Origin of the sequence: Neisseria polysaccharea (assembly GCF_963392925.1) — a bacterium.
In the GTDB taxonomy this organism is placed as follows: domain Bacteria; phylum Pseudomonadota; class Gammaproteobacteria; order Burkholderiales; family Neisseriaceae; genus Neisseria; species Neisseria polysaccharea.
The window spans coordinates 56,021-147,081 of sequence record NZ_CAUJNZ010000004.1 but is presented as its reverse complement, the minus strand read 5'-3'; the positions used below and the strand labels follow the sequence as shown (position 1 = coordinate 147,081).

Below are 91,061 nucleotides of genomic sequence, written 5' to 3'. Positions count from 1 at the left end.
TCTGCTTCAAAGAAACCGACAGGACAATGTTCAAAACATTATCTTGTCTGTCTTTCAAACAGTGTGAGGCTCAAGGCACTCACACTTATCGGTAATCTGTTTTGTTAAAGAGCATTGCGAATTATAAAGTATTTCTTCCGCCTGTCAAGATATCTCTCGATATCCCCAACATTCTGTGCTATACTTTTCAGTTCGTCCGCCGCTTCAGCAGCAGCGAAGAACCGAACTATACGCCCGAAGGGGAAAACGGTCAATGCTTTCAGCGGGATTTTTTTGGGGAAATTCGTCATGTCGCTGTCAGATAAGGTTTTTTATTTCCACCAAACGCTGCACCACCCCCAACAATCCCCCTCCTCTGACTGGTGCGCCTTTGTGAATATGCCGTCTGAAACTTGGGGCTTCAGACGGCATTTTGTTTGCCACTATCAGTCGGCAAACTGTTTTTTCATCCTCTCTCGGCGTTCTTGGGCCTCAACAGATAAAGTGGCTGTCGGGCGTGCCAGCAGCCGCTTCAGACCGATAGGTTCTCCCGTATCGGCACAGAATCCATAATCCCCTTCATCAATATTGCGGATGGTCGCCTGTATTTTACTGAGAAGTTTTCGTTCCCGATCGCGGGTACGGAGTTCCAATGCGTACTCTTCTTCCTGTGTGGCACGGTCGGCAGGATCGGGGGCTGATTCGTGTTCTTGGAGATGCCCTGTCGTAGCGGAAGCATTTTCGATGAGTTCGTCTTGCATTTTTACCAGCAATTCGCGGAAAAAAGCCAAATGGTCGTCATTCATATAATCGTCTTCCGGCCCGCTCCAATTCAAAATATCTTGTTCTGTCAGCTTTGCCATAATGTATGTCCTCTCTGTTCACCGCAAAAAACAAAGCACCACAAAGTAGCTTTATTCCTTTGATTTTTATAAGGCTTATTGCCTAAGGCGTTTTTGAAAACGCGCATCATAACACGTTTTGGATTGGTTTTTTTATTTTCTTTACATTATTGATATTGCCGTTCCATTTCCTGCGAACGGCGCACACAGGCACAAACGCCTTCATTTATGGCTTCGGCGACACGATGCCGTCTGAAGGCTTCCACAGCTTCGTGGGTTGTCCCGCCTTTTGACGTTACATTTTTTTGAAGCTTCTCGAAATCTTCACCCGTCTGCTCGGCAAGGGCAACTGCTCCTTTAAATGTTGCCAGGCTGAGCGCGCGTGCTTCTGCCATATCAAACCCTTGTCGGATGGTGGCATTCTGCAATGCATCCAGCAGATAAAACACATAAGCCGGCCCGCTGCCGCTGATGCCGGTGATGCTGTGCATTTGCGCTTCATCTTCCAACCAAACGGTCAAACCGACAGATTTCATGATTCGATCGGCAATCTTGCAGTCTGTTTCCGATACTTCCGCTTCGGCATACATACCGGATACACCCAGTCCTATTTTCCCGGGCGTATTCGGCATAACTCGGACAATGCGGCGGCTTCCCCCGAGGTAACGGCTGAGCGTACCGACTGACAATCCGGCTGCGACAGAAAGCACCAATGCGCCGTTGGTGCGGATATTTTTGCACGCGGCTTCCATATCCTGCGGTTTGACAGCAAGGATTAAAACATCGTCGGAATGAAGCTCCGGCAAGGTTTCAGAAGTTTCGACACCCAACTCTTTTTCCAAACGTTCACGCTTTTCCGCACCCCGGTTGGCTATATGGATGCGGTATTCCCCTTGTTTGACCAATCCGCCCGCAACGGCAGCCGCCATATTTCCGCCGCCGAGAAAATAAACATTCATTATTTCTACCCTATTCAAAATTACCTGACTAAATTCATTCCCCATTTTTTACCATCGGACGCGCTCGGACAGGCCGTTGCGCCGCAACCCCTGCTTTTTCAAACAATCAAAACCTTCCTGTTTGAACGTCTCAATCAAAGGTTTGCCGTCACGCGTACGCCAATCCAACCCGCAGGCTTCAAACTTCCCTATTTTCCTATAAAAGTAAGATTTTTGCGCGGATTCATATTCGTTTGCCCTGACGGAACGATTGCCGTCTGAAAGCGGGATCTCGTAGTCCTCTAAAGACGGCGGACTCTCGCCGCCAATATCCCAAAAATCGATGGCGGCAGGCTTTCTCGGCTTACACCAGCCGGTGAGGGACGAACACTCATACCACCCCGCCAGCCGGCAGCCTGCAACCGTAAATGCAAGCAACGCAGCCGTTACCGTATATTTTATTACCCGAATTTCCATCAGCCCCTTTTCCCGAAAATCGCGCTGCCGATACGGACGTGTGTTGCACCGCACGCAATGGCGGCAGGCATATCGTCCGACATCCCCATAGACAGCACGTCCGCCTTAACTCCTGCCGCATTGAGGTCGGCAAGCAGTTTCCGCATCGTTTGAAATTGCGCCTTCAACTCCGTTTCACTGCTATTGGCTTTGGCAACACACATCAAGCCGCGTACGACGATATTCGGCAACTTCGCCACTTCGACCGCAAGCGCGACCGCTTCTTCGGGCGCGACACCGTGTTTCGCCGCCTCGCCCGCAATGTTCACCTCGATACACACCTGCAAGGGCGGCATTGAGAAAGGACGCTGCCCGCTCAGCCGGACGGCGGTCTTCAGACGGCATACGGTATGCACCCAATGCGCGCGTTCGGCGACGAATTTGGTTTTGTTGGACTGCACATCGCCGATGACGTGCCACACAATGTCGGTCAAATCCGCCAACTCTTCCGTTTTACCGTACCACTCCTGAATATAGTTCTCGCCGAAATCACGCTGCCCGGCGGCGTAAACTTCGCGGATGCCGTCTGAAGGGAAGGTTTTGCTGACGGCAATCAGGCTGACGGAATGCGGCTTCCTGCCCGCCCGCAGCACCAACGTCCCGATACGCCCACACACCTCCCGATAACGCTCCTGCAAAACCGTCATAAATTATCCCCCGGTAAAAATGCTTAAATGGTTGAATCCCAAGAATCAGGGCAGTAAAATTCAGAAGTAGGAAACACCTCCGAACAACTAAAACATTATACTGGACAATATCCCATTATGCAGATTACCGACTTACTCGCCTTCGGCGTTAAAAACAAAGCATCCGACCTTCACCTGAGTTCGGGCATATCCCCTATGATTCGGGTTCACGGCGATATGCGGCGCATCAACCTTCCCGAAATGAGCGCGGAAGAGGTCGGCAATATGGTAACTTCGGTGATGAACGACCATCAGCGGAAAATCTACCAGCAAAACTTGGAAGTCGACTTCTCGTTCGAACTGCCCAACGTCGCCCGATTCCGCGTCAACGCCTTCAACACCGGCCGCGGCCCCGCCGCCGTATTCCGCACCATTCCCAGCACCGTCTTATCGCTGGAAGAATTGAAAGCCCCGCGTATTTTCCAAAAAATCGCAGAATCGCCGCGCGGCATGGTATTGGTTACCGGCCCCACCGGTTCGGGCAAATCCACCACGCTTGCCGCGATGATCAACTACATTAACGAAACCCAGCCGGCACACATCCTGACCATCGAAGACCCGATCGAATTCGTCCACCAAAGCAAAAAATCCCTGATTAACCAACGCGAGCTGCACCAGCACACTCTCAGTTTCGCCAACGCACTGAGTTCCGCATTGCGCGAAGACCCCGACGTTATCCTTGTCGGCGAGATGCGCGACCCCGAAACCATCGGCTTGGCACTGACCGCCGCCGAAACCGGACACTTGGTTTTCGGCACGCTGCATACGACCGGCGCGGCAAAAACCGTCGACCGTATCGTGGACGTATTCCCGGCGGGGGAAAAGGAAATGGTGCGCTCTATGCTGTCTGAATCGCTGACCGCCGTCATCTCCCAAAATCTGCTGAAAACGCGCGACGGCAGCGGCCGTGTCGCCTCGCACGAAATCCTGATTTCCAATCCCGCCGTCCGCAACCTCATCCGCGAAAACAAAATCGCGCAGATTAACTCCGTCCTGCAAACCGGGCAGGCGAGCGGTATGCAGACGATGGACCAATCGCTGCAATCGCTGGTGCGCCAAGGGCTGATCGCACCGGAAGTCGCACGCAAACGCGCGCAAAACAGCGAAAGTATGAGTTTCTGACACACAACCGCCTTCCGGCCATACCGGCGGGAAAACAAGGTGCAAACACGCAGGGCGGGACGCGGTATCCAGCCCGGCATACCCTTCCGAACAGGAAGCGTCCGCCTTCCTATTGAAACCTGCCGCCGCAAACTGCAAGGCTTAAACTGAAAAGAAGTTAACGATGAGTACCAATAACCTGCACGACATCTTGGACGAAATGGTTCAAGTGTATTCTCAAAAAAAACAAAGCCGATCTGAAACCCCGGCCGAAATCGGCGCACACCTCCACCCGCTGCTCGACCGCTTGTGCGAAACCGCAGAAGCGCAAAGCGCGTCCGACATCCTTATCAGCAAAGGATTCCCGCCCTCGTTGAAAATCAACGGCGCATTAACCCCGCAGCCGCAAAAGGCTCTGACGGGCGAGGAAACTGCCGCCATCACCGCATCGACTATGAACGCCGAACAATCGGAAATATTCCAGCGCGACGGCGAAATCAACTACTCCGTCCAATCGCGCAGCGGCACGCGCTACCGCGCCAACGCCTACCACAGCCAAGGCCACGCAGGTTTGGTTTTGCGGCGCATCAACCACATCATCCCGCAAATGCAGGAATTGGGTCTGCCCGAAAAACTCAAAGACCTCGCCGTCGCACCGCGCGGGCTGCTGATTATCGTTGGACCTACCGGTTCGGGCAAATCCACCACGATGGCGACTATGCTCGAACACCGCAACAAAACCCTGCCCGGCCATATCGTTACCATCGAAGACCCGATAGAGTTTATCTACAAACCGCGCCGCTGCATCTTTACCCAGCGCGAAATCGGCGTCGACACCATAAACTGGCAGACGGCGGTACAAAACGCCATGCGCCAGTCCCCCGACGTGGTCTGCATCGGCGAAGTCCGCAGCAGGGAAAATATGGAATACGCGATGCAGCTCGCCCAAACCGGCCACCTGTGCATTTTTACGCTCCACGCCAACACCGCGCCGCAGTCGCTCGAACGCATACTCAACTTCTACCCCAAAGAACAGCACAAGCAAATACTGATCGACATCGCCCTCAACCTGTCCGGTATCGTCTGCCAACGCCTCGCCCTCAAAAAAGACAAAACGGGCAGGACGGCGGTTGTCGATTTGCTCATCAACACACCCGCCATCCAAGACTTCATCCTGAAGGGCGACCTGATGAACATCAATAAAATCATGGAAACCGCCAAAACCGACGGCATGCAGACGATGGACCAAAACCTTTTCGAACTGTACCGTCACGGCATCATCAGTTACGAAGAAGCCCTGCGCCAGTCCGTTTCCGCCAACAACCTGCGGTTGCACATCCAACTGTACGAAGAAGGCAAAATGCCCGAACTCCTTTACGACAGGGTCAACGGTCTCAACCTCGTTTCCTGATTCGCAAAACCCAATGCCGTCTGAAAACCGCATCCCCGTTTTCAGACGGCATGATTTTATCCGCCCCATTCATGTGCTACACTTTATTCACTTCATAACAATAAACCGGTAAAACCATGAAAACCCCACCCCTCAAGCCTCTGCTCATTACCTCGCTTCCCGTTTTCGCCAGCGTCTTTACCGCCGCCTCCATCGTCTGGCAGCTAGGCGAACCCAAGCTTGCCATGCCCTTCGTACTCGGCATCATCGCCGGCGGCCTGGTCGATTTGGACAACCGCCTGACCGGACGGCTGAAAAACATCATTGCCTCCGTCGCCCTATTCACCCTCTCCTCGCTCACGGCGCAAAGCACCCTCGGCACAGGGCTGCCCTTCATCCTCGCCATGACCCTGATGACCTTCGGCTTCACCATTTTAGGCGCAGTCGGACTCAAATACCGCACCTTCGCCTTCGGCGCACTCGCCGTCGCCACCTACACCACGCTTACCTACACCCCCGAAACCTACTGGCTGACCAACCCCTTTATGATTCTGTGCGGCACCGTACTGTACAGCACCGCCATCCTCCTGTTCCAAATCGTCCTGCCCCACCGCCCTGTCCAAGAAAGCGTCGCCAACGCCTACGACGCACTCGGCGGCTACCTCGAAGCCAAAGCCGACTTCTTCGACCCCGACGAAGCCGAATGGATAGGCAACCGCCACATCGACCTCGCCATGAGCAACACAGGCGTCATCACCGCCTTCAACCAATGCCGTTCCGCCCTGTTTTACCGCCTTCGCGGCAAACACCGCCACCCGCGCACCGCCAAAATGCTGCGCTACTACTTCGCCGCCCAAGACATACACGAACGCATCAGCTCCGCCCACGTCGACTACCAAGAGATGTCCGAAAAATTCAAAAACACCGACATCATCTTCCGCATCCACCGCCTGCTCGAAATGCAGGGACAAGCCTGCCGCAACACCGCCCAAGCCCTGCGCGCAAGCAAAGACTACGTTTACAGCAAACGCCTCGGCCGCGCCATCGAAGGCTGCCGCCAATCGCTGCGCCTCCTTTCAGACGGCAACGACAGCCCCGACATCCGCCACCTGCGCCGTCTTCTCGACAACCTCGGAAGCGTCGACCAGCAGTTCCGCCAACTCCAACACAGCGACTCCCCCGCCGAAAACGACCGCATGGGCGACACCCGCATCGCCGCCCTCGAAACCGGCAGCTTCAAAAACACCTGGCAGGCAATCCGTCCGCAGCTGAACCTCGAATCGGGCGTATTCCGCCATGCCGTCCGCCTGTCCCTTGTCGTTGCCGCCGCCTGCACCATCGTCGAAGCCCTCAACCTCAACCTCGGCTACTGGATACTACTGACCGCCCTTTTCGTCTGCCAACCCAACTACACCGCCACCAAAAGCCGCGTGTACCAACGTATCGCCGGCACCGTACTCGGCGTAATCGTCGGCTCGCTCGTCCCCTACTTCACCCCGTCTGTCGAAACCAAGCTTTGGATCGTCATCGTCAGTACCACCCTCTTTTTCATGACCCGCACCTACAAATACAGTTTCTCCACCTTCTTCATCACCATTCAGGCGCTGACCAGCCTCTCCCTCGCAGGGTTGGACGTATACGCCGCCATGCCCGTGCGCATCATCGACACCATTATCGGCGCATCCCTTGCCTGGGCGGCGGTCAGCTACCTGTGGCCAGACTGGAAATACCTCACGCTCGAACGCACCGCCGCCCTTGCCGTATGCAGCAACGGCGCCTATCTCGAAAAAATTGCCGAACGCCTCAAAAGCGGCGAAACAGCCGACGACGTCGAATACCGCGCCACCCGCCGCCGCGCCCACGAACACACCGCCGCCCTCAGCAGCACCCTTTCCGACATGAGCAGCGAACCCGCAAAATTCGCCGACAGCCTGCAACCCGGCTTTACCCTGCTCAAAACCGGCTACGCCCTGACCGGCTACATCTCCGCCCTCGGCGCATACCGCAGCGAAATGCACGAAGAATGCAGCCCCGACTTTACCTCACAGTTCCACCTCGCCGCCGAACACACCGCCCACATCTTCCAACACCTGCCCGAAACCGAACCCGACGACTTTCAGACGGCATTGGATACACTGCGTGGCGAACTCGACACCCTCCGCACCCACAGCAGCGGAACACAAAGCCACATCCTCCTCCAACAGCTCCAACTCATCGCCCGACAGCTCGAACCCTACTACCGCGCCTACCGACAAATTCCGCACAGGCAGCCCCAAAATGCAGCCTGAAAAAGTTTCGGCATTTTGTAAGAGAGGACAGATTGTCAGACAGGTTGCAAGATAGTGGATAAGGCTTTGCGCAGGGTAAATGCGTAGGTGGGAGGCAGCTGTAGGGTGGGCTTCAGCCCACCATTTCCACCAACCCCAACACCCAACCGATTCCCACCATCTTCATCAACTCAAAAACACAAACGGAAGAAAGGGATTCCTGCCTGCCGATTACGACTGTTTCAACGATTTGCCCACAATGTCATGTGTTTTCGATGATGTTGTGAAGTGATGAAGTTGGTCGAGACGGTGGGATTGATGGAAATGGTGAGATTGGTGGGCTGAAGCCTACCCTACAGCCTGCGCGCGGCAGGCGGCGGCATGGGAAAAACAGGCAGGAATAAAAAACGCGCCCAAAAATAAAAAATGCCGTCTGAAATTGTTTCAGACGGCATCTTAATTTCTGACAAGGTATTACCCCTACCGTATCCAATCACCAATCTTATTATGGCGTGGGTCGGCATGCCGACGCGGTTTTGTCTGAAAATTCGGGCAGGTGCGGAATAACGGCAAACCTGTGCGTATGCCGTAAAAAATGCCGTCTGAAGCTTGTTCGGACGGCATTTTCATAGGAATGCATCAGGCGGTTTTATTTTTGAGGGGGAGTTTGATATGGGGTTTGGCGGGTTTCGGGGGTTCTTTCAAGCCCAGCTCGATTTGCTGGGCTTCATTCAAGAGGTTGCTCCAGTCGCCTTTTTTGTACCACTCGCGCCCGTCCAACTCAATGGGGTGTTGGATGCGCTCGCAGCCGTTGCCGCACTGTAAATCGTCTTCACGGCAATATTTGTCGCACCCCCAGCAGATGCGCTCCGGATTTTTTGGGAATATGGGGAATTTTTTTGCCATGATATGTGCCTCGTTTTTTTATTGGATGAAATTATAGGGGATGCGGCAACGGCAGTTTCGGGTTTATACGGTTTTTACGCGCGGGTGTTAAGGTTTGTGAAATACCGTATGAGGCGGTTTCGGTATTTTATACGGTAAATGTGTCAGGCGCGTAGGGGCGTTCGCATTTTTTGGGAGTTGGTATGAATTGATAGGATCAATGGAATCGGTGGTCTGAAGCCCACCGATTCCGCCAATCCCCACTATCTCCCGAAAACACCAATCCGCCGTTTTCAGACGGCATTTCGGCTCAATCCAGCAGTGCGTCCACAAACGCGCGCGCGTCAAACGGGCGCAAATCGTCTATGCCTTCGCCCACGCCGATGTAGCGGACGGGAACTGGGCGGTCGGAGGCAAGGGCGGCGAGGATGCCGCCTTTTGCCGTGCCGTCGAGTTTGGTAACGATAAGCCCCGTCAGCCCCAGCGCATCGTCAAAGGCTTTGACTTGGTTGACGGCGTTTTGCCCGATGTTGGCATCAAGCACGACGATGATTTCGTGCGGCGCGTCGGGCATGGCTTTTTGCAGCACACGCTTCACTTTTTTGATTTCTTCCATCAAGTGAAGCTGCGTGGGCAGGCGGCCGGCGGTGTCGGCAAGCACAATGTCGATGCCGCGCGCTTTGGCGGCTTGGACGGCATCAAAACAAACGGCTGCGGAATCGCCTGTGGTTTGCGAAATCACGGTTACGTTGTTGCACTCGCCCCAAGCTTGAAGCTGCTCGCGCGCGGCGGCGCGGAAGGTGTCGCCTGCCGCCAGCAATACGGATTTGCCCTGCGCTTGGAAATATTTGGCAAGTTTGCCGATAGACGTGGTTTTGCCCGCGCCGTTGATACCGGCAAGCATGATGACAAACGGCTCTTTGGTTTCGGGCAAGACCAGCGGTTTTTCCAAGGGCTTAATCAGGTCGTACAAGGCTTCTTTCAACGCGCCGCGCAATTCGTTGCCGTCTTTCAGCCCTTTGAGGCTGACGCGGTCGCGCACGTCTTTCATCAGGTATTCGGTGGCTTCCATGCCCATGTCGCTGGTAATCAACACGGTCTCCAGCTCTTCGTACAAATCTTCGTCGATTTGTCCGCCGCCGAACACGCCGGCCAGCGATTTCGCCATTTTGTCGCGCGATTTGGTCAAACCTTGTTTCAAACGCGCGGCCCAACTGAGCTTGTGTTCTTCAGTTGTCGCAACGGCTTCCGCAACGGCTTCTTGAACTTGCTCGACAGCCTCGCTGACGGTTTCAACAGCCGATTCTTTTGCCGCTTCAAGGTGTTCTTCTACTTTTTCAACTGTTTCAGACGGCATTTCAGCAACGGCTTCTTGAACCTGCTCAACCGCACCGCTGACGGTTTCAACAACAGCTTCTTTTGCCGCTTCGACTTGTTCCGCTGCTTTTTCCGCAACCTCAGCCGCTTCAGACGGCATCTCGGCAACGGCTTTCTTTACTTGTTCAACCGCACCGCCGACGGTTTCGGCAACAGCTTCTTTCGCCGCTTCGACTTGTTCCGCTGCTTTTTCAGCCGCTTCCTCTGCTTCAGACGGCATCTCGGCAACAGTTTCCTTTACCTGTTCAACCGCACTACTGACGGTTTCAACAGCCGATTCGACCTGCCCTTTGACGCTTTCCGTTAAAGATTCAGCATCTTCTTTAATATTTTCAACTATTTGAGCAACTTCAGATTCTACTTTTGCTGCGGTTTCCTGAATTTGAGCCTCCTCTGGAGCCGGAGTTTCCTGTTTTTTCTTGCGACGGAAGAAGCTGAACATTGAATTTTCCTTTTAATTTTAGAAACTTGAAATAGGGAGTATTGTAGCGTATTTTACGCGGCAAGGTTGTCTGAAAATCCGGGCTGTAAGGTTTCGGCATCTCAAACGTCTAATCATACAAACCGTCCACACAGGAAACATCAAAATGAAACCCCGTACTTTCTTTTCCCTTTGCGCCAAGTTCGGCTGCCTGTTTGCGCTGGGTGCTTGTTCGCCCAAAATCGCCGATGCCGAAGCCGCGACCGTGCCGCACACTTTATCCACTTTGAAAACCGCAGACAACCGCCCCGCCGATGTTTATTTGAAAAAAGACAAACCGACGCTGATTAAATTTTGGGCGAGCTGGTGTCCTTTGTGTCTGTCCGAACTGGGACAGACCGAAAAATGGGCGCAAAATGCAAAATTCAGTTCCGCCAACCTGATTACCGTCGCTTCGCCCGGTTTTCTGCACGAGAAAAAAGACGGCGACTTCCAAAAATGGTATGCCGGTTTGAACTATCCCAAGCTGCCCGTCGTTACCGACAACGGCGGCACGATTGCCCAAAGCCTGAACATCAGCGTTTACCCCTCGTGGGCGTTAATCGGTAAAGACGGCGACGTACAGCGCATCGTCAAAGGCAGCATCAATGAAGCGCAGGCATTGGCGTTAATCCGCGACCCGAATGCCGATTTGGGCAGTTTGAAACATTCGTTCTACAAACCCGACACACAGAAAAAGGATTCAAAAATCATGAACACGCGCACCATCTACCTCGCCGGCGGCTGCTTCTGGGGCTTGGAAGCCTATTTCCAACGCATCGACGGCGTGGTTGACGCAGTATCCGGCTACGCCAACGGCAACACGAAAAATCCGAGCTACGAAGACGTGTCCTACCGCCATACGGGACACGCCGAAACCGTCAAAGTGACTTACGATGCCGACAAACTCAGCCTCGACGACATCCTGCAATATTATTTCCGCGTCGTCGATCCGACCAGCCTCAACAAACAAGGCAACGACACCGGCACGCAATACCGCAGCGGCGTGTACTACACCGATCCTACCGAAAAAACCGTCATCGCCGCCGCGCTCAAACGCGAGCAGCAAAAATACAAACTTCCCCTCGTCGTCGAAAACGAGCCGCTGAAAAACTTTTACGATGCCGAGGAATACCATCAGGACTACCTGATTAAAAACCCCAACGGCTACTGCCACATCGATATCCGCAAAGCCGACGAACCGCTGCCGGGCAAAACCAAAACCGCCCCGCAAGGCAAAGGCTTCGACGCGGCGACGTATAAAAAACCGAGCGATGCCGAACTCAAACGCACCCTGACCGAAGAGCAGTATCAAGTGACCCAACACAGCGCGACCGAATACGCCTTCAGCCACGAATACGACCACCTGTTCAAACCCGGCATTTATGTGGACGTTGTCAGCGGCGAACCTTTGTTCAGCTCCGCCGACAAATACGATTCTGGCTGCGGCTGGCCGAGCTTCACGCGCCCGATTGATGCAAAATCCGTTACCGAACACGACGATTTCAGCTACAACATGCGCCGCACCGAAGTGCGCAGCCACGCCGCCGACTCGCACTTGGGACACGTCTTCCCCGACGGCCCGCGCGACAAAGGCGGACTGCGCTACTGCATCAACGGCGCGAGCTTGAAATTCATCCCGCTGGAACAAATGGACGCGGCAGGCTACGGCGCGTTGAAAGGCAAAGTGAAATAAGCCTCGTCGCCGCCTAACCCGACAAAATGCCGTCTGAAACCTGCAATGTTTCAGACGGCATTTTTTATGCGATGGGAATTTGTTCAGACGGCATCGCCGCCGTTTTCAACCAGCCCCGCCAACCTTTCCAACGCAAAGGCGACCGCCTGCGCGCGGACGGATTCGCGGTTGCCGTCAAAACGGCGCATTGCTTCGCAACTTCCGCCCGGAAAGGCAAACCCGAACCAAACCGTGCCGACAGGTTTGCTTTCGCTGCCGCCGCCCGGTCCGGCAATACCGGAAATACCGACGGCGTAATCCGCCTGCGCCACGGCTTTCGCGCCGCGCGCCATCTCATAGACGGTTTGGCGGCTGACCGCGCCGTGTTCGAGCAGGGTTTCGGGCAACACGCCCAAGCGGTCTTCTTTGGCTTTGTTGCTGTATGTTACAAAACTTTGTTCAAACCATTGCGAACTGCCTGCCACACTGGTAAATGCGGCGGCAAGCAGCCCGCCCGTGCAGGATTCGGCACAGCTTACGGTTTCGCGCTTCATGGTCAGGTTTCGGGCGATGGTGTGCAACGCGTCCATTTCCCCCCTCCTTTCAGACGGCGTTTAAGAATTGATGATGTGTATGTCGCGTTGCGGGAACGGGATGTTGATATTGACTTTGCGGAGGTTTTCGACCACTTGTTCGTTCAAGTCGCATTGCAGCGTCCAGCGGTCTGCTTCGTTTGCCCAAGCCCATAATGTGATTTCGATGGCATTGTCGCCCAAGGCGGTGATGTAGGCGGCGGCCTGCCGCTCTTCGTTTTGAACGCACAAGGGGTGTTCGGTGGCGGCTTTCAACACCGCCTCTTTCGCCACTTTCAAATCGCAGTCGTAATCGACGCCGACAACCACTTGGGCGCGGCAAAGCGGCAGGGTGGAACGGTTGACGATGCTATTGCCCATCACCACGCTGTTGGGCAGCACGACTTCTTCGTTGTCGGTCGTCCGCAAAGAAGTCTGCACCATCTTGATTTCCCGGACATGTCCTTCAAAACCGCCGACGCGGATAAAGTCGCCGACTTTGAACGGGCGGAACAGGATAATCAGCGCGCCGGCGGCAAAATTGGACAGCTGGTCTTTCAGGGACAACGCCACCGCCAAACCCGCGCCGCCGATTAAGGCGGTTACGGATGTTGTGGAAACGCCCAATCTGCCCAATGCGGCAATAATCACCAAAATCAATAAGCCGATATTGGCGACATTGCCAAGGAAGCTGATCAGCGTGGCATCGACCTTGGCGCGCGTCATCGCCGCCCTCATCACGGCGACAATGCGTTTCGCCGCCCATTTCCCGATCAGGAAAATAAGCAGCGCGGCGGCGAGGTTCAGCCCGAACGCCCACGCCTTTTCAGCCAGATGCTCCCAACCGGAAGCACTTATCAGGTGTAAAAAATCAAATTGTTTGAAGTCCATTGTTTTTCCTCTCGATCGAACATCCGCCCCGTGCGGCGTAATCGGCACAGGTGTAAAAATGCCGTCTGAAGCCCTGCGGGGCGGTATGTTTGTTTTATTTCAAAACCGTCCTGATCCAACGGGAAACCCATCCGCGCTGGTTCGCATCAATATCGCGCTGCGCGGGGGCGGTGGTGTGCGTCGGGGCTTGGGCGAAGCGGAACACGTCGGGCAGGCGCGTGTTTTTGACGGCGGGGTAAACCCACATTTCGGACGGAACCGCCTGCTGCACTTCCCGACTTTGCAGCCATTGCACCAGTTTTGCCGCCAGCTTCGGCTGTTTCGCGCCCTTCAAGACCGCCGCGCCTTCGACCTGGCGGAATACGCCGCCTTTCAAAAACAGGTTGCCCGTCGGCGGCTCGCTGTATTTGCCTTTAGAAAAATACACTTCCGCCGCCGGGCTGGCGGCATAGCCGACCACCAGCGGATACGCGCCGCCGTTGTGCGAAAAGTCGGTGTAATACGCCTCGCTCCAGCCTTTGGCGACCTTCACGCCGTTCTGCCGCATCTGTGCCCACCATTTGAACGCGCCTTCTTCGCCCATCCCGCTGATGTTCGCCATCAGGAAGCCCAGCCCGGGGGAAGACGTGGCGGGAGACGGCACGACCAATAGGTTTTTATATTCGGGGCGGGTCAAATCCTGCAGGGTTTGCGGCAGGGGCAGCTTTTTGCCCTCAAACCATTTTTTGTCGTAATTAATGGCCACATAGCCGTAATCGACCGCCAAAGCCGAAGGCAGCCCGACCGCGACGGGGGCGGACCCGGGTTGCGCCGCCGCCAAAATACCCATTTCCCGCGTCTTGCCGATATTGGCGTTGTCCAAGCCGTACACCGCGTCGGCGATCGGGTTGGCGCGGCTCAAAATCAGCTTGTTGAGCATTTCGTTCGCGCCGCCCACCTGAATAATCGACACCTTCACATCGTTTGCCCGCTCGAAACGCGCAATCAGCCCTTTGGGCAGGCTGAACGACTTATGCACCGCCAGCCTGACTTCCGTCTGCGCCTGCAGGTATGCCGAAACCGCCAGCAGCGGCAGCAGCCAAATCTTCCGTTTCATTCCGAGTCCTCCTTTATTCGCTGTAAAATAACATCATAACAAATTTTCACGGTTTGAAACGCAAGAAAATCCGACCTTGCAACTATTTAACATCAACAACACGCCGCACAATGCCGGCGCGGTATGCAGAAACTTTGTCAGAACGCCGCCAAAATCATTACAATACCCGCACAAACCCCGAAAATACGAAAGAATGCTATGCGTAAAACCTTCCTTATCATGATGACTGCCGCCGCCCTTTTGTCGGGCTGCGCGTGGGAAACTTATCAAGACGGCAGCGGCAAAACCACCGTCCGTCAAAAATATCCCGCCGGCACGCCCGTTTATTACCAAGACGGCAGCTACTCGAAAAATATGAACTACAACCAATACCGCCCCGAACGCCATGCCGTACTGCCCGACCAAACCGGCAACAACGCCGACGAAGAGTCCCGCCAACACTGGCAAAAACCAAAGTTTCAAAACCGATAAACCTACCCTATGCCGTCTGAAGCCGCTTCAGACGGCATAGCACAGGAAACCGTCATGCCGCAAAACACTTTAAACATCGTCATCCTCGCCGCCGGCAAAGGCACGCGCATGTATTCCAAAATGCCCAAAGTGCTGCACTGCATCGGCGGCAAGCCCATGGTCGAGCGCGTTATCGACACCGCCGCCGCGCTGAATCCGCAAAACATCTGCGTCGTCATCGGACACGGCAAAGAGCAAGTTTTAGACACCGTCAAACGCGACGTCGTCTGGGTCGAACAAACCGAACAGCTCGGCACCGGCCACGCCGTCAAAACCGCCCTACCCCACCTTTCCGCCGAAGGCCGCACGCTGGTGTTGTACGGCGACGTTCCCCTGATTGACGTTGAAACCCTCAAAACCCTGCTCGAAGCCGCAGGCAACGAAGTCGGGCTGTTGACCGACGTGCCCGCCGACCCGACAGGCTTGGGCCGCATCATCCGCGACAGCAACGGCAGTGTAACCGCCATTGTCGAAGAAAAAGACGCCGACACCGCCCAAAAAGCCATCCGCGAAATCAACACAGGCATCCTCGTCCTGCCCAACGCCAAACTCGAAGCTTGGTTGAACAGCCTTTCCAGCAACAACGCCCAAGGCGAATATTATTTAACCGACCTCATCGCCAAAGCCGTTGCAGACGGCATCAAAGTCCATCCCGTCCAAGTGCGCGCTTCCCATCTCGCTGCAGGCGTGAACAACAAACTCCAGCTCGCCGAACTCGAACGCATCTTCCAAACCGAACAGGCGCAAGAATTGCTCAAAGCAGGCGTAACCCTGCGCGATCCGGCACGTTTCGATTTACGCGGCCGTCTGAAACACGGACAAGATGTCGTAATTGATGTGAACTGTATTTTTGAGGGCGAAGTCGAAATCGGCGACAACGTCGAAATCGGCGCAAACTGCGTCATCAAAAACGCCAAAATCGGCGCAAACAGCAAAATCGCCCCCTTCTCCCACCTCGAAGGCTGCGAAGTCGGCGAAAACAACCGAATCGGCCCGTACGCCCGTTTGCGTCCGCAAGCCCACCTTGCAGACGACGTACACGTCGGCAACTTCGTCGAAATCAAAAACGCCGCCATCGGCAAAGGCACCAAAGCCAACCACCTCACCTACATCGGCGACGCCGAAGTCGGCAGCAAAACCAACTTCGGCGCGGGTACGATTATTGCCAACTACGACGGCGTACACAAACACAAAACCGTCATCGGCGACGAAGTGCGCATCGGTTCAAACTGCGTACTGGTTGCCCCTGTCACACTGGGCAACAAAGTAACTACAGGCGCAGGCAGCGCGATTACCCGCAATGTCGAAGACAACAAACTCGCCCTCGCCCGCGCCCGCCAAAACGTCATCGAAGGCTGGGTGAGGCCGGAAAAAGACAAGCGATAAAGCTATGCCGTCTGAAGCCGGTTTCAGGTTTCAGACGGCATCCCAAAAACAAACAGATTCTATTCATTAAGCTAATTATGCTTATTCCTCAATCACAGTCTCCACCACCGAATGAATACTTTTAGGCAATTGCAAAAAAGCATTCCAAGCAATTAAAGCAGTTTTAAAAGTATGCAGCGAACAGCTTAATACTGGATAACCATCTTCTTCATCAAATTCATTGTGGTAAAAAATGACCTTATCATGATGAAATTCTAGGCAAAATTGTTGACCACCGCCATCATCATAAATTTCATTTGGATTATTTTCTATTAATTCTATAATCTTGAAATGCTCATCAATCGTGGATCGATAGTAAATATCGCTCATTAAGGTAGACGTAATGTAATCATATATTCCTACATAATAATCAACCCTATTATCATAGTCATCCAGAATGATACACATTCTAAATGTATCTCCTGATGGAAATTTATCACAAAAGCACTTAATTCTTTTCATCATTAATCTCCTAATTTTTCATAAATATTACTATTCATAAATGGGATATGCTGTTCTATTAGGTTCGGTAAATCCTTCTATTTTAATACCCGATTTACTTGTACCCTGCCATTTATTATCCTTAAGCATTATTCTACTTTCCCAAGCCGAAGTAACTTCTCCGATAAGGACGGCAAACTATGTCATTACCCCCTTGCCCGCAATGCGCCTCCGAATACACCTACGAAGACGGCGGACAATACATCTGCCCCGAATGCGCCCACGAATGGAATGAAACCGAATCCGCCGCCGACCTTGCGGCTCAAGTGCTCGATGCCAACGGCGCGGCGCTGCAAAACGGCGACACCGTCATCCTCATCAAAGACCTCAAGGTAAAAGGCAGCTCGATGGTGATCAAACAAGGTACGAAAGTCAAAGGCATCCGCCTGCAGGAAGGCGATCACAACATCGGCTGTAAAATCGACGGCAGCGTGATGAATTTATAGTGGATTAAATTTAAACCAGTACGGCGTTGCCTCGCCTTGCCGTACTATTTGTACTGTCTGCGGCTTCGTCGCCTTGTCCTGATTTAAATTTAATCCACTATAAAATCCGAATTCGTCAAAAAAGCCTGACCGCCCAAACAGTAAAATGCCGTCTGAACCCCTTATCGGATTCAGACGGCATTTGTCCGTCAGGCAGGTTTATACGCCCAGCAGCCCTTGCCCCAAGAAGCCGCCTTTTTCCACGCCGGGCAAGACGAAGAAATAGCCGCCGCCGAAGGGGCTGATGTATTCTTCCAGCGGTTCGCCGTTGAGGAGGTTTTGCACGAAGATGAATCCGTCGGCAAGGTTTGCCTGATAGCAGACGAACACCAGCCCGACATCAAGCTGTCCGCTTGAGGCGAGTCCGCGCGAATAGCTGTAGGCGCGGCGGAAGAGGCGGTGTTTTTTGAGAAATTCGGGATCGCGCGGATTCGCCAGGCGTATATGGCTGTCTTTGGGCGTGGTATTCCCCTCGGGGTCTTTGGCAAAATCCGGTTGGTCGGCTTCTTTTTTGCCGTCCATCGGCGCGCCGCTGTATTTGCGCCGCCCGAAAATGTCGGTTTGCTCTTGAAGCGGCGTCCTGTCCCAAAACTCGACAAAGTGGCGGATAAGGCGGACTGCCTGATAGCTGCCGTTTTTCGCCCACTCCGGTTCGTCGAGGCTGTTGGCGGCTACACCCGTCCACAAAACCTCATCGGCGGTTTTGGGGTCGGAAACTTTGGGGTTGCCCGTGCCGTCTCGGAAGCCCAACAGGTTGCGCGCCGCCATCGCTCCGGGTTCGGATTTGGGCTGCCACCCGTCGATACTCCAGCGGATAACGGCGGTTTGGGCGGTGTGTTTGATGATGTCGCGCAGGGCGGCTTGGCAGGTTTCGGGGGTGAAGGCGCAGATTTGCAGGCTCAAATCGCCGTCGCACCAGCTTTTTTGCAGCTTATCGTTGGAGAAGTCGCGCATTTCCTGCAAATGAACCGGTTTTTTGTCTTTGAGTCCGAATCGGCCGTCAAACAAGCTGCTGCCCACCCCCACGGTAACGGTCAACCCGTCGGGGTTGAAGGCTTTGCCCAAAATGCCGCTACCGGCTGGCGGAAGTTTGTCGTCGCCGTCTTGGTATTCGCCGCCCTGGGTGAGAAACTCGATGCGGGCGGTCAGTGTGCGGAACAGGTTTTCCAGCTGCTTGGCACTTTGCGCGGTAACGTCGAAGGCGCACATAATGGAAAACGCCTGCTGTGGCGTAACGATGCCTGCCTGATGTTCGCCGTAGCAGGGATAAGCTTGGGGCGAGTGTTGACTTTCGGCGGTGCGTTCGGCGGTTTCACCCTGTTTTTTGCCGCCGAGATAACCTCCGATTGCGCCGACTGCTCCGGCTGCGATCGCAGTTTTAAAGAGAGTGCGCCTGGTCGGTTGTGTCGGGTTGTTCGTACTCATGTTTTATCCTTTGTTTAAACTCTGTATCCGATACAGCGGAACGCGGGGAACGGAAACCTCCGCCTTTTTCAATACCTTTCCGGTTTTGCAGATAAAATTTCAGACGGCATCTGTCGCCAAATGCCGTCTGAACGCTTAAGGCTTATTTCAAACCGAGTATGCCACGAAGTTGGGCAAGGTCTTCGGCAAGCGCGTTAATAGGGGCCTGTAACGCTTTGCGGTCGGCTTCGCTCAGCTTATCGTAGGTTTCGAAACCGTCTTTGGTCCGGTATTTCGCCAGAATTTCGTTGACCTGTTTGAAGTTGGTATCGGTTTTTTCCAACAAGGCTTTGTTTTTGGCCTCAATCAGCGGACGGAACAAATCGACGATTTTTTTCGAACCGTCCACATTGGCTTGGAAGTCGCTCAAATCGGTGTGGCTGTACCGGTCTTCTTCGCCGCTGATTTTACTGCCCGCTACTTCTTCAATCAGTTCAGATGCACCGCCGACCACCTTGCCCGGAGGAAACGCCAATGCGTCGATTTCTTTTTGCAGGGCTTCGACATCAGCCATCAGTTTCGCTGCAATTTCCTTCACGCCGGATACGTCTTTTTCTACCCAAAGGGCGTGTTCGATACGGTGGAAGCCGGTAAACCCGGCATCTTTCGCACCGTCTTTGAAGTCGTCTTCACGCGCATCGATGACGGGGTCGAGTTCGCTGAAAAGCTCGGCAATCGGTTCGATGCGTTCGTAGTGGACGCGGGTGGCGGCAAACAGGGATTTCGCCTTTTCAATGTCGCCTGCTTTGACGGCTTCGGTAAAGGTTTTGGTTTTCGCCACCAGCTCTTTAACCTCGCCTTGAACGTAGGCTTTATAGTCGGCGAGCGGTTGGGACAGTTTTTCCAAATCCGCTTCATTGGCGGTGTCTTTAAAGCCGCTGTCGGTTACCACCAGCTTGCCGCGCGGATTGGTCAAAAGGCCGCAAGTCATTTCGTATTCGCCCGGCAACAGGGTTACGGTCATTTTGTCGGAAAGTCCGGGGGCGATGTTTTCGCGCTCGTCCACCACCATCACGCCTTTCAGGATTTCCCATTCGAGCTTGCGGCCGCTGTCGTTTTTAATGTTGAACACAACCTGTCCGCTCGGTACGGTCAGATTCATCGGTTCACAGGCATTGTCGTTGACGGCGATACTAACCGAACCGCCTTCGTTAGCGGATTGGGTCTCACCGGACGCTGCCGACGCAGCTTTCTCCGCTTCCGGCGGCTGGCAAGCAGTCAAACCTAAGGCAAGCATCACAGACAATGCGGTCAAATTGAGTTTTCTCATTTCAGCTCCTCTTTACGGGTTAAAGTTTCAGACGGCCTACTGCCGCGTAAAAACCAAGTCATGACGGGAATAAGGTACAGCAGCCAAACCAAGGCCTCGCCCTGCGTCGGATGGTCGGTATAGCCGAAAAATCCTCCGAGCAGCACGCCCAACGGACTGTCTTCGTGCAAATATTTTGATGAGTCGAACACAATGTCCTGAAGCGCGTTCCAAATACCTGCTTCATGCAGCGCGCGCAGCGAGCCGGCAAGCAGACCGGCGGCAACGATAATCAGAAACGCCCCCGTCCAACGGAAAAACTTCGCCAGATTCAGGCGCATCCCACCCTGATAAATCAACGCGCCAATCACGGCGGCAGCCAAAACCCCCGCTACCGCACCAGCCGGCATCTGCCACGTCGGGCTCTGTTTGAATACAGCAAGTAGGAAAAAAACGCTCTCCAGACCTTCGCGCGCCACGGCAAGAAACGCCATACCGACCAAGGCCCATCCTTGACCGCTGCCACGGTTCAAGGCCGCCTGCACGGAGTCCTGAAGCTGCTGCTTCATCGAACGCGCCGCCTTTTTCATCCATAAAATCATATAAGTCAGCATCGCGACGGCAACCAAACCGATAATACCGACGACGAACTCCTGCTGCTTCTGGGGAATCTCGCCCGTTGCCGAATGGATGCCGTATCCCAGCCCCAGACACATCAAAGAAGCAAGGACAACCCCGAACCAGACCTTAGGCATCAGTTTGGAATGTCCGGACTGTTTCAAAAAACCCGCAACGATACCGACAATCAGTGCAGCTTCGATACCCTCGCGCAACATAATTAAAAAAGCAACCAGCATAAGTATCAGTTTATAAGTAAATGGACGGTATATTATCAGGACATTTATATGACTTGTAAATAAGAATACAAACTATTTTGCCATATTTTTTTCAAACTACCCCACCGCCGGAAAACTTCAGGGCTGTGTTAAAATCTCCTTTTTCAAACCTTTAAAAAATCAGTTGCTTGAAAATCCGACTCAAGTATCTCAACGTCATTGCCCATTATGAAAAAACACCTGTTTCAAACGGCACTATTCAGCATGGTTGCCGCCATTCTTGCCGCCTGTCAAAGCAAAAGCATCCAACCCCTCCCGATTCCCGATACATCCGTTATTCAAGGCCCCGACCGCCCTGCGGGTACCCCTTTTCCTGTCGGCACTACGGTTTCAGGCGGAGGGGCGGTTTACACGGCGGTTCCTCACGACAGCCTGCCGCACTGGAGCGCGCAAAACTTTACCCAGAGCCTACAGTCTTTCCGGCTTGGCTGCTCAAATTTGAAAAACCGCCAAGGCTGGCAGGATGTGTGCGCCCAAGCCTTTCAAACCCCCGTCCATTCCTTTCAGGCAAAACAGTTTTTTGAACGCTATTTCACGCCGTGGCAGGTTGCAGGCAACGGAAGCCTTGCCGGTACGGTTACCGGCTATTACGAACCGGTGCTGAAGGGCGACGACAGGCGGACGGAACAGGCCCGCTTCCCGATTTACGGCATTCCCGACGATTTTATCTCCGTCCCACTGCCTGCCGGTTTGCGGGGCGGGAAAGCCCTTGTCCGCATCAGGCGGACGGGAAAAAACAGCGGCACAATCGACAATACCGGCGGCACGCATACCGCCGACCTCTCCCAATTCCCTATCACCGCGCGCACAACAGCAATCAAAGGCAGGTTTGAAGGAAGCCGCTTCCTCCCTTACCACACGCGCAACCAAATCAACGGCGGCGCGCTTGACGGCAAAGCCCCCATCCTCGGCTATGCCGAAGACCCCGTCGAACTTTTTTTCATGCACATACAAGGCTCAGGCCGTCTGAAAACTCCGTCTGGCAAATACATCCGCATCGGCTATGCCGACAAAAACGAGCATCCCTATGTTTCCATCGGAAAATACATGGCGGATAAGGGTTACCTCAAACTCGGGCAAACCTCCATGCAGGGCATTAAATCTTATATGCAGCAAAACCCGCAACGCCTCGCCGAAGTTTTGGGGCAAAACCCCAGCTATGTCTTTTTCCGCGAGCTTGCCGGAAGCAGCAATGACGGCCCCGTCGGCGCACTGGGCACGCCGTTGATGGGGGAATATGCCGGCGCAGTAGACCGGCACTATATTACCTTGGGCGCGCCCTTATTTGTCGCCACCGCCCATCCGGTTACCCGCAAAGCCCTCAACCGCCTGATTATGGCGCAGGATACCGGCAGCGCGATTAAAGGCGCGGTACGCGTGGATTATTTCTGGGGTTACGGAGACGAAGCGGGGGAAACGGCAGGTAAAATGAAAGAACTAGGTTACGTCTGGCAGCTTCTGCCCAACGGTATGAAGCCTGAATACCGGCCGTAAACCGGCAAACAATGCCGTCTGAAGCCCATACCGACCAATCGGGCGCATTAAGGCGAAGTTTTGCGATACCTCCGGCACAAGCCGGCTGGACAAAATGCTTTTTTTATTTGACGGAATGGATTTCCGCCCGAACGGAAATACCCCCCTTGCAAACGATCGGAATCGGACGGGTATTCAAACGCGTCCGAACAAAAAAAGCGGACATTCCTGCCCGCCCGTACCGGTACGGAAACCACACATCCGATTCGGACGGCGGCATCCTCCCTGTTGTCCTACGCTAAAACAACAATGTCGGTTTGCCGTTGCATTTGATTTCTTTTTCCAATTCGTCAAACTCGGCTTCAAACCGCCGTTTCAACTGCTCGATCGCCGCCTGATGCTGCTGATCCGTTTGGTTTGACGGCAACGCCTTTTGCGCGTCGAGGTATGCCTGTACTGTTTGTCCGCACTTTTTCTGGTGGGCGATGATTTTGTCCTTCATCGCCGCATCGGTTTTGACATACTGCCTGCGTTCGACATACAGCTCTTTCCCGTCGTCGGAAAGTTTGATCGGGATTTCCCCTATCCCCGTGTTTATCGAAAGCTCGCCGTCTTTTTCAGACAAAAGCATAGATTCTTCCTTACCTGTAACCACGTTGATTTTATTAAGGAAGTAATTGCCTTTTTCTTTTTTGACGACAATCATACCCTCTTTTTTGTCCGATTTTTCGCGCCAATAACCCTCGTAACTACCGGCATCCTTGCCGCAGCCCGCCAACACCGCCGCCACGCCGACGGCCAAAAGCATTTGTTTCATTTCCATACTCCTTTAACATTAAGACCAAGCGAGTATATTGTTTTTTTTTTTCAGCTTGTCAATATTGATTTGCAAAAACTATAGTGGATTAACAAAAATCAGAACAAGGCGACGAAGCCGCAGACAGTACAGATAGTACGGAACCGATTCACTTGGTGCTTCAGCACCTTAGAGAATCGTTCTCTTTGAGCTAAGGCGAGGCAACGCCGTACTGGTTTTTGTTAATCCACTATATAAACCGGCGGCAGGCAATGCCGTCTGAACGCCCATCCCGGTCAGGCGGGGAAATCCCTCCTTTTTTGAGCAAGCCCAAGCCTTCAGACGGCATTTTGCTGTTTTCCGACACTAGGCGGTTTATAATCCGAAGCGGAAGGTGCGGCACGGGAGCCGTCCGCATCTGTTTTTTTTCAACCGGATACTAAGGAACAGTTATGTGCGGTATCGTCGGCGCCATCCGCGCCCATCACAACGTCGTCGATTTTCTGACCGACGGCCTCAAACGCCTCGAATACCGGGGTTATGATTCATCAGGTATTGCCGTCAACACCGACGGCAAAATCAAACGCGTGCGCCGCGTCGGACGCGTGCAGCTTATGGAGGACGCGGCACGCGAAAAAGGCATCAGCGGCAGCATCGGCATCGGGCATACGCGCTGGGCGACACACGGCGGCGTTACCGAGCCGAACGCCCACCCGCACATCAGCGGCGGTATGATTGCGGTCGTCCACAACGGCATCATCGAAAACTTTGAAAGCGAACGCAAACGCTTGGAAGGTTTGGGATACCGTTTTGAATCTCAAACAGATACCGAGGTCATCGCACACGGCATCAATCACGAATACGCGCAAAACGGCGGCAGGCTGTTTGAAGCGGTACAGGAAGCGGTCAAACGTTTCCACGGCGCATACGCCATCGCGGTTATTGCCCAAGACAAGCCTGATGAATTAGTTGTGGCGCGTATGGGCTGCCCGCTTTTGGTCGCTTTGGGCGACGATGAAACCTTTATCGCTTCGGACGTATCCGCCGTCATCGCCTTTACGCGCCGCGTGGCGTACCTCGAAGACGGCGACATCGCGCTGCTGGCTTCAGACGGCATCAAAAGGCTGACCGATAAAAACGGCCTGCCTGCCGAACGCAAAGTCAAGGTATCCGAACTCTCGCTCGCCTCTTTGGAGCTAGGCCCGTACAGCCACTTTATGCAAAAAGAAATCCACGAGCAGCCGCGCGCGATTGCGGACACGGCGGAAGTTTTCCTCGACGGCGGTTTCATCCCCGAAAACTTCGGCAAAAACGCCAAAAGCGTGTTTGAAAGCATCCGCAGCGTCAAAATCCTTGCCTGCGGCACTTCCTATTACGCCGCGCTGACCGCCAAATATTGGTTGGAATCCATCGCCAAAATCCCGGCCGATGTCGAAATTGCCAGCGAATACCGATACCGCAGCGTGATTGCCGATCCCGACCAACTGGTCATTACCATTTCCCAATCCGGCGAAACGCTGGACACGATGGAGGCTTTGAAATACGCCAAATCCTTGGGACACCGCCACAGCCTCTCCATCTGTAACGTGATAGAATCCGCCCTGCCGCGCGAAAGCAGCCTCGTGCTTTATACCCGTGCCGGTGCGGAAATCGGCGTCGCCTCGACCAAAGCATTTACCACGCAACTGGTCGCGCTGTTCGGTTTGGCGGTAACGCTGGCGAAGGTACGCAGTTTGGTTTCTGAAAAAGACGAGGCGCGTTACACCGAAGAACTCCGCCAGCTTCCCGGCAGCGTGCAGCACGCTTTGAACCTCGAACCTCAAATTGCCGCTTGGGCGCAACAGTTTGCCAAGAAAACCAGCGCGCTGTTTTTGGGGCGCGGCATCCATTACCCGATTGCCCTCGAAGGCGCGTTGAAGCTGAAGGAAATCACCTACATCCACGCCGAAGCCTATCCTGCCGGCGAACTGAAACACGGGCCGCTTGCCTTGGTGGACGAAAACATGCCCGTCGTCGTCATCGCGCCCAACGACAGCCTGTTGGACAAAGTCAAAGCCAATATGCAGGAAGTCGGCGCACGCGGCGGCGAACTTTTCGTCTTTGCCGACCTCGACAGCAATTTTAATGCCACCGAAGGCGTGCACGTTATCCGCGCGCCGCGCCATGTCGGAGAATTATCCCCCGTCGTGCATACTATCCCCGTGCAGCTCCTTTCCTACCATGTCGCCCTCGCGCGCGGCACGGATGTGGACAAGCCGCGCAACCTGGCGAAATCCGTTACGGTCGAATAAGTCCGGATAGTTTGCGAACATGCCGTCTGAAGCCTGATTTTTCAGGCTTCAGACGGCATTTACGGTATAATTCCCCTTTACTATCTATCCCCAAAAGCATAAACCATGACACGCAAAATCCTCGTTACCTCCGCCCTGCCCTATGCCAACGGCAGCATCCACCTCGGACACATGGTCGAACACATCCAAACCGACGTTTGGGTGCGCTTCCAAAAACTGCGCGGCCACGAATGCTACTACTGCTGCGCCGACGACACTCACGGCACGCCCGTAATGCTTGCCGCGCAAAAACAAGGCATCGCGCCCGAAGACATGATTGCCAAAGTGCGCGAAGAACACCTCGCCGACTTTACCGGTTTCAGCATCGGCTACGACAATTATTACAGCACCCATTCCCCTGAAAACAAACAGTTTTCCCAAGACATTTACCGCGCGCTGAAAGCCAACGGCAAAATCGAAAGCCGCGTCATCGAGCAGCTTTTCGACCCCGAAAAACAAATGTTCCTGCCCGACCGCTTCGTCAAAGGCGAATGCCCCAAATGCCACGCCCAAGACCAATACGGCGACAACTGCGAAGTCTGCGGCACGACCTATTCCCCGACCGAGCTGATCAACCCGTATTCCGCCGTTTCCGGTGCCAAACCCGAATTGCGCGAATCCGAACACTTCTTCTTTAAGCTGGGCGAGTGTGCCGATTATTTAAAAGAATGGACTTCCGGTAACAATCCACACGACGGCAAACCCCATCTGCAACCAGAAGCCCTCAACAAAATGAAAGAATGGCTGGGCGAAGGCGAAGAAACCACCCTGTCCGACTGGGACATTTCCCGCGATGCGCCGTATTTCGGTTTCGAAATCCCCGACGCGCCGGGCAAATACTTCTACGTCTGGCTGGACGCGCCCGTCGGCTACATGGCGTCGTTTAAAAACCTGTGCGACCGCATCGGCATCGATTTTGACGAATACTTCAAAGCCAATAGCCAAACCGAGATGTACCACTTCATCGGCAAAGACATCCTCTATTTCCACGCCCTGTTCTGGCCCGCCATGCTGCATTTCTCCGGCCACCGCGCCCCGACCGGCGTGTACGCACACGGCTTTTTGACCGTGGACGGACAAAAAATGTCCAAATCGCGTGGCACCTTCATCACCGCCAAATCCTATCTGGAACAAGGCCTAAACCCCGAGTGGATGCGCTACTACATCGCTGCCAAGCTCAACAGCAAAATCGAAGACATCGATTTGAACCTGCAAGACTTTATTTCGCGCGTAAACAGCGACCTTGTCGGCAAATACGTCAACATCGCCGCCCGCGCCTCAGGTTTCATTGCCAAACGCTTTGAAGGTCGTCTGAAAGACGTTGCCGACAGCGCATTGCTGGCAAAACTGACCGCACAAAGCGAAGCCATTGCCGAGCAATACGAAAACCGCGAATACGCCCGCGCCCTGCGCGACATCATGGCCTTGGCAGACATTGTCAACGAATACGTTGATGCCAACAAACCTTGGGAACTCGCCAAACAAGAAGGCCAAGACGCACGCCTGCACGAAGTATGCAGCGAGTTCATCAACGCCTTCACCATGCTGACCGCCTACCTCGCCCCCGTATTGCCGAAAGTGGCCGAAAACGCCGCCAAATTCCTGAATTTGGAAGCCATCACTTGGGTAAATACACGCAAAACCTTGGGCGAACACGCCATCAACAAATACGAACATTTAATGCAACGAGTGGAGCAAAAACAAGTGGATGATTTGATCGAAGCCAACAAACAAAGCATCGCCGCCGCAGCTGCGCCTGCCGCCGAAGAGAGCAAATACGAAAAAGTCGCCGAACAGGCCAGCTTCGACGACTTCATGAAAATCGACATGCGCGTCGCCAAAGTATTGAACTGCGAAGCCGTCGAAGGCAGCACCAAACTTTTGAAATTCGACCTCGATTTCGGTTTTGAAAAACGCATCATCTTCTCCGGCATCGCCGCGTCTTACCCAAATCCTGCCGAATTGAACGGCCGTATGGTCATCGCCGTCGCCAACTTCGCCCCGCGCAAAATGGCAAAATTCGGCGTATCCGAAGGCATGATTTTGAGTGCCGCCACGGCAGACGGGAAACTGAAGCTCTTAGATGTGGATACAGGCGCGCAACCGGGCGACAAAGTCGGTTAAGTAGAAATATCAAAAAAATGCCGTCTGAACCCTTTGGGCGTTCAGACGGCATTTTTTTCGCAATCCCAATAAAATCAAACCACCCGATTTTGCGCCTCGCCTTTCACAAAGGCGTTAATGTTCGCCAACAATATATCGAACAGCCTGTCCAGCGCTTCACGACTTGCCCACGCGGTATGCGGCGTAACAATCAGATTAGGAAGGCGGGCCTTCAACAGGGGATTACCACCCCTCGGCGGTTCCTCCGTCAAAACATCGACACCTGCCCCGCCAATCTGCCCGTATTTGAGTGCGGCAACCAGCGCGTTTTCATCCACCAGCCCGCCGCGCCCGCAATTGATCAAAACCGCGCCGGGCTTCATCTGCTGTAATTCGTTTTCGCCTATCATATTTTCAGTTTGGGCGTTTAGCGGACAGTGCAGCGACAACACATCAGCAGCCCGTACCGCATCTTCAAAGGAAACATAGCCTTCACGCACAGCGGGCGCGTGTTTGTGTTCGGCAAACACCACTCTCATACCGAACGCCTGTGCGTATCCGGCCAGCGTCCGTCCGATATTGCCGCGTCCGAAAACCGCCAGCGTTTTACCGTTCAAATCCCGAATAGGCGCGCCGTAATGGTAGAAAAACGGCGACTTTTCCCATAATCCTGCCGCGACATCACGCTGATAGGCAGGCAAATTCCGCATCAACGCAATCATCAGCATAAAGGCGTGTTCCGCAACCGATTCGTTTCCGTAGGCGCGGACATTGCATACCGCAACGCCCGCCGCCTTCGCCGCCTCAATATCGACATTGTTCACACCGGTCGCACTGACGGCAATCAATTCAAGTTGCGGAGCGTGTGCAATGATATCCGCTGAAATCATCACTTTATTGGTGATGATAATATGCGCGTCGCGCACCCGTCCTGCCGTTTCCGCAGCATCTGTCGTACCGTAAACCGCAAGCTCGTGTGGGAAATCGAAGTGAAAAGTCCGACCGGGTAAAGTATCCGCATCCAATACGACTACTTTCTTCTGATTCATAATTTTTATCCCTATTTAGAAAATGATTTATTTACACTAACAGCAAATAGCAAATTTAAACCGCACAGCCTTATGATAATCTTTATCATCCCTCCGTCAATGTCCAATCCGAGAGATGATGATGCTTAAAACCCTGACTTTTGCCGCACTGCATTTCAGCACCGCCTTCAGTATAACCTACAGCGAGCTGCCGACGGCTTCGGCGCTGCTGCCATCCTGCACCTGCGTGCTGCGGCTGCGGGCACAATCAGAGCCGAACCGAAACCGAGCAGCAGGCTGAAAGCCAGCGTGCCCAAATGCAAACGACAGCCTGAATGGGGTTTCGGGCTGCCTTTAATCTGCATTATGGAATCATGATTAGCCATACGGTTTTTCTGTTTTTTGCTTTTCTTCTTTAAACCATTGTTCAAAAATATTACCCGGTGTTAAATCATCTCTATGCGAGAAAATTTTTTCATATGAATAATTAGCGGATGCTTTCTGATTTACATTGTCATATATGAGTTTCAACTGAGTTGGAATTTCCTGATGATTCTCGGCAAAGACAGAGCATAGTTCCGAATAATCTTCCATTCCAAGATTAAGAAACTGCCATTGAATCTCTTTTGTATTAAAAGACTCCTTTCTCATAATTTTATTATCCACTTTAAAAAAAGCATCAAAAGACAATACGTTTCTTTCCCTTGCACCATATATATAGACAGCGGTAACCCCCTCTCCTGAAAATTCAAGTGCCAAGCTAAGCATACGTTTTTGTATTTCTGATATCTTATCTTCAAATTTCATTTTTACTTTCCTGTGTTGTAAATCTTTTCAACTTTTTTAATGCCATCAATTTCATATTGAATAACAAAATGATCTGGCCTTAAACTATTTCCCTTGTATTGTATATCGACATTTACCGTTACGCGTTTCTTTTCCATTAATGCATTTGCCCATTCATTTTCTAGAATTTTATAATTGCTTAAATTAACTCCGCTAAGCTGGGATACCAGATTATCCAACTTTGGAGACCCGCCAAATCTATCTCCCGCCAAATGACCAGCATGATCACCACTGAGTTTTCCCGGAGTATTAGGGTTATGATGAAGCCTGTCGGAAAACCCTGACTTTTGCCGCACTGCATTTCAGCACCGCCTTCAGTGTAACCTATGTACTGACGGGCAGTATAGGCGTATCGGGGGCGGTCGCGCTGGTCGAGCCCCTAATCAACACCGTCGTTTTCTATTTCCATGAAAAAGCATGGAACCTTTACGAAAAAAATAAAACAGTCCAACAAATACAGCCGTTTCAGCTGCACCGGTGCAGCTGACGTTTGAGCGGCATTTGACTTCGCCGGACGGTATGTTACCCTTGCCGTTTTGACCAACAAGCAACGAAAGGACAGATATGGGCAGCCTGATTATTAAAGATTTGCAGGAAGGCTTCGGCAAAGAGGCGGTAAAGGGTAAAGAAATCACCGTCCACTACACCGGCTGGCTGGAAAACGGAACCAAATTTGACTCCAGCCTCGACCGTCGCCAACCGCTGACCATCACGCTCGGCGTCGGACAAGTTATCAAAGGTTGGGACGAAGGCTTCGGCGGCATGAAGGAAGGCGGCAAACGCAAGCTGACCATCCCTTCGGAAATGGGTTACGGCGCACACGGTGCCGGCGGTGTGATTCCCCCGCACGCCACTTTGATATTTGAAGTCGAGCTGTTGAAAGTGTACGAATAAAGCTGCCTGACCCATGCCGTCTGAAACACAAACAAAGCGTTTCAGACGGCATTTTGTTTTAAATAAAACATCCGTATTGGCAAATACTATGGAAAAACATAGCCTGTTTTTCCGGTTTTATCGTATCATTCCACAACTTACCCCATTGATAAGGAAGCGGTTTATGCTGCAAAGAACTTTGGCGAAATCCATCAGCGTTACCGGAGTCGGCCTGCATTCCGGCGAACGGGTCGCACTGACCCTGCATCCCGCACCTGAAAACAGCGGGATTTCATTCCGCCGCACGGATTTGGAAGGGGAAATGGGCGGGCAAATCAAACTGACCCCTTATTTGATCAACGATACCCGCCTTTCATCCACCATCGTTACCGACAAAGGCGTGCGCGTCGGCACAATCGAACACATTATGTCCGCGCTGTCCGCCTACGGTATCGACAATGCGCTGATTGAGCTGAACGCGCCCGAAATCCCGATTATGGACGGCTCCAGCCTGCCGTTTATTTACCTTTTGCAAGATGCGGGCGTAGTCGATCAAAAGGCGCAAAAGCGTTTTTTGAAAATCCTCAAGCCTGTCGAAATCAAAGAAGCGGGCAAATGGGTACGATTTACGCCGTACGACGGCTTTAAGGTAACGCTGACCATCGAATTCGACCATCCGGTTTTCAACCGCAGCTCTCCCACTTTTGAAATCGATTTTGCAGGTAAATCCTACATCGATGAAATCGCACGCGCGCGCACCTTCGGCTTTATGCACGAAGTGGAAATGATGCGCGCCCACAATCTGGGATTGGGCGGCAATCTGAACAACGCCATCGTGATTGACGACACGGATGTTCTGAATCCTGAAGGCTTGCGCTATCCCGATGAGTTTGTGCGCCATAAAATCCTTGATGCCATCGGAGATTTGTATATCGTCGGACACCCGATTGTCGGCGCGTTTGAAGGCTACAAATCGGGACACGCCATCAACAACGCACTCTTGCGCGCGGTTTTAGCAGACGAAACGGCTTACGAATGGGTGGAATTTTCCGACAGCGATGATTTGCCCGACGCATTTCACGAGCTGAACATCAGAAATTGTGGATAACGCTCCATTTTCCAAACAAATGCCGTCTGAATCGATAAAATACCCGCTTCAGACGGCATTTTTATATATGTACCCCCCATCCGAAACTTTACTTATACACAATTAACTAAAAGCTATATGATTGAAATATTATGAGATTTACCCACAAACCTCATTTTCTCCACCACTTATACACAAATCCGGATGCACACTCTGCCAATATGCAGAAAAAAAGACATTCGTGCCGTCAACTTACTATTCCCACAAGTTCCAAACACATTTCCCTCTCAAATCTCCACAGTATTCCCGTTCTTAAAGGCGCCGGCAGCCATTCGGTAAAGAAAAGTAGGATGCCATCTGCACAACAAGCAAACTATCCACAAAACCAATCCTTCACGAAAAACAATCCACAGGCATGCACAAAAGGGAATCCGCCTTACCGACACCCTTTTAAAACGGAAATCCCAATGATTTTTAAAATAAAAAAAAAGTTACCCACAGAAAATTTTTCATATCAATATAATCATCGTTTTATTATTTAAATTTTATATTTTATTTATAACCCTTCAGGGGAACGCCACAGTAAAGCGTAAAGGCATCTTTTCAAAAAATTAAAAAGTTAAGGATTGTTAAACAAGTGTAAATCAGGTAGAGTTACAGTCGATAAATTAAATCTATAACGGAGCTTCCTGCAATGAAAGGCGATATTGGCGTAATCGGTTTGGCGGTTATGGGTCAAAACCTGATTTTGAATATGAACGATTGCGGATTTAAGGTTGTCGCCTACAACCGGACAACCAGTAAAGTGGACGAATTTTTAAACGGCGCGGCTAAGGGAACGGATATTGTCGGCGCGAATTCCCTGCAAGACTTGGTCGATAAGCTGGCAAAACCGAGAAAAATCATGATGATGGTTCGCGCAGGTTCGGTGGTTGACGACTTTATTGAACAACTGCTTCCGTTGTTGGAAGAAGGCGACATCCTTATCGACGGCGGCAATGCCAATTATCCCGACACGACACGGCGGACACATTACCTTGCTGGAAAAGGGATTTTGTTTGTCGGCGCGGGCGTATCCGGCGGCGAAGAAGGCGCGCGGCGCGGGCCGTCCATTATGCCGGGCGGGGATAAGCGCGCTTGGGAAGCGGTCAAACCGATTTTTCAGGCGATTGCCGCCAAAACGCCGCAGGGCGAACCGTGTTGCGACTGGGTCGGCAAGGACGGCGCGGGACATTTTGTCAAAATGGTGCATAACGGTATCGAATACGGCGATATGCAGTTGATTTGCGAAGCGTACCAGTTTATGAAAGACGGTTTGGGACTGTCCTACGACGAAATGCACCGCGTGTTTGCCGAGTGGAACAAAACCGAGCTGGATTCTTATCTGATTGAAATTACGGCGGCAATTTTGGCGTACAAAGACGAGGGCGGCGAACCGCTGGTCGAAAAAATCCTCGATACGGCGGGGCAGAAAGGCACGGGCAAATGGACGGGCATCAACGCCTTGGATTTGGGCATCCCGCTGACGCTGATTTCCGAGGCGGTGTTCGCCCGCTGCGTTTCGTCGTTCAAAGAACAGCGCGTCCGGATGGGCGGACTGTTTGCGCGGCAGGCGTTGCCGGTCGGCGGCGACAAAAAACAATGGGTCGGCGATTTGCGCCAAGCCCTGCTCGCCTCCAAAATTATTTCGTATGCCCAAGGCTTTATGCTGATTCGGGAAGCGGGCGAAAGCTACGGCTGGGATTTGGACTACGGCAACACTGCGCTGCTGTGGCGTGAAGGCTGTATTATCCGCAGCGCGTTTTTGGGCAATATCCGCGATGCCTATGAAAACAATCCCGATTTGGTGTTCTTGGGTGTGGATCAGTATTTCAAAAATATTTTGGAAAACTGCCTGCCGGCATGGCGCAAGGTGGTTGCCAAGGCGGTCGAATGCGGCATCCCTATGCCCTGCATGGCTTCGGCGATTACGTTCTTGGACGGCTACACGACCGAACGTCTGCCTGCCAACCTCTTGCAGGCACAGCGCGACTACTTCGGCGCGCACACTTACGAGCGCACCGACAAACCGCGCGGCGAGTTTTTCCATACCAACTGGACGGGCAAGGGCGGAGATACCGCTTCGACAACCTACGATATTTGATTCCGTTGCCGAAATGCCGTCTGAACCGTTCAGACGGCATTTGTTTTGCAGGAAATAGAAAGATGTTCCAATGGCTTTATGATGTATTGTGGCTGCTTGCGCCGATATGGATACGGCGTTATTTGGACAAACGCTCCGGAAGTGCCCCGGCATATCGGGCGCATCGGGACGAGCGTTTCGGCAAGCCGTATCCGAATCCCATTACCGGCGCGGTTTGGATACACGCCGTTTCGGTCGGAGAAACGCGTGCCGCCCAGTCCTTGATACGCGAGTTGCGGCGGCGTTTTCCCGATGCGCCGCTGCTGATGACGCAGATGACCCCGACGGGGCGGGAAACCGCGCAAGTTCTGTTTCCCGATGCGCAATGCCGCTATCTTCCGTATGACAAAAAAACGTGGGTACGGCAGTTTTTGCGCGAACACCGCCCGATGTTCGGCATTTTGATGGAAACCGAAATCTGGCCCAACCTGATGAGGGAATGCCGGCGCGCGGGTGTGCCGCTGTTTTTGGCGAATGCGCGGCTGTCGGAAAAATCGTTGAACGGTTATCTGAAAGTCCGCCGCCTGATCCGTCCTGCCGCCGCTTCGCTGACGGGTTGTCTGGCGCAGACGGAGGCGGATGCGGCGCGGTTGGCGAAATTGGGCGCGGCATCCGTGCAGGTGTGCGGCAATACCAAATACGACCTGATGCCGTCTGAACAGATGAAAACGCTGGCGGGGCAGTTTGAAAAACGCATCGGAGGCCGACCGGTTGCCGTGTGCGGCAGCACGCGCGTTTATCGGGGCGAAGACGAGGCGGAGAAACTGCTGGCGGCGTGGCAACAATATCGCGGCGATGCCCTGCTGGTCGTCGTGCCGCGCCATCCCGAGCATTTTCAGACGGCATTTGAAACGGCAAAACGCTTCGGGTTTAAGGTTCAGCGGCGCAGCGACGGTTTGCCGGTCGAACCCGATACGCAGGTGTGGATAGGCGACAGTATGGGCGAGCTGTATGCGTATTACCTGTGCGCTGATGTCGCTTTTGTCGGCGGCAGTCTGGTCGATTCGGGCTGTCAGAACATCATCGAACCGCTTTCCTGCGGCGTTCCGACGATATTCGGCTTTTCGACCTACAATTTTTCCGAAGCCTGCCGGCACGCCTTGGCATCGGGTGCGGCGGTTCAAGTCGAATCGGCGGATGCGTGGCGTGAAGCCGTTGAAAAAACCTTATCGTCCGAGGGGGGCGGAATGCAGATGCAGGCGCGCGTGGACGGCTTTATCGCACAACATCGCGGAGCGAGCGTGAGAATCGCCGAGGCGGTGCGGGAAGCGGTATGCGGACATCGGGGGCGATAGTGATACAATCCGTATCCGAGTTTTCCGGTTGGAGCATCGTATGAGTATTTATGCCGTCGCGCACATCATCCACCTGTATTGCGCCATCGCCTTTGTCGGCGGCGTGTTTTTTGAAGTGCTGGTTTTGTCCGTCCTGCATACGGGACGGGTGTCGCGCGAGGCGCGGCGCGAAGTGGAAAAGGCAATGTCTTACCGCGCCGTCAGGGTGATGCCGTTTGTGGTCGGACTGCTGTTCGCCAGCGGCATCGTGATGGCGGCAAACCGCTACCTTCCTATATTGGGCGAACCGTTTGCCACTTCCTTCGGTACGATGCTGACGCTGAAAATCCTGTTGGCGTTCAGCGTGTTGGCGCACTTCGCCATCGCCGTCGTCAAAATGGTGCGTTCCACACTGACGGTCGGTTGGTCGAAATACATACACGCCGTCGTCTTTACCCATATGCTGCTGATTGTGTTTTTGGCAAAAGCGATGTTTTATATCAGTTGGTAGCACAACTACATTTCAAATCAGGAGATTGAACCATGACAGAATATCCCGGCATCGGGTCGCCGTTGTTTTACGGCGTTTTTTTTGCGGCAGTGCTGGTCATGATTGCCTTGGATATGTTTTCGCTGAAGAAAAACGGTAGCCATAAAGTCGGCGTCAAAGAAGCCTTGGCATGGAGCGGCTTGTGGGTTGCCGTATCCTGCCTGTTCGCGGGCTGGCTGTATTTCGAACTCGCCGGCAATCCCGGCTACGGCGCGGCAGTCGCAAAAGAAAAAGTATTGGAATTCTTTACCGGCTACATTTTGGAAAAATCGTTGGCAGTCGATAATATTTTCGTGTTCCTGATGATATTCGGCTACTTCAAAGTCGCACCGCAGTTTCAGCACCGCGTGCTGCTGTACGGCGTATTGGGCGCATTGGTATTGCGCACCGTCATGATTTTCGTCGGCGCGGCACTGGTTCGGCAGTTCGAGTGGATTCTGTATCTGTTCGGCGCGTTCCTGCTCTATACCGGCATACACATGATGAAGCCCGAAGGCGATGAGGAAGGGGATTTGGCAAACAGCAGGCTGCTGAATGCCGTCAAGAAAGTCGTTCCGGTCGGCACGGAATTTCACGGCGAGAAATTTTTTACCGTCGAAAACGGCAAAAAAATCGCCACGCCGCTGTTTTTGGTGCTGGTCATGATTGAATTGAGCGATGTCGTGTTTGCCGTGGACAGTATTCCCGCCGTCTTTGCCGTTACCACCGATCCGTTTATCGTGCTGACCTCCAATATTTTCGCTATTTTGGGTTTGAGGGCGATGTATTTCCTGCTGGCGGATGTGGCGGAACGCTTTATCTTCCTGAAATACGGCTTGGCATTCGTGTTGAGTTTTATCGGTGTGAAAATGCTGGTAATGCATTGGGTGCATATCCCGATTTCCGTTTCGCTGTCGGTCGTCTTCGGCGCGTTGGGTGCATCGATACTGACCTCGTTAATTTATACGAAAAAACAGCTTGATAAATAAAATGCCGTCTGAACGCCGACAAAATGGTTGACAGCATCAGGCTTGATGTATAGAATTTTGAACTTGTCGGGTCGTTAGCTCAGTCGGTAGAGCAGCGGACTTTTAATCCGTTGGTCGAGCGTTCGAATCGCTCACGACCCACCAGATAAAATAAAAAAGCCGAGCTTTAAAGCTCGGCTTTTTTATTTGTTTCTTTAATGTAATGCTAAAAATAGCCGGTATTTCACCAAATTCTTTTCAGTACAACGTATCGGCGGTAAAAATCCTTTATAATTCTGCCATTCGGAAAATATACCTTATTCAGGGAGATACCTCCCGAGATTATCATGGAAGAATAAACGTGGATAAACTGAAAATCTCCGCAAACGGGCCGCTCAACGGCGAAATTACAGTTTCCGGTGCAAAAAATGCAGCTTTACCGCTGATGTGTGCTGGCTTGCTGACATCAGGTACGCTCCGCCTGAAAAACGTCCCCATGCTGGCTGATGTCAAAACCACGCAAAAACTGCTTCAAGGGATGGGCGCACGTGTTCTGACCGACAATATCAGCGAATTTGAAATCAACGGAGGTACGGTAAACAATACCTGCGCCCCTTACGAATTGGTCAGAACCATGCGCGCCTCAATTTTGGTACTCGGCCCTACGCTGGCGCGTTTCGGCGAGGCGCAAGTCAGCCTGCCGGGCGGCTGCGCCATCGGTTCGCGCCCCGTCGATCAGCATTTGAAAGGCTTGGAAGCGATGGGGGCGGAAATCGTCATCGAACACGGTTACGTCAAAGCCAAAGGCAAACTCAAAGGTACGCGCGTGGCGATGGATGTCGTTACCGTCGGCGGCACGGAAAACCTGCTGATGGCGGCGACGCTGGCGGAAGGTACGACGGTTTTGGAAAACTGCGCCATTGAGCCTGAAGTGGTCGATTTGGCGGAATGCCTGGTCAAAATGGGCGCGAAAATCAGCGGCATCGGTACGTCCACGATGGTTGTGGAAGGCTCGGACGAGCTGCACGGCTGCGAACACAGCGTCGTCCCCGACCGGATTGAAGCAGGGACGTTCCTGTGCGCGGTGGCGATAACCGGCGGCAGGGTGGTTTTGCGGAATGCCGCGCCGAAAACGATGGAAGTGGTGTTGGACAAACTGGTTGAGGCAGGTGCGGTGATTGAGGCGGGCGACGATTGGATCGCCATCGATATGCGGCAGCGTCCGAAGGCGGTGGACATCCGTACGGTCGTCCACCCCGGCTTCCCCACGGATATGCAGGCGCAGTTTATGGCATTGAATGCCGTGGCGGAGGGAAGCTGCCGCGTGGTGGAAACGATTTTTGAAAACCGCTTTATGCACGTCCCCGAGTTGAACCGGATGGGGGCGAACATTACAACCGAGGGCAATACGGCATTTGTGCAGGGTGTGGAACAGCTTTCCGGCGCGGTCGTCAAGGCGACGGATTTGCGCGCGTCCGCAAGCCTCGTTATCGCCGGTTTGGCGGCACGCGGCGAAACCGTGGTCGAACAGATTTACCACTTGGATCGCGGTTATGAAAATATTGAAAAAAAACTCGGCAGCGTCGGCGCGAACATCGAGCGCGTATCCGGCTGATCGGGTTGCGATGCCGTCTGAAGGCTTCAGACGGCATCAATTGTTTCTGTATCGCAAACACTGATTGAAAAGGACTGATTATGGCATTTTTAAAACTGACCGAACAAAACGTGCAGGGCAAAACCGTCCTCATCCGCGCCGATATGAACGTGCCGTTCAAAGACGGCAAAATCAGCGACGACACCCGTATCCGCGCCTCGCTCGCGTCCGTCAAATACTGCCTGGACAACGGCGCGTCCGTTATCGTGATGACCCACTTGGGCCGCCCGACCGAAGGCGAGTTCCACCCCGAAGACGATGTCGCCCCCGTTGCCGCGCACTTGGGCAGCCTGTTGGGCAAAGACGTGAAAGTATTGAACGAGTGGCGCGAAAACAAACCCGCCCTGAACGCGGGCGATGTCGTCATGCTGCAAAACGTGCGTATCAACAAAGGCGAGAAGAAAAACGATTTGGAACTGGGTAAAGCCTACGCTTCTTTGTGCGACGTGTTCGTCAACGACGCGTTCGGCACCGCCCACCGCGCCCAAGCCTCGACCGAAGCCGTTGCCCAAGCCGCGCCCGTTGCCTGCGCCGGCGTATTGATGGCGGGCGAGCTCGACGCTTTGGGCAAAGCCCTGAAAGAGCCTGCGCGCCCGATGGTGGCGATTGTTGCCGGCAGCAAAGTGTCCACCAAACTGACCATCCTTGAATCGCTGGCAGATAAAGTTGACCAACTCATCGTCGGCGGCGGCATCGCCAACACCTTCCTGTTGGCGGAAGGCAAAGCCATCGGCAAATCTTTGGCGGAACATGATTTGGTGGAAGAATCCAAAAAAATCATGGCGAAAATGGCGGCTAAAGGCGGCTCTGTTCCGCTGCCGACCGATGTTGTCGTTGCTAAAGCCTTTGCCGCCGATGCTGAAGCGGTGGTAAAAGACATTGTCGACGTTGCCAAAGACGAGATGATTTTGGACATCGGCCCGAAATCCGCCGCCGCGCTTGCCGATTTGCTCAAAGCTGCCGGTACGGTGGTATGGAACGGTCCGGTCGGCGTGTTCGAGTTTGACCAATTCGCAGGCGGCACGAAAGCCCTTGCCGAAGCCATTGCCCAAAGCAAAGCGTTCTCGATTGCTGGCGGCGGCGACACGCTGGCGGCGATTGCCAAATTCGGCGTTACCGACCAAATCGGCTACATCTCCACCGGCGGCGGCGCGTTCTTGGAGTTCTTGGAAGGCAAAGAGCTGCCAGCCGTAGCCGCTTTGGAAAAACGCGGCGCGTAAGCGGTTTGATATACAAAATGCCGTCTGAAACGTTGTGCTGTTTCAGACGGCATTTTTGTGTGGCGGTTATTGTGCTTTGGCATTCCATTCTGCCGGTGTGGCGGCAACCGAAATGGAAAGTGCGTGCAGTTCGTTGCTTTCCAGTTGGGCTTTGAGCCCGTCTTTAATCAGGCGGTGGCGCGCGAGGCGTGCTTTGCCTTCAAATTCTGATGAAACGATAACGGCGAAAAAATGGTGTCCGTCGCCTTCTACTTCGATATGTTCGCATTTTGCCACGCCTTCAATCATGGCTTTTACTTGTTCCGGGGTCAGCATGGTGGGTTCCTTATTGGAAAAATGCGCCATTATACTGGCAAATTGAAATGCCGTCTGAAAACGGCTTCAGACGGCATTTTATCGGGATTATTTTCTGGCTTTAAAACCGAGCAGGTGTTGGGTGGTGGCAAGCCATGCCCCTAATATCCCCAGTGCGACGACGAAGCCGAACACCAGCACGATTTCTCCCAGGTAGAAGAAACGCCAGCCGATATTAAGCCCGTAGGGTTTGAAGATGGCATCGACCAAGGGGCGCACGGCGGAGAGCAGCCAGCCGCAAAGCCCCAGGCTGACGGCGGCAGAAAGAATGCTCTGCCACATGGCTTGATAAAGGAATGGGCGGCGGATAAACGATGCGGGCGCGCCGAGCAGCTTGGTAATTTCGATTTCTTCTTTGCGGCTGAGGATTTGTAGGCGGATGGTGTTGTGTGCGACAAGGACGAACGCCATCCCCAGCGTCAGTGAAAGAAACCATAAAATTTTACGGATGAATTCGTTGATTTGGTACAGAGTCTGTACCCATTCCGTATCCATGTTGGCGGATTCGACCATAGGCAGTTTGGTAATGTCTCGGTAGATTGCCTGCATTTGATCGGGAGTGGTTGCCGGGTCGGGGGTAACGATAAAGACATCCGGCAGGGGGTTGCCGTCAAGCATGGAAATCAGATTTTGGTCGAGATTGGACTGTAATTCTTCCAAGCCGTCTTCTTTGCTGATGAAGCGGATGTTGTCGAGCCGTTTGTCGCGCGTCAGCAGGCTGCGGACGGTATCGCTGTCGCTTTGTGCGGCGGCGGTTTCCATATAGACGGTGATTTGCGGCGACTCGTTGAGTTTGCCTAAAACGCTTTGTCCGCTTTGGATGCCCAAATACATAAACAGCGGCAGCGTCATGGCGACGGCGAGCATCAGGAGGGTCAGTATCGTGCCGACAGGTTGGCGCATGAGTTGTTTGAGTGCGGTGCGTGCGGATTCGACGTGCAGCGAGACGTAGTGAATGATGCTCATGCGAGACGTCCTTTCGAGAGGCGCAGGATGCGGTGTCCGTAGTCCGCCATGAGGGTTTCGTCATGGGCGGCAACGATGACGGTAGTTCCTGCTTCGTGGAAGGTTTTGAACAATTCCATGATGTCGAGCGCGTAGGCGCGGTCGAGGTTGGCGGAGGGTTCGTCGGCAATCAGCAGGCTAGGCTGATGAACGACGGCTCGGGCAATGCACAGGCGTTGTTGTTCACCGCCCGAGAGGGTTACGGGATCGTCCAATTCTCGCCCTTTCAAGCCGACTTTTTCAATAGCGATGCGGGCGCGTTCTTCGGCTTTGCGCGGCTGATAACCGATAATCCGCAGTGGGAGGATGACGTTTTGCAGGACGTTGCGGTCGTAGAGGATTTTGTGGTCTTGGAACACGATGCCGATATGTTGGCGCATAAAGCCGATTTGGTTGTCGGTCAGTGTGCCGAGGTCTTGGTTGTTGAAGTGGACTTTGCCCCTGCTTGGTTTGGTAATGCCCGAAATCAGCTTGAGGACGGTGGATTTGCCCGAACCGGAGTGTCCCGCGATAAATATCATTTCGCCTTTGTTGATTTGGAAGCTGACGTTTTTCAGGGCTTCAAAACCGCCGGGATAGGTTTTGGAAACTTGTTCGAAACGGATCATAGGAGGTCCTGTAAGGAATGGGCGGCATATCGTTTCGGGCGGTTGCGTCCGCAGGGATATGCCGTCTGAACAATAGGTAAGACAGTGCCGATTATAAAGATTCCGCCTGTTTTTAGATAGTGGATAAGTTTGGCGGATATGAAGGTCGGGCGGGAAAAATGCCGTCTGAAGCGGATTCAGACGGCATCCGGCGTTTAACGGCATTTTGAATGGGCGAGTTTGACGGCGTCGGTCAGGCTTTTTTCGTTTGCCTCCCCTGTAATGGTCTGCCTGTATCCGCATTTCGGTGCTTCGACGACGGTAAAGGGCAGTACGCCGACAGTGTTTCCGTAGGTTTTCATAAAGTTTCGGCTGTTCGCCCCGGTGTAACGCCAAATCGGGTAGGAAACAGGAGTTTGTTTGAGGAAGTTGCCGATATTGTCGGATGTGTCGAGCGCGATGCCGACCATATCGACGCTGCCTTTTTTCTGCGCTTTGTACCATTTGGACATGGCAGGCATCTCTTTTCGGCACGGACCGCACCAGGTTGCCCAAAGGTTGACGATGCGTACGGGGGCTTTGAGTGATTGCAGGCTTTGCGGGGTGTTGTCTTTCCATCCGGCCAGTTCGTCTGCCGAGGCGGTATGTGCGGCAAATGTGGCGGCAAGGGTGATTGCGGCAAGATTCAAGTATTTCATCGTTTTGTCCTTTGTATGTCGATTCGGGTATTGTAAACCGTTTGGTACGGTTGTAGGCGGGATATTGAGTAAAACCCTGTGTAAGCCGATAATAAGGGGATTGTCGAGAAGTAAGGAAATGTCATGTCTGAAATCAAAATTTTCCACAATCCGCGTTGCAGCAAATCGCGTGCCGCCTTGTCCTTATTGGAAGAACGCGGCATTGCTGCCGAAGTGGTCAAATATTTGGATACGCCGCCCGACTTGTCCGAATTGAAGGATATTTTCAACAAATTGGGCTTGGCATCGGCGCGCGGGATGATGCGCGTGAAAGATGATTTGTATAAGGAATTGGGTTTGGACAACCCTAATTTGGACAATGACGCGCTGCTGCGTGCCATCGCCGATCATCCCGCCCTGTTGGAGCGTCCGATTGTTTTGGCGAACGGTAAGGCGGCTGTCGGCAGACCGTTGGAAAATATCGAAGCGGTATTGTGAACAAACGGCTGTTTTGCAGCCGCAACGGCTTGCGCTATTACCTGTTGGGCGGTTTCTGTTTGAGTGTTTTTCCGCTTTTGCTGGTGTTTGCCTCATCCGTTTGGGCGGTTTATCGGACGGGCGGGCAGGTTTTGCCGCCGTATGTCCGGGCGGATGCCGCGCTGGTGTTGGGTGCCGCCGCGTGGGACAAACGCCCTTCCCCGGTTTTTCGGGAGCGCATCAACCATGCCATCGCGCTTTACCAAAGCCGCAGGGTAGGCAAAATCGTGTTTACGGGAGGCCGGACCAAAAAAGGCTATATGACCGAAGCCGAGGTCGGGCGGCGGTACGCGCTCAAACAGGGAGTTCCAGCGCGCAACATCCTGTTTGAAAACACTTCGCGCAACACTTATGAGAACCTGAACAACATCCGTCCGGTTTTGCGTGCCAACGGTATTGCCAGCGTGGTGATTGTCAGCGATCCCTATCATTTGGCGCGGGCGGCGGAAATGGCGGAGGATTTGGGTGTCCGCGTTTATATGTCTGCCACGCCGACCACGCGGTTTGATGCGGGAAATAAGAAAAAAATCTTTATGCTGCAAGAGGGGTATGCGTTATCTCTCTACCGTTTAGAAAAATGGGGCAGCCGCTTTTTAGGATGGCTGTCTGATTGAAGCGGTAGAAAATGCCGTCTGAAACTTATCCGCAGGCAGGGTTCGGACGGCATTTTTGATGCCCAAGCACGGTAAAACCAGTAAAATAAACGCTTTCAAAGATTTCGGAGCCATTATGACCGTCAAAACCCGTTTCGCCCCCAGCCCTACCGGCTACCTGCACATCGGCGGCGTACGCACCGCCTTGTTTTCTTGGGCGTTTGCCCGCCATCATAAAGGCGAATTCTTATTGCGTATCGAAGACACCGACTTGGCGCGTTCCACCGCCGAATCCGTCAACATCATCCTCGACGGCATGAAATGGGTCGGACTGGATTACGACAACGCCGACAACGTGGTGTACCAAACCCGCCGTTTCTACCGCTATAAAGAAGTCATTGCCGAACTCTTGGCAAAAGGCGATGCCTACTACTGCTATTGCAGCAAAGAAGAATTGGAAGCGATGCGCGAGAAAGCCGAAAAAGAAGGCACGGCGACTTACGACCGCCGCTGGCGGCCGGAAGCGGGCAAAACCCTGCCCGAAATTCCCGGCGGCGTGCAACCCGTCGTCCGCTTCAAAACGCCTTTGGACGGTGTAACCCGGTGGGCGGACTTGGTCAAAGGCGAAATCTCCATCCCCAACGATGCGCTCGACGACCTGATTATCGCCCGAGCCGACGGCACGCCGACCTACAACTTCTGCGTCGTGGTGGACGACTACGACATGGGCGTTACCCACGTTATCCGTGGTGACGACCATGTGAACAACACCCCGAAACAAATCAACATATTAAAAGCCATCGGCGCTACCCTGCCTGAATACGGGCACCTGCCGATGATTCTCAACGAACAAGGCAAAAAAATCTCCAAACGCAGCGGCGATACCGTTGCCATTACCGATTTCGGCGCGATGGGCATCCTGCCCGAAGCGATGCTCAACTATTTGGCGCGTTTGGGCTGGGCGCACGGCGACGATGAGTTCTTCACGATGAAACAATTTATCGAATGGTTTGATTTGAAAGACGTTTCCCCGTCCCCAAGCCGTATGGATTTGAAAAAACTCTATTGGATCAACGGCGAACACATCAAAATCACACCCAACGACAAGCTCGCCGAACTCGTCAAGCCGCGCCTCGCGCTGCGCGGACTTCACGAAACAGGCAAACCTGCTTTGGAAGACGTGTTGGCATTGGTCAAAGACCGCGCCCAAGATCTGAACACGCTTGCTGACGAGTGCCTCTACTTCTACGTCAAACAAACGCCGGCTGAAGCGGACGTGCAGAAACATTGGGACGGCAAAGCCGCCGCCCGTATGCTGCGCTTTGCCGAATGCCTCGAAAGTTTGGAAGACTGGAATGCCGAAACCATCCACGACCTCTTCAAACCTTTCTGCGACGAAGAAGGCATCAAAATGGGCAAACTCGGTATGCCCCTGCGCCTCGCCGTCTGCGGTACGGCGAAAACCCCGAGCGTCGATGCCGTGTTGGCATTAATCGGCAAAGAGGAAGTGTTGAAACGCATCCGCGCTTAAGTTATCCACAGGCGTAGGCGATGCCGTCTGATGTCGGAATACGGCTTCAGACGGCATTCAAACGGAAGTTGAAAATGAAAAAAATATTGTATTTTCTGATGGTTGTTTTTTCTACAAGCGTATGGGCAGGGGATGCTGAAGACAATTTGCTCAGTATCCAATCCGGTTACCGCGCCTTATTGCAAAAACAAAACAAGCTTGACGGAAAAATTATCGGGATGCAGTCGGATTTGGAAGATGCGCGCAGACGGTTGCAGGCGGCTCAGGCAGACATCGCCCGTTTGGAAGCGGAAATTCCTGCAGCAATGGCGCAAAAAGCCCGGCAGGCTGAAGAGCTGAGGCAAATCGGAGTGCGTTTGGACCATGCTTGGAATGCGGTTTACGGCGCAGGGGGAACGAAAGCGTCGGGGAATTGACCGATGAATTCCCTCTTTATGGACAATACTGTTTTCATTACACGGCTGAAAGCCGTGCATATCGGCAGGTTGGTTCAGGCGTTGTTTGAGGAGTGGCACGGATTTGAACCGTGGTCTTCTGTGGATAAGATTCATGCCTATTACGGCAGGTGTTTGAAGGATGACGAACTGCCGCTGGCATTTGCGGCTGTGGATGATTCCGGAATCCTGTTGGGTTCGGCTACGGTCAAGCGGCATGATATGGAAAGTTTTCCACAGTATGAATATTGGTTGGGTGATGTCTTTGTTTTACCTGAATATCGCGGAAAAGGCATTGGCAGGAGGCTGGTCGCCCACTGCATAGGCGCAGCGCGTTCGCTGGGGATAAAGTTCTTGTATCTTTATACGCCTGATGTGCAAATATTTTATGAATCATTCGGCTGGGCGGTTGTCGGGCGACATTTCCATAACGGTGAATGGGTTACGGTTATGCGTTTGGATATGGATAAGGTTTAAGCCGAATGGATAAATGCCGTCTGAGCTGTTCGGACGGCATTTTTTATGTTTGGAAATTTCCTGTCAGATAATGTTTATCCACAGATTTTTCCATATGGTTTGATGCTGTTCCGACAACGGAAATTAAGATACGGATTTGCACAAATCTTTCAGACGGTACAGTTCTGACAATGCTTCGCGCGGGGTCAGGCTGTCGGGATCGAGTTTCTCCAGGGCTGCTGCCAATATACCTTCAAAATGTTTTTCCTCTGCTTTGTCCACAAAGCTGTCCACATTCGGTTCATCTCCTTTTTCAGACGGCATGGTACTGAAAATATCCAGTTGGGGTCGGTTTGAGGCGGCTTGGTTTTCCAGTCTGTTCAAATGCTTTTGGGCGGATTTCAATGCGCGTACAGGCAAACCGGCGAGTTTGGCGACGGCGATGCCGTAGCTTTTGCCGGCGGGACCGGGTTGGATTTGGTGCAGGAACACGATGTCCTGTCCCTGTTCGAGCGCGGAAAGGTGCATATTGACGGCGGCGGTGTGGGCTTCGGGCAGGTAGGTCAGCTCGAAATAGTGGGTAGCAAACAGGCTGAAGGATTTGTTTTTTTGCAGCAGGTGTTCGGCAACGGCGTGCGCGAGGGCTAGACCGTCGAAAGTGGAAGTACCACGTCCGACTTCGTCCATTAAAACAAGGCTTTGTTCGGTGGCGTGATGCAGGATGTAGGCGGTTTCGCTCATTTCGACCATGAAGGTGGAGCGGTTGGAGGCGAGGTCGTCCGATGCGCCGATGCGGGTGAAGATTTGATCGATGGGCCCGATTGTGGCGGCATCGGCAGGCACAAAACAGCCGGTGTGTGCCAATAAAACAATCAGCGCGACTTGGCGCATGTAGGTGGATTTGCCGCCCATATTGGGGCCGGTGAGCAGCATGAGGCGGTGTTTGTGGTCAAGGTCGGTGTGGTTGGCGGTAAAGTGGCGTACCTGCTGTTCGACAACGGGATGGCGGCCGTTTTCGATGTGGATAACCGGATAGTCGGCAAACTTGGGGCGGACGAAGTTCCGCTCTTTTTCCAAGGCTGAAAATGTGGACAACACGTCCAGCGCGGCGGCGGCTTTGGCGGCTTTTTGAAGCTGCGGCAATGCCGTCTGAAGGTTTTTCAATACGCCGTCAAAGAGTTGTTTTTCTAAGGCGAGGGCTTGCTCTTGAGCAGTCAGCACTTTGTCTTCAAAGGCTTTCAGTTCCGGCGTGATGAAGCGTTCGGCGTTTTTGAGAGTTTGCCGGCGTTGGTAGTCGGCAGGTGCTTGTTCGGCTTGGGTTTTGGATAATTCAATGTAAAAGCCGTGAACGCGGTTGAACTCGACTTTGAGTGTGGACAAACCGGTACGTTCGCGTTCCTTGGCTTCCAAATCCAGCAAAAATTCGTCGCCATGGTTTTGAATGCGGCGCAATTCGTCCAGTTCGGGATGAAAACCGTGGTTGATGACATTGCCGTCTTTCAGCCAGACGGCAGGTTCGGGCATCACGGCGGCTTTGAGGGTTTCGGCAACTGGCAGGGTTTCGGGGAAAACGGCTTTGAGGGTTTCCAACAGGCTGCTGCCGTTTGCGGACAAGTCGATTTCTGACAAGGCAAACAGGCTGTCGCGCAGGGCGGCGAGATCGCGTGGGCGGGCGTTGCCGACGGCGATGCGGGCAGCAATGCGTTCAATGTCCGCAATGTTTTTCAGACGGCATTGGAGGGGTTCGTATTGGCTTTCCAGCGCGGCAACGGCTTCTTGGCGCGCTCGGATGTGGGCGCGGTTGCGTAAAGGGTGGTGCAGCCAGAGAGCCAAGAGGCGGCTGCCCATGTGGGTGGCGCAAAGGTCGAGCGTGGACATCAGGGTCGGCGATTTTTTGCCGGAGAGGGTTTGCGTGATTTCGAGATTGCGGCGCGTGGCGGCGTCCATGCCGATATATTGGCTGTCGGTTTCGAGCGACAGGCCGTCCAAGTGTTGCGGCATCAGGTTTTGCGTCAGGCGGATATAGTTCAACAGCGCACCTGCCGCGCCAATCGCAACGGCGTGTTCTTTGCCGTCCAACCCGAAGCCGCGCAAATCTTGGCAGCCGAAATATTCCGTCAGCAGTTTTTCCCCCGCGTCGGCGGCAAACTGCCACGCGTTCAGGCGCGTAACACCCGATGCCGTCTGAAGTTGCAGCGCGTTTTTACTGTCCGGCAACAGAATTTCCGCCGCCTGCAGGCGCGCCAGTTCGTCGTCCAATTTATCCACAGTTGTCAGCTTGGTTTTGAATTCGCCGCTTTGCAGCGATGCCCACGCCAAACCGATGTATTTTTTGTCGGGGGACACGGCAACGATGCGGTTGGTTTCCTTGTCTTCCAGCAATGCGGAATCGGTTAGCGTGCCGGGCGTTACGATGCGCACGACTTTGCGCTCCACCGGCCCTTTGCCTGCGCCGACTTCGCCGACCTGTTCGCAAATCGCCACGCTTTTGCCCAACTTGACCAGGCGCGCCAGATATTGTTCGGCGGCGTGAAACGGCACGCCTGCCATTTTGACCGGCTCGCCATCCACCTGTCCGCGCGTGGTCAGGGTAATATCCAAAAGTTTTGCCGCTTCTACCGCATCGTCGAAAAACATCTCGTAAAAATCACCCATGCGGTAAAACACCAGTTTGTCGGTATGTTGCGCTTTGATGCCGAGGTATTGCTGCATCATTGGGGAAACGGCGGATTTGGACATGGGGCTGCCTTATCATTAGGAAAACGGTATTGTAGCAAAAGGTTTTGTCTTCGACGGAATGAGACTGACCGTAAGCCTGTCAATAAGGTTGTGGAGACAAGTAGGAAAACAGCAAAGTTATCCACAGGGATATTATTAAGTCAAAAAACATCCACGTTTATCTGTCCTATACGGCAAGCCTTAAACTCAAACTTATTTGACGAAAAGGTAATGAAAATATTGGATATTTGCTACTTATACACAAGCAGATCCGCAATCATCAAAATCATCATTAAAATTTTAAATTCAAATATTGATGGTAAACGTTTTGGAAATCTGTGCAAACAGTAAAATTCATCTATATCAAATAAGCATCAAGTAGTTAGATGTAATAGTGGAATGTAACTTTATTTCAGAATACAATACAGGTATTGAAATTTCGTTTCACAGCTTGGAGTATATACATGAGCATTAAAGTAGCGATTAACGGTTTCGGCCGCATCGGCCGCCTCGCATTGCGTCAAATTGAAAAAGCCCACGGCATCGAAGTTGTCGCCGTTAACGACCTGACCCCTGCCGAAATGCTGCTGCACCTTTTCAAATACGACAGCACACAAGGCCGTTTCCAAGGTACTGCCGAATTAAAAGACGATGCCATCGTAGTAAATGGTAAAGAAATCAAAGTTTTCGCCAATCCGAATCCCGAAGAATTGCCTTGGGGCGAGTTGGGTGTGGATGTCGTCCTCGAATGTACCGGCTTCTTTACCAATAAAACCAAAGCCGAAGCCCACATCCGTGCCGGCGCGCGCAAAGTCGTGATTTCCGCACCTGGCGGCAATGATGTGAAAACCGTCGTATATGGCGTAAACCAAGACATTTTGGACGGCAGCGAAACCGTCATTTCCGCCGCTTCCTGCACCACCAACTGCCTTGCCCCGATGGCGGCAGTCCTGCAAAAAGAGTTCGGCGTAGTCGAAGGTCTGATGACCACCATCCACGCCTACACCGGCGACCAAAACACCCTTGACGCGCCGCACCGCAAAGGCGATTTGCGCCGCGCCCGCGCCGCCGCGCTCAATATCGTGCCCAACAGCACCGGTGCCGCCAAAGCCATCGGTCTGGTTATCCCCGAATTGAACGGCAAACTCGACGGCTCCGCCCAACGCGTCCCTGTTGCCACCGGCTCACTGACCGAATTGGTTTCCGTCCTCGAACGACCTGTAACCAAAGAAGAAATCAACGCCGCGATGAAAGCCGCCGCCAGCGAATCTTACGGCTACAACGAAGATCAAATTGTTTCTTCCGACGTTGTCGGCATCGAATACGGCTCGCTCTTTGACGCAACCCAAACCCGCGTGATGACCGTAGGCGGCAAACAACTGGTGAAAACCGTTGCCTGGTACGACAACGAAATGTCCTACACCTGCCAACTCGTCCGCACTTTGGAATACTTCGCAGGCAAAATCTAAAGGATTTCGGATTGGGTAAACCAGTCTGTAGATAAGTTAAGAGAAAAGAATTAAAAATATGCGCCCCTGATGGAGCGCAATATATAAGGTCGTCTGAAAACCTAAATCTAGGTTTTCAGACGACCTTTTCTCCTATTGACTAAGTAATCATTGCAATATTTTGTTACTTATAGTCCGTTGCTTTATATGTAACAAAAAGGATAATTGCTTTGAATTCGGAGGTTGAAATGGTACTAGAAAAAATTGGAGCAAGAATTCGAGAATTGCGTAAGGCTCAGAATCTAAGCCAAGAAAAATTTGCTTTGAAGGCTGAAATTGATAGGACTTATCTTGCAGGAATTGAACAAGGAAAAAGAAATCTATCTATGAAAAATATGGAAAAAATCATTAATGCTCTAGGAACTACATTCCATCAATTTTTTGAAGATATATAAATTTGCAGATTATAAGTAACAATTAATATAAAATGGAGAAACTAATGTCTAGTTTTGGTCAGGCAGAAAGAGATGTTCAATCTTATTTTGAAATTGGTCAGGTAGTTCGTTTTAACGGTCAATCATGGTGTGTACAGACTGTAGGTAAACCTACTTGCGGGAACGGTGAACCTAAAACAGATATTTATATTTTATTAAAAAGTGAATCATCTGAAGAAATAAGAGAAATTAAAATTTCATACAAGAAAAGTAATGCTGATTTTGTAGAAAATAAAATTAAAGCAGACCGAGCTGAAATAATTTTTGGAAATAATTGGGCAGAAATTATTCAAAGTTCAACAACAAATATTCGTAGGAAATTTTTAGATAAAAATCTAATTTTTAAAAAAAGCAAGGGTAGGACAGACAATGGATCTATTACGCTTGGTTGGAAGTTTGAACTTGTTAATAAATTAAACGGAGAATTATCAGATAAAGTAGATTTAACTACTGAACAATTATTAGATATTTACGTAGGTAATAATCTAGATGAAGAAAAGAAAAATGCGAGTGTAAATGGGGTAATTATTCCAAACTCTGGTGTTGCGAATTATATTCTGATAGGAGACGAATTTTCGTCTACTGAAGAAATACTGGATAAAATTGTTTCATTAGATGAATATGTTAGGAATAATCCTAATATTTATTTTGCCTGTAAAGCACTTAATTATCGAAGTTTCGAAGATAAATTTGATGGAGATAGACCACTTGCAGTTCAAGTAAAATGGGAAGTTGTTAATGGAAAACTGACTCATGAATTGATTTTTGATAAACCATTTCAATGTAATGGGAATAAAGTTGCGAAACAATTAAAACAATGCCTAATTAACTTAGGTGTTCAAAATACAGATGATTTAAATGATAAAAACACGCAAGATTGTAATATTTTTCAATGAAAGGAACAGATGAAGATAATTAGTTTATTTAGCGGTTGTGGTGGTTTAGATTTAGGTTTTGAAAAAGCAGGATTTGAAGTGCCTGTTGCAAACGAATATGATAAAACTATTTGGTCAACATTTAAGGCTAATCATCCTAAAACACATTTAATTGAAGGCGATATACGTAGTATTAAGGAAGAAGATTTTCCTGATGAAATCGATGGTATTATCGGAGGTCCTCCTTGTCAGTCATGGTCGGAAGCAGGGGCTTTGCGAGGTATTGATGATGAGCGGGGTCAATTGTTTTTCGACTATATCCGTATTTTGAAAAGTAAGCAGCCTAAGTTCTTTTTAGCTGAGAACGTTAGCGGTATGCTTGCAAACCGCCATAATGAAGCGGTACAAAATTTACTGAAAATGTTTGATGAATGTGGGTACGATGTAAGCCTGACTATGGTAAATGCCAAAGATTATGGTGTGGCTCAAGAACGTAAGAGAGTCTTCTATATTGGTTTTCGTAAAGATTTGAAAATCAAATTCTCATTTCCAACAGGTTCGACAGTTAAAGATGAAGATAAGATAACATTGAAGGATATTATTTGGGATTTACAAGATACAGCCGTTCCTGCGGCTTTTCAAAATAAAGCTAATCCTAATGCTATTAATAACAACGAATATTTTATAGGTAGTTTTTCCCCAATTTTTATGAGCAGGAACCGTGTAAAAGCATGGCATGAACAAGCATTTACAGTTCAGGCTTCGGGGCGGCAATGCCAGCTTCATCCACAAGCTCCAAAAATGGAGAAACATGGACTAAATGACTACCGTTTTGTAGTTGGAAAAGAAGCTCTTTATCGTAGGATGACTGTGCGTGAAGTAGCGAGGGTTCAAGGCTTTCCTGATGATTTTAAATTTATCTATCAAAATATTAATGATGCGTACAAAATGATAGGTAATGCTGTACCTGTTAATTTAGCTTATGAGATTGCGGTAGCAATCAAAAAAGAGTTGATAATTTAAAAAAAAGTCGTCTGAAAATTTTTCAGACGACCTTTTTTAATAGAATTGTGAATAAAATTTCACACAACACTTATCCCAATAACCGTCGCGCGGTTTCCTTTGATTTGAAACCTGATTTCGTAATCCGCAATATTCATCACATAAATCCGTTCGGGAATATTCTGATAGGCGGGGCGCGGATCTTGGGCAATGCTTTGGCTGATAAGGTTTTTGGTGTTTGCAGATAAATTTTCCGCGCCGATGTTTTCCTGCCAAACGACTTCCAACTCTACGGGTTTGCCGCTGACGAAACCGGATGCGGCATCGGGTTTGGATTCGACAAAGGGGATGTAGGGTTTTATGTCGATAATTGGTGTGCCGTCCAACAGGTCTGCGCCGCTGCAATAGAGGCGGACGGGTTTGCCGGTTTCGATGCGTTCGAGTTTTAAGAGTGACAGTCCGAGGTGATTGGGGCGGTGGGGGCTGCGCGTGGCGAATACGCCCATTTTTTGTTTGCCGCCGAGCCGTGGCGGGCGCACCATTTGCGCCCAGCCTTCATCCAATACGCCGTGAAAGATAAAACTTATCCACACATAATCGAAATGTTCCAATCCGCGTACGCTGTCTGCGGTAAATTCGGGATTCAGCTCGATGCAGATTTCTGCGGCAGGAACCAATCCGGGCTGGCGGGCGATGCCGAATTTCTGTTTGTAGGGCGATCGGGTGATGGCGATGGGGGTGATGGTATAAGTCATAAGATTGTGGATAAGTTTTTTGGAAAAACCTTATCTTATCACAGCCGGTTTTACCGCTTTCGGGCAGTAATTTGTTATAATACAGGGCATTTTAATCGTGTTGAAATAAAGTAGCACAGAATCCTCGTGCCCAAGACGCTCTTAAAAAAGGCATTGGAGTGTTGATAAAAAAAAGAAGCATAACGGTTCGCTATAACGAAGAGGGAATCCCGTATATTACACCCAAGTCAGGTTGTTATCTTTCCTTTCAGATCTCACCTATAGGAGGTGAGATTGAAATTTTGGGTAATAAAATCGGATTACAGCTTCTAGCAAGGAGCATCTTAGGTATAGCTAAAATGGAGGAGGTGGATATGACATATCATATCCACCTAGATGAATTGTACTCCTTAAATAAAGAAGGTAAGAGTTTTGTTATTCATAAAATAGAGAATGACGATCTTAAGTGAAGAAGTAATGAGATGATTGTTTCCATTGATGTTGATGCACAAAAAACTTTTACGCCTTTGTGTCCTGATGAGCTGCCTGTAAACGAGGGGCATTTGATTGTCGAAGAGTTGAATGCCCAAGCCGCTTTGGCGGATTTGCGCGTAATGACGAAAGATGCGCATCATGCGGCGGCGAAATGGCTTGTGGATAACTCTGTTGATATGTTGAAGCCGACAGGTTTGCCCGATGCGGATTTGACTTGGGTGGCTCATGCAATGGTCGGTACGCGCGGCTATGAATTGTTGGACGGGCTGCCTTCTGCCAAAGAATACGATTATTGCGTTTGGAAAGGTGTTGATCCTGAATTGCATCCTTACGGCGCGTGTTTTCACGATATTGAGCAAAAACTGAGCACTGGATTGATTGAGTGGCTGCGTTGTCAAAATACGGATATGGTCATTGTCGGTGGCTTGGCTACGGATTATTGTGTTAAAACAACGGTTTTGCAGTTGCTCAAAGGTGGTCGTTGGCAGGTTATCGTCAATGAAGCGGCTTGTCGGGGTATTGCGCCGGATACCATTGAAACGGCATGGCAGGAAATGCGTTCTGCCGGTGCCGTCATCTTAAAAAACGCCGAAGAAATTAAAAAATATATTAATAATCAATAAGTTAAAATTGTTTCACGTGAAACATACTTCTTAGAATATGAAAATTTTGCTTGTCCGCTTGTCCAGTATGGGCGATTTAATTCACACTTTGCCCGCAATCGAGGATTTGGCGCGACAATGCCCTGATGTGGAACTCCATTGGCTGTGTGAAGCTGGATTTGTAGATATTGCGCGCCTGCATCCGTTTGTAAAAAAAATCCATGTAATGAGATGGCGGCAATGGCGCAAACATCTCTTTCGGGCTGAAACTTGGCGAGAAATAGGTCGTCTGAAACAGACTTTGCGGCAGGAAGTATTTGATTTTGTATTGGATAGTCAAGGTCTGATTAAAAGCGCGTGTTTCGCCAAAATGGCAAAATCCCCTATTTATGGTTTGGATAAAAATAGCGCGCGTGAGGGACTGGCTGCGGTTGTGTATGAGAAAACATACGCTGTACCGAAGGGAAAAAATGCCGTTTGGCGCAACCGAGAGCTGTTTGCCCAAGTATTTGGGTATGTGATGCCTGAAACGCAGGTATTTGGTTTGACTGTTCCTGAAGCAGGTCGTCTGAAAAATTTAGAGCAGCCGTATTATGCGGTTTTGCACGCGACCAGTCGGGATAGTAAGTTATGGCCTGTGGAAAACTGGCGGGCGTTGCTGCAAAAACTGAATCAAAAACAACAATGCAATGTTTATTTGCCTTGGGGAAACGAGGCTGAAAAAGCGCGTGCGGAACAGATTGCAGACGGGCTGCCGTTTGCCATAGTGTGCGCTAAAATAAATTTATTACAGGCGGCGTACCTGTTGAAACACGCGGTCGGAATAGTTGGTGTGGATACCGGTTTGCTGCATTTGGCGAACGCCTTGGAAAAACCTGTGGTCGGGATTTATACCGATACCGATCCGATTAAAACAGGCGTTCAAGTTTCAGTTGTTGCAAAAAATTTGGGTAATATTGGGCAGATTCCGACCGCAGATTTGGTTTATCAAACGTTGATGGATTGTGTTGCAGCAGACAAAGGCTAAAGGGTTGTCTGAAACTGATATAGCACCTGATATTTTTCAGTTTGTTAAGCATAAGAATGTATATCTACCAGCCTGAGTAAATGCTTTAAAAATGGTATAATCGGCAAGCATTATCTGAAAGATTTCTGAATGAATTCGTTTTTAAGAAAAAACGGATTTGATTTTATAGGGAAGAAGGTTTGGCTTCGCTGAATAGTGAAAGCAACGTTCTTTTTGGGAGAATTCAATGAAAGCACTGGTCGCGGTAAAGCGCGTAGTAGACTACAACGTCAAAGTTCGTGTAAAAGCCGATGGTTCGGATGTAGATATCGGTAATGTCAAAATGTCGATGAATCCGTTTGACGAAATTGCTGTGGAAGAAGCTGTTCGACTAAAAGAAGCCGGAAAAGTAAGCGAAATCGTAGCGGTTTCTTTGGGTGAGAAAAAATGCGAAGAAACCTTGCGTACCGCTTTGGCTATGGGTGCCGACCGTGCCATTCATATTGAAACTGATGTGAAATTAGAGCCGCTGGCAGTTGCCAAGCTGCTGAAAGCTGTTGCGGACAAAGAAAATCCGCAAATTTTCTTTTTGGGTAAACAAGCGATTGATGACGATGCCAATCAAGTGGCGCAAATGCTGGCAGCTTTGCTGAATGCGGCGCAAGGTACGTTTGCTTCAAAAGTACAAATTGAAGGTGATGAAGTACAGATTGTGCGCGAAATTGATGGCGGCGAAGAAACCATAGCATTGAAATTGCCCGCTGTTATCAGTGCAGATTTGCGTTTGAACGAGCCGCGCTTCGTCAAACTCCCCAATATTATGGCGGCGAAGAAAAAACCTTTGGAAAAACTGGCTCCTGCCGATTTGGTTGCCGACATTTCACCTCGTCTGAAAACGGTGAAATTCGCCGAGCCTAAAGCGCGTCAGGCAGGCGTAAAAGTAGCAAGCGTTGCCGAATTAGTTGAAAAATTGAAAAACGAAGCCAAAGTGATTTGAGGAGACTGAAATGAGCGTATTGATTATTGCCGAACACGACAACAAACAGTTGAATCCTGCCACTTTGCATGCTGTTACCGCTGCCGCAAAACTAGGCAAAGTCGATTTATTGGTTGCCGGAAACGGCGCATCGTCCGTCGTGGAGTTCGCGAAGCAAGTAGCGGGAGTGGAAAAAGTTTTGGTTGCAGATGCTGCCCATTATGCTGAAGGTTTGGCTGAAGAGTTGGCTCCGCTGGTTGTCAAATTGGCGGCGGATTACCGCTATGTTGCAGCAACGGCAACCACATTCGGTAAAAACCTTTTGCCCCGCGTAGCCGCCTTATTAGACGTACCGCAAATTTCTGATTTGACCGAGATTGTAGATAACACGACTTTTGTACGTCCGATTTATGCAGGTAATGCATTTGAAACCGTGCAAGCCAATGCGGAAAAATTGGTGCTGACCTTCCGTGCGACGGCTTTTGACGCAGCGGCGGTGCAAGGTGGTAATGCTGAGGTAATTAATATTGAAACAACCCCTGCCCAAAACCTGAGTCGTTTTGTTAACCGTCAGCTTTCCCATTCCGATCGTCCCGAACTGACTCAGGCAAAAGTGATTGTTTCCGGTGGTCGTGCGTTGGGTAGTGCGGAAAAATTTAATGAAGTGCTGACACCGTTGGCGGATGTTTTAGGTGCGGCAATCGGTGCATCCCGTGCGGCAGTTGATGCCGAATATGCGCCAAACGATGCTCAAGTCGGACAAACCGGTAAAGTGGTTGCGCCGCAACTCTATTTTGCAATCGGTATTTCAGGTGCGATTCAACACGTTGCTGGTATGCAGGACAGTAAGGTGATTGTCGCAATCAACAAAGATGCCGATGCGCCGATTTTCAATGTAGCCGATTACGGATTGGTTGGCGATTTATTTGAAATTGTTCCACAATTAACAGAAGTATTGAAAAAATGATGTTTCACGTGAAACTTTCAGACGACCTTGTATTAATGAGGTCGTCTGAAAACATTTCAGCATGATTACGACTTATAAAACCATTACTTCCCCGACACAGGCTGAGTTTAAAGATAAAGGCAGCCGTTTTATTGCATTTGCCTATCCGATTCGGACATTGGCTGATGTGAAAAAATACCTCGATCCGTTAAAGGAAGAACATCATAAAGCACGACACTGGTGTTATGCCTATCGTTTGGGCGTGGATGGTATGCAATTTCGTGCCAACGATGATGGAGAGCCATCAGGAAGTGCTGGGCGACCAATTTTGGGACAGATTGATTCGGTGGGTATCACCGATGTTTTGGTCGTGGTCGTCCGCTATTTCGGTGGTACTTTATTGGGCGTTCCAGGTCTGATACATGCGTACAAAGAGGCGACGGCTCAGGCGTTGGCGATTGCGGAAGTGATTGAAAAGAATATTGAAGAAACCGTTTGGCTGAGATGTGAATATCCGTTTTTGAATGAAGCGATACGCATCGCTAAACAACATCAGGCGGATATATTCGAGCAGGATTTACAGTTGGATTGCCGATTGACGGTAAGTTTGTCGTTGGCAAATTATGAGGCCTGTGTTTCGGCTTGGAAGAATACTCGGCAGATTGAAGTAAATATGGAAAAGCCTTTTGAATGAAAGGTCGTCTGAAAATCCACATCTTAGGGTTTTCAGACGACCTCTTCGCTGATTAATCTTCTTGCGTATATCTGTCCAAGGCATCGACGCTGGAGCGCAAATGTAGCCAAGCCAATTGATGGAATTCGCCCAGCGCGTTCCATAGCGCATCTTCACTCATAATGCTGTATTCGCCTTCCGTACTCAAATCCAGTTCTGCCCCGTCTTCAATAACCTGATGACACGCCTGATATTCGTGGGTGTAGAAATTATCCATATCGCGAATTAAAGCGACGGCATATTTCCAACAGCGGATGTTTTCTTCCAGTTGCGGTAGTAAATAACACCATTCGCGGTATTTGCTTTGGATTTCATCAATACGTTTTTGCATGGTTGCTCGTCCTTTTTTAATTTTGTGGATAAGTTGAATAGGTTGCAGAGGGGCTGAAGTGGTTTTTATTTGATTTCACCAAAATTTCTTCAAACAGGATAAAAGTTCCTTTGTGTCAAGTTTTCGTTAAAAGTATATATTTATCAAGGATATGGTATGAAGCTGCTGGTTATCGGTAATGGCGGTCGCGAACATGCGCTGGCTTGGAAATTGGCGCAGTCGCCCAAAGTGGAAACAGTATTTGTTGCGCCCGGTAATGCCGGTACGGCGATTGAACCCAAGCTGCAAAACATCGCCTTGACCGCGCATCGGGATTTAATCGAATTTTGCCACAAAGAAAATATTGCTTTTACCGTCGTCGGTCCTGAAGCACCTTTGGCGGCGGGTGTTGTGGATGAATTCCGTGCTGCAGGGCTAAAAATATTCGGTCCGACACAATATGCGGCTCAGTTGGAAAGTTCTAAAGATTTCGCCAAAGCATTTATGGCGAAATACAACATTCCAACCGCGCAATATCAAACCTTTGAAAATGCCGATGCCGCACATGATTACGTCAATCAGAAAGGTGTGCCCATCGTCATCAAAGCCGATGGTTTGGCGGCAGGTAAAGGCGTGATTGTGGCAATGACTTTGGATGAAGCGCATGCTGCGATTGACGATATGTTGTTGGGCAATAAAATGGGCAATGCCGGCGCGCGCGTTGTGATTGAAGATTTCCTGCAAGGCGAAGAAGCGAGCTTTATCGTTATGGTTGATGGCAATCATGTATTGCCTATGGCGACCAGTCAAGACCACAAACGTCTTTTAGACGGAGACAAAGGTCCGAATACGGGCGGTATGGGTGCGTACAGTCCCGCGCCTGTGGTAACGCCTGCTGTGTACGAGCGTGCGATGAACGAGATTATTTTGCCGACCGTAGCGGGGATGAAAGCGGAAGGATATGAGTTCACCGGTTTCCTGTACGCAGGTTTGATGATCGATCAAAGCGGAGCACCCTATACGATTGAGTTTAACTGCCGTTTCGGCGATCCCGAAACCCAGCCGATTATGAGTCGTCTGAACAGCGACTTGGCGGATTTGGTCGAAGCAGCAATAGACGGCAAACTCGATAGTGTAACCGCGGAATGGAGCCCGCAAACTGCCGTGGGCGTGGTACTGGCGGCGCAAAATTACCCCGAAACGCCCAAAAAAGGCGATGTTATTTCCGGTTTGGATGCCGCTAACCAAGTAGGCAAAGTATTCCATGCTGGCACAACGGCAAACGAGAAAGGCGACGTATTGACCAACGGCGGACGCGTATTGTGTGTCGTAGGATTGGGCGACGATGTGGCTCAAGCCAAAGCCAAGGCGTATGGCGCATTGGAAAAAATCAGCTTCGACGGGATGCAATACCGTAAAGACATTGCCGATAAAGCGATTAACCGTTAATTAGAAAGAGGATGATGCCGTCTGAAGCCAAGTATGACTGATACGCTTCAGACGGCATTTTATATTATGTTATTTCCGAGAATTATCGCAGCATCAGCGCAACGTAAGTTAAGCGTTTATTTGAAAAAAGGTGGTTTGGTCGCTTATCCGACCGAATCTTGTTATGGCTTGGGGTGTCTTCCGACATTAGCCAAAGCACTCGGTAAGTTGGCGCATTTGAAAAAAAGGCCGCAACACAAGGGTATGATTGTCATCGGGAATCAATTTGAACAGTTGCAGCCTTTACTTCAAATGCCGTCTGAAAATCTGCAGGCTATGCTTAGAAAAGAATGGCCCGCCCCTAAAACGTTCCTATTATCTGCCAAATCCTGCGTATTACCTGAGTTACGCGGGAAACAGCGCAGCAAGTTGGCGGTCAGGGTTCCCGCCCATGTAGGTGCGCGCCGCTTGTGTCAGGCTTTGCAAACGCCTTTGGTCTCGACTTCGTGCAACCGCGCAGGCAAACGCGCGTGTCGGACGGAGAGGGAAGTCAGAAGGCAATTCGGACGTGATGTGTGGATTGTTGGTGGGAGAATCGGCAGGCAGAAATCGCCGAGTCAGATTATTGACGGGGAAACAGGTAAACGTTTGCGTTAGATATGGTTGCTTGAATGAAAACTTTTTTGCATACACAAAGAAAAAATTTTTCGGATGGTATTTCTCTACATGATTGTTATTGCACAGAGATAAAGGTAGAAGGACGCAACGTCTGCTTTAATTTTGAGGACGGTTTTATCGTTCTGAACAACAATCCAAACAATCAAGTGGGAAAGCATCTGAAAACAGATTTTTCCCGTGTTGTTTTAACCCATGAAAATGAAAACGCCGAAGATGATTATTTGGTCGATATTTTTGAAGACATCGTCTTTTTAGGGAAACGTTTGTTTACGGTCAGAAAATTTCTTGATTTTTCTGAATTGCTTGAGATGGTCAATACACAAGGCTATTTTCTTAAATTTCTGTATCTGTATGAGTGTATCGGTGTCAAAACAAGCGATTATTTTTTAGAGGCTGTGTTGGTTATGGGACGGAGCCGGGAATACAAAAAATGCTTTATCAAAATTATGGGGGCAAGCAGTTTTGTGTATCAATGGAACAATTTACGTTTGGATAGTGAAATTATATAGCAGGTTTATATTTCGGATAGAAGCCGGTTTTAAAAAATAATGTGGATAACTTTTGTGGATAATTTTCATGGAATGGCAAAATGCCGTCTGAAATGCTGATATTTCAGTATTTCAGACGGCATTTTTATAATAAGGCTTATGGATAAGTTTGTGTATAAGTTGAAATCAGAGTTTTTTTCCGCATACGGTTTCATATTGTTTTTCAGTTAATGTCCCGGACAGGATGCTCATCGGGCGGAGGGAAGAGGCTGTGTAGCTTTGTGTGGAAATTTCCGTGTTTTTTGTATCAAACAACTGTAGCGAACTTAAGCGGTATGTTTTGTTGTTGCAATGGATTTCCCACTCGGCAATGGCAGTCTTGTATGCGGGGGTGTTGGCAAAATGTTCTTGTTTTAGATTGGTAACAACTTTTTTATCTTGGAAAATCATCAGATTTCCGTTTTTTCTCACGCTGTCTTTATTGATATATGTATGGATATTGCCGTTTGAGATCGTGCCGATATTTTCCCATCTGGCAGACTTGTCCGGTGTACTGCAGGCGGTTAGTAATATAGGGAGTAAAACGAAAGATAGGAAGATTGGGCGCATTAAGGTTTCCTTAATCATTGAAATCCGCTCATTCAGAAAGGAACGGGTTGGGCGGGAGGGGTAGTGCCGTCTGTGAAATAAAGCAAATAAAGCAAATATGGCAAATTGATGCAGCCTTCGTATTTTGCGTATTTATATATTCTGTATGGGGAATATGCTGCTTTTGAAGTGTGTATTATGGATGAACTGCCGATAACAGTAAATCGGTTTGATTTGTTTCCGTCAGCTTATGCCGTCTGAAGCCCTTTCAGACGGCATTTATTTTGAAGTTCTGGTTGTTTTTGCCAGTGATATTTTGATGGTTTGAAGTTGTCTTTTATATTCACGGCAATACGGACAGAACAGCAGGTGTGTGTATATGGAAATCTTCTCGCCCGGGGTGGTTTCCCGATCCTGATGTTTGGAAAGAAGCAGGGCAATATCGCGGCATTTTTTCATAACGGTTACTTTGGGTTTTCTTGGTTGAACCATTTGATTTGCAGGCATTGGCGCAATGATTCTCGGGCGCGGTGCATAATGGTGTGGTAGTTGGCCGTGCTGATACCGCACATTTGTTGTATTTCGTCGGATGAAAAACCGAGTATTTCCTTCAGGGTAAATACCCGTGCGGTGTTTTCAGGCAGGTTGTATAGGCAGCTTTGCAGAATTTTTTGAAATTCGTTGTTGTTTAATGATTTTTCCGGAGTGTTCCAATGTTGCGGCTGCCCTTCCGGCGTCCAATGCCCGTTTTGGGAAAAATGGCTTTCAAATGCTTCATCCAGCAGCTCGTCATCCAGTGCGGTAAAGACTTTCCTTTGTCTCCCGATTTGACGTAATGCGTCAATAATTTTGTTTTTCAATATGGCAAAAAGCCAGCTGTTGACAAGCGCCCTGCCTTGAAAACTGTCGCCTGCGCTGTATGCGGACAGCAATGTTTCCTGTACTAAATCTTCAGCCAAATCAGGATGGTCGGGCAATTGAAGCCGCGCAAAATGCAGAAGTAGTTTGCGCGACTCCATTAATTCGGCATCGGTCAGGTCGGGTAGCGGCATAGTATCGGGAACAAGGTAATTTTATGCGGATAGATGGTTTTGGCCAGAGGAATTGTCTTCCATATTTTCAGATATGGCGGACAAGGAGGGGATGATAATTCTTTGTTCAATCCAGCCTGACCATTTCCCAAGCAAAATATTTTTCCAATTATCGTCCTCAGGCATAAATTCGACAAGGGGTTGGGCGAGGGTGTCAAACGAAAGCGCGGAGGAACCCATTATCTCCAGCAGCATCATATCGAAGCCGTCCAATGTTTGGTACATCACATCATCTTCGGCGTTTCGCCATATTAACAAGGCTGTTTCCGCTTCCTGCAAATCATCGGTAACATCATATCGATATTGCCGGATAAAGGCCGCAGGGGAGGGCGTGTATTTGCTGTGATTTGAATAATGAATGTCGGGAATATCCGGAATTTGTGCAACTTCTGCCAGCAATTGGGTATATTCAAAATCCATCAGTGCCAAAATGCTGTCTAAAAGCGGCAGGCTTTGGCAATATTGTAGGAACTCGCCGGGGATTTCTTGAAAATAGGGCGTTTGGGCGCGCGCGTCGCGGACGAAACCTTCTTTCAGACGGCCCCATTCTTCGCGGTCAAAGTATTGCAGCGTTTCGGTATAGCAGCGGTCGATAAAGCTGTGGATATTGTTGCGTATCAGGCGGATATAGACGTTCAGGCGGTCTTGCGGCAGACCGTCTGCGGCTTCGCCCCCGCGTATGGCTTGGGCAAAGCGGTGCTGGTATTGGGCGGAGGTTTCAGGCTGCACGGCGGTATTCCTTTCCGGCACGCGTTTGATAATCGGCGATTTTGGCGACTTCGGCTTCGAGTTCGGCAAAAGGTGGGAAATTGAAATCGCGTTCCAACAGGGTGGGAGGAATCGTCGGCAGCTTGGCATAGGCAAGTTCGAGCAAGTCCCAAACAGTCGGCAAAACTGCCGCCCCGTGGGTATCAATCAACAATTCGGGATTTTCGGCATCGTGTCCGGCGATGTGGATGTAGCACACGCGACCTGCGTCAATGTTTTCCAAAAAAGCCTCCGGCGACAACAGACCGTGATTGACGGCGTTGACGTAGATATTGTTCACGTCCAGATGAATACCGCAATCGGCCTCACGTGCGACCGCGTTGAGGAACTCGACCTCGTTCATCTCGGCAAGCGGAGAATGCAGGTAGTAGGACGTGTTTTCCACGGCGATGCGGCAGCCCAAACGGTCTTGCACTTCGCGGATACGCCGCGCCGTATGATGCACCATTTCTTCAGTGAAAGGCAGCGGTAACAAATCGTAAAGATGACCGCCGTCGTGGCAGTAGCTCAAATGGTCGGAGAAAAACGTGCAATCGTAACGGCGCATCATTTCTCTGATGCCGTCTATCAAATCAGTATCCAGCGGGGCTTGCCCGCCCAGCGACATAGACAATCCGTGCAACGCCAGCGGCAGCCGCTCCGCCACGCGGTCAAACTGTTTGCGCGCCCTGCCGCCCATTTTCAGCCAGTTTTCCGGTGCGGCTTCGATAAAGCATATCGGGCTGTTTTCGGAAAGCGAGAGAAAGTCTTCCGCCAAGTCGCGGCGGTAGCCTAAGCCTGCGTGTTGAATCATATTTTTACCCGGTTCGGATGGCACAAAAGAATAATGTGCTGGTTTAAAAAAATCTTTGTTTGCCGTTAAAAAAGCCGCATTTTACTGAAAAACGCGGCTTGGTTTGAAGGGGCGGTATTATTTAGAACCGCATTTGCCTTCGCCGCATTTGCCTTCGGCAGATTTGGCTTTGGCTTTGGATGCCTTAGCGTGTTTGTGGGCTTTTTTTACGGTCGCACCGCATTTGCCCTCGCCGCATTTGCCTTCTCCTGCTTTAGAAGCAGCCGCGCCGCACGAACCTTCGGCAGATTTGGATGCGCCGCAAGAGCCTTGGGCGGATTTTTGAACGCCTGTTGCGTTGCTTGCCGGTTTGTCGGCGGCAACGGCACCGGCGGCCAAAGACAGGGATAAAGCACCGGCGAGTGCGGCAGCAATGTTTTTGTTCATTTCTATTTCCTTTTCAGAATATCAAGTTAACGAGATAAGGTTGGAATGTTTAAAGTCAGATTCCACGACTGAATCAATCTTGTTTCAGACGGCATCGGGGGCAAAACCGTTTTTTCAGCAGCGTATCCAGCGACCATCCGCCCGCACCCTGCAAAAGCAACGGGATTAATACCACGATATAAATTAAAGCCATTTTATAACCGTTGTCGCAGACATTGTAACCCGAACCGGCGTGAACCGCAGCCCAAGCGACGGCGGTAACGACCATCAGCCCCAATGCCGACAGGCGCGTTGCCAAACCCAAAAGCAACAGTACGGGCAGCAAAAGCTCCGCATACATAGCGAGATTCCAGTTTAACGCATCCGGCAGCAAGTTGAACGGGAATGGGAATTGATCGTTGATTTCGGAAAACCAATTCTCCCCGTTCCATTTTTGCAAACCCGATTCCAAAAATTCATATGCGGCAAACAGACGCAAAACCAGCATAGCGGATGCCGTCTGCCAAGTTGTTCCGATTTTCATAAGTGTTCCTGTTTTTGGTTCTGTTGATACCCCGTTAGACGGATTTTGTCGGAAAAACTGACACCCGGCAGCCAATAATTTAACAAGTTAATGAATATAAAAAGAAAGTATTTTGACGGAAAGAAAGGGAAAAAGGCGGGATATTTGGATAACGGCGGTGTTGTGAGATAATTCCCGCCTTGGACGGTATGCTTTCAAATGCTAATCCCGACAACAACAAAACGGGACTACTCGATGATAATTTATCAAATAAATCACATTAAAAATAATCAATATGGATAAGGGCGTAAAAAAATACGGAAAAATCTATGAAATCTCGCTCCCGAATGGGAAATTTGCTTACATATGTAGGGTGAGGCAATACGAGTTTGGTATTTTTGATTATCTCTCGGAAAAGACAGCCAATATGGATGAGCTTCTTTCTGTTGGGTTTAGGACTTATAAATCCTGTATAGAAACAGCCATAAGAAAGAAGATTTGGAAACTGATAGGGCGAGTTGATTTAGAGAAAGAAAATATAATATATCCAGATTTAGCGATTTTCTTATCATACAATAAAGAACTTTTTATTAGACAATCAAGAGTAATGAGAAACGGAAATCCTTTGGTAGTTTCTCAAAAAGATTATATAGACTTACTAAAGCGAGGGTATATATTTGGTTTCTTTGACGATTACAAAATCTTTGAACTCTGGCTGTCTAGTAATATGGAAAATTATCCAGAAAGTGAAGGCATATTTCCTTTGCCATCTCAGTATTTATAGGGGCAACGGCCTATGTCGCTGGAAAATGAAACTATTGATGGTGGCTTCGATCATTCATATGACCCCAACAATTACAATTTCCGTAAAGGAAAAAAAGAAAATATTAATTTTGATGATGACTTAACAAAGCCCCTTTCGCTTGGCTGTCAAAGGAGATTGTTAAGAAAAGCAATCTCCCTTTGACGGGGTGCGATATATAAAGGAATGGAAAATATGGTAATGTTTTCAAAAATCAGACCACTTTTGGCAATCGCTGCCGCCGCATTGCTTGCCGCCTGCGGTACGGCGGGAAACAATGCCGCCCGCAAGCCGGTGCAAACCGCCAAACCCGCCGCAGTGGTCGGTTTGGCACTCGGTGGCGGCGCATCTAAAGGATTTGCCCATATAGGCATTATTAAGGTTTTGAAAGAAAACGGTATTCCTGTGAAGGTGGTTACCGGCACATCGGCAGGTTCGATAGTCGGCAGCCTTTTTGCATCGGGTATGTCGCCCGACCGCCTCGAATTGGAAGCCGAAATTTTAGGCAAAACCGATTTAGTCGATTTAACCTTGTCCACCAGTGGTTTTATCAAAGGCGAAAAGCTGCAAAATTACATCAACCGAAAAGTCGGCGGCAGGCAGATTCAGCAGTTTCCCATCAAATTTGCCGCCGTTGCCACTAATTTTGAAACCGGCAAGGCCGTCGCTTTCAATCAGGGGAATGTCGGACAGGCGGTTCGTGCTTCCGCAGCCATTCCCAATGTGTTCCAGCCAGTCATCATCGGCAGGCACAAATATGTTGACGGCGGCCTGTCGCAGCCCGTGCCCGTCAGTGCCGCCCGGCGGCTGGGTGCGGATTTCGTGATTGCCGTCGATATTTCCGCACGTCCGAGCAAAAATGTCGGTCAAGGTTTCTTCTCGTATCTCGATCAGACACTGAACGTGATGAGCGTTTCCGCGTTGCAAAATGAGTTGGGGCAGGCAAACGTGGTTATCAAACCGCAGGTTTTGGATTTGGGGGCAGTCGGCGGTTTCGACCAGAAAAAACGCGCCATCCGGTTGGGTGAAGAGGCAGCGCGTGCCGCATTGCCTGAAATCAAACGCAAATTGGCGGCATACCGTTATTGACGCTATGCCGTCTGAACGTGTTTCCGGAAGGCTTTATCCATAGAAAAAAATACCCGAATCCCGTACAATACGCCCCTAAAATTTTGAAAGAACAAAAGAATCATGGAAGCCGAAGTAATCAATCAGCTCAACAACACCCTGAACGATTTGGAAAAGCGCAGCGAAGACATCCGCGTCTATATGGACTATCAGGGCAAGAAAGACCGATTGGAAGAAGTCGTCGGACTTTCCGAAGACCCCGAACTTTGGAACGACCCGAAACGCGCCCAAGAAATCGGCAAAGAGCGCAAAATCCTCGAAGGCATTGTGCTGACGCTGGACAACATCGCTTCGGGCATCGAAGACAACCGCATGCTGATTGAAATGACCGTCGAAGAAAACGACGAAGAAGGTTTCGCCGCCGTGCAGGAAGATGTGGCGGGACTGGAAAAACAGATGGCGGATTTGGAGTTCAAACGAATGTTCAACCAGCCCGCCGACCCGAACAACTGCTTTATCGACATCACCGCCGGCGCGGGCGGTACGGAAGCGGAAGACTGGGCGGGGATGCTGTTCCGTATGTACAGCCGCTACGCCGAGCGCAAAGGCTTCAAAATCGAAATCCTTGAGGAAGACGACGGCGAAATCGCAGGCATCAACCGCGCGACTATCCGAGTGGAAGGCGAATACGCTTATGGTTTGCTGCGTACCGAAACCGGCGTCCACCGCTTGGTGCGCTATTCGCCGTTTGACTCGAACAACAAACGCCATACCTCGTTTGCCTCCGTGTTCGTTTACCCCGAAATCGACGATTCCATCGAAATCGAAATCAACCCCGCCGATTTGCGTATCGACACCTACCGCGCATCGGGCGCGGGCGGTCAGCACATCAACAAAACCGACTCTGCCGTGCGCATTACCCACGAGCCGACGGGGATTGTGGTGCAATGTCAAAACGACCGTTCGCAACACGCCAATAAAGCCGCCGCGATGGAAATGTTGAAATCCAAACTGTACGAATTGGAAATGCGCAAACGCAACGAAGAGAAACAGGCGTTGGAGGAAGGTAAGTCCGATGTGGGTTGGGGCAGCCAAATCCGTTCGTACGTCTTGGACTCCTCGCGCATCAAAGACTTGCGTACAGGCTACGAAGTCGGCAACACCAAAGCCGTATTGGACGGCGATTTGGATGGCTTCATCGAGGCCAGCCTGAAACAAGGCGTGTAGTTTGAACCGTATGCCGTCTGAAACCTGTACCGTTTCAGACGGCATTTTTGCGTTTCGTGTTATAATCCGCGCCGCACACGGGACGGGCAGACAGTCGCCGCGTATCGCGTAAGGCATACGGGGAGGAAAGTCCGGGCTCCGCAGGGTAGAATGCCGGTTAACGGCCGGGCGCGGTAACGCGACGGAAAGTGGAACAGAAAGCAAAACCGCCGATGGCTGCTTTGGCAGCACAGGTAAGGGTGAAAAGGTGCGGTAAGGGCGCACCGCGCATTTGGTAACAATATGCGGCAGGCCAAACCCCATTCGGAGCAAGACCAAACAGAACGCAATGACGCTGCCCGCCGAGCGTTCGGGTAGGTTGCTTGAGCATACCGGCAACGGTATGCCTAGAGGAATGACTGTCCGAGACAGAACCCGGCTTACCGCCCGTCCGGTGTGCATCCGACACGCAAATGCCGTCTGAAACCTGAAATACGGTTCAGACGGCATTTTTATTTAGGCTGTGTTTTTATAGTGGATTAACAAAAACCGGTACGGCGTTGCCTCGCCTTAGCTCAAAGAGAACGATTCTCTAAGGTGCTGAAGCACCAAGTGAATCGGTTCCGTACTATTTGTACTGTCTGCGGCTTCGTCGCCTTGTCCTGATTTTTGTTAATCCACTATATATTTCGTTGATGCAGCACTCATTTAGTCGGACAAAATGCCTTTTACTTAATAGAACCGTTTTCCGCCAAAGCGGAAATCAGCGGCTTTCCCTTGCAAACAGACGGAATCAGGCAGGTATTCAAATGACAATCGGCAGGTTCCGGCAGGCTGCCGGGGCGGTTATTTCAGGGTGGGCGAAAGCCTGTCCTGTCGGATGGAAACGGTTTGGTTTCATTATGCGGAAAAAATGCCGTCTGAAGGGTTCAGACGGCATAGGTGCATCGGGGCAGGACTTAGTCTGTGCCTTCGAGCATTTTGTTCAATTTTGGGACGAGCAGGAGCAGCAGGAAACCTGTGGCTGCGCCGATGTAGAACAGCAGCCGGTAGAAGCCGATTTCGTCGCCCGCCTGATAGCCTTTTTCAAACAATACGCCGCCCAAAGTGAAGCCTAATGAAAAGGCAAGGAAATTAAGGGCGACCATTTGGGTTTTGAATAAAGGCGGTGCGATTTTGGTGGAGATGGACAGCGCAATCGGGGAAATCATCAGTTCGCCTATCGTGATGGCGAGGACGATCAGTGCGAAAACCGCAATAGGCATCGGCGTGCCGGAGGAAATAAAGGGGACAAACCCCAAAAACGACGCACCGGTAACAAATACCGCCATAGCGAATTTCAGCGGGGTTTTGGGCTGTTTGCGCCCCATTTTTGTCCACATTGCCGCCATAAGTCCGGAAAACAGGATGACCCACAGGCTTTGCATGGAATCTTTCCAGGCGACGGGCACGGTAAACGAACCGATGGTGCGGTTGACGGTTTCGTCGAAATAGACGGTTGCCACGGTGTAAATCTGAAACCAAACCGCCCAAAACATACAGATGGTCAGGAAAAGCGGGATGTAGGCGATGATGTGCCGCTTGTTGTCGGAACTGACGCGGGGGTTGGTCAGCAGGCGGGCGAAATAGGCGATGACGGCAAGGATGACGGTAGATAAGAGGATGCCGGAGAAATTGTCGAGGTTGACAAGCCCGGTTTTGATGGCGGTTGCAAGTGCGGCGATGAGGGCGATGCCGACGGCGGCCGCAGTTTTGCCCTGTCCTTTTGAAAGCGGATGGGGGACGGTGGGGTGGGGCAGATTTTTACGTCCCAAGGAATAACGCCACAAGCCGAATGCCATACCGACCGCCGCCGCGCCGAAACCATAATGGAAACCGATGTTTTCTTGAAGCAGGCCGGTCAGCAGCGGGCCTAGGAAGCCGCCGATATTGATGGCGATGTAGAAAATGGAAAATCCCGCATCGCGCAGCGGGCGCATTTCGTCCTGTTCGTATAATGCGCCCACCATAGAACTGGCCGTGGATTTCACGCCGCCGCTGCCCAATGCGATGAATATCAGCCCGATTAAAAGGCCGTACAGGCCCGGTGCTATGGCAAGGACGATGTGTCCGAGCATCACGACGATGCCCGAGAGGAAGAGGGTTTTTTCCGCACCCCATACGCGGTCGGCAAACCACGCGCCCAAAATGGTGGACAGGTACACGCTGCCGCTGTATGCGCCGACAATGCCGCCTGCGAGGGTTTTGTCTATGCCCAAGCCGCCTTTGTCGGCGGTGTAGTAGAGGTAAATCAGCAGGATGCCCTGCATTCCGTAAAATGAAAAACGTTCCCACAATTCGATATGGAAGAGGGTGGAAAGCTGGAAGGGGTGGCCGAAGAATGTTTTTTCTCCGGTGCGGGCGGGATGCCGGGACATAAAGGTTCTCCTAAAAGATTTTCTCTCAATGCCGTCTGAAACGGATGCGGACGGCGGCGGTGTTTTTTGTATGAAAATCGGTTTTTAACCGATATTTTCATTCTTTGTCAAATGATGCGCTACCGTTTTTGCGGACGGATGTTTTATATTTGTTTAAATTCAACGGATTGTATTTTAGAGGATGTGTTCCGATACGGCGCGGGTAAAGCCTTTTCAGTCAAGCGGCTTATCCGATAGGGCGGTTTTTACTTAGATGGAAAATCACTTCCTTATATATCCGCCACGCCGAAGGGCGCATTATAGTGGATTAACAAAAACCGGTACGGCGTTGCCTCGCCTTAGCTCAAAGAGAACGATTCTCTAAGGTGCTGAAGCACCAAGTGAATCGGTTCCGTACTATTTGTACTGTCTGCGGCTTCGTCGCCTTATCCTGATTTTTGTTAATTCACTATATCGATTCCGTTCCCTTGCAGGCGGACGGCGGAAAAGCAGGTTTTCAAATGTCCGGTTTGGCGGCGCGCCTTTCAGACGGCATGGCGGCGGACAGTGCCGCGCCGTCTGAAAACCGTTTATTTCCCTTTGCCGTTTCCGGCGGAGTCTTTTTTGTCCGAACCGAATAGGCGGTCGAAACGTATGGTGTATGTCAGCTCGCCGCCCGATGAAAGGCTGCCGATACGGGCAACCGCCTGTATGGCGCGGGTCAGCCGGTAAATCAGTTTGACGGACTGTTCCGCGCTGGAGATGCCGTATTCGTAGCCGATGTAGAGTTTGCCGGTCAGTTGTTTGCCGACGGTCAGCACCTGTTCGGCGGGGTTGAGTTCGCCGGTTTGCGCGTTGCGGCTGCGCTTGCTGGTAAAGCCCAAATCATCCACCAGCCCGATGCGGTCGTTGATTTGCCCGGCAAGCAGCGCGCCTGCGGCTGCGGACAGGGCGGCATTGTCGCCGCTGCTGCCGCTGCCGGCGCGGTTGAGGATGAGCCAGGAGAGCTTGTCTTTTTCACTCATCGGTTCGTTTGCCGTCAGCGTAATGCGCGGGCTGTTGAGGCTGCCCAATATTTCCACGCCCGCACCGACGGGGGAAAGGCGGCGTTCGGCGCGGATGTTGAGGTTGGGGTCGTTGAGCGGGCCGACAAAGGAGACCGTGCCTTTGGTAATGTCCAAATCCTGCCCGTATGCCTTGTAACGCCCTTTGATGACGCGGACCGTGCCCACGCCCCGCACGTTTCCGCCCGGTTGGGCGGTCAGGGTCAGTTTGCCGCCTATGGTAACGTCCGCGCCGTAGCCGGCGAAGCGGATGCTGTCATTGAGGTCTAAAATCAGGTTCATATTGACGGGGAGCGGTGCCGCCGCCTCTTTTTTGACTTCGCCCAATACGACGACATCGTCGCCGACGGACGGCATCGAGGATTTTTGCGAACCGAACAGCCCCTGATCCGTTTTAATCATCCCGGTAACGGATATGCCTTTTTGCGGCGAATAGCGCAGGCGGGTGTTGCCGGAAACCGTCAGGCGGCGGTTGGGGCGGGACAGGATGCGGTATTTGTCGAACACCGCGCCGATATCGACATCGGGTCCGCTGTTTTCCATACCGACCGTGCCGGAGAGTTCCGCCGTTCCTTCGTGCCGGAATTTCAGGCTGTCGATTACCCATTTCCTGCCTGCGATATGCGAACGCAGCGAACCGTTGTCCAAGATGATGCCTTGGGTTTGGTTGCGGTAATAGAGCTTGTCGCCGTTGATGCTGCCGCCCAAGTGCGGGTCGGCGATGCTGCCGCCGAGGGTTACGGCGGCATTCAGGCTGCCTTTGACGGTTTGTCCGACGGGCAGGAAGTTGCGGAATGCTTCGGCATCGGCAACGGTCAGATTGAGCCTGCCGCCCAAAGGCGCGGTATCGAAGGAGCGGCTTTGCCCGACGGTGATGTTGCCGTTGATTTTCCCATAGTTGCTGCTGCCGTTGACGGCGGCATTGACGGACGGAGAGCCTATCCGTCCGCCGATTTGCGCGGCGGCATTCAGGCTGCCGGTAATGTTTTGCGCGGCGGCGGGCAGAAAGGGCTTCAATGCGCCCAAGTCGGGAAGGGAGGCGGTAATCCTGCCGCCAAGCGGTGCATTTGCCATATTGCCGCCGAAGGCGTTGCCGATGCCCAAATCGGCGTTAATCCGTCCGAAACGCGCACCGCCGTCAAGCAGGATTCCGATGCGGTCGTTTTGAAAGCGCGTTTTCAGGGAAAATGCGTTCAAACCCAAAGCCTGCCCGCCGGGCAATACGGCATCGCCGCTTTGCCGGCTGATATTGAGGTAGCCGCGCGCGTTGCGCCCGTAGGCGACATCCCAGTCGCCGTTTAAAACCAGATTGTGTTCGACGGGCGGTTTGAAGAAATTGTGCAACTCGGCGATATGCAGGCCGCGTGCGCCGCCTTTTGCCGATATGCCGGTTTTTTTATCCCAAGAAAAGTGTTGCAGGTTGAGGCTGCCGCCCATAGCCTGCCAATTTGCCGCACTTGCCGCCACGCGTTCCGCACCGGCTTCGAGCGTCATACGGTTTTGCAGCTTGAGGTTGAACGCGCCGCCGATGTCGAGGATGCCGATGCTGCCTTTCCATCGGGTAAGTTCTCTGTTGATACCGCCTGAAGCGTCCAAGTCAAATTTGAACGGTTTGCCGTCCAAGGTCATGGCGGCATGCGTACGGATACGGTGTTGCGCGCCCGTGCCGTCCAGTGTCAGGTAGGCGGTATCGACAACCGTCGCCCCGCCCGACAGCGAAAGGCGGCTGCCTTTGATGTCGGCGCGTATCGGGCGGCTTGTGTCGGGTGAACCTTTGAGCGTGAAATCGAGCGAACGGATGTCTGCCGCCTTGCCGATGTGTAAGTTGCGCGCCGTTCCGGAAAGGTCGGTTTCAAAGGTTCGGATGTCGCCGTCCAAATCGCCGGAAAGATGGCCGTGTATGTTTAACAAGCCTTCCAGTCCGAAACCGAAGCGGGATAAATCGGGGGCGGTGATATTGAGGTTGAGCCGGTCGCCTTTTTTACCAAAGCTGCCGTCTGTTTTGATGATGTTCTGTCCCAGCCGCAAATCGACGGCGGCGCGCGGAAGGTGGCGGGATTCGTAAATAATGTCGGCATGACCGTTAAGCGGTACGCCGTTGAGTATACTGGGGGAAAACCGCATTTTGCTCGCAAACTGCTCTTTTGCCAGTTCGCCGGCAAGGTTTATTGAGCCGTTGATATTGCCTGCCGGAAGTTGCGGATTGATGCGCGAAGGGTCGAATGCGCGGGAACGGATGTCCAGCTTGAGCAGGCGGTCTTTAAACAGCTCGAGATAGCCTTGCGCGGTCAGGCTGCCTTGCCCGGCGGCGATGTTGACGGTGTCGAGCACCAGTTTCCGCTGTCCGTTTGCGGGGTCGCTTGCAATAGCGAGGCTGCCGTCCGTGCGCGCCGTGCCGATGCCGAGTTGCCAAGAGATTTTGGGCGAGGCGGTCGTACCGCCGATGCCGATGCTGCCGTCCAACCTGCCTTTGAACGCGGTTTGCAGTACGTCTTCCGCGCCGACGGAGTTGATGCCTATATTTAAATCGAGGATGTCTTTTTCGGTGTCGATTTTGCCCGACAGCCTGATGCCGCCCCGTCCGAGCAGGGCGGCGGACGTATTGCCGATATGCACCGTGCCGTCCTGCCGGATGACAAAGCCGCCCAAAACCTGACGGACGGGGATGCCGTTGCGGTCGGCAAAGCCGGCTTTGGTGTTTTCCAAATCGAGCGAGCCTTCCAGCGCGATGCCGTCTGAAAACGACGGGATGGCGGTCAGGTCGAAATTCAGCCCGGCATCGGGCAGGGAAGGCACGAAGGCGGCCGGATTGATGTTGAACCCTTTGACCAGCACTTCTTCCAATGTTTTATCCAATGATTCGGCAAACGGGTGGATGACGGATTTTCCCGAGAGGCGGATATTGCCGCCGTCGATCGTCAGTTCGGCGCGCACATCCTTCAGGCTGCCGCTCAGCCGAGCCGTACTGTGTATGGTTTCGCCTTTGAGTCCGCCTTTGGTGTAAATGGCGGTATCGAGGGCAAACGGTTTTTTCAAGCCGACCGAGGCTGACCCCGACGAACTGCTCCACGGCGTGTCGGCGGTCTTCAGGTCGAGGCGGTGTCCTTTGCGGTCGTAACGGTATGCCGCGTTGAGGCGTTCGAGATAGACGGTTTGTTTGTCAAAGGCTTTGCCTGCGCTGATTTTGCCCGTCTCGAAGCGGTCGAGATAGACGGCGGCAGGCAGGTCTATGCTGTCGGGAAGGCTGAGCGGAGGGCGTTCTTCTTTAGGCGGAGTCGGTTTGGTAACGATGGCGATGTCGCCGGCGGAAATTTCGGTGATGTGCAGGCTGCGGCGCATCAGTTCGGACGGTTTCCACGCGAAGCGGAAGCGGCTGATTTTAAGGTCTGCCCCCTCGGTTTCTATCGACCAGTTGTCGCCGTCGAAGCCGTCGAGCAGCGTGCCTTTGAGGTTTTGGGAGGAAATGTTTACGCCGAACCAGGACGGGATTTGGTACAGCCCGAAGCGCAAACCCGCTTCCGTGCCGGCGAGCCAGCCGAGGAAACATACTGCCAAAATCAGGACAGACAGCAGTGCCGCCGACAGCTTCAGCAGCGGGCGGCGTTTTTTTGCCGGCGGGGCAGGGCGGTGTTCAGACGGCATTTTGCGCGTGCCGTTTTCGGTCGGATCGGTATCTGTCGGTGCGGTATCGGTCATAATGTCTGTTTCAAAATAGTTTGCTGCAATGCCGTCTGAAGCGGCCGTATCGGTTTAGAAACGCGTTCCCAGGCTGATGTGCCAGCGGATTTTCTTATCGCTGTGCCCGTAGGCGATGTCGAAGGAAAACGGCGCGAGCGGGCTGAACCAGCGCACGCCCAGTCCCGAACCGTGTTTCAGCTTCATACGTTTGAAATTAGCGGCGGCATCGCCCATATCGTGGAACACCGCGCCGGACAGGGTGCGCGTAAACGGCAGTTGGTATTCCAGGCTGCCCACCAAGAGGGCGCGTTCGGGCAGGACCGATCCGTTCGGGCCGGCAAGTCCGATGCTGTCGAGTTCGTAACCGCGCACGGAAGACGCGCCGCCGCTGCGGAACATCAGCCCCGAAGGAACGTCGGCATTGTCGCGGGCAACGGTGTAACCCGCTTGTCCGCGTATGATGAACGTGCCGAGTTTTTTGTTTTCGGGCGTGAAGAAATAACCTGCGCGGGCAGAGGTGCGGATCAGCGCGGTGGAGGACAGGAATGTGCCCAAAGTCGTACCGATTTTGCCGTCGAGGTAATGGCCGTTTTCGGGATGCAGCACGTTGTTGAGCAGCTGGCGTTTCCAAGAGGCGGTCAGCATCGTGGCGTGGCTGTTGCCCAAATCGACATCCGAGCCGGGGATTTTCCGGCCTTCTGCGAGAAACTCCGCCCCCAGCCGGGCATCAATGCCCGCGCGGTCGCGCACATACCAGACGCCGCCGGAGAAGGCGCGTTTTTCGAGGTTTTGGGTGGTCGAACGGTTGTAGGAGACGTTGCTTGTCCAGTAGTTGCCCCGGTAGTTGCGCGGCTGGCTGATGCCGGCGGCAAGCGTGGTTTCGTATTTGTCCATATCCCAGACGACCGAACCGATATAGCCTTTGTTGAAGAGGTTGTAATAGTCGTAGGCGATTTTGCCGCCCAAACCGTATTCCGAATCGAGGCGGATGCCGGTTTCGAGTTTGTGGCGTTTGACCTCGGTTACGCTGACTTTGACGGGGACGCGGTCGCCTTGGAGGCGGTCGAAGTCGGCTTGTACGGACGCGCCGGAATAATGCCCGTTTTGTTCGAGCGCCTGTTGGAAGTCGAGCAGCAGGTCGAGGTCGTAGGGCGTGCCCGGTTGGAAGCGCGCCAGGCCGGAGACGATTTGTTCGGGGTAACGCTGTGTGCCGGTAATTTCAAAGTCGCCGAAGGCGATGGGGCGGCCGCTGTCCACGACGACGTTCAAATCGGCGGTGGCGGTATCGGGGTTGACGGCCGCCCGGGTGTTGCCGAGCTTGGCAAGTGGGTAGGCTTTGCGCGTTACCGCGCCGAGGACGGAAGTTTTGCTGTTTTCCCAACTGTCCTGATCGAAATCGCTGCCTACCGGCTGCTGCCAGTTTTCCAGCGCGTTGCGGTAGTATTCGGCGAGGTTGCCGTCTGAAAGGATGTCGCCGAGGATGGCGACGCCGACGTTGGCGATTTTGGTGCGCGGGCCCGGTGTGATGTGCACCGTATAAGCTCCGTCTTTTTCCGTCAGGCTGACTTTGCTGCTGAAATAGCCTTTGCTGCGGAGCATGGTTTTGACGTTGTCCGGTGCTTCTTCGGCAAGGAAGCCTGTTTGTTCTTTGTCCAACACTTCTTCCTGCTGCTGCGTGATGAGCGGCAGGTGTTCTTCGACCATATCTTTAATTTCACTGTCCTGTGTGTCGATGAGGACGGGGAATTTGGGTTTTAATTTGACTGATTCGGTGTCGGGGCTTTTGTTTTTGAACAATGCGAAACCCGCCGCCTTGTTTTCGGAAAGGTCGGCGGCAGGCGCGTATGCGTGCGGAAAGAAAAATAAAGCCGGCAGGAGCAGGGCGGTCGGTTTGATCATCATGGTACGGGTGTCGGGTATCGGTGTGGCGGCTTTCGATTTTAACACTGTTCGGACGGGGCGGGACGCTTCAGACGGCATACCGCCGCCGGTATTTCGGAGGTTGCGGCCCGCCTGGAATGTATCTGCTTGTTTTAGGGGATTTTGCTTCCAATCCGTATGCGGGCAGGCTGCGTTTCGGAGTGGTGTCGAAAAATAGGCGGAATCGAATAAATTTATTTCTGTTCAATAAATTAAACCATCACGCCGAATGATAAAACAACGCCTGTCCGGCACTGCATAGGGCAAATCAACGCACCTTAAAACACAGCCGAAAAATAAAAAAACACAGAGAATGAGTTTTCTTTTAAAATACAACATTTTTTAACATATCACAACATAAGGAAGAATTATGGCGTTCGGCAAATCCTTATTTCATGCGATCGGCCGCGTCAGCCTGGTCAGGCAGATTGCCGCCGGTTTGGCGTTGGGCATCGTAATCGGTTCGGTTTCCCCGCAACTGGGCTTGGCGGCAGGCTTGTTCGGCAGCCTGTTTGTCGGCGCGCTCAAAGCGGTCGCGCCGGTTTTGGTATTTATCTTGGTGGCGGCCACAATCGCACAGCACCAAAAAGGCAACAAGGCGCATATCAGGCCGATTATCGTCCTTTACCTTATCGGCACGTTTTCCGCAGCCCTGACCGCCGTCATCGCCGGTATGGTTTTCCCGACGCACATTGTTTTGGCGGGCGCGGGCGATGTGTCCGCCGCGCCGCCTTCCGGCATTGTGGAAGTATTGAAATCGCTGCTGATGAACCTGGTCGCCAACCCGATTAACGCGATTGCCAATGCCAACTATATCGGCATTTTGGCTTGGGCTTTGGTTTTGGGCGCGGCGTTGCGGAATCACGGTTCGGACGTTACGCGGCAGGTCGTTGCCGATTTGGCGGAAGCGGTTTCCACCGTCGTGAAATGGATTATCCGTTTTGCCCCTTTGGGCATTTTCGGGCTGGTGTCGTCCACAATCGCGGAGACGGGTTTCGGCGCGCTGGCGGGTTATGCGAAGCTGCTTGCAGTGCTGTTGGGCTGTATGGCGTTTATCGCGCTGGCGGTCAATCCCGCCATCGTGTGGTGGAAAATCCGCCGCAACCCTTATCCGCTGGTGTTTACCTGCCTGCGCGAAAGCGGCGTGTATGCCTTCTTTACCCGTTCTTCCGCCGCCAATATCCCCGTGAATATGGCTTTGGCGAAAAAACTGGGGCTGCACGAAGACACTTATTCGATTTCCATCCCGTTGGGGGCGACCGTCAATATGGGCGGTGCGGCGATTACGATTACCGTTTTGGCTATGGCGGCGGCGTACACCCAAGGCATACAGGTTGATTTTGCCACCGCGCTGCTGTTGAGCCTGGTGGCGACGGTCAGCGCGTGCGGCGCGTCCGGAGTGGCGGGCGGTTCGCTGCTGCTGATTCCGTTGGCGTGCAGCCTGTTCGGCATCAGCAACGATGTCGCCATGCAGGTGGTCGCCGTCGGCTTTATCATCGGCGTGATTCAGGATTCGGCGGAAACGGCGTTGAATTCTTCAACCGACGTTTTGTTTACCGCTGCCGCCGATTTGGGCCGACAGAGAAACCGGGCGGAATAAACCAAGCTATGCCGTCTGAAGCCCGTTTGGCGTTCAGACGGCATATTTTTACAATTTTATGGGCATATGGCGGAAACAATACCGGCTGCCTTGAATATGAAGGAGATGATGATGTTTAAACGCAGTGTGATTGCAATGGCTTGTATTGTTGCCCTTTCAGCCTGTGGGGGCGGCGGTGGCGGATCGCCCGATGTTAAGTCGGCGGACACGCCGTCAAAACCGGCCGCTCCTGTTGTTGCTGAAAAAGAGACAGAGGTAAAAGAAGATGCGCCACAGGCAGGTTCTCAAGGACAGGGCGCGCCATCCACACAAGGCAGCCAAGATATGGCGGCAGTTTCGGCAGAAAATACAGGCAATGGCGGTGCGGCAACAACGGACAAACCCAAAAATGAAGACGAGGGACCGCAAAATGATATGCCGCAAAATGCCGCCGAATCCGCAAATCAAACAGGGAACAACCAATCCGCCGGTTCTTCAGATTCCGCCCCCGCGTCAAACCCTGCACCTGCGAATGGCGGTGGCGATTTTGGAAGGACGAACGTGGGCAATTCTGTTGTGATTGACGGGCCGTCGCAAAATATAACGTTGACCCACTGTAAAGGCGATTCTTGTAGTGGCAATAATTTCTTGGATGAAGAAGTACAGCTAAAATCAGAATTTGAAAAATTAAGTGATGCAGACAAAATAAGTAATTACAAGAAAGATGGGAAGAATGACGGGAAGAATGATAAATTTGTCGGTTTGTTTGCCGATAGGGTAAAAAAGGATGGAATTAACAAATATATCATCTTTTATACGGACAACCCCCCCACTCGTTCTGCACGGTCGAGACGGTTGAGGAGGTCGCTTCCGGCAGAGATGCCGCTGATTCCCGTCAATCAGGCGGATACGCTGATTGTCGATGGGGAAGCGGTCAGCCTGACAGGGCATTCCGGCAATATCTTCGCGCCCGAAGGGAATTACCGGTATCTGACTTACGGGGCGGAAAAATTGTCCGGCGGATCGTATGCCCTCCGTGTGCAAGGCGAACTGGCAAAAGGCGAAATGCTTGCTGGCACGGCCGTGTACAACGGCGAAGTGCTGCATTTTCATACGGAAAACGGCCGTCCGTACCCGTCCGGAGGCAGGTTTGCCGCAAAAGTCGATTTCGGCAGCAAATCTGTGGACGGCATTATCGACAGCGGCGATGATTTGCATATGGGTACGCAAAAATTCAAAGCCGTTATCGATGGAAACGGCTTTAAGGGGACTTGGACGGAAAATGGCGGCGGGGATGTTTCCGGAAGGTTTTACGGCCCGGCCGGCGAGGAAGTGGCGGGGAAATACAGCTATCGCCCGACAGATGCGGAAAAGGGCGGATTCGGCGTGTTTGCCGGCAAAAAAGAGCAGGATTGATGCTGATGCCGCCTGAAGCGGGGGCGTTCAGACGGCATTGTGATGTTTGGGGTGGGGTCCGGTTCAAGTCCGCATCAGTTGATAAACCCGTCGTCTTTCATTTTCTTTTCGGAAAAATACTGGCCGAATACCAGCAGGGCGGCGAGGATGATGACAAACAGCCCCGCCATAGTCAGAGTGATTTTGAAGAACAATTCCGCTTCGAGAAAAGAAAACCAAAGTTGCACAATCAGCAGCAGCACCCAGCCGGCAAACAGTCCGAGACAGGCATAAACGCCGAGCTTAAACACGGTCCCGCTCCAAAATGACGACGTAGGCCTCGCGTTTGAAAAACAGCAGCATACGGCGCAAATCTTTTTCCATCGTTACGACCCGCCAGCCTTCGGGGGTTTGTTTGTTGAGGAACGCGCTGAAATTGACGGGGTTGACCTTTGCCGCGCCGAAAAACAGGCTGGACAACAGGCTTTCCTGATAAATGATGACTTTGTATTCTTTCATAGGATTCCTTTTAACATAAGGGATCATCTTTTCAGACGACCCCTTAAGTTGCTAATGATGCAAAACAGCAAACCTTATTTCTTATTGCCCAACTGCGGCAATACCGAGCCTTCGCCCAATGCCAATAAACCGCTTTGCGAGTAGATGCCCAGTTTGGCGCGGGTGTCGGTGATGTCAAGGTTGCGCATCGTGAGCTGTCCGATGCGGTCGAGCGGAGTGAACGCAGCGTCTTCGACTTTTTCCATACTCAGGCGTTCAGGTTGGTAGGTCAGGTTGGGCGATTCGGTGTTCAGAATCGAGTAGTCGTTGCCACGCCGCAGTTCGAGGGTAACTTCGCCGGTAACGGCTTTGGCGACCCAGCGTTGGGCGGTTTCGCGCAACATCAAGGCTTGGCTGTCGAACCAGCGGCCTTGGTAGAGCAGGCGGCCGAGGCGCAGGCCGTTGATGCGGTATTGTTCGATGGTGTCTTCGTTGTGGATGCCGGTTACCAAGCGTTCGTAGGCGATGTGGAACAACGCCATGCCCGGGGCTTCGTAGATGCCGCGCGATTTGGCTTCGATGATGCGGTTTTCGATTTGGTCGCTCATACCTAAGCCGTGGCGGCCGCCGATGCGGTTGGCTTCGAGGAAGAGTTCGACGGGGTCGGTGTATTCTTTGCCGTTCAATGCAACCGGCACGCCTTCTTCAAAGCGCACGCTGACTTCTTCGGGTTTGATTTCGACGTTTTCGTCCCAAAAGGCAACGCCCATAATGGGTTTGACGATTTTGATGCCCGAGTTCAAAAATTCCAAGTCTTTGGCTTCGTGGGTGGCACCCAACATATTGGAATCGGTGGAGTAGGCTTTTTCCACCGACATTTTGTAGTTGAAGCCGTTGGCAATCAGAAATTCGCTCATTTCGTGGCGGCCGCCGAGTTCGTCGATAAATTGCTGGTCGAGCCAGGGTTTGTAGATTTTCAGCGCGGGATTGGTGAGCAAACCGTAGCGGTAGAAACGCTCGATGTCGTTGCCTTTGTAGGTGCTGCCGTCGCCCCAGATATTCACATCGTCTTCTTTCATTGCGGAAACAAGCATCGTGCCGGTTACGGCGCGGCCCAGAGGCGTGGTGTTGAAATAGGCGATGCCGCCGGTGGAAACGTGGAACGCGCCGCATTGGATGGCGGCGATACCTTCGTGTGCCAACTGCGCGCGGCAGTCGATTAAGCGGGCGTTTTCCGCACCGTATTCCATCGCTTTTTTGGGAATGGCATTGTAGTCGTCTTCGTCGGGCTGGCCGAGGTTAGCGGTGTAGGCATAAGGCAGCGCGCCTTTGAGTTTCATCCACAACAGCGCGGCAGAGGTATCAAGACCGCCGGAGAAGGCGATGCCGACTTTTTGACCGACGGGGAGGTGTTGCAGGATAGTATTGTTTTGACTCATGTGGAATCCTTCGGACTAAAAATAAAAGCAGAACGAGGCAAACCGCTCTGCACATGATTTGAACTTATTATCTTATAAATAGATGAGATAATCTAGTTTGATGCCGCCTGAAAAAGCATTCAGGTTTTCAGACGGCATTTGTCCGCAATTATTGAGACGCTATCCGAAGCTGAATATAATGAAGCATGCTGCCCAAACCGAAGCAGCTGCCAAAGGCCACAACAAGTAGCCTTTTTGCCCAGTCAAACGCCACATTTCATCTGCATTGGTTGCAACAAAAAACAACCACAAAAAACCAAGTAAAATATCCGTAAAGACTGCCAGTGAAAAAATCATACGGTTTGCAGGTAAGAAGCTGAATGCGTTCAGAACAACCCATTGTATAAAAAATGTGGAAAGCGTAGCATATTTGGCGCGAAAATTGACTGCACGTTTGTCTTGATGAATTTTACGGCGAATAATCAAATACTGAACAATCAGCACAAATGCACACACAAAAAGGCTGATAATGAACATGAAAAACGCAACAATGCCGATTGCAAACATGAGTCTCTCCTATCCGTTGCACCTATACCATAGCCAAGTGATGGCACCGAGTGCTTCGCTTTCGTTCCATTGTTCATTGGGGTAGAGTTTAGGGGAGATGATGTTTAGGGTTGTGATGGTGGGCATAGTTTAGAGGGGGGTAAAACAAAAAAGGTAAGTGTAAGTGGTTTTAAGGCTGCCTGAAAGCGGATTAACAGCGAAAAAGAGAACGCGTGAGTGCGAGCACCCACGCTTGCTATCAGACAGACTGGCTACGCTGGCTATGCTTGTTATATATCTATATGGTTATATAGATATATAATTTTTTCACTCCATTCATTTGATTGTAGGGTATCTGTATCTTCAGCAATATACAAACCAATATCTTTTGACCAGAATGCATAAGTTTGTTGAATTATATCTATATTCTTCAGATAATTAAAATCTGAGAAAGCACCATCAAACATGCATATTATAGCTATTGGATTAAGCTGATTGATATTTAGTATTTCATCTTTAATTACATTAAATAAATCAATATTTTTGGAATATAAAAAATAAGATTCTGTTAAAAAAATATCATATTTCCACTCATTATTTTCAAGAATATATTTTTCAGATTTAATGCAACGTGATCTAGATTCCCATTGCTTTATATTTTCATGATTTCTGTCTTCTTTTAAAAAAATACCATAACACAATATAGAAAACTGGTCAGTACCACAATTTTTTAAAAAATCTATTATTTTCATTTAGCTACCCCTAATTAGGTTTAATTGATTATTATCTGGTATAAAGCTTGCAATGACTTTATCCTTATACGGCCCATCTTTTGCAACAACAATAACAACATATTTCCCATTTGATTTACCTAATAAGCAATATTGGAACAGTAATCATGGGAAATCATGAATAGCCTTTAGGCAGAAGGAAAGATTATGAAAGACCGACAGCATTTGTTCAACCTTATCATCATCGGCGACGAAATCTTACACGGCAGCCGCCAAGACAAGCATTTCGCCTTTTTCAAATCCCTGCTCGAATCCAAAGGGCTGAAGCTCAATCAGGTGCAATACCTGCCCGACGAACCCGATTTGCTGGTCAGGCAACTGCGCCGCAGCTTTTCAGACGGCATACCGACGTTTGTTACCGGCGGCATCGGTGCCACGCCCGACGACCACACGCGCCAAGCCGCAGCGGCTGCTTTGGATTTGCCCGTCGTCCGCCACGCGCAAGCCGCCGGGTTTATCGAAGGCGTAACCCTGAAACGCGGCGAGCCGCTTGATTCGCCGGAACACGCCCAACGCCTGAAAATGGCGGATTTCCCCGAGGGCGCAGAGCTTGTGCCCAACCCGTTCAACAACATCGCCGGATTTTCCATCCGCGAGCATTATTTCTTCCCCGGCTTTCCCGTGATGGCGCACCCGATGGCGGAATGGGTTTTGGATACTTATTACGCCGGCCGCTTCAACCAAACCGAACGCGGCAGCCGCAGCGTGTATGTGTTCGAGCAGCCCGAATCGCGCATTACGCCGCTTATGGAGCATATCGAGCAAACTTATCCCGGCGTGCGTTCGTACAGCCTGCCCAGCGTCGGTTGGACGCATTCAGACGGCACGCAGGTCAAACCGCACATTGAGTTCGGCATCAAAGCCGAAGGAGAAGCCGTCAACCTTTTGGACGCGGCGTGGGCGGAAGTGTTGCACAGCTTGGACGGATTGGGAGCAGAGCTGAAAAATCGGGTAAACTGAAAACCGTTTGCCCAAATCGGACAATATTTAAGGAAAACCATGCAATACCGAATCAGAAGAGAAAACGAAGCACCCGAAGCAAAAAATGCGGGGGAAACCTTATGGGAACGCGACATTATGCGCGAAGTGCTGCTGTCCGCCTATCGGGACAGGCGCAGGGAGCGGATGTGGAAAAACATCTGGCGCGCCGTCAGTACCCTGATTCTGGTTGCCCTGATTGCAGGCATTTTCCGAAAAGACGAAGCCGCATTGCAGTTGACGGGCAATACGCCGCATACCGCAGTCGTCAACCTGTACGGCGAAATCGGCAACGGCGTAGAAGACCAGGTCAAAAAACTCAAAGACGGTATGGAAGCCGCCTATAAAAACCCGCAGGCAAAAGCCATCATCATCCGCGCCAACAGTCCCGGCGGTTCGCCTGTCGTGTCCAACACCGCTTTTGAAGAAATACGCCGTCTGAAGGCGCAGCACCCCGGCATCCCCGTTTATCTCGTGGCGGAGGATATGTGCGCGTCCGGCTGCTACTACATCGCGGCGGCGGCGGACAAAATCTATGCCGACCCGTCCAGCATCGTCGGCAGCATCGGCGTTATCGGCAGCAGTTTCGACGCGACCGGCCTGATGGAAAAAATCGGCGTGAAACGCAGGGTTAAAATTGCGGGCAGCAACAAAGGTATGGGCGATCCGTTTTCGCCCGAAACGCCCGAACAGTCGAAAATCTGGGAAGAAATGCTGACCGGCATACACGGCGAATTTATCAAAGCCGTCAAAACCGGACGCGGCAGCCGCCTCAAATTCCGACAATATCCCGACGTGTTCAGCGGTCGGGTGTACACGGGTGCGGATGCGCTGAAGGTCGGGCTGGTGGACGGACTCGGCAATATTTACAGCGTGGCGCGAGACGTGGTCAAAGCCCCCGATGTGGTGGATTACACTCCGAAGGACGATTTCGGCAGAATCTTGGGCAGACGCTTCGGCGCAGAACTCAAAGCAAGCGTTTCGGAAGCCCTGCAATCCCTCCAATAACGCTTTCCGCCGGATATAGTGGTTTAAATTTAAACCACTATACCGATGCCGTCTGAAAGGTTTTCAGACGGCATTTTTTTGCATGGTAGGGTGATATTTGTGAAACGGTAATATGAAAACAGAACGCTTGTCGCGCGGTTTGTACAGTGCCGGTCTGTACGAAGACAGCAATAAAGATAGAAACGTTTTGTTTTTATAGGATTGGCGCGAAACAGACGGTCCGGCGTTCTTGAAATCAAATAAGAATCGTTATCATAACATGATTGTATTTATTGGGTTTTTTTGGGCGTTTTGCCGATATTTACCTTTTAATGGTTTTTGAAATTCGCTAAAATACGAAATTATTGTAGAAATTTTGTTAACGGATTTGGGTGTAACCATGTTGTCCGCTTACTTTCCCGTCTTTGTCTTTATCCTCGTCGGCCTCGCGGCCGGCGTGCTGTTTATCCTGCTCGGCACGATTTTAGGCCCGAAACGCCACTACGCCGAAAAAGACGCGCCTTACGAATGCGGTTTTGAAGCCTTTGAAAACGCAAGGATGAAGTTCGACGTGCGCTATTACCTCGTCGCCATCCTCTTCATCCTGTTTGATTTGGAGGTCGCGTTCATGTTGCCGTGGGCAGTTGTGTTCAAAGATTTGGGCGCGTACGGCTTCTGGTCTATGCTGGTGTTTATCGTCGTCCTGACGGTAGGCTTTGTTTACGAATGGAAAAAAGGTGCGCTGGAATGGGAATAGAAGGCGTTTTGAAAAAAGGTTTCATCACCACCAGCGCGGATACGGTGTTGAACTATATGCGTACCGGTTCGCTGTGGCCGGTTACTTTCGGCTTGGCCTGCTGTGCCGTGGAAATGATGCATGCAGGTATGGCGCGTTATGACCTTGACCGCTTCGGCATCATTTTCCGTCCGTCCCCACGTCAGGCCGACCTGATGATTGTGGCAGGTACGCTGACCAACAAAATGGCGCCAGCCCTGCGCCGTGTATACGACCAGCTTGCCGAGCCACGCTGGGTATTGTCTATGGGCTCGTGTGCCAACGGCGGCGGTTATTATCACTATTCTTATTCCGTTGTGCGCGGTGCCGACCGCGTCGTGCCGGTAGACGTTTATGTGCCGGGTTGTCCGCCGACTGCGGAAGCCCTGATTTACGGCCTGATTCAGCTCCAACAAAAAATCAAGCGCACTTCCACCATCGCGCGTGACGAGTAAGGGGAGGACGATATGGCAAGTATTCAAAACTTATACGAAACCGTCAGCCGCGTTTTAGGCGATCGGGCAGGCAAAGTTATTTCCGCTTTGGGAGAGATTACCGTCGAGTGTCTGCCCGAACACTATATTTCAGTCATGACCGCATTGCGCGACCATGAAGAGCTGCATTTCGAGCTTCTGGTCGATTTGTGCGGTGTCGATTACAGCACTTACAAAAACGAAGTATGGCAGGGCAAACGCTTTGCCGTCGTCAGCCAGCTTCTTTCCGTTAAAAACAATCAACGCATCCGCGTACGCGTCTGGGTTTCAGACGACGACTTCCCCGTAGTCGAATCTGTAGTTCCCGTTTACAACAGCGCGGATTGGTACGAGCGCGAAGCCTTCGATTTGTACGGCATCATGTTCAACAACCATCCCGACTTGCGCCGCATCCTGACCGATTACGGTTTCGTCGGACATCCGTTCCGCAAAGACTTCCCGATTTCCGGCTATGTGGAAATGCGTTACGACGAAGAGCAAAAACGCGTGATTTACCAACCTGTTACCATTGAGCCGCGCGAGATCACGCCGCGTATCGTCCGTGAGGAGAACTACGGTGGCCAATAAATTAAGAAACTACACCATCAACTTCGGCCCGCAACACCCTGCGGCGCACGGCGTATTGCGCATGATTTTGGAGTTGGAGGGCGAAACCATCGTCCGCGCCGACCCGCATATCGGCCTCCTGCACCGAGGTACTGAAAAACTGGCTGAAACCAAAACCTACCTGCAAGCCCTGCCCTATATGGACCGCTTGGACTACGTTTCCATGATGGTCAACGAGCAGGCGTATTGTTTGGCAGTAGAAAAACTTGCCGGTATCGATGTACCTATCCGCGCCCGGTATATTCGCGTCATGTTTGCCGAAGTAACGCGCATCCTCAATCACTTGATGGGCATCGGTTCGCACGCATTCGACATTGGCGCGATGACCGCCATCCTCTACGCCTTCCGCGACCGCGAAGAGCTGATGGACTTGTACGAAGCCGTATCCGGCGCGCGTATGCACGCAGCCTACTTCCGTCCCGGCGGCGTTTACCGCGACCTGCCCGACTTCATGCCCAAATACGAGAGCAGCAAATTCCGCAACGCCAAAGTATTGAAGCAGCTCAATGAATCCCGTGAAGGCACTATGCTCGACTTTATCGACGCCTTCTGCGAACGCTTCCCAAAAAACATCGACACACTCGAAACCCTCCTGACCGACAACCGCATCTGGAAACAGCGTACCGTCGGCATCGGCGTCGTCTCCCCCGAGCGCGCCATGCAAAAAGGCTTTACCGGCGTGATGTTGCGCGGTTCCGGCGTGGAATGGGATGTGCGTAAGACACAGCCTTACGAAGTGTACGACAAAATGGATTTCGACATTCCCGTCGGTGTGAATGGCGACTGCTACGACCGCTACCTCTGCCGTATGGAAGAAATGCGCCAATCCGTGCGCATCATCAAACAATGTGTCGACTGGCTTCGCGTGAATCCCGGTCCGGTCATTACCACCAACCACAAATTTGCCTCGCCCAAACGTACCGAAATGAAAACAGGTATGGAAGACCTGATTCACCATTTCAAACTCTTTACCGAGGGTATGCACGTTCCCGAGGGCGAGACCTACACCGCTGTCGAACATCCGAAAGGCGAGTTCGGCGTTTACATCATTTCAGACGGCGCAAACAAACCCTACCGCCTGAAAATCCGCGCACCCGGCTTCGCCCATCTGCAAGGTATGGACGAAATGGCAAAAGGCCATATGCTCGCCGACGTCGTTGCCATCATCGGTACGCAGGACATCGTATTCGGGGAGGTTGACCGATAATGTTATCCGCAGAATCCTTAAAACAAATTGATATTGAGTTGGCAAAATATCCTGCCGACCAACGCCGTTCCGCCATCATGGGCGCGTTGCGTATCGCCCAAACCGAAAAAGGCTGGCTTGCTCCCGAGACCATCGCCTTTGTTGCAGACTATATCGGCATCTCGCCTGCACAAGCCTACGAAGTCGCTACTTTCTACAATATGTACGACCTTGAGCCCGTCGGCAAATACAAACTGACCGTTTGTACCAACCTGCCCTGTGCCCTGCGTGGCGGCATGGATACCGGCGAATACCTGAAGAAAAAACTCGGTATCGGCTACGGCGAAACTACGCCCGACGGCAAATTCACCCTTGTCGAAGGCGAATGCATGGGCGCGTGCGGCGATGCTCCGGTCATGCTGGTCAACAACCACAGCATGTGCAGCTTTATGACTGAAGAGGCGATTGAGAAAAAATTAGCAGAATTAGAATAGATTGTCTGAACACATTAGGTTTGTGATCAAACTTAACTGGTTATTCCAAAATTCTAAATTGTGATTTTAAAAAGTAACAATAAAAAAGGGGGGAGTGCTTCATGAGAGGGGTAATCGTCAAGTGGGATGACGAAAAAGGTTATGGTTTTATACGGATAGATGGCGGTAACAAAGAAATTTTCTGCCATATTTCTGACTTTTCCCCAAAAAACCCGCGTCCTGAGATTGACGAGGCGGTTGGTTTTGAAGTGGTTTCAGACGGCAAGGGAAGATTTTCTGCAAAACAGATACGCTATCTGAATCGGGAGTGTGCAGTTTCTCCCGGATACCGCAAGAAACATCGAAAAGACGAGGAATCTCCCACTTCGATTGTTCAGGTTGTGCTGTCTTTGTCGGTCGGTTTGCTGCTTGTTTCGGTAATCGGCTATAAGGCGTATCAATATGCGTCAGAGAAGCTGACTCCGAAACAGGAAAATACGCCGGTTAAAACGCAAGTATTGCCCGAAATAAAACGGCAGCAGCCCGACAGCAGCCCATACCGTTGCGACGGCAGGCAATATTGCTCACAAATGACTTCGTGCGAAGAAGCCAAATGGTTTGTGAGGAACTGTTCCGATACCAAGATGGACGGCGATGGCGACGGCATTCCGTGTGAAAATATGTGCAGCGGATGGTAATTTTGATTGATGACGGGAAGAACAAACGCAGGTTTGGTTCAGATTAAACGAAGACAGGAAAATGCCGTCTGAAAACAGACGAACCGTTTCAGACGGCATCAGGAACATTGAGACGGCAGGCAGCTGCAAACGATACGAAAACAAACAGGCACACCAAAAATGGCTATTTACCAATCAGGCGTGATTTTTGACCAAGTGGATACCGCCAATCCCGATTGTTGGACATTGGACGAATACGTCAAACGTGGCGGCTATACCGCCCTGCGTAAAATCCTGTCCGAAAACATCTCGCAAACCGATGTGATTGATGAAGTCAAAACCTCCGGCTTGCGCGGGCGTGGCGGTGCGGGCTTCCCGACCGGTTTGAAATGGAGCTTTATGCCCCGTTCCTTCCCGGGCGAAAAATATGTGGTTTGCAACACCGACGAAGGCGAGCCGGGTACATTTAAAGACCGCGACATCATCATGTTCAATCCTCATGCCCTGATTGAAGGCATGATTATTGCCGGTTACGCGATGGGCGCAAAAGCGGGCTACAACTACATCCACGGCGAAATTTTCGAAGGCTACCAACGCTTTGAAGCCGCTTTGGAGCAGGCGCGTGCCGCAGGTTTTTTGGGTAAAAATATTTTGGGTTCGGATTTTGAATTCGAACTCTTCGCCCACCACGGCTACGGCGCATATATTTGCGGCGAAGAAACCGCCTTGCTCGAATCGTTGGAAGGCAAAAAAGGCCAGCCGCGCTTTAAACCGCCATTCCCTGCTTCGTTCGGCCTGTACGGCAAACCGACCACCATCAACAATACCGAAACGTTCTCTTCCGTCCCATTTATTATCCGCGACGGCGGTCAGACGTTTGCCGATAAAGGCATTCCGAATGCAGGCGGTACCAAATTGTTCTGTATTTCCGGCCACGTCGAACGTCCGGGCAACTATGAAGTGCCATTGGGTACGCCGTTTGCCGAAGTCTTGAAAATGGCGGGCGGTATGCGTGGCGGTAAAAAACTCAAAGCCGTTATCCCCGGCGGTTCGTCAGCACCCGTATTGCCTGCCGATATCATGATGCAGACCAATATGGACTACGACTCGATTTCCAAAGCAGGATCGATGTTGGGTTCCGGCGCGATTATCGTCATGGACGAAGACGTGTGCATGGTCAAAGCCCTCGAACGTTTAAGCTACTTCTACTACGACGAGTCTTGCGGCCAATGTACGCCTTGTCGTGAAGGTACGGGCTGGCTCTACCGCATCGTCCACCGCATTGTAGAAGGCAAAGGTAAAATGGAAGATTTGGATTTGCTGGATTCTATCGGTAACCAAATGGCAGGCCGCACCATCTGCGCCCTTGCCGATGCCGCCGTCTTCCCCGTCCGCAGCTTTACCAAGCATTTCCGTGATGAGTTTGTGCATTACATCGAACACGGCGGACCGATGAAACCGAATAAGTGGTGCTAAGTTTTCAGACGGCCTCTAAAAGAATGATTTATTAAATACCCGTAACTAGGAACGAACCATGTTACAAATCGAAATCGACGGCAAACAGGTATCTGTGGAGCAGGGTGCGACGGTGATTGAAGCCGCGCACAAGCTCGGTACTTATATCCCGCATTTCTGTTACCACAAAAAACTTTCCATCGCCGCCAACTGCCGTATGTGTCTG

Annotated in this window: 94 protein-coding genes, 1 tRNA gene, 1 other RNA gene and 1 pseudogene (1 of these 97 cut by a window edge); 56 read left to right on the top strand and 41 right to left on the bottom strand. The window is 51.6% G+C overall.

Annotation, left to right across the window (positions count from 1 at the left end; translation table 11 throughout):
* Positions 1–425: 425 nt before the first annotated feature.
* From dksA to RDY34_RS04030, 4 genes are all read right to left on the bottom strand, one after another.
* Entirely contained in the window at positions 426–842 is a 417-nt protein-coding gene (gene dksA / locus RDY34_RS04045; protein WP_025457529.1) for an RNA polymerase-binding protein DksA, read from the bottom strand.
* 146 nt (positions 843–988) lie between these two features.
* Entirely contained in the window at positions 989–1,825 is an 837-nt protein-coding gene (gene proC / locus RDY34_RS04040; RefSeq protein ID WP_081462529.1) for a pyrroline-5-carboxylate reductase, read from the bottom strand.
* Positions 1,826–1,828: 3 nt separating this feature from the next.
* On the bottom strand, positions 1,829–2,236 hold the full coding sequence (locus RDY34_RS04035; protein WP_002257091.1) for a hypothetical protein: 408 nt from the start codon (positions 2,234–2,236) through the stop codon (positions 1,829–1,831).
* Positions 2,236–2,922 carry a YggS family pyridoxal phosphate-dependent enzyme gene (locus RDY34_RS04030; protein ID WP_025457531.1) on the bottom strand — a complete coding sequence of 229 codons (687 nt, stop codon included), beginning with the start codon at positions 2,920–2,922 and terminating at the stop codon, positions 2,236–2,238. Before RDY34_RS04030 ends, RDY34_RS04035 begins: the two co-directional genes overlap by 1 nt.
* Positions 2,923–3,039: 117 nt before the next feature.
* Here RDY34_RS04030 and pilT point away from each other — a divergent pair, with 117 nt between their 5' ends.
* The 3 genes from pilT to yccS all read left to right on the top strand — a co-directional run bounded on the left by pilT (position 3,040) and on the right by yccS (position 7,740).
* Complete coding sequence (gene pilT, locus RDY34_RS04025; protein ID WP_308074466.1) at positions 3,040–4,083, top strand: type IV pilus twitching motility protein PilT; 1,044 nt, start codon at positions 3,040–3,042, stop codon at positions 4,081–4,083.
* 163 nt (positions 4,084–4,246) lie between these two features.
* A complete protein-coding gene (locus tag RDY34_RS04020; protein WP_301911189.1) occupies positions 4,247–5,473 on the top strand; it encodes a PilT/PilU family type 4a pilus ATPase in 1,227 nt (408 codons plus the stop codon).
* Between the two features lie 116 nt (positions 5,474–5,589).
* Entirely contained in the window at positions 5,590–7,740 is a 2,151-nt protein-coding gene (gene yccS / locus RDY34_RS04015; protein WP_308074465.1) for a YccS family putative transporter, read from the top strand.
* A 618-nt stretch (positions 7,741–8,358) separates the two neighbouring features.
* Here yccS and RDY34_RS04010 read toward each other — a convergent pair.
* Together RDY34_RS04010 and ftsY are read right to left on the bottom strand one after the other, a co-directional pair.
* Positions 8,359–8,625, bottom strand: a complete 267-nt coding sequence (locus RDY34_RS04010; protein ID WP_118997857.1) for a DUF3079 domain-containing protein — start codon at positions 8,623–8,625, stop codon at positions 8,359–8,361.
* A gap of 289 nt (positions 8,626–8,914) precedes the next feature.
* Positions 8,915–10,423, bottom strand: coding sequence for a signal recognition particle-docking protein FtsY (gene ftsY / locus RDY34_RS04005; protein WP_372340210.1), 1,509 nt, complete (start codon positions 10,421–10,423; stop codon positions 8,915–8,917).
* 145 nt (positions 10,424–10,568) lie between these two features.
* On the opposite strand from ftsY, the gene msrAB reads away from it, so the two are divergent.
* Positions 10,569–12,137 (top strand): bifunctional peptide-methionine (S)-S-oxide reductase MsrA/peptide-methionine (R)-S-oxide reductase MsrB, encoded by a 1,569-nt coding sequence (msrAB, locus tag RDY34_RS04000; protein WP_308074464.1) that lies wholly within the window; start codon positions 10,569–10,571, stop codon positions 12,135–12,137.
* An 83-nt stretch (positions 12,138–12,220) separates the two neighbouring features.
* On the opposite strand, the gene RDY34_RS03995 is transcribed toward msrAB, so the two are convergent.
* The 3 genes from RDY34_RS03995 to RDY34_RS03985 all read right to left on the bottom strand — a co-directional run bounded on the left by RDY34_RS03995 (position 12,221) and on the right by RDY34_RS03985 (position 14,675).
* Positions 12,221–12,706 carry a CinA family protein gene (locus RDY34_RS03995; protein WP_003753656.1) on the bottom strand — a complete coding sequence of 162 codons (486 nt, stop codon included), beginning with the start codon at positions 12,704–12,706 and terminating at the stop codon, positions 12,221–12,223.
* A 24-nt stretch (positions 12,707–12,730) separates the two neighbouring features.
* Positions 12,731–13,579 (bottom strand): mechanosensitive ion channel family protein, encoded by an 849-nt coding sequence (locus tag RDY34_RS03990; RefSeq protein WP_003753654.1) that lies wholly within the window; start codon positions 13,577–13,579, stop codon positions 12,731–12,733.
* Between the two features lie 94 nt (positions 13,580–13,673).
* Positions 13,674–14,675: a thiamine ABC transporter substrate-binding protein gene (locus RDY34_RS03985; RefSeq protein ID WP_003753652.1), complete on the bottom strand. Its 1,002-nt coding sequence runs from the start codon at positions 14,673–14,675 to the stop codon at positions 13,674–13,676.
* 198 nt (positions 14,676–14,873) lie between these two features.
* Here RDY34_RS03985 and RDY34_RS03980 point away from each other — a divergent pair, with 198 nt between their 5' ends.
* Entirely contained in the window at positions 14,874–15,146 is a 273-nt protein-coding gene (locus RDY34_RS03980) for a spore cortex protein (RefSeq protein ID WP_115437563.1), read from the top strand.
* A gap of 54 nt (positions 15,147–15,200) precedes the next feature.
* A complete protein-coding gene (gene glmU / locus RDY34_RS03975) occupies positions 15,201–16,571 on the top strand; it encodes a bifunctional UDP-N-acetylglucosamine diphosphorylase/glucosamine-1-phosphate N-acetyltransferase GlmU (RefSeq protein ID WP_308074470.1) in 1,371 nt (456 codons plus the stop codon).
* A gap of 81 nt (positions 16,572–16,652) precedes the next feature.
* On the opposite strand, the gene RDY34_RS03970 is transcribed toward glmU, so the two are convergent.
* Together RDY34_RS03970 and RDY34_RS10695 are read right to left on the bottom strand one after the other, a co-directional pair.
* Positions 16,653–17,072 carry a hypothetical protein gene (locus RDY34_RS03970; protein ID WP_002232153.1) on the bottom strand — a complete coding sequence of 140 codons (420 nt, stop codon included), beginning with the start codon at positions 17,070–17,072 and terminating at the stop codon, positions 16,653–16,655.
* 30 nt (positions 17,073–17,102) lie between these two features.
* Positions 17,103–17,231: pseudogene (locus RDY34_RS10695) on the bottom strand (EndoU domain-containing protein); the annotation flags it as partial.
* A 20-nt stretch (positions 17,232–17,251) separates the two neighbouring features.
* Between RDY34_RS10695 and RDY34_RS03965 the strand changes: the two are divergent.
* Positions 17,252–17,557, top strand: a complete 306-nt coding sequence (locus RDY34_RS03965; RefSeq protein ID WP_308073391.1) for a zinc ribbon domain-containing protein YjdM — start codon at positions 17,252–17,254, stop codon at positions 17,555–17,557.
* 198 nt (positions 17,558–17,755) lie between these two features.
* Here RDY34_RS03965 and efeB read toward each other — a convergent pair whose 3' ends face one another.
* From efeB to efeU, 3 genes are all read right to left on the bottom strand, one after another.
* Entirely contained in the window at positions 17,756–19,021 is a 1,266-nt protein-coding gene (efeB, locus tag RDY34_RS03955) for an iron uptake transporter deferrochelatase/peroxidase subunit (RefSeq protein ID WP_101148238.1), read from the bottom strand.
* Positions 19,022–19,163: 142 nt separating this feature from the next.
* On the bottom strand, positions 19,164–20,330 hold the full coding sequence (efeO, locus tag RDY34_RS03950) for an iron uptake system protein EfeO (protein WP_308074463.1): 1,167 nt from the start codon (positions 20,328–20,330) through the stop codon (positions 19,164–19,166).
* Positions 20,327–21,166 carry an iron uptake transporter permease EfeU gene (efeU, locus tag RDY34_RS03945; RefSeq protein WP_308074462.1) on the bottom strand — a complete coding sequence of 280 codons (840 nt, stop codon included), beginning with the start codon at positions 21,164–21,166 and terminating at the stop codon, positions 20,327–20,329. Before efeU ends, efeO begins: the two co-directional genes overlap by 4 nt.
* Positions 21,167–21,373: 207 nt before the next feature.
* Here efeU and mltA point away from each other — a divergent pair, with 207 nt between their 5' ends.
* Entirely contained in the window at positions 21,374–22,699 is a 1,326-nt protein-coding gene (mltA, locus tag RDY34_RS03940) for a murein transglycosylase A (RefSeq protein ID WP_308074461.1), read from the top strand.
* A 277-nt stretch (positions 22,700–22,976) separates the two neighbouring features.
* On the opposite strand, the gene RDY34_RS03935 is transcribed toward mltA, so the two are convergent.
* Positions 22,977–23,495: a hypothetical protein gene (locus RDY34_RS03935; protein WP_308074460.1), complete on the bottom strand. Its 519-nt coding sequence runs from the start codon at positions 23,493–23,495 to the stop codon at positions 22,977–22,979.
* 431 nt (positions 23,496–23,926) lie between these two features.
* Between RDY34_RS03935 and glmS the strand changes: the two genes are divergently transcribed.
* A complete protein-coding gene (glmS, locus tag RDY34_RS03930) occupies positions 23,927–25,765 on the top strand; it encodes a glutamine--fructose-6-phosphate transaminase (isomerizing) (protein ID WP_308074459.1) in 1,839 nt (612 codons plus the stop codon).
* A gap of 105 nt (positions 25,766–25,870) precedes the next feature.
* Positions 25,871–27,928 (top strand): methionine--tRNA ligase, encoded by a 2,058-nt coding sequence (gene metG, locus RDY34_RS03925; protein ID WP_308184468.1) that lies wholly within the window; start codon positions 25,871–25,873, stop codon positions 27,926–27,928.
* 74 nt (positions 27,929–28,002) lie between these two features.
* Here the strand turns inward: metG and RDY34_RS03920 are convergent, their stop codons facing one another.
* Positions 28,003–28,956 (bottom strand): D-2-hydroxyacid dehydrogenase, encoded by a 954-nt coding sequence (locus tag RDY34_RS03920; protein WP_308074457.1) that lies wholly within the window; start codon positions 28,954–28,956, stop codon positions 28,003–28,005.
* Between the two features lie 118 nt (positions 28,957–29,074).
* On the opposite strand from RDY34_RS03920, the gene RDY34_RS03915 reads away from it, so the two are divergent.
* Positions 29,075–29,236 (top strand): hypothetical protein, encoded by a 162-nt coding sequence (locus RDY34_RS03915; protein ID WP_304666830.1) that lies wholly within the window; start codon positions 29,075–29,077, stop codon positions 29,234–29,236.
* 77 nt (positions 29,237–29,313) lie between these two features.
* Here RDY34_RS03915 and RDY34_RS03910 read toward each other — a convergent pair whose 3' ends face one another.
* The gene (locus tag RDY34_RS03910) at positions 29,314–29,742 is read right to left on the bottom strand and encodes a hypothetical protein (RefSeq protein ID WP_304670710.1); all 429 of its coding nucleotides are present in this window, start codon (positions 29,740–29,742) and stop codon (positions 29,314–29,316) included.
* A 2-nt stretch (positions 29,743–29,744) separates the two neighbouring features.
* Positions 29,745–30,077, bottom strand: a complete 333-nt coding sequence (locus RDY34_RS03905) for a DNA/RNA non-specific endonuclease (protein ID WP_308073380.1) — start codon at positions 30,075–30,077, stop codon at positions 29,745–29,747.
* On the opposite strand from RDY34_RS03905, the gene RDY34_RS03900 reads away from it, so the two are divergent.
* The 10 genes from RDY34_RS03900 to RDY34_RS03855 all read left to right on the top strand — a co-directional run bounded on the left by RDY34_RS03900 (position 30,062) and on the right by RDY34_RS03855 (position 39,568).
* Positions 30,062–30,268 carry a DUF2061 domain-containing protein gene (locus RDY34_RS03900; RefSeq protein ID WP_308073399.1) on the top strand — a complete coding sequence of 69 codons (207 nt, stop codon included), beginning with the start codon at positions 30,062–30,064 and terminating at the stop codon, positions 30,266–30,268. The genes RDY34_RS03905 and RDY34_RS03900 overlap by 16 nt on opposite strands.
* Positions 30,269–30,345: 77 nt before the next feature.
* Positions 30,346–30,675 (top strand): FKBP-type peptidyl-prolyl cis-trans isomerase, encoded by a 330-nt coding sequence (locus tag RDY34_RS03895; RefSeq protein WP_308073378.1) that lies wholly within the window; start codon positions 30,346–30,348, stop codon positions 30,673–30,675.
* 163 nt (positions 30,676–30,838) lie between these two features.
* The gene (gene lpxC, locus RDY34_RS03890; RefSeq protein ID WP_308073376.1) at positions 30,839–31,762 is read left to right on the top strand and encodes a UDP-3-O-acyl-N-acetylglucosamine deacetylase; all 924 of its coding nucleotides are present in this window, start codon (positions 30,839–30,841) and stop codon (positions 31,760–31,762) included.
* A gap of 673 nt (positions 31,763–32,435) precedes the next feature.
* A complete protein-coding gene (gene gnd, locus RDY34_RS03885) occupies positions 32,436–33,884 on the top strand; it encodes a decarboxylating NADP(+)-dependent phosphogluconate dehydrogenase (RefSeq protein WP_003753617.1) in 1,449 nt (482 codons plus the stop codon).
* A gap of 62 nt (positions 33,885–33,946) precedes the next feature.
* The gene (gene waaA / locus RDY34_RS03880; protein ID WP_115437564.1) at positions 33,947–35,218 is read left to right on the top strand and encodes a lipid IV(A) 3-deoxy-D-manno-octulosonic acid transferase; all 1,272 of its coding nucleotides are present in this window, start codon (positions 33,947–33,949) and stop codon (positions 35,216–35,218) included.
* A 40-nt stretch (positions 35,219–35,258) separates the two neighbouring features.
* A complete protein-coding gene (locus RDY34_RS03875; protein WP_003753611.1) occupies positions 35,259–35,708 on the top strand; it encodes a CopD family copper resistance protein in 450 nt (149 codons plus the stop codon).
* 32 nt (positions 35,709–35,740) lie between these two features.
* A complete protein-coding gene (locus RDY34_RS03870; protein ID WP_003753609.1) occupies positions 35,741–36,715 on the top strand; it encodes a TerC family protein in 975 nt (324 codons plus the stop codon).
* Between the two features lie 68 nt (positions 36,716–36,783).
* Positions 36,784–36,859 (top strand) — tRNA-Lys (locus RDY34_RS03865).
* A 196-nt stretch (positions 36,860–37,055) separates the two neighbouring features.
* Positions 37,056–38,309 carry a UDP-N-acetylglucosamine 1-carboxyvinyltransferase gene (gene murA, locus RDY34_RS03860; RefSeq protein ID WP_025456568.1) on the top strand — a complete coding sequence of 418 codons (1,254 nt, stop codon included), beginning with the start codon at positions 37,056–37,058 and terminating at the stop codon, positions 38,307–38,309.
* Positions 38,310–38,389: 80 nt separating this feature from the next.
* Positions 38,390–39,568 carry a phosphoglycerate kinase gene (locus RDY34_RS03855; protein ID WP_003749516.1) on the top strand — a complete coding sequence of 393 codons (1,179 nt, stop codon included), beginning with the start codon at positions 38,390–38,392 and terminating at the stop codon, positions 39,566–39,568.
* 66 nt (positions 39,569–39,634) lie between these two features.
* Here RDY34_RS03855 and RDY34_RS03850 read toward each other — a convergent pair whose 3' ends face one another.
* From RDY34_RS03850 to RDY34_RS03835, 4 genes are all read right to left on the bottom strand, one after another.
* On the bottom strand, positions 39,635–39,883 hold the full coding sequence (locus RDY34_RS03850) for a BolA family protein (RefSeq protein ID WP_002218280.1): 249 nt from the start codon (positions 39,881–39,883) through the stop codon (positions 39,635–39,637).
* 87 nt (positions 39,884–39,970) lie between these two features.
* The gene (gene ftsX / locus RDY34_RS03845; protein WP_003749513.1) at positions 39,971–40,888 is read right to left on the bottom strand and encodes a permease-like cell division protein FtsX; all 918 of its coding nucleotides are present in this window, start codon (positions 40,886–40,888) and stop codon (positions 39,971–39,973) included.
* A complete protein-coding gene (ftsE, locus tag RDY34_RS03840; protein WP_003677090.1) occupies positions 40,885–41,535 on the bottom strand; it encodes a cell division ATP-binding protein FtsE in 651 nt (216 codons plus the stop codon). Before ftsE ends, ftsX begins: the two co-directional genes overlap by 4 nt.
* Before the next feature lie 194 nt (positions 41,536–41,729).
* Positions 41,730–42,212, bottom strand: coding sequence for a TlpA disulfide reductase family protein (locus RDY34_RS03835; RefSeq protein WP_002223238.1), 483 nt, complete (start codon positions 42,210–42,212; stop codon positions 41,730–41,732).
* A 123-nt stretch (positions 42,213–42,335) separates the two neighbouring features.
* Between RDY34_RS03835 and arsC the strand changes: the two genes are divergently transcribed.
* The 5 genes from arsC (at position 42,336) to RDY34_RS03810 (ending at position 45,763) form a co-directional block, all read left to right on the top strand.
* Positions 42,336–42,689 carry an arsenate reductase (glutaredoxin) gene (gene arsC, locus RDY34_RS03830; protein WP_002224210.1) on the top strand — a complete coding sequence of 118 codons (354 nt, stop codon included), beginning with the start codon at positions 42,336–42,338 and terminating at the stop codon, positions 42,687–42,689.
* Positions 42,686–43,342 (top strand): YdcF family protein, encoded by a 657-nt coding sequence (locus RDY34_RS03825; RefSeq protein WP_002237424.1) that lies wholly within the window; start codon positions 42,686–42,688, stop codon positions 43,340–43,342. Before arsC ends, RDY34_RS03825 begins: the two co-directional genes overlap by 4 nt.
* Before the next feature lie 115 nt (positions 43,343–43,457).
* Complete coding sequence (gene gltX, locus RDY34_RS03820) at positions 43,458–44,852, top strand: glutamate--tRNA ligase (protein ID WP_308073373.1); 1,395 nt, start codon at positions 43,458–43,460, stop codon at positions 44,850–44,852.
* A gap of 20 nt (positions 44,853–44,872) precedes the next feature.
* Positions 44,873–45,268: a hypothetical protein gene (locus RDY34_RS03815; RefSeq protein ID WP_304670718.1), complete on the top strand. Its 396-nt coding sequence runs from the start codon at positions 44,873–44,875 to the stop codon at positions 45,266–45,268.
* Between the two features lie 3 nt (positions 45,269–45,271).
* Positions 45,272–45,763, top strand: a complete 492-nt coding sequence (locus RDY34_RS03810; protein WP_003749501.1) for a GNAT family N-acetyltransferase — start codon at positions 45,272–45,274, stop codon at positions 45,761–45,763.
* Between the two features lie 123 nt (positions 45,764–45,886).
* On the opposite strand, the gene mutS is transcribed toward RDY34_RS03810, so the two are convergent.
* The gene (gene mutS, locus RDY34_RS03805) at positions 45,887–48,481 is read right to left on the bottom strand and encodes a DNA mismatch repair protein MutS (RefSeq protein ID WP_304670719.1); all 2,595 of its coding nucleotides are present in this window, start codon (positions 48,479–48,481) and stop codon (positions 45,887–45,889) included.
* Positions 48,482–48,924: 443 nt separating this feature from the next.
* On the opposite strand from mutS, the gene gap reads away from it, so the two are divergent.
* From gap to RDY34_RS03785, 4 genes are all read left to right on the top strand, one after another.
* Positions 48,925–49,929: a type I glyceraldehyde-3-phosphate dehydrogenase gene (gene gap / locus RDY34_RS03800; RefSeq protein WP_002236266.1), complete on the top strand. Its 1,005-nt coding sequence runs from the start codon at positions 48,925–48,927 to the stop codon at positions 49,927–49,929.
* Positions 49,930–50,156: 227 nt separating this feature from the next.
* A complete protein-coding gene (locus RDY34_RS03795; protein ID WP_003749495.1) occupies positions 50,157–50,363 on the top strand; it encodes a helix-turn-helix domain-containing protein in 207 nt (68 codons plus the stop codon).
* A 44-nt stretch (positions 50,364–50,407) separates the two neighbouring features.
* Positions 50,408–51,298 (top strand): hypothetical protein, encoded by an 891-nt coding sequence (locus RDY34_RS03790; RefSeq protein ID WP_115437565.1) that lies wholly within the window; start codon positions 50,408–50,410, stop codon positions 51,296–51,298.
* A 9-nt stretch (positions 51,299–51,307) separates the two neighbouring features.
* Positions 51,308–52,300, top strand: a complete 993-nt coding sequence (locus tag RDY34_RS03785) for a DNA cytosine methyltransferase (protein ID WP_003750644.1) — start codon at positions 51,308–51,310, stop codon at positions 52,298–52,300.
* A 59-nt stretch (positions 52,301–52,359) separates the two neighbouring features.
* Here the strand turns inward: RDY34_RS03785 and tsaA are convergent, their stop codons facing one another.
* Positions 52,360–53,034 carry a tRNA (N6-threonylcarbamoyladenosine(37)-N6)-methyltransferase TrmO gene (gene tsaA / locus RDY34_RS03780; RefSeq protein ID WP_003750643.1) on the bottom strand — a complete coding sequence of 225 codons (675 nt, stop codon included), beginning with the start codon at positions 53,032–53,034 and terminating at the stop codon, positions 52,360–52,362.
* A gap of 158 nt (positions 53,035–53,192) precedes the next feature.
* On the opposite strand from tsaA, the gene RDY34_RS10690 reads away from it, so the two are divergent.
* The 6 genes from RDY34_RS10690 (at position 53,193) to RDY34_RS03755 (ending at position 57,732) form a co-directional block, all read left to right on the top strand.
* Complete coding sequence (locus RDY34_RS10690) at positions 53,193–53,483, top strand: Imm32 family immunity protein (RefSeq protein WP_115437566.1); 291 nt, start codon at positions 53,193–53,195, stop codon at positions 53,481–53,483.
* A gap of 12 nt (positions 53,484–53,495) precedes the next feature.
* On the top strand, positions 53,496–54,131 hold the full coding sequence (locus tag RDY34_RS03775; RefSeq protein ID WP_003750639.1) for a nicotinamidase: 636 nt from the start codon (positions 53,496–53,498) through the stop codon (positions 54,129–54,131).
* A 37-nt stretch (positions 54,132–54,168) separates the two neighbouring features.
* Positions 54,169–55,137 carry a lipopolysaccharide heptosyltransferase I gene (waaC, locus tag RDY34_RS03770; RefSeq protein WP_003750638.1) on the top strand — a complete coding sequence of 323 codons (969 nt, stop codon included), beginning with the start codon at positions 54,169–54,171 and terminating at the stop codon, positions 55,135–55,137.
* A gap of 226 nt (positions 55,138–55,363) precedes the next feature.
* On the top strand, positions 55,364–56,113 hold the full coding sequence (locus RDY34_RS03765) for an electron transfer flavoprotein subunit beta/FixA family protein (RefSeq protein ID WP_003750633.1): 750 nt from the start codon (positions 55,364–55,366) through the stop codon (positions 56,111–56,113).
* A gap of 10 nt (positions 56,114–56,123) precedes the next feature.
* On the top strand, positions 56,124–57,059 hold the full coding sequence (locus RDY34_RS03760) for an electron transfer flavoprotein subunit alpha/FixB family protein (RefSeq protein ID WP_003750631.1): 936 nt from the start codon (positions 56,124–56,126) through the stop codon (positions 57,057–57,059).
* 61 nt (positions 57,060–57,120) lie between these two features.
* Complete coding sequence (locus RDY34_RS03755; RefSeq protein WP_003750628.1) at positions 57,121–57,732, top strand: IMPACT family protein; 612 nt, start codon at positions 57,121–57,123, stop codon at positions 57,730–57,732.
* Between the two features lie 52 nt (positions 57,733–57,784).
* Here RDY34_RS03755 and RDY34_RS03750 read toward each other — a convergent pair whose 3' ends face one another.
* A complete protein-coding gene (locus RDY34_RS03750; RefSeq protein ID WP_003750626.1) occupies positions 57,785–58,102 on the bottom strand; it encodes a DUF4298 domain-containing protein in 318 nt (105 codons plus the stop codon).
* Between the two features lie 156 nt (positions 58,103–58,258).
* Between RDY34_RS03750 and purD the strand changes: the two genes are divergently transcribed.
* Genes purD through RDY34_RS03735 form a run of 3 tightly spaced genes read left to right on the top strand, consistent with a single transcriptional unit; the run spans position 58,259 to position 60,696 of the window.
* Entirely contained in the window at positions 58,259–59,530 is a 1,272-nt protein-coding gene (gene purD / locus RDY34_RS03745) for a phosphoribosylamine--glycine ligase (protein ID WP_003750624.1), read from the top strand.
* A gap of 33 nt (positions 59,531–59,563) precedes the next feature.
* A complete protein-coding gene (locus RDY34_RS03740; RefSeq protein ID WP_003750622.1) occupies positions 59,564–60,166 on the top strand; it encodes an L-threonylcarbamoyladenylate synthase in 603 nt (200 codons plus the stop codon).
* 14 nt (positions 60,167–60,180) lie between these two features.
* The gene (locus RDY34_RS03735; RefSeq protein WP_003750620.1) at positions 60,181–60,696 is read left to right on the top strand and encodes a hypothetical protein; all 516 of its coding nucleotides are present in this window, start codon (positions 60,181–60,183) and stop codon (positions 60,694–60,696) included.
* A 165-nt stretch (positions 60,697–60,861) separates the two neighbouring features.
* Here the strand turns inward: RDY34_RS03735 and RDY34_RS03730 are convergent, their stop codons facing one another.
* From RDY34_RS03730 to RDY34_RS03700, 7 genes are all read right to left on the bottom strand, one after another.
* The gene (locus RDY34_RS03730) at positions 60,862–61,302 is read right to left on the bottom strand and encodes a surface-adhesin E family protein (RefSeq protein WP_003750618.1); all 441 of its coding nucleotides are present in this window, start codon (positions 61,300–61,302) and stop codon (positions 60,862–60,864) included.
* Positions 61,303–61,542: 240 nt separating this feature from the next.
* Positions 61,543–61,722 carry a zf-HC2 domain-containing protein gene (locus RDY34_RS03725; RefSeq protein ID WP_017629134.1) on the bottom strand — a complete coding sequence of 60 codons (180 nt, stop codon included), beginning with the start codon at positions 61,720–61,722 and terminating at the stop codon, positions 61,543–61,545.
* A gap of 5 nt (positions 61,723–61,727) precedes the next feature.
* Complete coding sequence (locus RDY34_RS03720) at positions 61,728–62,315, bottom strand: sigma-70 family RNA polymerase sigma factor (protein WP_196428252.1); 588 nt, start codon at positions 62,313–62,315, stop codon at positions 61,728–61,730.
* Positions 62,316–62,336: 21 nt separating this feature from the next.
* A complete protein-coding gene (locus RDY34_RS03715) occupies positions 62,337–63,083 on the bottom strand; it encodes an HvfC family RiPP maturation protein (protein ID WP_118780820.1) in 747 nt (248 codons plus the stop codon).
* The gene (locus RDY34_RS03710) at positions 63,073–63,915 is read right to left on the bottom strand and encodes an HvfB family MNIO-type RiPP peptide maturase (protein WP_118789767.1); all 843 of its coding nucleotides are present in this window, start codon (positions 63,913–63,915) and stop codon (positions 63,073–63,075) included. Before RDY34_RS03710 ends, RDY34_RS03715 begins: the two co-directional genes overlap by 11 nt.
* 117 nt (positions 63,916–64,032) lie before the next feature.
* Positions 64,033–64,341, bottom strand: coding sequence for an HvfA family oxazolone/thioamide-modified RiPP metallophore (locus RDY34_RS03705; protein WP_107819792.1), 309 nt, complete (start codon positions 64,339–64,341; stop codon positions 64,033–64,035).
* A 73-nt stretch (positions 64,342–64,414) separates the two neighbouring features.
* Positions 64,415–64,864 carry an HvfX family Cu-binding RiPP maturation protein gene (locus RDY34_RS03700; protein WP_003710760.1) on the bottom strand — a complete coding sequence of 150 codons (450 nt, stop codon included), beginning with the start codon at positions 64,862–64,864 and terminating at the stop codon, positions 64,415–64,417.
* A gap of 274 nt (positions 64,865–65,138) precedes the next feature.
* On the opposite strand from RDY34_RS03700, the gene RDY34_RS03695 reads away from it, so the two are divergent.
* The 4 genes from RDY34_RS03695 (at position 65,139) to rnpB (ending at position 68,378) form a co-directional block, all read left to right on the top strand.
* Positions 65,139–65,627 (top strand): Imm26 family immunity protein, encoded by a 489-nt coding sequence (locus tag RDY34_RS03695; protein ID WP_308074455.1) that lies wholly within the window; start codon positions 65,139–65,141, stop codon positions 65,625–65,627.
* Between the two features lie 213 nt (positions 65,628–65,840).
* On the top strand, positions 65,841–66,734 hold the full coding sequence (locus tag RDY34_RS03690; protein WP_308074454.1) for a patatin-like phospholipase family protein: 894 nt from the start codon (positions 65,841–65,843) through the stop codon (positions 66,732–66,734).
* A 102-nt stretch (positions 66,735–66,836) separates the two neighbouring features.
* Entirely contained in the window at positions 66,837–67,940 is a 1,104-nt protein-coding gene (gene prfB, locus RDY34_RS03685; protein ID WP_002227769.1) for a peptide chain release factor 2, read from the top strand.
* Between the two features lie 78 nt (positions 67,941–68,018).
* Positions 68,019–68,378, top strand: an RNA gene (rnpB, locus tag RDY34_RS03680) — RNase P RNA component class A.
* Positions 68,379–68,724: 346 nt separating this feature from the next.
* Here the strand turns inward: rnpB and RDY34_RS03675 are convergent.
* The 4 genes from RDY34_RS03675 to RDY34_RS03660 form a co-directional block, all read right to left on the bottom strand.
* Positions 68,725–68,859, bottom strand: coding sequence for a hypothetical protein (locus RDY34_RS03675; protein WP_301005453.1), 135 nt, complete (start codon positions 68,857–68,859; stop codon positions 68,725–68,727).
* A gap of 19 nt (positions 68,860–68,878) precedes the next feature.
* The gene (locus RDY34_RS03670) at positions 68,879–70,336 is read right to left on the bottom strand and encodes an MFS transporter (RefSeq protein ID WP_308184467.1); all 1,458 of its coding nucleotides are present in this window, start codon (positions 70,334–70,336) and stop codon (positions 68,879–68,881) included.
* A gap of 569 nt (positions 70,337–70,905) precedes the next feature.
* Positions 70,906–75,075 (bottom strand): translocation/assembly module TamB domain-containing protein, encoded by a 4,170-nt coding sequence (locus tag RDY34_RS03665; RefSeq protein ID WP_308074452.1) that lies wholly within the window; start codon positions 75,073–75,075, stop codon positions 70,906–70,908.
* A gap of 54 nt (positions 75,076–75,129) precedes the next feature.
* Entirely contained in the window at positions 75,130–76,959 is a 1,830-nt protein-coding gene (locus tag RDY34_RS03660) for an autotransporter assembly complex protein TamA (RefSeq protein ID WP_308073398.1), read from the bottom strand.
* Between the two features lie 388 nt (positions 76,960–77,347).
* On the opposite strand from RDY34_RS03660, the gene sstT reads away from it, so the two are divergent.
* The gene (gene sstT / locus RDY34_RS03655) at positions 77,348–78,577 is read left to right on the top strand and encodes a serine/threonine transporter SstT (RefSeq protein WP_101119133.1); all 1,230 of its coding nucleotides are present in this window, start codon (positions 77,348–77,350) and stop codon (positions 78,575–78,577) included.
* 111 nt (positions 78,578–78,688) lie between these two features.
* Positions 78,689–79,972, top strand: a complete 1,284-nt coding sequence (locus RDY34_RS03650) for a transferrin-binding protein-like solute binding protein (RefSeq protein WP_308074451.1) — start codon at positions 78,689–78,691, stop codon at positions 79,970–79,972.
* A 74-nt stretch (positions 79,973–80,046) separates the two neighbouring features.
* Here RDY34_RS03650 and RDY34_RS03645 read toward each other — a convergent pair whose 3' ends face one another.
* The 5 genes from RDY34_RS03645 to RDY34_RS03625 form a co-directional block, all read right to left on the bottom strand.
* A complete protein-coding gene (locus RDY34_RS03645) occupies positions 80,047–80,262 on the bottom strand; it encodes a hypothetical protein (RefSeq protein WP_002215129.1) in 216 nt (71 codons plus the stop codon).
* Positions 80,255–80,470, bottom strand: coding sequence for a DUF4177 domain-containing protein (locus RDY34_RS03640; RefSeq protein ID WP_002242091.1), 216 nt, complete (start codon positions 80,468–80,470; stop codon positions 80,255–80,257). The genes RDY34_RS03645 and RDY34_RS03640 overlap by 8 nt, the downstream gene beginning before the upstream one ends.
* Positions 80,471–80,544: 74 nt before the next feature.
* The gene (argG, locus tag RDY34_RS03635) at positions 80,545–81,888 is read right to left on the bottom strand and encodes an argininosuccinate synthase (protein ID WP_308073360.1); all 1,344 of its coding nucleotides are present in this window, start codon (positions 81,886–81,888) and stop codon (positions 80,545–80,547) included.
* A gap of 159 nt (positions 81,889–82,047) precedes the next feature.
* Positions 82,048–82,434: a hypothetical protein gene (locus tag RDY34_RS03630; protein WP_308073359.1), complete on the bottom strand. Its 387-nt coding sequence runs from the start codon at positions 82,432–82,434 to the stop codon at positions 82,048–82,050.
* Between the two features lie 269 nt (positions 82,435–82,703).
* Positions 82,704–83,165: a hypothetical protein gene (locus tag RDY34_RS03625; RefSeq protein WP_004467569.1), complete on the bottom strand. Its 462-nt coding sequence runs from the start codon at positions 83,163–83,165 to the stop codon at positions 82,704–82,706.
* A 186-nt stretch (positions 83,166–83,351) separates the two neighbouring features.
* Here RDY34_RS03625 and RDY34_RS03620 point away from each other — a divergent pair, with 186 nt between their 5' ends.
* The 11 genes from RDY34_RS03620 to nuoG all read left to right on the top strand — a co-directional run.
* Entirely contained in the window at positions 83,352–84,164 is an 813-nt protein-coding gene (locus RDY34_RS03620) for a competence/damage-inducible protein A (RefSeq protein WP_308073357.1), read from the top strand.
* Positions 84,165–84,203: 39 nt separating this feature from the next.
* Positions 84,204–85,190, top strand: a complete 987-nt coding sequence (locus RDY34_RS03615; RefSeq protein ID WP_308073356.1) for a S49 family peptidase — start codon at positions 84,204–84,206, stop codon at positions 85,188–85,190.
* A gap of 379 nt (positions 85,191–85,569) precedes the next feature.
* Positions 85,570–85,926 carry an NADH-quinone oxidoreductase subunit A gene (locus RDY34_RS03610; RefSeq protein ID WP_002216332.1) on the top strand — a complete coding sequence of 119 codons (357 nt, stop codon included), beginning with the start codon at positions 85,570–85,572 and terminating at the stop codon, positions 85,924–85,926.
* Positions 85,917–86,399 (top strand): NuoB/complex I 20 kDa subunit family protein, encoded by a 483-nt coding sequence (locus RDY34_RS03605; RefSeq protein WP_002215610.1) that lies wholly within the window; start codon positions 85,917–85,919, stop codon positions 86,397–86,399. Before RDY34_RS03610 ends, RDY34_RS03605 begins: the two co-directional genes overlap by 10 nt.
* Positions 86,400–86,411: 12 nt before the next feature.
* Positions 86,412–87,005, top strand: coding sequence for an NADH-quinone oxidoreductase subunit C (locus RDY34_RS03600; protein WP_050895681.1), 594 nt, complete (start codon positions 86,412–86,414; stop codon positions 87,003–87,005).
* The gene (nuoD, locus tag RDY34_RS03595) at positions 86,995–88,251 is read left to right on the top strand and encodes an NADH dehydrogenase (quinone) subunit D (protein WP_003750573.1); all 1,257 of its coding nucleotides are present in this window, start codon (positions 86,995–86,997) and stop codon (positions 88,249–88,251) included. The genes RDY34_RS03600 and nuoD overlap by 11 nt, the downstream gene beginning before the upstream one ends.
* Entirely contained in the window at positions 88,251–88,724 is a 474-nt protein-coding gene (gene nuoE, locus RDY34_RS03590; protein ID WP_003750572.1) for an NADH-quinone oxidoreductase subunit NuoE, read from the top strand. The genes nuoD and nuoE overlap by 1 nt, the downstream gene beginning before the upstream one ends.
* 101 nt (positions 88,725–88,825) lie before the next feature.
* A complete protein-coding gene (locus RDY34_RS03585) occupies positions 88,826–89,401 on the top strand; it encodes an excalibur calcium-binding domain-containing protein (protein ID WP_308184466.1) in 576 nt (191 codons plus the stop codon).
* 61 nt (positions 89,402–89,462) lie between these two features.
* Positions 89,463–89,585, top strand: a complete 123-nt coding sequence (locus tag RDY34_RS03580; RefSeq protein WP_301005454.1) for a hypothetical protein — start codon at positions 89,463–89,465, stop codon at positions 89,583–89,585.
* A complete protein-coding gene (gene nuoF, locus RDY34_RS03575) occupies positions 89,561–90,856 on the top strand; it encodes an NADH-quinone oxidoreductase subunit NuoF (protein WP_308031993.1) in 1,296 nt (431 codons plus the stop codon). Before RDY34_RS03580 ends, nuoF begins: the two co-directional genes overlap by 25 nt.
* A gap of 58 nt (positions 90,857–90,914) precedes the next feature.
* Positions 90,915–91,061: the 5' portion of an NADH-quinone oxidoreductase subunit NuoG gene (gene nuoG / locus RDY34_RS03570; protein WP_308184465.1), read on the top strand. 2,115 nt of this gene lie beyond the right edge of the window; the window shows 147 of its 2,262 coding nt (coding positions 1–147); the start codon lies at positions 90,915–90,917; its stop codon lies off the right edge, out of view.

What these genes read in the sequence shown, in the direction of transcription:
- dksA (WP_025457529.1), bottom strand. Translation starts at nt 842, where the DNA reads ATGGCAAAGCTGACAGAACAAGATATTTTGAATTGGAGCGGGCCGGAA.
- proC (WP_081462529.1), bottom strand. Translation starts at nt 1,825, where the DNA reads ATGGGGAATGAATTTAGTCAGGTAATTTTGAATAGGGTAGAAATAATG.
- RDY34_RS04035 (WP_002257091.1), bottom strand. Translation starts at nt 2,236, where the DNA reads ATGGAAATTCGGGTAATAAAATATACGGTAACGGCTGCGTTGCTTGCA.
- RDY34_RS04030 (WP_025457531.1), bottom strand. Translation starts at nt 2,922, where the DNA reads ATGACGGTTTTGCAGGAGCGTTATCGGGAGGTGTGTGGGCGTATCGGG.
- pilT (WP_308074466.1), top strand. Translation starts at nt 3,040, where the DNA reads ATGCAGATTACCGACTTACTCGCCTTCGGCGTTAAAAACAAAGCATCC.
- RDY34_RS04020 (WP_301911189.1), top strand. Translation starts at nt 4,247, where the DNA reads ATGAGTACCAATAACCTGCACGACATCTTGGACGAAATGGTTCAAGTG.
- yccS (WP_308074465.1), top strand. Translation starts at nt 5,590, where the DNA reads ATGAAAACCCCACCCCTCAAGCCTCTGCTCATTACCTCGCTTCCCGTT.
- RDY34_RS04010 (WP_118997857.1), bottom strand. Translation starts at nt 8,625, where the DNA reads ATGGCAAAAAAATTCCCCATATTCCCAAAAAATCCGGAGCGCATCTGC.
- ftsY (WP_372340210.1), bottom strand. Translation starts at nt 10,423, where the DNA reads ATGTTCAGCTTCTTCCGTCGCAAGAAAAAACAGGAAACTCCGGCTCCA.
- msrAB (WP_308074464.1), top strand. Translation starts at nt 10,569, where the DNA reads ATGAAACCCCGTACTTTCTTTTCCCTTTGCGCCAAGTTCGGCTGCCTG.
- RDY34_RS03995 (WP_003753656.1), bottom strand. Translation starts at nt 12,706, where the DNA reads ATGGACGCGTTGCACACCATCGCCCGAAACCTGACCATGAAGCGCGAA.
- RDY34_RS03990 (WP_003753654.1), bottom strand. Translation starts at nt 13,579, where the DNA reads ATGGACTTCAAACAATTTGATTTTTTACACCTGATAAGTGCTTCCGGT.
- RDY34_RS03985 (WP_003753652.1), bottom strand. Translation starts at nt 14,675, where the DNA reads ATGAAACGGAAGATTTGGCTGCTGCCGCTGCTGGCGGTTTCGGCATAC.
- RDY34_RS03980 (WP_115437563.1), top strand. Translation starts at nt 14,874, where the DNA reads ATGCGTAAAACCTTCCTTATCATGATGACTGCCGCCGCCCTTTTGTCG.
- glmU (WP_308074470.1), top strand. Translation starts at nt 15,201, where the DNA reads ATGCCGCAAAACACTTTAAACATCGTCATCCTCGCCGCCGGCAAAGGC.
- RDY34_RS03970 (WP_002232153.1), bottom strand. Translation starts at nt 17,072, where the DNA reads ATGAAAAGAATTAAGTGCTTTTGTGATAAATTTCCATCAGGAGATACA.
- RDY34_RS03965 (WP_308073391.1), top strand. Translation starts at nt 17,252, where the DNA reads ATGTCATTACCCCCTTGCCCGCAATGCGCCTCCGAATACACCTACGAA.
- efeB (WP_101148238.1), bottom strand. Translation starts at nt 19,021, where the DNA reads ATGAGTACGAACAACCCGACACAACCGACCAGGCGCACTCTCTTTAAA.
- efeO (WP_308074463.1), bottom strand. Translation starts at nt 20,330, where the DNA reads ATGAGAAAACTCAATTTGACCGCATTGTCTGTGATGCTTGCCTTAGGT.
- efeU (WP_308074462.1), bottom strand. Translation starts at nt 21,166, where the DNA reads ATGCTGGTTGCTTTTTTAATTATGTTGCGCGAGGGTATCGAAGCTGCA.
- mltA (WP_308074461.1), top strand. Translation starts at nt 21,374, where the DNA reads ATGAAAAAACACCTGTTTCAAACGGCACTATTCAGCATGGTTGCCGCC.
- RDY34_RS03935 (WP_308074460.1), bottom strand. Translation starts at nt 23,495, where the DNA reads ATGAAACAAATGCTTTTGGCCGTCGGCGTGGCGGCGGTGTTGGCGGGC.
- glmS (WP_308074459.1), top strand. Translation starts at nt 23,927, where the DNA reads ATGTGCGGTATCGTCGGCGCCATCCGCGCCCATCACAACGTCGTCGAT.
- metG (WP_308184468.1), top strand. Translation starts at nt 25,871, where the DNA reads ATGACACGCAAAATCCTCGTTACCTCCGCCCTGCCCTATGCCAACGGC.
- RDY34_RS03920 (WP_308074457.1), bottom strand. Translation starts at nt 28,956, where the DNA reads ATGAATCAGAAGAAAGTAGTCGTATTGGATGCGGATACTTTACCCGGT.
- RDY34_RS03915 (WP_304666830.1), top strand. Translation starts at nt 29,075, where the DNA reads ATGATGCTTAAAACCCTGACTTTTGCCGCACTGCATTTCAGCACCGCC.
- RDY34_RS03910 (WP_304670710.1), bottom strand. Translation starts at nt 29,742, where the DNA reads ATGAAATTTGAAGATAAGATATCAGAAATACAAAAACGTATGCTTAGC.
- RDY34_RS03895 (WP_308073378.1), top strand. Translation starts at nt 30,346, where the DNA reads ATGGGCAGCCTGATTATTAAAGATTTGCAGGAAGGCTTCGGCAAAGAG.
- lpxC (WP_308073376.1), top strand. Translation starts at nt 30,839, where the DNA reads ATGCTGCAAAGAACTTTGGCGAAATCCATCAGCGTTACCGGAGTCGGC.
- gnd (WP_003753617.1), top strand. Translation starts at nt 32,436, where the DNA reads ATGAAAGGCGATATTGGCGTAATCGGTTTGGCGGTTATGGGTCAAAAC.
- waaA (WP_115437564.1), top strand. Translation starts at nt 33,947, where the DNA reads ATGTTCCAATGGCTTTATGATGTATTGTGGCTGCTTGCGCCGATATGG.
- RDY34_RS03875 (WP_003753611.1), top strand. Translation starts at nt 35,259, where the DNA reads ATGAGTATTTATGCCGTCGCGCACATCATCCACCTGTATTGCGCCATC.
- RDY34_RS03870 (WP_003753609.1), top strand. Translation starts at nt 35,741, where the DNA reads ATGACAGAATATCCCGGCATCGGGTCGCCGTTGTTTTACGGCGTTTTT.
- RDY34_RS03855 (WP_003749516.1), top strand. Translation starts at nt 38,390, where the DNA reads ATGGCATTTTTAAAACTGACCGAACAAAACGTGCAGGGCAAAACCGTC.
- RDY34_RS03850 (WP_002218280.1), bottom strand. Translation starts at nt 39,883, where the DNA reads ATGCTGACCCCGGAACAAGTAAAAGCCATGATTGAAGGCGTGGCAAAA.
- ftsX (WP_003749513.1), bottom strand. Translation starts at nt 40,888, where the DNA reads ATGAGCATCATTCACTACGTCTCGCTGCACGTCGAATCCGCACGCACC.
- ftsE (WP_003677090.1), bottom strand. Translation starts at nt 41,535, where the DNA reads ATGATCCGTTTCGAACAAGTTTCCAAAACCTATCCCGGCGGTTTTGAA.
- RDY34_RS03835 (WP_002223238.1), bottom strand. Translation starts at nt 42,212, where the DNA reads ATGAAATACTTGAATCTTGCCGCAATCACCCTTGCCGCCACATTTGCC.
- arsC (WP_002224210.1), top strand. Translation starts at nt 42,336, where the DNA reads ATGTCTGAAATCAAAATTTTCCACAATCCGCGTTGCAGCAAATCGCGT.
- gltX (WP_308073373.1), top strand. Translation starts at nt 43,458, where the DNA reads ATGACCGTCAAAACCCGTTTCGCCCCCAGCCCTACCGGCTACCTGCAC.
- RDY34_RS03815 (WP_304670718.1), top strand. Translation starts at nt 44,873, where the DNA reads ATGCCGTCTGATGTCGGAATACGGCTTCAGACGGCATTCAAACGGAAG.
- RDY34_RS03810 (WP_003749501.1), top strand. Translation starts at nt 45,272, where the DNA reads ATGAATTCCCTCTTTATGGACAATACTGTTTTCATTACACGGCTGAAA.
- mutS (WP_304670719.1), bottom strand. Translation starts at nt 48,481, where the DNA reads ATGTCCAAATCCGCCGTTTCCCCAATGATGCAGCAATACCTCGGCATC.
- gap (WP_002236266.1), top strand. Translation starts at nt 48,925, where the DNA reads ATGAGCATTAAAGTAGCGATTAACGGTTTCGGCCGCATCGGCCGCCTC.
- RDY34_RS03795 (WP_003749495.1), top strand. Translation starts at nt 50,157, where the DNA reads ATGGTACTAGAAAAAATTGGAGCAAGAATTCGAGAATTGCGTAAGGCT.
- RDY34_RS03790 (WP_115437565.1), top strand. Translation starts at nt 50,408, where the DNA reads ATGTCTAGTTTTGGTCAGGCAGAAAGAGATGTTCAATCTTATTTTGAA.
- RDY34_RS03785 (WP_003750644.1), top strand. Translation starts at nt 51,308, where the DNA reads ATGAAGATAATTAGTTTATTTAGCGGTTGTGGTGGTTTAGATTTAGGT.
- tsaA (WP_003750643.1), bottom strand. Translation starts at nt 53,034, where the DNA reads ATGACTTATACCATCACCCCCATCGCCATCACCCGATCGCCCTACAAA.
- RDY34_RS03775 (WP_003750639.1), top strand. Translation starts at nt 53,496, where the DNA reads ATGATTGTTTCCATTGATGTTGATGCACAAAAAACTTTTACGCCTTTG.
- waaC (WP_003750638.1), top strand. Translation starts at nt 54,169, where the DNA reads ATGAAAATTTTGCTTGTCCGCTTGTCCAGTATGGGCGATTTAATTCAC.
- RDY34_RS03765 (WP_003750633.1), top strand. Translation starts at nt 55,364, where the DNA reads ATGAAAGCACTGGTCGCGGTAAAGCGCGTAGTAGACTACAACGTCAAA.
- RDY34_RS03760 (WP_003750631.1), top strand. Translation starts at nt 56,124, where the DNA reads ATGAGCGTATTGATTATTGCCGAACACGACAACAAACAGTTGAATCCT.
- RDY34_RS03755 (WP_003750628.1), top strand. Translation starts at nt 57,121, where the DNA reads ATGATTACGACTTATAAAACCATTACTTCCCCGACACAGGCTGAGTTT.
- RDY34_RS03750 (WP_003750626.1), bottom strand. Translation starts at nt 58,102, where the DNA reads ATGCAAAAACGTATTGATGAAATCCAAAGCAAATACCGCGAATGGTGT.
- purD (WP_003750624.1), top strand. Translation starts at nt 58,259, where the DNA reads ATGAAGCTGCTGGTTATCGGTAATGGCGGTCGCGAACATGCGCTGGCT.
- RDY34_RS03740 (WP_003750622.1), top strand. Translation starts at nt 59,564, where the DNA reads ATGACTGATACGCTTCAGACGGCATTTTATATTATGTTATTTCCGAGA.
- RDY34_RS03735 (WP_003750620.1), top strand. Translation starts at nt 60,181, where the DNA reads ATGAAAACTTTTTTGCATACACAAAGAAAAAATTTTTCGGATGGTATT.
- RDY34_RS03730 (WP_003750618.1), bottom strand. Translation starts at nt 61,302, where the DNA reads ATGATTAAGGAAACCTTAATGCGCCCAATCTTCCTATCTTTCGTTTTA.
- RDY34_RS03725 (WP_017629134.1), bottom strand. Translation starts at nt 61,722, where the DNA reads ATGAAAAAATGCCGCGATATTGCCCTGCTTCTTTCCAAACATCAGGAT.
- RDY34_RS03720 (WP_196428252.1), bottom strand. Translation starts at nt 62,315, where the DNA reads ATGCCGCTACCCGACCTGACCGATGCCGAATTAATGGAGTCGCGCAAA.
- RDY34_RS03710 (WP_118789767.1), bottom strand. Translation starts at nt 63,915, where the DNA reads ATGATTCAACACGCAGGCTTAGGCTACCGCCGCGACTTGGCGGAAGAC.
- RDY34_RS03705 (WP_107819792.1), bottom strand. Translation starts at nt 64,341, where the DNA reads ATGAACAAAAACATTGCTGCCGCACTCGCCGGTGCTTTATCCCTGTCT.
- RDY34_RS03700 (WP_003710760.1), bottom strand. Translation starts at nt 64,864, where the DNA reads ATGAAAATCGGAACAACTTGGCAGACGGCATCCGCTATGCTGGTTTTG.
- RDY34_RS03695 (WP_308074455.1), top strand. Translation starts at nt 65,139, where the DNA reads ATGGATAAGGGCGTAAAAAAATACGGAAAAATCTATGAAATCTCGCTC.
- RDY34_RS03690 (WP_308074454.1), top strand. Translation starts at nt 65,841, where the DNA reads ATGGTAATGTTTTCAAAAATCAGACCACTTTTGGCAATCGCTGCCGCC.
- prfB (WP_002227769.1), top strand. Translation starts at nt 66,837, where the DNA reads ATGGAAGCCGAAGTAATCAATCAGCTCAACAACACCCTGAACGATTTG.
- RDY34_RS03675 (WP_301005453.1), bottom strand. Translation starts at nt 68,859, where the DNA reads ATGCCGTCTGAACCCTTCAGACGGCATTTTTTCCGCATAATGAAACCA.
- RDY34_RS03670 (WP_308184467.1), bottom strand. Translation starts at nt 70,336, where the DNA reads ATGTCCCGGCATCCCGCCCGCACCGGAGAAAAAACATTCTTCGGCCAC.
- RDY34_RS03665 (WP_308074452.1), bottom strand. Translation starts at nt 75,075, where the DNA reads ATGACCGATACCGCACCGACAGATACCGATCCGACCGAAAACGGCACG.
- RDY34_RS03660 (WP_308073398.1), bottom strand. Translation starts at nt 76,959, where the DNA reads ATGATGATCAAACCGACCGCCCTGCTCCTGCCGGCTTTATTTTTCTTT.
- sstT (WP_101119133.1), top strand. Translation starts at nt 77,348, where the DNA reads ATGGCGTTCGGCAAATCCTTATTTCATGCGATCGGCCGCGTCAGCCTG.
- RDY34_RS03650 (WP_308074451.1), top strand. Translation starts at nt 78,689, where the DNA reads ATGTTTAAACGCAGTGTGATTGCAATGGCTTGTATTGTTGCCCTTTCA.
- RDY34_RS03640 (WP_002242091.1), bottom strand. Translation starts at nt 80,470, where the DNA reads ATGAAAGAATACAAAGTCATCATTTATCAGGAAAGCCTGTTGTCCAGC.
- argG (WP_308073360.1), bottom strand. Translation starts at nt 81,888, where the DNA reads ATGAGTCAAAACAATACTATCCTGCAACACCTCCCCGTCGGTCAAAAA.
- RDY34_RS03630 (WP_308073359.1), bottom strand. Translation starts at nt 82,434, where the DNA reads ATGTTTGCAATCGGCATTGTTGCGTTTTTCATGTTCATTATCAGCCTT.
- RDY34_RS03625 (WP_004467569.1), bottom strand. Translation starts at nt 83,165, where the DNA reads ATGAAAATAATAGATTTTTTAAAAAATTGTGGTACTGACCAGTTTTCT.
- RDY34_RS03620 (WP_308073357.1), top strand. Translation starts at nt 83,352, where the DNA reads ATGAAAGACCGACAGCATTTGTTCAACCTTATCATCATCGGCGACGAA.
- RDY34_RS03615 (WP_308073356.1), top strand. Translation starts at nt 84,204, where the DNA reads ATGCAATACCGAATCAGAAGAGAAAACGAAGCACCCGAAGCAAAAAAT.
- RDY34_RS03610 (WP_002216332.1), top strand. Translation starts at nt 85,570, where the DNA reads ATGTTGTCCGCTTACTTTCCCGTCTTTGTCTTTATCCTCGTCGGCCTC.
- RDY34_RS03605 (WP_002215610.1), top strand. Translation starts at nt 85,917, where the DNA reads ATGGGAATAGAAGGCGTTTTGAAAAAAGGTTTCATCACCACCAGCGCG.
- RDY34_RS03600 (WP_050895681.1), top strand. Translation starts at nt 86,412, where the DNA reads ATGGCAAGTATTCAAAACTTATACGAAACCGTCAGCCGCGTTTTAGGC.
- nuoE (WP_003750572.1), top strand. Translation starts at nt 88,251, where the DNA reads ATGTTATCCGCAGAATCCTTAAAACAAATTGATATTGAGTTGGCAAAA.
- RDY34_RS03585 (WP_308184466.1), top strand. Translation starts at nt 88,826, where the DNA reads ATGAGAGGGGTAATCGTCAAGTGGGATGACGAAAAAGGTTATGGTTTT.
- RDY34_RS03580 (WP_301005454.1), top strand. Translation starts at nt 89,463, where the DNA reads ATGCCGTCTGAAAACAGACGAACCGTTTCAGACGGCATCAGGAACATT.
- nuoF (WP_308031993.1), top strand. Translation starts at nt 89,561, where the DNA reads ATGGCTATTTACCAATCAGGCGTGATTTTTGACCAAGTGGATACCGCC.